A 97,079-nucleotide genomic window follows, 5' to 3' on the forward strand; every position below is an offset into this window, starting at 1 on the left:
AAGACCTCCTCCGGTGCCGCCGCCCGGCTGCCCGTCGCCCGCGCCACCAACCTGACCCGTGCCCTGGAGGCCTACCAGAAGGCCGGCCTGATGGTGGTCGGCCTGGCCGCCGACGGCGAGTCCGAGATCGGCGACCTCGACGCGCTCACCGGCCCGGTGGTCATCGTGGCCGGCTCCGAGGGCAAGGGTCTCTCCCGGCTGGTCTCGGAGACCTGCGACATCCGCGTCCGCATCCCGATGCCGGGCCAGACCGAGTCGCTGAACGCCGGCGTCGCCGCGGGCATCGTGCTCTACGAGGCCGCCCGGCTGCGCGCCCGCCGCTGATCGGAGCGCCCGCACCGGCGCCGCTCGTCCGGAACGGACAGCTTCGTGGGAGGAACCGATCGGGTCCGGCCGGGCCCGATCGGTTTTCTCATGATCACTTCAAATCGGCGCCGGGAATCCACCCGGGAGAGTGTCCTCCGGGCCCGTCACCCGGTTAGAGGGGTGTGGACACGAGAACACCTCGGCGCCCGGGGCAGGGCGGCACGGCGGGGATAGACCCCGGTCCGGGCCTCAGCACGGTCAGGGTGCCGTCCGATCCCGCGAAGCTCAGCAGCACCCAGGCCAGCTTCCGCATCCGGCTCGCCGAGCCGGTGGCCCCCATGATCGACGTGCCGCTCGGCGCGGCCTTCGGTGACCCGTACGGCCTGCGGGCCGGGGCGTCCGGCTTCGGCGCCCGCCCCCTGGTCACACCGCAGGTCGTGGTGCCGAGCACCCAGATCCCCGCCCTCGCGGGAGTGGGCGCGGCGCCCCGGCGCAAGGGCCGGGTCACCACCGTCACCTGGAGCGGCCAGGCGGCGCCCGGCGACGTGGCCGCCACCCGGCTGCTGGAGGCCGTCCGGCTCACCACCGTGCCCGCCCCTGCGGGCGCCCCCGGGCACGGCCCCGGCGCCGCGGGACCGGGCGGCTACGGCACCAACGGCGACGACATCCAGCCGCTGCACGGCGTACCGCGCCAGGCGGGCCCGCCGTCGCTGCCGTACGAGTCGGTCACCCGGGGCTGGACACCCAGCGGCGACCTGCCCGAGGTGTCCGCCACGGCCGGCCCGGCCGACGTCCGGCACGCCTGGTACCCGGGCCGTCGGGTCGACCTCGGCCTGGTGCTGCTGCCGCTGCGCGTGGTGCTCGGCTCGCTCTCCGTCTACGCCGGCTTCAGCAAGCTCTGCGACCCGGTGTACTTCGACGGCGGCGAGCGCGGCTCGATGATGCGCTGGCTCTCCTCGCTGCACCCCTGGAAGGTCGCCGAGCCGCTGCTCGCCTTCGCCATGAACCACCCGGTCGGCGCCGGGCTGGGCGTGGCGTTCACCGAGATCGTGGTCGGTGTCCTCACCGTCCTCGGCCTCTGGCAGCGGGTGGCCTCGGCGGCGGCGATGACGCTCTCCGCCGCGCTGCTCTTCACCGTCAGCTGGCGGGCGGTGCCGGTGTACGACACCCCCGACCTGATCTTCCTGGCGGCGTGGAGTCCGCTGCTGATCGCCGGGGCGCCGTTCGGCTCGCTGGACGGCCGGATCGCCCTCGACGCCTGGCGGCAGTACGGCCCCGACGCGCCGCAGGCGGTCCGCCGCCGGGTGCTGCGGCGCAGCTCGGTGGTGGCCGCGGTGGTCGTCGGACTGACCCTGCTGATCGGCTCGATGCTCGGCGCGGCCGTCCGCACCGGCAGTGGCACCGGCCCGGCGCCGGTCAAGCCACCGACCGACTACGGCTCCCCGCTGTGGCCGGGCAGTGGCACCGGCGGCTCGCCGTCCCCGACGCCGAGCCCCACGCCGACGCCCAGCAAGTCCGCCTCCCCGTCGCCCTCCGGGAAGGCCTCGCCCTCCTCCACCAAGGGCGGCAAGGCCAGGTCGACCAAGTCGGGCAGCACCGCCGGCAGCAGCGGCGGGCCCGGCCGGACGGGCAGCACCCGCGGCACCTCCACGGGCGGCGGCACCGGCGGCGGCTCCACCCCGCGGCCGGGCAGCAGCTCCGGCCTGATCGGCGGCGTCCTCGGCAGCGGCCCGCTGGGCGGGCTCCCCGCCCTCGGCATGGACCGGCCCGGCGGCTCGCCGACGACGGCCTGAGACGTCTGACGGGCACCCGGTGCCCGGCGCGGACGGCGGAGGGGCCTCCCACCGATGTGTGGGAGGCCCCTCCGCTCTTCTGTGGCTGTACGGCCCGCCGGCGCCGGGCTACGGAGTGTCAGTCGTCGGACGGCCGGCCGGCCGCGGCGAGCTCCTTGGCGGCCTCGGTGAGGTCCTTCACGGTGTCGATCGCCCGCCAGTAGCAGCCCTGCGGCAGCTGGTAGCCGGCCAGCTGCTTCGCCCGGGCCAGCTGCGGGAAGGTGGTCCGCTCGTGGTCGCCGACATCGGGCAGCAGCGCCCGGAAGGACGGCCCGAAGACGTACAGGCCGGCATTGATGAGGAACGGCGACGGCGGGGCCTCGACGAAGTCCAGCACGTTGCCGAACCGGTCCGTCTCCACCGCGCCCCACGGGATGCGCGGCCGGGCCAGCGCCAGCGTCGCCACCGCGGCCCGCTCGTGGTGGAAGGCGGCCATCTCGCGCAGGCTGAACCGCGTCCAGATGTCGCCGTTGGTGGCGAACCAGGGCTCGTCCGGGCGGGGCAGTGCGGCGGAGGCGTACTTGAGGCCGCCGCCGCGGCCCAGCGGCTCGTTCTCGACGACCGTGCGGACCCGCAGCGGCAGGTCGGTGTCGTCCAGCCACGCCTGCAGCACCTCGGCGAGGTGGCCGCAGGAGATCACCACATCGGTCACGCCCTCGGAGGCCAGCCAGGACAGCTGGTGGCCGACGATCGGGATGCCCGTGCCGGGGATCTCCACCAGCGGCTTCGGACGGTCGTCGGTGTAGGGGCGGAGCCGGGAGCCCTGCCCGCCGGCCAGGATCACCGCCTGGGTGACGGCGGGTGCGGCGGCCAGGGTGACGGGGTCGGCGGCGGCCGCGAGTTCCGCGGCCATGTCGGCGGGCGTCTGGTCAGCGGTCATAGCGAGAACAATAGGCTCAGCCCGGAGCGGGCCCCACGGGTTCGGCGCCACTGTGTCGCGAAGTGCCGCCGGATCCGACGGCGAACCCGAACCCGCGCACCCGAACCCGACGGCGCCGCGCCCGCCGGAGAACCGGGGGAACGGCGCCGTCGGGCGGTGCCGGGGGCTCGGAGGTCAGGCGGTGACGCCTGCGGCGAAGGAACCGTCGCAGACCGGGCGGGCGAACGAGCGGGCCCGCTGCGCGTCGCCCCGGTACTTGCGGACCGCGGCACGGCCCAGCTCCGAGGCGAGCTCGGTGCAGTACGGGGTCAGCGAGGGCTTCTCGCGCATGGTGCGCTCCAGCAGGTCCAGCGCGGTGCCGGGGTTGTGCGCGTCGAGCTCGGCGAACAGGTCCGAGCGCAGGGCGTCCCGGGGGCTCTCCGCGGTGCCGGCGGAGGTGCGGCCGATGCTGCCGTCGCTGCTGGACGCCGCGACCACCTGCTGGTCGAGCCCCGTCGGCGGAGCCCACGGAACCCGGGTCACGGCGAGAGTGCCGGTGGTCACCAGGATCACCGGCAGGGTGAGGGCCACGGTCTGGCCGATACGGCGTAGGAGCTGCTTCACGCCTCAGGAGCGTAGCGGCGGGTGGCGGAAAGGTCGCGCTCCGTTACACCATTGAGTGACCGGTGTCCTGTTTTGTTCCGTCAGCCGGTTGACGGCCGAGCGGCCGGACGGGTGGTCCCGGGCCGGAGCGGGCGGGAGCGGGCGGGAGCGGGCCGGAGCGGGCGGGAGCGGGCCGGAGCGGGCGGGAGCGGGCCGGAGCGGGACCGGCCCGGCGACCTGCCGCGGACGCGCCGGGGCCCCGGCGGAACGGTGTCCGCCGGGGCCCGGGTCGTACGGTGCGGGCACGCGGCCCGGTCGCCCGGGCCGTCGGCTCACTTGCTCAGGCGCAGGCCCGTGCTGGTGGAGAAGACGTGGGTCTCGCCGCCGGTCGGGACGATGTGGATCGTCTCGCCCTTCTGGGGGACCTGGCGGCCGTGGACGCGCACGACGATGTCGGTGTCGTCGCCGCCGATCTTGGTGGTGCCGTAGACGTAGCCGTCGGCGCCGAGCTCCTCGACCACGTTGACGGTGACCGCGACGCCCTCGATGCCGCCGCCGGAGACGATCTGGAAGTGCTCCGGGCGGATGCCGACCGTGACGGTCTTGTCGGTGCCGGCGCCGGCCAGGTCCTCTCGGGAGATGTTGATGACCGAGCCGCCGAACTTCACGCCGCCGTCGACCAGCGGGACCTCGACCAGGTTCATGGCCGGGGAGCCGATGAAGCCGGCCACGAAGACGTTGGCGGGCTTGTCGTACATGTGGCGGGGGGAGTCGACCTGCTGCAGCAGACCGTCCTTGAGCACCGCGACGCGGTCGCCCATGGTCATGGCCTCGGTCTGGTCGTGCGTGACGTAGACCGTGGTGATGCCCAGGCGGCGCTGCAGGCCGGCGATCTGGGTACGGGTCGAGACGCGGAGCTTGGCGTCCAGGTTGGACAGCGGCTCGTCCATCAGGAAGACCTGCGGCTCGCGGACGATCGCGCGGCCCATCGCGACACGCTGGCGCTGACCGCCGGAGAGCGCCTTCGGCTTGCGGTCCAGGTAGTCGGTGAGGTCGAGGATCTTCGCGGCCTCCTCCACCTTCTGGCGGATCTCGGCCTTCGACACGCCCGCGATCTTCAGGGCGAAGCCCATGTTGTCGGCGACGGTCATGTGCGGGTAGAGCGCGTAGTTCTGGAACACCATGGCGATGTCCCGGTCCTTCGGCGGCAGGTGGGTGACGTCGCGGTCGCCGATGCGGATGGCGCCGCCGTTCACGTCCTCCAGACCGGCCAGCATGCGGAGGCTGGTGGACTTGCCGCAGCCGGACGGGCCGACCAGGACGAGGAACTCGCCGTCCTCGACGTGCAGGTCCAGGGCGTCGACGGCGGGCTTGGTGCCGCCGGGGTACAGGCGGGTCGCCTTGTCGAACGTGACAGAAGCCATGGCTGTGCTCTCCTTCACCGGCAGGAACGTGCCGGACGATCCGAGTAAAGGCTGGATTGTCGAGGCCCGGACGCCGCGTTCAGGAGTCGAACGGGGGCAGGGCTCCCCGCGACCGTACCCGTACGTTCATCCGGTTGTCAGCCCCCGCCGGTGGCCGAATTCGGCATCAGTCGGATCACAAGCCGGACACACCGCCCAAATCACGTGCACGGCACCCCGTCCCACCGGCCAAAACCAACGGCGCCGCCCCGCACCGGCCCGCTACACTGCCCGTGGTGCCGCCGTGGTCCGCCGCGGACGGTCACCGCGCCTCCTTAGCTCAGCTGGCCAGAGCACCGCTCTTGTAAAGCGGGGGTCGTCGGTTCGAACCCGACAGGGGGCTCGCCTATACGGGCAGGTCAACGGCTTGCCGAACGCGAAAGGCCCCGGACCGGTGACGGTCCGGGGCCTTTCGACATCTCAAAGTGACATCAGCGGGCGGGGCGCCGGCGCTTCAACAGCCGGTCCATGTGGCTCATGGCCTCCCGCTGATGTGCCTGCACCACGTGCGCGTAGATCTCCATCGTGACCGCGATCTGGCTGTGCCCGAGGATCGCCATCAGGTCCCGCGGCTGCACGCCGGCCGCGGCGAGCAGGGTCGCGCAACCGTGCCGGGTGTCGTGCAGCCGGACCGGCGGCAGCGCCTCGGCCGCCGAGATCCGGGTGAACGACCGGCTGAGGTTCCGCGGCTCCACCGGCCGCCCGCTTGCGGTGGTGAACACGAACTCCGAGACGTACCAGCCCTGCCGGTCGGCGAGGCGCCGGCGCCGCTGCTCGGCCTGCCGCATCCGCTGCCACCGGAGCGGGGCCACGCACATCAGCGGCAGCGGGATCACCCGCACCCGCCGCGACTTCGGGCTGTCCGCGTACAGCTCGCCGCCGACCCGCTGGAGCTGCTGGCGAACCGTCAGCGTGCGGTTCTCCAAGTCGATGTCGCGCCAGTGCAGTCCCAGGATCTCGCCGCGCCGCAGACCGAGCGCCACGGCCAGGACGAACGCCGGGTACAGCGCATCGGTGCGGGCCCCCTCCAGGAACAGCAGGGTGTCGTCGAGGCTCCACGGCCGAGTCTCGCGGTACTGAACTCGCGGAGCCTGCACCAGCTTGGCGACGTTGCGCGTGATCAGTTCGTCCCGCACCGCCGCCGACAGGGCAGTCCGCAGCACCAAGTGCGACTCCTTGGCGGTGGCCGCCGACACCCTCTTGGTCACCGTGGCGATCAGCCGACGGACGTCGGTCGTCCCCACGCCCTCCAGGGACTTGGAGCCGAGCACCGGCAGCAGGTGCAGCCGGATGTGCATGTCGTACTTGTCGTAGGTGGTGCGCTTCCGGTTGGGCTTGATGAAGTGCTCCAGCCAGTACGGCAGCCACTCGGAGAGCTTGGCCGAGCGGGTCGGAGTCGGGATGTTCTGGCGGTCTCGTCGCACCAGCTCCTGGCGCTTCTCGTCGCACTCCAGCCAGGTCTTGCCGTAGACGTACTTGCGGGCCCGGGTGCCGTCGGGCTGCGGCACGTAGACGGCCGCCTGGTAGCGGCCGTCCTTGCGCTTGGTCACCGTGCCGGAGCCGTTGGGGTTCCGCTTCTTCGCCATCAGGCGTTTTCCTCCATCTTGGTGCGGATGTAAGCAGCGAGGGAGTCGGCAGGGATTCGCCGGCTGCGGCCCTCTGTGAAGGTGGCGAGTTTCTTGGCGCGGATGAGGTCGTAGACCTTGCTGCGGCTCATCCGGAGGGCGGCCATGACTTCGGGGACGGTGAGGACTTCGGGGATGGCGGTGGCCAAGGGTGGGTCCTTCCCGGTGCTGGGCGGGGGTGGAGAGCGCTGCGTGTGTGTCGGAGGTGGGGATTTCTGCGTCACCGCGTCATCAGCGTCATCCGGGCTTCTGACCTGGGGTTTTGGGTGTCGCAGCGGCCGGGGTCTGCGTCACCAGTGCGTCACCGGCTGCGTCACCGTGACGCAGCCGGTGACGCAGGTGACGCAGGATGACGCAGAGCCAGCCGTCTGCGTCACTCCCAAAGCCGCAGGTCAGGGGCCGTTTTCTGGCGCGGGTGACGCAGGTGACGCAGCGTCTTCCTACTTAGAAAAAAAGAGGGGGGTGTCTGTAGGTAGTTAGGCGCCGCTCAGAGCGAAATGAGGGGCCGCTGCGCGGCGCGCTCTGGGGCGGTGCCGCCGCCGAACAGCAAGAGGAGCACCCCGCTCGGCCGCTGGTGCTCTTCTTGCTGTTCGGGCGGCGGCCCGGTCAGTGCAGCGGCGGCTGCTCGGGCGGCGGCGCGGGGGCCGGGCGGGTCATTTCGAGGTAGCGGCCCTCTTTCGTCCGGCCCGCTTCGATGAGCACCTGGCGGGCCGCCAACGTGGGCTGGAGGCGCTTGAGCCGGTCGGAGAGCACCTTGCCGGTGGTGGGCCAGCCCTTGGGCAGGGCCCGCAGGTCGTCCCCGGCGTAGACGCGGCCGAGGCACGCCAGCCACTCGGTCGAGGTCATGCGTTGTGCTGTGCCCGGGGTGATGGTGTCGGCGTGCTGCAGGACGGTCTGCGCGAGGAGGTCGCCCTCGATCACGTCGTCGTTCAGGTCGTCCAGGCTGGCCCGGTACGCGGCGAGCGCCCCGAGGCCGGTCGCCGTGTCGAGCTGCGCGCACAGGTGGGCGAAGTCCGCCATCCGCAGGTCGGTCGGGGTTTCCGCCTCCACCGCCCGGACTTTGACGGTGAGGTCGAGCAGCGAGCCGAGGACGACGGGCAGCACCTCGGCGTACTCCGCCCACAGCTCCGCCTCGGTGCGGCGGACGGCGGGCCGCTCCAGCCGCAGCGGCAGGAGCCGCTCGGCGAGGTCGGGCCGGATGACGCCGACGTCGATACCGGTCAGCAGCATCGGGCGGCGGTAGCCCACGCGGAAGACGTCGCCGTCGGTGAACAGGGCACGCTTGACGTTTTCGGCCCCGGTCACGATGCAGCACATCGCATCCGACATGTCCGGGGTCATGTGGGAGAGGTTGTCCAGGGCAGTGATCCACCCAGCCGCCACGGCGGCGAGCAGGTTCTCCTCGTCCTTCGGTGCCCGGCGCAGGTCGCCACTCATGCCCTCGATGATCCGCATGAGCATCCGGCCGGCGGTGGACTTGCCCGCGCCTTGCGGGCCGGTGAGGAACGGGGCCGGGACCGGCACGGACGGGCCGAGGCAGCCGATCAGCCACGCCATGGCCAGGCACTCGGAGCTGGCGTTGGCGAAGTTGCACAGCCTAAACAGCAGGTCGATGCCCTTGCCGTAGGTGTCCTTCTCGGGCACCGGCAGTTCGCCGGTGAGCTGGGTGCGCCGCCAGCACACCTCCCGCGGGTCCGGGACCGCGAGGTCCCAGCCGGTGGGGTGGATGCGCACCGACAGGCCGTCGGCCCGGCCCAGGTCCAGCCACGTCGCCCCGTCGAACCCGGGCGCCACCCGGATGTGAACCGGCCGCACCTCCTCCGCGAGTGCGAGGGCCTCGATCAGGTCCAGCGCCTCCTTCAACGTGGTGCCGTTGAACACCCCGACGCCGTCCCGGTACAGGTTGACCATGAGCTCCTGCCGGTGGCTGCCCGTGGTGCCCTGGGAGCGGATCGGCCGGGCCACCGGGTGGCCGTTGCGCTGCGCGTACACGGTCCCGTCGGCGGTCCGGAAGTACCGGAAGTGCGCCTGCGCGTAGTCGGCGATGACCTCGCGGGCCGGGGTCTTCTCCTCGTCGGCCACGGTCACATCCCCAACCGGGTCAGGGCGTTGGCCCACGCGTCGGTGCAGTGCCTGGGCGATTCGCCCTTGGCCTGCGCGGCGGCGAACAGCCGGGCGGTGTGCGCTTCGGTCAGGCAGCCGCACCGGCCGTGCGTGGACAGCACCGCGAGGAACGCGCCGAACACGGTCGCGTGCACGCCGGTCGACGCATCGGTGATGCGCTGCTCGGCCATGGCGATGCCGCGCTCCAGGTAGGTCGGCGTGCGGTGCGGGCACCTTCCGCTCCCGGCCGGGGCGGGCACCGTGACGGGCGTCGGCCGGGCCGGGGCGGGCTCCCGCACCACGAGGGCGCGGACGGTGTCCGGGAGGGCGGTGAGGGTGCCGGTGCCGGGGCCGAGCCACCGCGCGTAGGACATCAGCGACTTGATGTCCACGTCGGGCCGCACCTTGTTGGCTGAGGGCATGGCGCCCCGGTAGAGCCAGTGCTCGCCGCGGGTGGTGGCGACGGTTCGGGTGGCCGGCAGAGCCTTGCGGGCCCAGGTGATGGCGTCCGCGTTGTCGAGGTCGACGACGGTCAGGCCGGCGCCGCCGGGGTGGTAGGCCACCGCTGCCGCCTCGCGCCACGCCCGCGCCCACGCGGGCGAGTTGATGACCTGGGGGTCGGTGCTGGCGGCGGCCCAGCCGTGGCACGGGGCCGGGCAGGTGCAGGGGCCGGGGGTCTTCATGTTCGGCCGGCCGCCGCACGCGTTGTTCGCGCAGTGCCGGCAGTTGCCGAACGGCACCTTCCCGGCGCGCAACGGCAGCACGGGCACGCCGTGCGGCGCCAGGGAGATAGCCGTGGTCAGGTGCTCTCCCCGAACGTCGGTCAGTTGGGTCATGCTGGAGGTCTCCAGTTCTCTATGACAGTGCTGGATGGGCGGCGGCCCCGGTCCTGGCCGGGAGGGGGCCGCCGTCGTCGTTCATTGCGTTCTCGGCGCAGACCTTGTGCGAGGGCCTGCGCTGCTCGTTCCGCAGTGGGGTGGGACGGCCGCACCAGCGGCACGGGCGGTCGCCGGTACGGTCGTAATGCCGGGCGTCGCGCCAGTCGAGAAATGACTCGGGCACGGCGACGCCTAGGTCATGCAGTGGCCGGAGTCGCAGAGCCCGTCCGCGTCGTCGTCGAGGTCGAAGAGCGGGTCGACGCCGTCGGGGATGGCCTGGCGCAGAGGCCGGCCGAACTGGGTGAGGTAGACGGCGTTCTTGCCGAGCCCGGCCTGCCGGACGTTGAGGTAGTCCTCCAGCTGGCAGGCCCGCTCGAACAGCTCTGGCTCCGTGCGACGCATCTCGTGCCAGGTCTCCGGGCGCTTGAACGGGCAGAACCAGCAGCTGCTCTTCGGCGGGACCGGCAGCCCGGCCTCGCGGATCACCCGCGCGCAGTCGATCCTGCGCAGCCCGAGTCGCAGCAGCGGGTAGTCGATCCGCTCGTGCTTCTCCGCCTTGCGCTCGTTCGCGCGGTGGATCTCGTCCAGGCTGATGCCGATACCGACCCTGGCCGGCGCCTGTTCGGTGGCGCCGCGGCGCTTCAGCTCCCGGGCGATGGACTGGATCTTGTAATCGTGCGTGCAGGCCCGCTTGCCCGGCGCCCCGTTCTTGAATCGGACCGGGATCTTCAACGCCTTCGAGCCCTCGCGGGTGATCTCGCTGTAGAGGGTGCGGGTTTCCTTGGAGCGGACCATCACCCGGTGCAGCGTGGTCAGCTCGATCCCGTGGGCCTGCGCGAACGGCTTCGCGTACCGGTCCAGGTAGGTGAGGGTGGCGGGGTTCTCGGAGTCCTCGCCGACGTGCGCGAACAGGAAGGTGCGATAGTCCAGGTCGCCGCGAGCAGCGAGGACCAGGGCAGCCATCGACTGGACGCCGCCGCCGAAGGAGAACGAGCGGAGCGCGTTCGTGGGCGGGGCGATGGTGCTTGGGACGGGGAGCACGGGTGTCCTCTCTGGCAGTCGGGGCGAGAGGGCGGTTAGTGGCCGGTGGGGGTGAGCTCGTGGGTGTGGCACAGGACGGGGCCGATCAGCCAGCCGATCCGGTCGACGGTCCAGCGGCCGCCGGTGAGCGGGCCGGGCGGGACCTCGTCGACGATCCGGCCGGTGCGGCCGACGGCGCGGGGGTCGTCCTCGCAGGACGTGATCAGGACTTCGGTGTTGGCGGTGAACACGGTTCCTCCGGGTGTCTGGGAGGGAGGCAGGGGGCACTCCGGCGAGCCCGTTTGCGGGCGCTTCGGGGCACCTCGTATCGGTGGGTCCCTGCCTCCCTGTCAGGGAGTCTTTGCTGATCAGGGCAGGTGGGAGGGGTCAGGGAGGGGGTGAGGGAGATCTCCCTGTCTCCCTGCCGGTTCCCTCTACGCGAGACCGCCGTCGGCACTCTCGGCGGCGGCCTGTTCGTCCCGCTTGGTGATGGCCTGCTCGACCCGGGCGCGGGCGACGACCATCTGTCCGTCGGACTTGTACGGGGCGGCGCCGGCGGCCTCGAGGAGGGCCTTGAGGTCGGCGAAGGTCCACTCCCGGTACTCGCCGGGGTTGCGGGCGGCGAGCGCGGCCAGGACTTCCTGGGTGCGCATCCGCGGGGCGTCGCCGATCACGGCGGCGACGTCCGCGAGCGTGTCGACCTCCTGCTCGGGCCGTTCGATGGCGGTGAGGGTGGTGACGCCGGTGCGGCGGGCCTTGGCGCGGTCGGCGACCTCGGCGGCCTGCTCGCCGGAGATGAAGTGCGTGCGGATGGTGATGGACGACTGGCCGGGGGCGAGCTTCACGCCGTCGCCCGCGACGACGACGGTGCCCTTGTCGAGGCCTTGGCGGAGCTTGTGCGGGGCGGCGCCGCCGTTGACGGCCTTGTCCCCGAGGGCCATCCGGGCCTGCTCCTCGGTGCCGAGCACGAGCGAGGCGCGGATGTGCGCGCCCTCCCGTACGAGCTTGGGGAGGTTCTGGTCGGTGGGGTCCTGGGTGCCCTGCCACAGCACGACGTTGACGGCCCGTCCCTGGTTGTGGAGCTTGCGGGCGGCCATGAAGTAGCGGCTGGTGGCCTTCGTCCCGCCGTACGGGCGCTTGTCCTCGCCGACCGCCGGGCACATGAACGCCACCTGCGCCTCGTCGACCAGCAGCACGATCGGCCTAAAGCGCGGGTCGGTGCGGGCCATGTCGCGGGTGACGCCGTCGGTCGCGCCGGACTGCTCGAGCAGCGCGATCCGTCGCTCCATCTCCCGTACGCCCGCTTCGAGCATGTGGGTGGCCTCGATGACGTGGTCATCGGTCGGCCCCTGGATGAGGACGGTGGCCAGGCCGTCGAACATCCGCCAGTCGCCGACGCCCTTGAGGTCGGCGATCCGGAACTCCACCGACGTGTCGAGGGCCAGCCACAGGGCCAGGGCGCGCAGGCTGGCGGTCTTGCCCTGGTTGGACAGGCCGGTGATGAGCAGGTGCCGCTGCAGCAGGCTCAACAGCGCGGCGTCGCCGCGCAGGTCCTGCCCCCACGGGGCCCGGCCGTCGTACAGGTCGGCCTTGACGTCGGGGTCGGTGACCAGCGGGGACGGGCCGATCGGCTCGTCCAGCGCACCGGAGTCGGCGATCCACAGCCGCACGGTGCGGGCGGCCTGCGGGATCGTCACGAACACCTCGTGCTCGTGCCTCGACAGGTTCTCCGCCAGCTTCCGGCGGCGCTTTTGCACTTCGTCGGTGGAGACACCGGAGGGGAGGGTGACGTCGACTTCGACACCGCAGCCGGCGATCCGGATCGGGCCGAGCATCCCGGCCCCGGCGTCGCCCATCTCCTTGATGGCGTTGCGGAGCGGGGCGACGCCGAGGTCCCGCAGCGCGGTGACCACCACGGACGGGGTGATGGGGGCACCGTCGGTGCTGGTCTTCCCGGCGGGCATCGCCCACGCGGGGGCGGCCTGCCGGTGCCGGCCGATCGCCCACAACGAGGCCAGGAACAGCCACGGCCCGGCGACGGTCAGCGGGCCCCAGATGATGCCGATGAACACCACGACCCACCGGATCAGCTCGATCACGGTCATGGTCGGCACCACGATCTGGGAGATGTCCTTCTCCGCGATCGCCAGCACCACACCGAGGGCGAGCAGGGCGCCCTCCGCGGTGGCGACCCCGACCGCGGCCCCCTTGGCCACGTCCACGGGGGAGGTGATGAGGTCCATGCGGCGCTTGTGCCGGGCAGCGCGGAACGCGGCGGCGCGGGTCTCCCACTCCAGCACCTGCTCGGGCTGGCCGGCGGCCTCGGCGGCGCGCATCATCCGCTCGTAGCGGGCCAGCGTCCGGCCGTCCCACGCCCGCCGCGCGGCGATCCCGCCACCGGCGAGGACGTAGGAGCCGTGCCGGACCACGAACCGGCCCGTGCTGCGGGTGCGCTCGTGCGTGGCGAGCACGCGCACCGCGCAGCCCCCGCGCACCCATACCGGCACCCGCGGCACCACCGGGGCCGCCTGCTCCGTGGTCGGCATGGTGGGGTCTATCGGCTGGTCGGTGTCGGGCTTGAGCAGGTGGACCTGCGGCCGGGCGGCGCGGTGGGAGTCGAGGTCGTGGACGGTCCCGAGGACGGGGCCGGTGGCGGAGCTGTCGGTCATGATGGGACTTCTCCTGTCTGCTACTGCGGGTCAGGGGGCCCGGGGCGGCCGGCTGATGCTTGGCGGCTTGGCGGCCGCCCCGGGGCGTTGCTACTTCCTGCGGCGGTTGGCGTCGCGTTCGGCCTGCCGGGCCTCGGCGCGCACCCGGGAGTCCTCCTGGATGCGGTCCATCTGGGCCTCGACGCGGGTGGTGGACTTGCCTCGCTGTTCCAGCCGGTTGGCCTTCGCGCACAGCCGGAACAGGCGGGCGGCGTCGGCGACGTTGTCGGCGCCGAACTTCTCGTGGTCGAGTTCGAAGAACGACATGGGTGTGTCTCCTCAGTCGCAGTTGGTGCAGTCGGTGCGGGTGCAGGGCTGGCCGGTGGCGGCGCGCAGGCCGCCGAGGGTGGCGTTCATGAGGCCGTCGGCGATCCGGCTGCCGGTCTCGCTGCCGAGCTTTCGGCCGATCTGGTTCGCCTTGTCGGCGGTGGTGTCGAGGGCCTTCGCGGTGCGCTTGCCGAACATGTGTTCGATCTCCTTGGTGTGTGAGGGCCGGGGCTGTCCCGGCTCCCCACCCCCTCCCGGCATTCCGGGTGAGGGCGGGCAGCCGTCAGCCGCGGTGCATGTCGCGGATGATCCAGCGGATGACCAGGACCGTGACCGCCAGGGAGAGGGCGGCCATGCCGGCGGCGACCAGGGCCGCGGTGGTGGCCAGCAGCACCGGGATCAGCACCGCGGCGGCGCCGGCACCGGCGGCCACGTACTGCCCGACCGGCCGGGCCGCGGGCGGGGCGCCCTGCGGCGGCGGCGGGGTCGGGTGGCGGTGGGCGTTGATCTCAGCGACCAGGACGGCGAGCCGTTCCAGGTCGGCGGCGGGAAGATGCTCGTTCACAGGGCCTCCGATCAGTTTGCTGCGGCAGCAGCGTCCGGGACGGCGTGCAGGGTGCGGGTGTCGCGGGCTTCCTGGTAGCGGGCGGCGATCCAGCCGGCCGACCAGCCGGTCAGCTCCGCCGCGGTGCGCTGCGGCAGGCCAGACGCGCAGGCGGCCTTGGCGATCTCCCGGGCCCGCTCCTCCGGAAGGCGCTCGACGGCCGGGCCTCCGGACAGCAGCTCCGTGCGGGCCCGCTCGGCGGCCTCGCGCTCACGCTCCACCTGGGCGAGACGTTCGGCGTGAGCGCGGTGCTCACGCTCGCTCATCTCGCGCTCACGGCACTCGCGTTCGGCCCGCTCGGCGGCCTCCCGCCGGGCGGCCTCCTCGCGCTCCTCACGGGCGAGTCGGGCCTCATGCTCGCGCTGCTCGCGGAGTAGTTGGGCGTCGTGCTCACGGCGCTCACGCTCGCGCCGCTCGGCCGCCTCGAACTGCGCGAGGTGCTCCTCGCGCTCCTGCCGACGCTGCTCCTCCGCCAGGCGTTCCCGCTCCGCACGCTCAGCACGCTGGGCGGCGTCGCGGGCGGTGAGGGCGGCGGCGATTGCCCGCCGGTAGGCGAGGGAGGTCTCCGCGGTGACGATCAGCAGCAGCGGGGCCACCGCATGTACGGCCACCCCGACCGCGTCCCGCTCCAGCGCGGACAGAGCCACGTTGAGCAGGACCGTCATGAGACCGGTCATCCACCGCAGCACCGCCGGCCAGCGTCCGCCCTCGCCGCCGAGGCGGGCCAGGGTGCTGTCCATCCGGACCACGATCACCACCGCCGCATCCACCACCAGCGGCAGGATCGGCGCGGTCCACCGCCACCCGGGCGGGGTGTGACCGGCCATCAACGGGGTCACCGTGAGCACGCTGTAGAGCACCGCGCCGAACGTGATCGTCCACGTCCCCACGCTCAGCGCCCGCTCCGCAGAACGGACCTGCTCAGCGTTGATCGACTCCCTCACCGCGACCACCCGCCCCGCCGCGGTGAGCGCGCCGTGAGCGCCCTCACTGGGGCGCTCACGCGGCCACCCCCAGGACCGCCGCACGGCGGCGGGCCGCGGCCCGGCGGACGCCGGTGAGCGGCAGCGGCGCGGCGGCCATCAGGCGCTCGGCGTAGGCGGCCAACTCCCGGTCCTCCCGGCGCAGGTCCGTCAGCACCGCCATCGCCACGTCCATCCGGGCGGCGCGGTCGAGGACGGTCTCGCCGGGCACACCGGCGAACAGCTCCTCGTCCACGCCCAGCGCCAGCTCCGCGAACTCCTCGAAGTTCACGGCGCGCTGGCCTGCAACAATCGACTTCACGGGTCTACCTCTTCCAACCGAGTCGATAGGCCCCAGGGGCTGCCGCGCTCCGGCCAAGGAACGCGCGGCGGCCCCGCTCGCGGGCCCGGACCACTCGTCACGCACGAGTAGCCATGGGTCCCGGCCCGCCCGCAGACGGGGGGGCCGGTCACCAAAGTCACTCGTTCGTTGATCAGGCACGCTGTGGAGTTCTCAAGCACCGCACGCTTCCTTCAGGGGGCTGTCACCCCACCCCTCCGGGCGCATTTGCACAGGTCAGAGCAGCCCGAAGTAGGCCCCTCTTTTGCCGCCCCGCATCTCTCGGCTGCGACACTCTCAACATAGAGAACCTGCCTAGGCAGGTCAAGAGAGTTGGGTTTCTCGCGTGTGTTGGGCATCTGCCCTAGCATGGATGCATGAGCCTCGACCCGGATGACTCCCGCCCGCCGTATCAGCAGGTCAGCAGTTCTTTGCGGGCCTCGATCCTCACAAAGAAGCCTGGCTTCGAAACGGGCGACAAGCTTCCGTCCGGCCCTGAGCTCGCCAAGCGCTTCGGCGTGGCACGCGGCACGATCGACAAAGCCCTAGACCTGCTCAGGACCGAGGGGCTGATCGTGACCCGCCAGGGCAGCGGGTCCTTCGTGCGCGAGCGCACGTCACGACCGGTCGGTCTCCGCCCGCACATCGAAGCCGCCTTCGAGCAGAAGCAGGTGACGCTGGACTTCGCCGGCTTCTCCAGCGAGACCCTTCACAATGCCCTACAGGAACCGCTCGACAAGGTGCGCTCGGGGCGACTCGCCCCGGAGTCCATCACCGTGCGACTCCTCCTCCCAGACACCGACGAGCCGATGGCCGTCCCTGTCTTGGTGGACGGGCTCAAGGACGAACCCGCGCTGCGCGATCGGGCGCGCACTATCGCTCTGACCAACGCTGGCGGTATCGCCCACTCCGTCGAGGTGCTGGCCGAACTTGGCCTCGTCCAGTCAGCCACCGTTCAGGTGAGGGTCCATCGGGCGTCCAGCCTGTTCAAGCTGTACATCCTGAACCGGAGTGAGGCGTTTTTTGGGTTCTACCCGCTTAGGGAGCGAACCGTGGCTATCAACGGCAACGACCACACGTTTTACGATGTCACCGGCAAGGACACCACCCTGTTCCACCATGCCGCAGGGCCGGACGACGCCTCGCTCGGCTCGCAGTACGTACAGCAGGCTCAGGCCTGGTTCGACAGCGTGTGGTCCGCCATCGCCTACGAGCGTCAGCCGTGACCACCACCCGTTCCTCCCTCGCCAGAGTGCTTCGGCCAGTCAAGCATGTCCTTCTCGACTTCGACGGCCCGATGTGCTCCGTCTTCGCCGGGCTGCCTGCTCCAGAAGTTGCGCATCGGCTCCGGTCACAGGTGCTTACCAACAGCGAGCATCTGGCTGTCGGAACGGACGCCGAGACGGATCCTTTGGCGCTGCTTCGACTCATCGCAGCGGCCGAGCCGGATCTTGTCGGACTGGCCGATCAAGTACTGGCCGGGCTGGAGACAGAAGCGGTGCAGGCCGGGCAACCGAATACGGGCGGCGAGGCAGTCCTACGCGCATGTGCACTGTCCGGACGCATGGTCTCTGTGGTCAGCAACAATGCGGGTGCCGCCATCGAGAGGTACCTCTCGGACCACGGGCTGAGAAGCTACGTGGTCGGCGTTTTCGGCAGAACCCCTGGTGAACCGTCATCCATGAAGCCAAGTCCGAGGCTCCTCCTGGATGCGATGGAAGCCGTCGGCAGTAAGCCTGCGGAATGCATCTTCATCGGCGACGCCGCTCGGGACGTTGAAGCGGGAGAGGCAGCGGGGGTGGCCACTATCGGCTTCGCCAACAAACCAGGCAAGGACGCGAAGCTCGCGGCCGCCGGCGCAGTCGTCATCGTCGACTCAATGCAGCTCATCGCGGATACGTTGTCCTGAGGGATCACTCGCCTAAATGCCGCAGACGGGCTCCCACCCGGCACGACACCAAAAGTGCTGATTCATGCACCTCAGGCTCTCGAGTGGCGCTAAGATCGCGCGTGGCATCCGCAGGACTGAGGGGAGATGCAGGTGGACACTGGGCAGGCTCGCGAATTCTTCGAAAAATATGGACCTGCTGCAGCTTATGTCGAAATTGAAAATCCCAATGGTGATCGCGGGATGGGTTCGGCGTTTCATGTCGGCGAGGGCATCTTTGTGACAGCTCGACATGTTGTCGAGGGCAGTAAGATCCTGGAAATTGGGATGACCGAGTCCACCTATATCCCCATGGAGGATGGCGATGAGGAATCCCCCTCACTCGTAAATCTCCATGTCAAAGGCGAATACCGCAGGGCCTTCAGGGTTGACAATGGAAAGTTGTCGCTCAAGTCCGGCCCCCACTTCCACGCGGATGAGAACGTTGATGTCGCCGTGTTCCAGGTCGAAGAAATTGACCCCCGAACCCCGGTGGTAATGCTTGGCAGTCATCTAGACGACTGGCTAGGTGAAAGCGATTTTGTCCTAACGGAAGCCATTGTGCTGGGTTATCCTCCCATCCCCATGAGCAAGAGACCGCCTTTGGTCGGCGCGCGAGCCGAGGTAAATGCCCAAGTCGACCTATATGACACCCCGTATGTCCATTTCGTTCTGTCGGCAACTGCACGAGGAGGCTTCAGTGGCGGGATGGCCTTCTCGGAGTACGGATTTGTATTGGGAATGGTAACCAAATCATTGACCGAAAATGAAGGATCGGTCGAGTCTGGCTACATGGCAGTAATTGGGGTCGAGCCGATTTACGAATGCTTGGCTAGTCATTGCCTCCTCCCCGACATCCAGGCGGAAGAATGGGGAGGGTTCTGGGAGTCCTCTGCCGTGCGCTTCTATGATGCCAGCACACATCTGGGCGGCCCAGGAAAGCTAGTAAGCGGCGGCATAGATCTCATCGACTCGGGCAAACGTGTTGCAATTGCCGTAAGCTGTGATAGCGAGCTTCTTCGAGAGAGAATTTCCAGCGCCTTAATGTCACTCTTGAGGTCGAGTGGCGCCGTAGTCACCTCCCCTTATCGCCAAAGTGTTAGATTTGATTTCCCGGAGCGCGATGAGCAAAGCATTGCATTGTCGCACTTGGCCTTTCGGGCGGCTATGGAAATTCTTATCTCGGCTAATCACTTGCCAATTTCAATGCCATCTGATCTTGCTGAAATTTTCCCGGAGTATGCTCTAGAAATTCCTCATGAACCAGGTTGCTAGAACACCTTCGTCCAGGTCGAGGAGATGGCTGGGCCCGGCTCGGTGCGCGATTAAACGTACGAAACACATCTCAGGTCGCTGACTAAGGACGCATGGGGCCTCAGCAGGCACTCACTGTCGGCTCAGCCCCACCCATCCTCCGAGATCCGGTACGGATTGTTCGCCTCCTCGATGCGTTGGCGGAACTCGTCCATGGCGCGGCTGTACGGTCCTGCGGTGGGGTAAATCCATCCCGTCCCTTGCGGCAGGTTCGGGGGCTGCAGGCGAGCGGGCGTCCTACGGCTGACCAGCTCCGCCTGGGGGGGCCTGTGTTCCGTGAGCCTGTCTGCGGCGTTCCAGCTCTGCAAGGGCCCACTCCTCGTGCTTGTCCAGCAAGTCCCGAAGTTGCCGGCGCTCTTTTCGCTGCTGGTGCTCTTTTCGCGCCTTAATTTCTCGATTAAGTTCTTGAACGATGCTGGCACACATGCGGCGGAGCTCGGTTGGGTCTGGCGGGGTGTAGTCGGCCGGGATGATGAAAGCGGACTCCGCGTCCGACCTGCCCGCGGCACCCTCCCGGAAGAGTCCCTTCATCGCAGCCAGCCTGTAGAAGTGGCCCCACTCGGAGGAATCGGTCATGTCCGTCCCTTCTCCTCGACTTCCAGGGTGCATCCGCACCCCCCGGAGCGCAACGAAGTGAGCGGGGCTGGCTCCTGCCAGCCATACTGCACTGCACCGCTTCTCTTCAAGAAAGCAGCTCAGTCCCCCCTACTCCTCCGAGAGCCGATACGGATTGTTCGCCTCCTCAGTGCACCGCCGGAAGTCGTCCATGACTGGGCCGCGAACCTGTGGTGGGGGTACAAGATCTGCGAGTGGCGGAATGGCAGAGGTTCCATGCTTGCTGTCCTGCTAGTTCGGCAGCTTGCTTGGCTATGACCGGCAGGCCAGCAAGCGTCTGGTCTGTATGGGCAGGCTGGGAGTGCGTACAGAAGGACCGAGCACACCCCGCGTGTGAACCCTGGTCCACCACAATCAGTGGGATGGCTTGTCACCTGTGCCATTAGATCGGTTCAAATCGATCATTTCCGGAAGGGTCAATTCAACTGATCTTTTGATTCCGCGCACAACGTCTCTCAGATACTCAACGCTCCTGAACTCATAGATGCATTCGCAGACATGCATCCCCATCCCTCTGAGCTCGATTCGATAGCCGCCGCTCCCGCTGTCAAATCGCGAATGGAATTTCATGGAGTATAGTGGCGCGTTCCCCGGAGGGATTTCTACCTCGATTCCATCCTGCTCAATGGCTGCGGCGACAGCCCCGGCATTTGCCAGGATCAGGATCATCAGTCGGCCATGCAGGATATCTGAGATTGCCTCCTCGGGGATGCTGTAAAGGTAGAACGGCAGGTACTGCTGCGTGTCACGCCGCGGCTCAAGAGGGACGCTTGAAATGGTGAGGCTGTTGCGAGATCCGGGCCCCTCAGAGAGGATCCCTGAATTTTTAACATCTGAAATCATGGCATTCTTGTCCATGGTCTCAGGTGCGATGCCATCGGGGTTGTAGTAGCAGGCATACATGAAGGCCCCGTCAATGCTAGCGCTTGCATACCCGGACTTGCGTGCCTCCTTGACGGCCTTCTTGAGTTTTGGCCATTGCGAGTGCGCGAGTGATTCTGCGTGGGCGGATAGGGACTTTTTTCCGTCCACCTCGTAAAGGGTGTTAGGCATTGCATTTTGCCTGATCAATGCGTTTCGCATGCGCCCAGTCTGCCGTCCTATCCTCCTGTCGTCCCTGCGAGTTGCAGGCTCAGGGGATGACTGTGACGATCGATCCACCTCTACGTTTAGCTGGAGATCGGGCTCCTTTCCTGCGACTCCAGCCTCAAGAAAGGAAATCGAGACGTCGTAGCGCTGGGACCCATCAGAATGGTCCGGTGCGGCGCCGAGGTATCTGGTCTTAGCCTCCGCCGTTCTCACCTTGCGATGCGAGCCATCGAAGCGAATGAATGAGACGTCGCCAATCCTTAGGCAGTCAGTTACATCATGAAGAAGCGGGAACCCCCATCCCTGGCTGGCCAAATATTCCGATGCGGCAACTAGGCCTCGACTTCCATGATCTTCCTGGGAGATGGAAACTGGTGAATTCTCGCCCAGTGGATAGATGATCGACCGATCCGCGCCCAGCAGGGCCCATGCGAGTGCGTCGCCGAGCCTGCGCGCATGCCAGCGAACGAGTTGTAGGGATTGCAAGGCTTCGGGCTTCTTTTTCTCTCGCCGAACCCTTCCCTTCTCGTCGGTGATTTCCTGCTGGATCAACCGCTGTACCGACATGAGCTCGAGCTGGAAGGCCCAAATGTCCGCTGAGTTTGAAAAGTCGAACCTGATCAGCCTAAGTGCAAGATTCTCAACTTTGTGAAGGAGCGAGAGGCACTCCCCCTCGTAAAGTGACCCGCGTGCTTTCGGAAGTGGTTCGCTAGGAGGCATGTGTACAAGTGTGGCGGAGCTGGGGAAGGATCTCTAGGCATTTGACACCAGCCTCGCCTCGCTCTAGGGCGCGGACCCTAGCGGAGGATGCGTGGCCTTGCTTGCTGGAGGTTGGGCTGGCCGCAGGTGATGTTCGCGGGGGTCCTGACATCGCCAGCCGACATCAACGACAGCGGACCCCGTCGTACCATCCGGCCCTTCGGGCGACGGGCGCTCAGCTGTGAGCGCTTGCTTCGTTGTTGGTCGCGCCGCCAGGTTGAGCTTGTAAAGCGGGGGTCGTCGGTTCGAACCCGACAGGGGGCTCCGGATTCGGAGCGTCGCGAGACGCCCAAAGGGCCAGCTCACTGGGGTGATCCCGGGGGAGCTGGCCCTTCGTCGTCTTGCGAGTAGAACGCATCGGTGCATTGGCCGTGCCATTCGCGTGCCAGCTCACGGGGGTGATCGGACGGCACGAGCACCGGGTAGAGGGTTAGTCCGTAGCCATGCGGTTCGCTGCTTGCGGCTTGTTGCCGTCGCCGCCACAGGCGTAGCACTGGCGCCAGCCTTCCTCGTACCACTCCATGGCGGAGTCGATGACCCACAGGCCGTAGATCTGGCCGGTTCCGTTGCACTTGGTGCAGGGTGTTGCGCAGTCGCAGGGGATGAAAGCTCCAGGGGTCCCGGTCACGGAACCATCGTCCCGGCTGATGAGGGTGCCCAGGCAGCCCCGGCACACGGATTCTTCGAGAATGGCGGCGGATCGACTCGACATGGCTTGTTCCCCTCGACGGGTGGACGGGTCCGTGTGGTCGAACCGGCCCATGGCGTGGACGGCCTATTCGGTCTTGTTCCAGCGAGCGACTGTGGCACGCGAGATGCCACTGAGTTCGGCGATCCTGCGGTAGGTCACGCCGGCGGCGACCGCTTCAAGCACCATCGGGCGCAGTTCGGCCTCTACCTGCTCCAGTTCGGCCGCCAGGACACGCCGACGTTGGCCGGGCTCGACCAAACTGCGTACGGCTTGTGCCCGACGATCCTCGGGCATCGATGCCTGGGCTGACCCTGGGCTAGGGGCTGCCTTTGGTGTCACTGACGATGCACCAACTGCCCTTTGCCTCTGCTTGGTTCGCCGTGTGGACATGCTCCCATGCTACCCACTTGTCTCGGCTGAGACACCTTGAATCATGGAAGACATCAGTGCCGATTCGAGACGCGGGAAACCAGCAGGTGAGGACTGTGCAATCGAGCCGCAGACCCGGTGTCGATGGGAGTGAGTAAAAACCTTCTCTACGGGTTCAAGGCGGCTCGCTACCGCTCGCCGCGCGCGCCCCGGCTCACCGCCGGGCCGACGCTCCTGTCTTCGCCCCGCTTCCGGCCCGGCTCCGCCGGGCGCGCGGCTGTAGCGAGCACACTGTGAGACCCATGGGGCTCCGCCCCATACCCCGGCCCTCTCTCGGAGGGGGCGCCGGCAGGATCGGGTGTGCAGCCTCGTCGTGGTGAACGTTGTGGGTCGCGGGACGGCCCCCTCCCCGACCGGACACCCAAGGGCGTACCCGGAACCTCCAGGGGCCGCCAAGGCCAAGCGCAAGCGTCACGGACGTGAGCCTTGGCGGCCCCTGGAGAACCCGGGTGCGGCGAAGCTGCCCGATCGAGGAGGGAACCATCCCGCTCAGGCCGACCTGTGCCAGGGCAGCAAGCCCCGGTCCAGTGCGCCAATCCGAGCGGACTGGGCGCCGTTCAGCAGTGCCAGTGGATGCCTTGAAGCCGCAGATAACGGCCGCTCGGGGCGGCCGCCGAGAGCTCAACCCGATGAGCTCGGTCTCTGCGTGCAGAGCTCATGACGGTGGCCTACGTTGAAAGCATGAGTGGTCAGCGGCCAACGGATGAGCTTCAGGTCTTGCGAGTAGTGGTTGACTTCTTTCACAGGGAGGGAAGGGGCTACTACCCGAACATTGGGGACGTAGCCCGAGCGACGGGCAAGTCCGAGGAGGATGTGGCTCGCATCATCGGCTCCCTGGAGGCCCAAGAGCTGATCACGGCGCATCGCCTGAAGCCGGGGAGCTTCATGATCACGAGTGTGACCCGCCAGGGCATGGACTCCGTAGGCTCGTGACTCGGGCCGCAGGACCGACCGCGTGCCACAGCCGTGCCAGATCGGACGGTACGTGACGGTCAATCGGGGGCATCAAAAGGTCAAAGCCAGGCGAAGTCCCGGGGGAGGAAACGCCCAGGCCAGACCAGGGTCCCCATGTCAATCCTTGTAAAGCGGGGGTCGTCGGTTCGAACCCGACAGGGGGCTCCAAAAACAGACATAATTCCGCGGCATGTCGGACACTGGTCCGGTGTGACCCAGCGGCCGGAAAAGAAGAGCTCACGGATCTTGGAGGCTGTTGGCCTGCACGGGAGTGCAGGTCAACAGCCTCCTTCGTTGCCTGCGCTGAAGCTGCCAGGGCGTGGGTCGATGGTTGAATGTATGGCTCGCCGAGGCGTGCCCACCTTGTGGGCGCCGCCGTGGCGCGGGTCAAGGACGCCACAGCCCGCACTGACCGGTGGGCCGGTGGCGCGCCTGCCCTCGGAGCCGGGCGTGCTACCGGCGGGTCTCTGCTTGCGCGCGGAACTGGCGGACGTGGTCCGCGGCCTTGGCGAGCCCGGTCGTGCTGTCGCCGTCGACGACGGTCACGTAGGTGTTTCCGTCCAGCCACGCACAGATGGTCGAGCTGAACTGGTGGTTGCCGGACGCGTCCGTCGATTCGATCTTCGTGAAGGTGACCTTGCATTTCATGACGCCGCCCAGCGGTCCCGGGTCCGCGTCCTTGACCTCGCCATGGGTCACCTTCATGCCCGGCACGTCCGCCGAGCCGTCATTCATGTCGGTCAGCGCCTCGGTGCGGTCCTTCTCGGAGAACGGGACGTCGTTCTCGACCGCGAAGACCTCCATGTGGTTCTCCCCGAACTGGCCGCTCTTGTACGTGGTCACGATGACGTGCTTGTGCGGGTCGTCCTGCGCTATGGCCTCGGCCCGCTGCCGCATCGCCGCGGTCCCGGGGGCATTGTCGTCGCGCTTCATCCCGAGGAAGGTGTCGGGCAGGTGGAGGCGACCCATCGTCTGGTTCCCCGCGCCCGGCGCCTGCTTGCCCGAACCCGCCCCTGCGTCGCCCACCGCCGGTGGGGCCGCGTCTCCGGCCGGAGTCGCCGCAGCACCCGCCGGGGCCGTGCCGGGGTGCGTGGTGTCCCCCGACCTCGTCACGGCGAACGCCGCGCCGGCCAGGACGATCGCGCCGACGATCCCCAGCGCGATCCACGGCCCGGTGCGGGAGGGTCGGGCCGGTGCCGGCTGGTTCCCCCCGACCGGCGGTGGCCCGTATGCGTGCGGAGGCGGACCGTAGGCGGGTGGGAACGAGGGTGGGGGCGGGACGTTCCCGTCCGGCGGCTGTGCGGGTAACCCGGATGGCTGCTCGTGCATCTGCGAACTCCTGGACGTCGAGTGGCGATGTGGTGGAGGAACGGTGGGCCTGGAAGGAATATGCCTCAGCCGTGGGTGCCCCCGCACAGCCCGGACGATCGCTGTTTCCGATCTGTAGCACACGCCGCCCCGGCGTTCCTGACCATCAGTCAGTACTCGTCCAATCAGTACTCGTCGTTGCGGTGTCCTGCTCGGCGCTCCGGTCACCGCCTCGGCGACGGCCGCGGCCACCTGTAGCTGCACGCCGTCCACGCTGTCGTGGTGTTCACCCTGATATTCCAGGGGGCGCCTTCGTCAGTACCAGCGAGTCGACGGTGGTACCGCCGTCGATCATCGTGTACCGCAGGGTGCCGTCCGGAAGGAGCTCCAGCTCCCGCTGTCCGGCGGCGCTGCATTTCACGCCCTTGGACTCGATCAGCCGCGAGGTGAAGCGCAGCTTGGTGGTGGACGCGGAGGTCAGCGTCCATGCCGCGTCGCAGTGGCCGCCTGCGGTGATCACATAGCCCTCGGCGGCGTTCGGGTCGTTGACCCGGGTGTTGTGGACTGTCACGGTGACCGCGTCCGTGCGGCCCACCTGCGCTCCCCAGATGCCGATGAAGGCGGCCCGGTCGCCGTTCGCCTCCGGGTCTCCGGACGGCGACTTCGACGCGGGCGGGTCCGACGCGCGGTCGGTCGCCTTGTCGCTGCCCGGAGTGGCCGAGCCCGGTGGGGCGGCTCCGGCCGAGGAGGTGGCCTTGGCGCCCGAGGTGCCGCCGGACCGGTCCAGTCGGGTGATGCCGTAGCCGACCGCGGCCGCCACCAACAGCGTGCCGACCGTGATCCCCGCGATCGGCCGACCGCGCCGCCTGGGCGCCGGTGGCGGGGCCGGTGGGCCGTAGGGCAGTGGTTCGGCGGGGCCGTAGGCGCCCGGGGCCGGCGGCCCGAACCCCGGCGGCGGGGGCGGGGTGGTGACGGTGTCGTGGGTCCGGTGGCCGGAGAGCGGGGCGGGGGGCGTCGGTACGGGGGCCGGGCCGTCGGTCTCCAGGTCGAGCAGGCGGACGGCGGTACGCCCGACGGAGGCGGCGAGGTCGGCGGGCAGCCAACTGCTGCTGCCGAGTCGGCCGGCGGCGCTGGCGTCGGGGTCGAGGCGTTCGCGCAGCTGCTGCGGGGTGGGCCTGGCCTCGGGGTTCTTGGCCATGCAGGCGAGGATGGCGGCGCGCAACGGATAGTCGAGCGTGGACAGGTCGGGCTGTTCGTGCAGCACCCGGTAGAGAAGGACAGCGCCGCTGACGCCGTCTCCGAAGGGCGGGCGGCCGCTGGCGGCGAGGGCGAGCACCGCGCCGAGCGAGAACATGTCGCTGGCCGGTCCGGCGGGTTGCCCCTGGGCCTGCTCGGGGGACATGAAGCCGGGCGAGCCGACCACGTGCCCGGTTCGGGTGAAGCCGGTGGAGGCGTCCAGGGCGCGGGCGATGCCGAAGTCGATCAGCCGGGGGCCGTCCAGGGTGAGCAGCACGTTGGACGGTTTGACGTCGCGGTGGACCAAGCCCAGGGCGTGGACGTGGGCGAGCGCCTCGGCGAGGCCGACGCCGAGCAGCCGGGTGGTGGGTTCGGGCAGTGCGCCGTGCTCGTTCACGGCGGCGGCCAGCGAGGGGCCGGCCACGAAGCCGGTGGCGACCCAGGGCTGGGGGCCCTCGGTGTCGGTGTCCAGAACGGGGGCGGTCCACGCTCCGCCGACCCGGCGGGCGGCGGCGACCTCCTGGCGGAACCGCTCCCGGAACTCGGCGTCCCGGGCCAGGTCCGGCCGGACCGCCTTCACTGCCACCGTGCGGCCGCCGGGAGTCCGCCCCAGGTAGACCCGGCCCATGCCGCCGGCGCCGAGCCGCCCCAGCAGTCGGTAGTCGCCCAGGTCCTGCGGATCGTCCGGCTCCAGCGGCTGCATGCTCTCACTCCATCGGCCGAAAACTTGTTCCCGTGCAGAAGGTAGCGGTTGTGGGGTCGTTCGGAGGAGAAACTGAGGTTGCCGCAGAACGGGCCGCCGGACGTCCGGTGCCGGTGATGCCGGCTCCTTCGAGTGGGGCCGTCCATGCTGCGCGCCATCCCTGGCGACGTTCGTGGTCGTTCGGACTTCCTTAGGCGTGGAGCTGCGTGAGCGGATGGCGCAGCGGGAGACATCCAGGGGTGGATCGCGAAACCAGGCGCATGGCGCTGACCTGCAGGTCGGTTCGAACCCGACAGGGGGCTCAGCGCCAAGAACGCCGGAAGGGCCGGCTCGACATGGCTCTTCCTTCCGGACCGGGATCAAGGAAACGCGCTTGTCGGACAGTTGTGCGGGCGGCAGCGGCGTGCGAGATGCCGCTCGGTTCGGCAATCCTGCGACAGGTCCCCCCAGGGCAAGAAGCATGCCGGCGGCTTGACTTGGTCGTTGAGATTCCACCGCCGGGTGGGCGACCTCGCCCGAGCGTTCGGTCGAAGTGCGGCACGAGTGGCCCACCCATAGCGTGAAGGCGTCGGGAGAAGCCACTTCGAACGGTTTGTCCCCATTCTCCGGGGAGTCATCGTGCTCTACGTCATGACCCTCAGCTGGCAGCCCGGGCTCACCCCGGAGCAACGCGACGGTGCGCTGGCCCGCCGCGCCCAGTGGCAGTACCCGGACGGTCTCACGGTGCTGGGTGAGTACTGGACCGCGGCCGAGAATCCCGCGCTCGTGGCGGTGTTCGAGGCCGAGAACTTTTCCCCGCTCATGGACATCGGCCTGACTTGGGGCGACGTCTTCCAGATCAATACGTATCCGGCGGTCACCGCCGAGGAGGGGATGAAGCTCGGTCTTGCGGCGATGGAGCGGCGAGGTGCGTGAATCCACCGCCCACGCAGGGTGATCACGTCCTGCCGTCCGGAGGCGGTTGCCGCAACCAGTGCATCGGTCATCGTCCCCAGGGCGGGCGAGGTGCCCCACGCCAATCCCTGTGAAGCGGGGCCGTCGATCCGAACCCGGCAGGGGGCCCAGCTCCATGCACACCGGAAGGGCCGGCTCACGAGGGTGATCCTCGGGAGCCGGCCTTCCTGGCTGTTCGAGCGGTACGGACGGCCGGCCAGGGCATCCCGCTCACGTGCCGGACGGAGCTGCGCTTCCGGCGCTCCGGTGGGGAGCCGGTCAGTGGTGCCAGGCGCTCCAGCGGCCGGCGGCGTTGCGGTCGCGCTGCCAGTGCATGCCGACGTCGTCCCGGCCCTGGCGGACGAGCGTGGGGCGGGTCGTCGAGTAGCCGTCCAGCGTGGTCCAACGGCTCAGCCCGCCACCGGGGTTGGTCCAGCGGGTCCAGGCGGCGCGGTCGGTCCCGATGACGAAGATCTCCCGGGTGCCGTTGCCGAACTCGAAGAGCGGCTTGCCGTTCTCGTACTCGCCGCCGCAGTAGAACGTGCCCCCGAAGAATTCGTCGGTGCAGGTGCTCACCCCCGGGGCCGCCCGGTCGGCCGCCAGGGCGGGCGCCGGCGCGGAGACCAGCCCTGCGGTGGCCAGTGCTGCCGCTGCGAGGAGGGCGGGACGGGTCATCTTCACGGTCTTCTCCGGATCGGTCTGCGGGTGGAGGGGGACTGCCTGCTCTGCGGGCCGGCCGGTCATCCGGCCTGGGCGGGGGTCTGCTTGATCCGGTCGACGATCGCGCGGGTCATGACGGCATGGGTGAACACCACCGTGCCGGGCTTGATCAGGCCCTCACCGGAGGTTCCCTCGACCTGGACGGTGCGCTCGCCGAGGAAGTCGAGGGTCTTGTCGTCGAAGATCCATTCGGTGCGCTGGCCGGAGGTCTCGTCCAGGCGGGCGACCGCGACCCCGTGCCGGCCGGCGGCGTCGACCGCGTCGTCCACCTTGACCACCCCGGGGATCTTCGCTGCGGCCTTGTAGAGCGCGACCGTGAGCGCGGCCGGCGGGTAGCTTTCGCGCAGCAGGTCACCGATCGTGGTGAACGCCTCCTGGTCGGGGGTGCGGCCCTTGCCCCGGGTTCCCCGGTCAGGCGGAACGCATGGTTGTAGACGGTGCGGGCGTAGCTGTCGAAGAGCTCCGCGAAGGCACCGGGATCCCCGGCCCGCACCCGGGTTCGCATGTCTGTGGTCACCTCTGTCGGCTGTCCGGCATCACGGGCGGGTTCCCGTGACGCGCATCACAGCCGGCCCCGGCGGGAGCGGAAGGGCCCGGCCAACCCCCGTTGGCCGGACGGAAACCGTGCGCGGCGGAGGCTACGCCGCGCCGAACTCGAACAGGACGAAGCCTGCGTACCAGCCGGAGGCGGCCGCCGCGACGGCCAGCACGACGGTCAGCGAGGGCAGTGCGAGGCGGCGCAATGCCGTGGCGATCGGAATGACCAGGGGGAAGGCCACCAGCAGGTAGCCGGGGGCGTGCTCGAAGAGTCGACCGGTGCCGAGGCCCAGGATCAGGACCAGCGCAGCGTAGAGGGTGAGCACCAGCGGCGGACGCAGCCGGAGCAACAGCAGTAGCAGGCAGGGGGCGGCGAGAAGCGTCAGCAGGCCGAGCAGATCTGCTGTGGGGTGGGAGGACGTGCCGCGGCCGAGCAGTAGATCGGCGACGGCGTGCCGGGTGTTGTGGCCGAAGTGGCCCAGCCATGCGTCCTGCTTCGCCTCGGCGTAGCCGAACAACTCGCCCGTCCGGTCGCCGACCCGGAGGAGGTGGCCGAGCAGGCCGAGCGGCGCGATCAGGAGAGCGACCAGCGGACCGGCGATCTTCTGGCGGCGGACAAGCGCGCCCAGGGCGGACAGGCCGACGACCGCGATCAGCGCGGCGGCAGCGGGGTGGCTGAGACCGGCGAGGAGGGCCAGTGCTCCGGCCGTGAACCAGCGCCGGGTCATCAGCGCGTAGCAGGTCCAGGCGGCCAGCGCGACGAACAGGGACTCGCCGAAGACGGCCCACTCTAGACCGGAGCCGGGGAACACCGCCCAGAGGCCGGCCGCGATCACACCCGCCCGGTTGCCGCGCAGCCGTGCGGTGACCGCGAAGACACCGGCGGCGGCGGCGAACGAGAAGGCCACGGAGAGCAGCATCCCGGCGCCGTAGGTGCCCGGGCCGGTGAGGGACACCAGCCGGATCAGACCGGGATAGAGCGGGAGGAAGGCGGCGGAGCCCCACTGGCCGGCCGGTGGGAGCAGGTGGAACTGGTAGCCGTGGGCCGCGATCTGCTGGTGCCACCAGCCGTCCCAGGAGCCGACGACGTCCCAGACGTGGGTGCCACCGCCGAAGCGGGAGTCCTTGGTGCGGTACCGGCCGGAGGCGGCCAGGAGCTCCATGAGCACCGCGAAACCGATCAGCTTCAGCATGCCGTAGGCGATCAGCGCGGACAGGTAGCCGCTGGGCCTCGCGGAGGGGCCGGTGGGTGCCCCGTCGGAGTCGGGGCCGGCTCCCCGGCTGCCCGTGGTCTCGGAGGTCCCTGTCGTCGCGTCCCTGGGCTTGAGGATGCCGGCGCCGGGGCTCAGGCGATCGGGGTCCACGCGCTCGGGGTCCGGGCTCGTGGGGCTCTTGCGCCGGGGTCCGGTGACTCCGGAGCCCGGACCGGGAGGACGGTTCCGTTCGGGGTTCGTGAACCGGGAATCCCTGTTCGTCGGTGGGCTGGACCTGGTGGGCTCGTCCAGCCGTCTGCCTGGTGTCGAGTTCATGGCGCCGCAGGCTAGTGGCAGGTTCTCCGACAGCCCGTTCCCGCACCGATTCCGCCCACTACCCGACCACCACCGCCACAACGCAGCTGCGTCCGTCCCGACCGGCGCATCGGCTTATGTGCAGGTCAACGGCCTGCCGGTGCGGAGGGCCGTGCGATGGACCGGCACGTCGGCCGCCGACCCGGGGTCGACGGCCGACCGGTGCAGCGCGGTCAGGTGCACTTCACCGCGGTGTTGAACAGCGACATCGCGGTGACCTTGCCGGCGTCCGTCGCGAAGACCATCTCCCAGCCCGAGGCGCCCCCGGCCGGCATGGTGTAGCCGCCCTCGATGGCCTGGAGGGCGGGGTAGGCCTTCTTCAGGTCGGCCTCGGTGGTGCCGGCGCCGACGCCCTCGGCGGTGCGGGCCTTGGGCGGGGCGATCAGCTGCTTGAGCCGGCCGGTGGTGCCGAACTTGGCGCCGCCGGAGGCCTCGAAGGCCTTCTCGCGGGCGGCGATGAGCTTCGTCTCGTCGGCGATGGCGGTGGTGGACTCGGCGAGCAGCTTCGCGACCTCGGCCGAGCGCGTGGCGTCCTCGGCGTACTCCCTGGCCGAGGCGCCGGCGCCGGGCCGCTGCGCGTCCGCCTCTGCCTTGGCCTTGTCCGCCTTGTCGGCGGTCTCCTTGGACTTCGTGGTGGCCGCCTTCTCGGCGGCGAGCACGGCGGGGTCGGGAGCCGGGCCGTCCTTGTACGCGAAGAGGGCACAACCGGCCAGGGCGGACATCGGCTCGCCCTGCAGGGCGCCGCCGCCCAGGGCCGCGTCCTTGGCCGTGCCGGGCCCGAGGCCCCGGTAGCCCTTCGGGCCGAAGACCTCGGCCTGCGCCGAGGCCGAGCCCTTGCCCGCCCCCTCGCCGGAGCCGGAGCAGGCCGTGCCGCCGATGGCCACCGCGGCGGTGACCAGGGCGGCGCACAGCAGCCGGGAACGGCCGCCGCGGTGCCGGGTCCGCTGTGCGGGCGCCGGCGACGGCTGCTCGATCCGGGACTGCTGCGGTGCGTGCGTCATGAAGGAACCTCGTCGTGCGCAAGGGTGTGCGGGCTGCCCGGCGGGCCTGCCCGGTCCGGCGGTCCGCCGGCGGCGTGCCGCCGCGGTGCCACCCCGTGTCTGCGGGGTGCCAGTGCCCCCCGTCACCCCCCTGGGTGGCCCTCCCGCGGACGGCCGGCCGTCAGCATGTCAGACGCTTCGCGGGCGCTCAAACGGATTTCCGACCCGTCGTCAGCAGGTGCTTCGCGCGCGTCTGTGCAGGTCGCCGCCGGTGGGGCGGAGGCGGAGGGCGAGTCGGTGGGCGAGGGATCGGGGCCGGCGCCGGTGGGCGGACGGGCCGCGACCGGCCTGCCGTCGGTCGTGGGGTGCGAGCCGGGCCTGCCGGTGGGCGGGTCCCCCGGCTTTCCGGCGCTCCGCGAGCGTTCCGCGGGCGCGCCGGGGCGGGGTGGCGGTCGTACGGTGGACGGGGGGCCGCAGACGCCTGGTGGCAGGCGTCGGACCCGCGGGAGGCCGCGATGCCCGGTTCAGTCACGATCGGCCACACCGATGCGCTGGTGATGCTCAGCCACGACGACGCCAAGCGGCTGTCGACGATGCTCGGCGAGATGGCGGGGATGCTGGAGGCGTCCGGCGCGAGCCGGCTCAGTGATGCCCAGGTCGGCGAGCTCTGCAAGGGCAGGGAGCCGTCGCGCGAGGAGCTCACCGGTTGGTGCCGGCACCTGTCGCAGTACCTGGCCGAACACCTGTGAGTCGACGCCCTGCGCGCTGAGCTGCCTCAGCGCGGGGCGCCGGCCGCGAGTGCGTCGAGCAGGACGTCGATCTCGGTGCCGACGGAGGCCAGGGCGACGGTCGGATCGGCCGCCCTGGCCAGCAGCATGCCCGCCTCACAGAGCGCGCCGAGCAGCAGGTGGGTGCGGATCTCCGGGTCGCGGCCGGGCGCCGCCTTGGCGAGGCCGTGCCGCAGCAGGGCCGTGGAGTGCTCGGCCTCGACGGCCCGGACCTCCTCCCAGCCGAGGACGGCGGGCCCGTCGAGCAGCAGGATGCGTCGGGCGGCCGGGTCGAGGCAGCCGCGCAGGAAGGCGTGGCAGCCGGCCCGGACGGCGGCCCAGGGTTCGAGGCCGGCCGCCGCCTCGGCGAGCTGCCGGGCGCGCTGTTCCTCGGCGTGCGCGAAGACGGCGCGCAGCAGCGCGGGCTTGCCGTCGAAGTGGTGGTAGACGGCGCCCTTGGTGAGGCCCGCGGTGCGCGCGATGTGGTCGATCGAGGTGGCCGCGTACCCCGTGGTGCCGAAGTGCTCGGTGGCGGCGGCGACGATCTGCCGGGTCGTCGCCCCGGACCGGTCCGCCTGGCTGCGCCGCATGTCGTCCGCCGTCTCCCCGCCTCGGTATTGACACGCATACTAGCGGTACGTAAGTTCCATACTCCAAGTACGTACTCCGAGTATGGAAATGAGGGTGGACCGTGTCGAAGGGGCATCGGGAGAACGGGCATCGGGAGTTCGTGGCACGCTGGGCGGCCTTCTGGGCCGCGCCGGAGCAGGCGCGGCTCGGCGGGCTGGCCGCGTCGGACATCGTGCTGCGCTGGCCGGGGCGGCCCGAGCCGATCCGCGGCCTCGCCGCCTGGGCGGAGCAGGTCGCCGGGGCGCTGGCGCGCTTCCCCGACCTGCGGCTGGAGGTGGTCGCGGACGCCGCCTCCGGCGGGACGTCGTTCATCGCCTGGCGGGCCGCGGCCACGGTGGACGGCCGTCCGCTGCGGTGGGAGGGCGTCGACCGGATGGAACTGCGGGACGGCCTGGTGGCGGAGTCCACCGTCGTTTTCGACACGGCCGCCCTGCGGGCCGGCGCCGCCGGGTAGGTTCGCGGGTATGGAGCCGCTGTCCTGGGTCACCGTGCCGACACCGCTGCCGACCGGGCCGATGCGCCTGGCGGTCACGCCGACCGGCGTGGCGGCCGCCTGGTACGCGGGGGACCCGGCGGCCGGGCCCGGGCCCGGAGCCGGCGCCCCGGAGTGCACCGAGCGCCGGGTGGTCGACGCGGTGACCGGGCGGCTGGGCGAGTACTTCGCCGGCCGGCGGCGCGCCCTGGAACTGCCGATCGACTGGCGGTTCGCCACCGGGCCGCACCGCGTCGTGCTGGAGCGGCTGCTGACCGACGTCGGGTACGGGCGGACCGTCACCTACGGCGAACTGGCCGCCCGCAGCGGGGTCTTCGAGGACGTCGCCGAGCCGGGTCTGGCGGCCCGCACGGTCGGCCAGATGATGGGCGCCAACCCCCTCGCGCTCTTGGTGCCGTGCCACCGGGTGGTGGCCGCGGACGGCCTGGGCGGCTTCGGCGGCGGGCCGCAGGGCCTGGAGACCAAGCGCTGGCTGCTGACCCTGGAGGGCGTGCTGCCACCGACGCTGGACTGGGACGGACCGGTCGGCTGACCGACCCGTCCCCGGCGGGCCCGGCCCGTCAGACGGCGGCCGCGGCGGCGGTGGCGCCGAGCTGCCAGTCGTGGGCGCGCCGCCGCGGCAGGAGCGGCTGGATCCCGGAGACCAGGGTGTACTCGGTGTCGAGCAGGTCGGCGGCGAAGGCGGTCGCGGGGGTCTCGCCGAGTGCGAGCTGCACCGCCGTCCACGGCAGGTTGAGCCCGCAGAGCCGGAGCTGGTGCAGCCCGCCGGAGGGGCGGGTGTTGACGTCCAGGACGACCGGGCGGCCGTGGTGGTGCCGGTACTGGACGTTGGAGAGGTAGGAGACCTCGAAGGTCTCCACCAGACGCCGGGTGGGCTCCAGGTAGCGCGGGTCGGTGGTGAAGGTCCGGCGGCGCCGGGTCTTGGCGCGGCCGACCGCGGCGAGCAGCCGGCCGTCCGGGGAGGTGAGGCAGTCGACCGAGACCTCGGGGCCCTCCAGCAGCGGCATCACCAGCAGGTCGGCCGGCTCCGGGCTCCGCTCCAGGGCCTGGAGCACCAGGTCGAGCTGGACGCTCGCGTCGGGGAAGCCGGACAGCCGGCGCAGGCTGAACGGTTCCCGGGTGAGCACCCGGAAGCCCTCGCCGCCGGCGCCGGAGGCGGGCTTGAGGCAGGCGGTCGAGCCGTCCTCCTCGATCTCCTCGACCGCGGCGAGCAGCTCGTCGCCGGTTCGGACGTGCCGCCACAGCGGCACCGGCAGGCCGGCCGCGGCCATCGCCGCGTAGCCGTCGACCTTGCTCTCGAAGACGGCGATCGCCGGGGCGGGCGGGCACACCAGCGCGGTGCCGACGGCCTCGAAGTCGCGGCGGCGCAGGGATATCGCGAGTTGGCCCAGCCGGGGCAGGAAGACGTCTATGCTGTTCCGGGCGCAGAATTCCAGGGCGAATTCCACATAGGCCTCGGGGGAGAGGCCGTCGGGTTCGAGCGATCCGAAGTCGGCGGCGGCGAGTACCGGGGAGTCCGGGTCGACGTGCGTGGCATGGATCTCGACCGGGCGCGGGGCGGCGCGGAGCAGGTCGATGAAGAAAACGTTCTCGGCGTAGGTGCGGTTCAGCCAGACGCGAACGGGGCCGCTCAACGGGGTCTCCCTGGAAAAGGGCGCAACGGTGGGAGGGCGCGGTCGGGCGGCCTGCCTGCCGGCTTCTTGCCGCGCTCTTGAGGTGGCACCTTAGCGCTCGGACCGGGCCGGGCGGACGGGGGGTGGGGTGTTGTGGTGGCGGTCGGTCAACATGCCCGGACGCCATGCTAGTTGGTGATCGATGACGGGCCTGTGACGACGACTTCGGGCATGTTGCGATCAGATGAATTCAGCATCGGTCGGCGCGGGCGCGGCGGTGGTCGACCCGGCGATGATGGACGTGCTCATGGCGGGTGCCGGCCGCGGCGACGTTCGGCCGGAGAACGGCAATTTCGAGTACGCGCTCTATTCGTACTATTTGCAGGCCTGAATTGACCACTCGTACGAGTGATTGCGGGCAGGGCCGAACGGGCGTCAGCATATTTTGACAAAGCGCCGCGTCCGGTGCGCTCATGCTTCGTGCGAAGGGTTCCTCGATGTCGACCGAAACCAGCATTGGTGTTCCTGCGCAGGGGGGCGAGTCGCAGGTGCGGCAGCAGTCCAGCCTGAGCACGGCCGGTGCGCGGAATCTGGCCAGCACCACCAAATCTGCCCCCCAGATGCAGGAGATCAGCTCGCGCTGGCTGCTGCGGATGCTCCCCTGGGTGCAGGTGTCCGGCGGCACGTACCGGGTGAACCGCCGGCTCACCTACGCGGTCGGCGGCGGCCGGGTCGCCTTCGCCCGCACCGGCTCGCGGGTCGCGGTCGTGCCGCCCTCGCTGCGCGAGCTGCCGCTGCTGCGGGAGGTCTCGGACGAGGCACTGCTCGTCGCCCTGGCCGGCGGATTCGAACAGCGCGAGTTCCGGGCCGGCGAGCAGCTGGTGGCCGCGGGAGACCCGGTCGGCGAGCTGCTGCTGATCGCCCACGGCAAGGTCGAGCGGCACGGCACCGGCCGGTACGGCGAGTCCACCGTGCTGGGCTCGCACGCCGACGGCGACCACCTGGGCGACGAGGCGCTGCTGCGGGCGGACGCGGTGTGGCCGGTCGGCCTCCGCGCCACCACCGCCGGCACCCTGCTCGCCCTGCCCCGCGCCGCCTTCGAACGGGTCGCCGACTCCGCGCCCGAGCTGCGCGAGCGCGCCCGGGCCCTCGCCGCGGGCGGCCGGCGCCCGCAGAACAAGCACGGCGAGGCGGCCATCGAGCTCTCGGCGGGCCACGCCGGCGAGCACCGACTGCCCGCCACCTTCGTCGACTACGAACTCGCCCCGCGCGAGTACGAGCTGAGCGTCGCGCAGACGGTGCTGCGGGTGCACACCCGTGTCGCCGATCTCTACAACCAGCCGATGGACCAGACCGAGCACCAGCTGCGGCTCACCGTCGAGGCCCTGCGCGAGCGGCAGGAGCACGAGCTGGTCAACAACCCCGAGTTCGGGCTGCTCACCAACGCGGACCACACCCAGCGCATCCAGACGCACTCCGGCCCGCCCACGCCCGACGACATGGACGACCTGCTCAGCCGCCGCCGCGGCACCCGGTTCTACCTGGCCCACCCCAGGGCGATCGCCGCCTTCGGCCGCGAGTGCAACCGGCGCGGTGTGTACCCCGGTTCGGTGGAGGTCGAGGGCCGACGGGTGCCGGCCTGGCGGGGCGTGCCGATCCTCAGCTGCAACAAGATCCCGATCACCGACGGCGCGAGCTCGATCCTCGCCATGCGCATCGGTGAGGACAGCCAGGGCGCGATCGGCCTGCACCAGACCGGTATCCCCGACGAGTTCGAGCCGAGCCTCTCGGTCCGCTTCGCCGGCATCGACGAGAAGGCCGTCATCTCCTACCTGGTGACCGCCTACTACTCGGCGGCGATCCTCGTACCGGATGCGGTGGGCGTCCTGGAGAACGTCGTCGTGGACGGCCCGCGCGGCTGACCGGACGCACCCGGCAGCGCACCCGCACGAACCAGAGCGGACCAGTACGGCGGACCGGCACAGTCGGACGGACAGAGCCGGACGGACAGAGCCGGACGGACAGAGCAGCGCAGCAGGACACAGCAGCACGGCACGGGCGGACCCGCACGGCCGCCCGTGCCGCCACACCGAGGGGGAGGACCACATGGGGATCTTCGCGCCGGAACGCGACCAGACCGACGGGAACGAGGCCGCCGACGTGCTCGCCCGTGCCCGCAGGACCGTCGACCCGGGCCTGCACGCCGCCATCGACTCCCTGCCGGACTCGATGCGCCGCATCGCCGGCTACCACTTCGGCTGGTGGGAGGCGGACGGCACACCCAGCGCCGCGGACTCCGGCAAGGCGATCCGGCCGGCCCTGGTGCTCGCCGCCACCCAGGCGGCGGGCGGCCGCCCCGGCGCCGCCGTCCGGGCCGCCGCCGCGGTCGAGCTGGTGCACAACTTCACCCTGCTCCACGACGACGTCATCGACCGGGACCGCACCCGACGCCACCGGCCCACCGCCTGGCGGGTGTTCGGCACCACCGAGGCGATCCTGGCCGGCGACGCGATGCACTCGCTGGCCCTCCGGGTGCTCGCCGAGGACACCCACCCCGCCGCCCCGTCCGCCGTCCGCCGGCTCGCCGACTGCGTGGTCGAGCTCTGCGCCGGCCAGCAGGCGGACTGCGCCTTCGAGCAGCGCAGCGACGTCACGCTGGCCGAGTGCCTCGCCATGGCGGAGGGCAAGACGGGCGCGCTGCTCGGCTGCGCCTGCGCCCTCGGCGCGCTCTACGCCGGGGCGGGCGAGGGGGTCGCCGATGTGATGGACGCCTTCGGGCGGGAGATCGGCCTGGCCTTCCAGCTGATCGACGACCTGATCGGCATCTGGGGCGATCCGGCGGTCACCGGCAAGCCCGTCGGTGCCGACCTCGCCGCCCGGAAGAAGTCCCTGCCGGTGGTGTACGCGCTGAGCAGCGGCACACCGGCCGCCGCCGAGCTGGCCGCCCTCTACGCGCTGGACCGCCCGCTCAGCGCCGCCGAGCTGCAGCGGGCCGCCGCCGCGGTGGAGCGCGCCGGCGGCCGCAGCTGGGCCCAGGGCGAGTCCTGCGAGCGGATGGCCTCGGCGATCGCGCACCTCGCGGAAGTCATCCCGGACCCGTCCGAGGCGGACGACCTGCTCGCGCTCGCCGAACTCGTCACCCGCCGCTCGCACTGAGCGGCCCCGCGCCGCCGGCCCCCGTGCCACGGCGGACCCCCGTGCCGCGGACCCCTATGCCGCCGGTCCCTGGGCGGGCCGACCGCCCGGGGGCCGGCCATCAGGCGCTTCAGACCGCCCCGGCGAGGAGCTTCTGCTCCTTCTCCTCGGCGATGCCCAGCGGCGTCGAGCCCTGCATGTACGGGGTGGTGCGGGGGCCGCGGCGCCCGATCCACGCCCAGGTGTCGCGGACGGTCTCTCCGACGGGCCGGCTGTGCAGGCCCGCGGCCCGGGCCCGGGCGGTGCCGGCCTGCCAGATACCGGCCCAGTCCGGCTGGTCGGGCGTCCACAGCGGCAGCTCCGTCCAGGGTGTGACCTCGGCGGCGAGCAGCGCGTCGTCGCCGACGGGCACGAACTCGGCGTCGCTGCCGGTGGCCTCGGCGCAGGCACGCAGCATCGCTCCCATGGTGGTCCCGCCGGCCGGTCCGGTGGTGATGTACCGGCCGGTCCTCCCGTCCTCCAGCAGGCCGAGGCCGAAGGCGGCGAAGTCGCGGGCGTCGATCAGCTGGAGGGCACGGTCCGGGTTGCCGGGGAGGACCACCCGCCCGCCCCGGGCGACCCGCTCCAGCCACCAGAGCAGCCGGCCGACGTTCTCGTGGGGGCCGATCAGCAGGCCGCAGTTGAGCAGGGTGGAGCGCTCGCCGAAGTACTCGGTCACGGCACGTTCGCAGCCGGCCTTGAGGGCGTTGGCGGGCGGCTGGTCCGGCGGGGTGTCGGCCGGGCAGTCGAGGGTGGCGGAGGTCTCGTCGACCGGCCGGCCGGGCCAGTCGGCGAAGGCGTGGACGGAGGAGACGAGGCTGTAGTGGCCGGCCCGGTCGCGCAGCAGCCGGGCGGCCGCGGCGACGGCGTGGGGCTGCTGGCCGGAGGTGTCGACGACGGCGTCCCAGGTGCGGCCCTCGACGAGCCGGGCCAGGTCCTCCGGCACGGTGCGGTCGCCGCGGACGGCCTCGACGCCGGCCTGGTCCGGTCCGGTGACGCCGCGGTTGAAGGTGGTGACCCGGTGGCCGCGGGCGAGGGCGTCCGAGACATAGGCCCGGCCCAGGAAGGACGAGCCGCCCAGAATGAGGATGTTCATACCGGCCACCCTCTCCGGCCGGGTCCGTCCGCACACGGGCGTTCACTCCTGGCGCACCGGGCGGCGGCGTCGGCAGTCGACCGGCCGGGCAGGTCATTAGTCTCACTCCGTACCGATTTGTCCCGACAGGGAGTGTGACGGCATGGGTAACCCGGTCCTGGTGGACGAGGCCACGGTGCGGGGCACGGCGGCGGAGGCGTGGATCTGGGGACTGCCGATGCTGGAGAACTACCGGACGCTGTACGCGCAGGCCGTCGACGACGCCGACCCCCGGTACATCGGCGGTTTCGGGGTCTTCCGCCACTACCCGCACCCCTTCACCCCGGCCAACACCGATGTCGTCACACCCAACAACGACACCCCCTACTCCCCGGCCTGGCTCGACCTGCGGGCCGAACCGTGGGTGCTGGAGGTACCGGCCACCGACCGCTACCACGTCCTGCCGGTGCACGACCTCGACACCTGCTACGTCGGCTTCGTCGGCTCCCGCACCACCGGCGACGGCGCCGGCCGCCACCTGATCGTCGGGCCGGACCACCGCGGCACGCCCGGCGAGGGCTTCGACGGCGTCCTGCACGCCGACACCCGGCTGGTCGGCATCCTCGGCCGGACCTACCTGGCGGGCCCCGAGGACGTCCCGGCCCTGGAGCAGGTCCAGGCCGGCTACCGGCTGAGCCCGCTCAGCGCCCACCTGGGCACCGAACCGCCGCCGCACGCACCCGACCCGATCTGGCCGGTCTGGCGCGAGGAGGTGCTCGACAGCCTGGAGTTCTTCTCCTTCCTCGACTTCCTGCTCGGCTTCTTCCCGGTCCTGCCGACCGACGCCGACCTCCGCCGCCGCCTCGCCGAACTCGGCATCGGAGCCGGCGACTTCGAACCGGCCGCGCTCCCACTGGAGATCCGCGAGGCCATGGCCCGGGGCATCGCCGACGCCCGCGCCAGGCTGGACGCGGCGGTCGCCGAGAGCCACGACTCCACCGCCCTCTTCGGTACCCGGGTCCAGCTGGGCACCGACCACCTGGGGCGGGCGATCGGCGTGATCCGGGGCCTGTACGGGTTGCCGGTCGAGGAGGCCTGGTACACCGGTTGGGTCTCCGAGAGCGGCCCCGACGCGGCGGACGGCCCGCCGCTGGACGGCGCGGCCCACGACTACCTCCTGCGGTTCCCGCCCGGCGGCCTCCCACCCGCCCGGTACTTCTGGTCCGTCACCGTCTACGGCCTCCCCGGGCAGCTCCTGGTCGCCAACCCGATCGACCGGTACGCGATCGGCGACCGCACCCCCGGCCTGACCGCCGACGAGGACGGCGGACTGACCCTCCGGCTGCGCCACGAGCGCCCCGAGGACCCGCGGGGGCAGGCCAACTGGCTGCCCGTGCCGGCCGGCCCGTTCATGGCGGTGCTGCGCGTGTACGGCCCCGACCCCACCGTCCTCGACGGCCGCTGGCCGCGGCCGCCCCTGCTCGCCCGCCCCTGAGCGGCCCGCCGTCGGAGAATGTGCGGCGCAGGCTGTAACGCCGCGGTGCGCCGACCGCGTCCTACAAGGGGGCGGCGGACAGCGGCAGCGGGAGGAGGGGACGGGCATGGCCGGGGGAGGGCCGGGGCGGGCGGGCAAGGACGACGAGTTCCTCGAGTTCGCCGCCACACGGACGAGCCATCTGTACCGTTCCGCCTGCCTGCTGACGGGCGGTGACACCCACCTCGCCGAGGACCTCGTCCAGGAGACGCTCGGCCGGATGTACGCCGTCTGGCGCCCCGGCAGCCGGCGCCCCGGCACGCGCCGGATCGACAACCCCCCGGCCTACGCCCAGGGCGTCCTCTACCGCCTCTTCCTCTCGCACGTCCGCCGGCGCAGCAGCACCGAGCGCCCGGTCGGGGACCTGCCGGAGCAGGCCGCCGCGGACGGCGACTCCTCGCTGCGGGTCACCCTCGTCGAGGCACTCGCCCGGCTCTCCGCGCGGGACCGCGCCGTGCTGGTGCTCCGCTACTGGGAGGACGTCAGCGTGGAGGAGACCGCCGAACTGCTCGGCGCCAGCCCGGGCGCCGTCCGGACACAGACCTCACGGGCCCTCACCCGGCTCCGCGCGCTGATCGGTGACGCCTTGCCCGACCTCGCCCTGCACTGACGATGTCCCGCCCGCGCCCGCGCCCCCGACCACCGAGACCCACCCGATCCGACGGCAGAGACGGTGAACCAGCCATGTCCGACACACCCGACCGGCTTCCCGAGGAGGAGCTCGTCCAGCTCTTCCGGGAGACCGGCGACGGCTTCCTGGCCGACAGCCCGCGGATCGTGCTCGGCGCCGTCGAGCGCGGCAGGGCGCTGCGCCGCCGCCGGGTCGCGTCGGTGCTCGGCGGGACGGCGGCACTGGTCGTGCTCGCGGGCGGCGGCGCGGTACTGGCAGGCCTCCCCGGGCGCGTCGACGGAGTCCGGCCGCTGGACGGCGCCGCGTCGCCGGCCGGGCGCGCGCCGGGCATGACCGACCAGGAGATGGTGGCGGCCCTCACCTCCCACCTCGGCGGCCTGCGGGTCGTCGACGCCCGGGGCACCGGGACGGTCGCCGCCGCCGCGGCGGGGACGACACCGCTGGCGGAGCTCACCGTGGACGACGGCAACGGCCGGCGGGGCATCCGGGCGGCGGTCTGGCGCGACACGGTCCGGACCGTGCTGCAGTCCACCGTCTGTGAGCGGCCCGGCCACTCCGGGATCACCTGCGACCGGACGGTGCTGCCGGACGGCTCCGCCCTGATGACCTGGACGTCCGGCTACCCGGAGACCGGGGCCAAGTCCTGGTGGTGCCTGCTCGCCGCGCCCTCCGGCAAGCGGGTGTCGATCACCGAGTGGAACTCCTCCGAGCCCGGCGGTTCGGGCGGCCGCAACGACCCGCCGCTGCCCGTCCGGGAGCTCCAGATGGTCGCCGCGGACCCGGTCTGGGACCGCGCGGTGGAGGACGGCGGCGGGGGCGCCACGGCCCGGTCCTGAACCCGGGCGGGGCTACGGCCTGGCCGCGTCGGACGGCGGCGGGGAGGCCGTAGCCCCGCCCGCCGCAGGATCGCCGCCGTGGGCCGGGCCGGAGTCCGCGGGGGCGGTCGGCGAGGGGTCGGCCGAGGGGCCGGACGTCCCGCCCCCGGAGCCGCCCCCGGGCGTCCTGGTGCTCCCGCCGCCACCCGTGCCGCTCGGCGGTTCGGGGCTCCGGCCGCCACCGGGCTCGGCGCCGCCGGTGCCGGAACCCGTGCCCGTGCCCGTGCTCGAACCCGTGCCGGGCGCGGTCGGGGCCGGGGTGGGGGAGCCGCTGTCCGCGGGCCCGTCCGGGTGCCCGCCGCGCTGGGTGGGCCCGCCCTCCAGGGTGACCACGGCCTCGGAGGGCGGCAGCGCGATCTTCGCCGTCCAGTGCCCGGCCGGGACCCGCTCCTCGTCCACCGTCACCGTCACGGTGATCCGCTGCCCCGGCTCCAGGGTGCCCTCGTCCCGGCTGAGGCGCAGCCAGTCCACGCCGACCACGGCATGCCAGTGGATCGCGGTGCCGCCGGAGTTGGTGAGCGTGATCACCGTGCGGCTGCCCCACTCGCTGGCCTCCACCGTGAGCCGCCCGGGCCCGGCCGGCAGCGCGGGCGGGGCGGGGACCACCTCGGCGGTGGCCAGCCCCCGGGACCCGTGCGAGGGGACCGGCACCACCGCACCCTCCACCACGGGCAGCAACGTTTCTGCAACCGCACCCGCCAACCGCAGGCCGTCGTCCGCCGCCTCGTCGCCCGGGCCGGGCTCGGCCGGCTGCACCGTCTCGGACGGGTCCGGCGAGAGCCGGGGCGAGTCCACCCGCACCGAGGAGACCGGCGCGGCCGACCCCACGCCCTCGCCGCCGCCCCGGTACGCCGCCCACAGCGCCACCACCGGCGCCGTCAGGACGGCCGCCAGCACACCTGTCGTCACCACCCGCTGCCGCACCAGGGCGAGGCTCGCCGAGGGGGCCCGGTGCCGGGGGAAGCCACGCTGGTCGAAGCGGATCGCCGCCGGACCGGGCTCCGGCGCGGCCAGCCGCCGCCCGGCCGCCGCCCCCGCCAGGAAGGCCGCGCCCGCGGCACCGCCCGGGACCTGCGCCGCCGTCCCGGCCACCCGGACCGTCACCGGCGCCGACAGCAGAGGCAGCCCGGCCAGGCCGGGCTCCGGCGCCGCCGCCACGCGTTCCGCGGTGCCGCGGCAGGTCGGGCAGGCCACCACGTGCTGCACCAGTTCGCGGCGGAGCGCCGGGCCGAGCACCCATCCGCTCCGGCCGTCCGCTCCCGCCCCGCCGAGCTGGGCGAGTTCCGGGCAGTCGCCCGCGGCCAGCACCAGCAGTGCCGCCCGGGTGCGCCCGACCTCGGCGGCCGCGGTCTCCAGCAGTTCCTCGGCGGCCGGTACCGGCAGGGCCAGCACCGCCGCGACCTCACCGGGCGCCAGCCCGTGACGGACGGCCAGCTCCAGCGCCTCGCGCTGCTCGGGGCCGGTGCCGGCCGCCTCCGGCCAGGCCAGCCGGGCGAGCTCCTCGCGGCGCTGGGCGAGGACCGCCGCGCCGGGGGCCCCGCCCCGGCCGATCCCGCCCGCGACCGCGCCGGCCTTCCCGGCGCGGCCCTTCCCGGCGGGGCCCGCGCCGGCGTGCGCCCGCCGTCCGGACGGAACACCGGCGGGGGCGGGCGCCGCGGCGGGCTCGCGCGCGGCGGTGCCGGCGAAGGCGGCGTCCGGCCCGGACTCCAGGCGGCGCAGGCAGCAGTGCCGTGCCAGCGCGTACAGCCAGGCCCGGCGGAGCGCCGGGTCGGCCAGCCGGGCGCCGTGCCGCAGCGCCAGGTCGCGGACCTCGGCCACGGCGGCCACGGCCGCGTCGTGCTCGCACAGGACGGAGAGGCAGTAGGTGAACAGGCCGTCCACATGCTGCCCGTAGGCACGCAGGACCGGCGACCCGGCAGTCACCGGGCTCTCAAGCAAGCTCGTCACGTGTCAGACGGTAGATACGGGATTCGCCCGCTCCGGTGGTTTCCCGGTGCTTGTCCTTCTTTCGGGTAACAGCACCGGCCGGACCGTGACCCCGCGCGCATTCGCCCCGCGCGCCGCCCGGCACCTCCGCGCCCCGGGGCCGCACTCCGGGCCGGGACCCCGGGCCGGACCCCGGGACCGGCGCACCCGGCGGCCGGGCCGGTACCGGTGGTCCGGCCCGCGTTGTCGGACCCACCGGCTACGGTTGGCCGCATGGCAGCCCGCACCAAGACCACCGCCAAGCCGCGCCCGGCGTACCGCTGCACCGAGTGCGGCAACCAGCTCCCCAAGTGGGTGGGCCGCTGCCCGGAGTGCAACTCCTGGGGCACGGTCGAGGAGTACGGCGCCGTCCCGCTGCGGACGACCGCGGCGGGCCCGGTCAGCTCCCCGGCGAAGCCGATCGGCGAGGTCGACGGCCAGGTGGCGACGGCCCGCACCACCGGCGTGCCGGAGCTGGACAGGGTGCTCGGCGGCGGCCTGGTGCCCGGCGCGGTGGTGCTGCTCGCGGGCGAGCCCGGCGTCGGCAAGTCCACCCTGCTGCTCGACGTCGCCGCCAAGGCCGCGAGCGACCGGCACCGCACCCTGTACGTCACCGGTGAGGAGTCCGCCGGCCAGGTCCGGCTCCGCGCGGACCGCATCAACGCGCTCTCCGAGCACCTCTACCTGGCGGCGGAGTCGGACCTCGGGGCGGTGCTCGGCCACATCGAGGCGGTGAACCCGGGGCTGCTGATCCTGGACTCGGTGCAGACCATCGCCTCCGCCGAGCTGGACGGCGCGCCCGGCGGCCCGGCCCAGGTGCGCGAGGTGGCGAACGCGCTGATCAGGGCGTCCAAGCAGCGCGGCATGGCGACCCTGCTGGTCGGCCATGTCACCAAGGACGGCCAGATCGCCGGCCCGCGCCTGCTGGAGCACCTGGTCGACGTGGTGCTCAGCTTCGAGGGCGACCGGCACGCCCGGCTGCGGATCATCCGCGGGGTCAAGAACCGCTACGGCGCGACCGACGAGGTCGGCTGCTTCGAGCTGCACGACGAGGGCATCGCGGGTCTCGCCGACCCGTCCGGGCTCTTCCTGACCAGGCGTGACAAGCCAGTGCCCGGCACCTGCCTGACCGTCACCCTGGAGGGGCGCCGCCCGCTGGTCGCCGAGGTGCAGGCGCTGATGGTGGATTCGCAGATCCCCTCGCCGCGTCGGACGACCTCCGGCCTGGAGTCCCCGCGCATCGCGATGATCCTCGCGGTGGTCGAACGCCACGGCGGGGTGAAGCTGGGCAAGCAGGACATCTACACCGCGACGGTCGGCGGCGTGAAGCTCACCGAGCCCTCCGCGGACCTCGCCATCGCCCTGGCGGTGGCCAGCTCCTCGTCGGACACCCCGCTGCCGAGCAACCTGGTGGCGATCGGCGAGGTCGGCCTGGCGGGCGAGGTGCGCCGGGTGACGGGTGTGCAGCGCCGGCTGGCCGAGGCCCACCGGCTGGGCTTCACCCACGCGCTCGTCCCGCCGGACCCGGGCAAGGTGCCGCCCGGCATGAAGGTGGTCGAGGTGTCGGACATCGGCGAGGCGCTGCGGGCGATCCCGGGCCGCCGTCGGGCCTCCCGGCCGCGCCAGGAGCAGTCCGCGGCGGCGGTCGCCGCACCCCGGGGCAGTGCCGGCGACCCGGCCCGGGCCGCCCTGCAGGCCTACGTTCCGGCCCACCCGGAGGAGCTGATGGAGGGCTGGGAGCCGGTCGGCGCGGACGAACTCGACTGACTCCGGCCCCGCTATTGCCGCACGCAGTTAGACTTTGCCCTGTCTAATGGGCAATTGGTAATCGGTGCAGTAATAAGCGAGAGACCGTCGGGCGCCGCGCCACGCGGTCCGGCTCGACCGGAGGAGTCACGTGGCAGCCAGCGACCGGGCGGACAGGTCCCCCCGCGAGGAGGCCCTGCTGCGGGCCTCCCTCACTGCTATCGCGCCGGGCACGGCGCTGCGGGACGGGCTGGAGCGGGTGCTGCGGGCCAACACCGGCGGGCTCATCGTGCTCGGTTTCGACAAGAGCGTGGAGTCGCTCTGCACCGGCGGTTTCGTGCTGGACGTCGAGTTCACCGCCACCCGCCTGCGCGAGCTGTGCAAGCTCGACGGCGCGGTGATCCTGGACAAGGACATCACCAAGATCGTGCGGGCCGGCGTCCACCTGATGCCGGACTCCGCCATCCCGACCGACGAGACGGGCACCCGGCACCGCACCGCCGAGCGGGTGAACCGGCAGACCGGCTTCCCCGTGGTCGCGGTCTCGCACTCGATGCGCCTGATCGCCATGTACGTCAACGGCAGCCGCCGGGTGCTGGAGGACTCCACGACCGTCCTCTCCCGCGCCAACCAGGCCCTCGCCACCCTGGAGCGCTACAAGCTCCGGCTGGACGAGGTCGCCGGCACGCTCTCCGCGCTGGAGATCGAGGACCTGGTGACCGTCCGCGACGTGGCCGCCGTCGTGCAGCGGCTGGAGATGGTCCGGCTGATCGCGGCCGAGATCGCCGGCTACGTGCTGGAGCTCGGCACCGACGGTCGGCTGCTCTCGCTCCAGCTGGACGAGCTGATCGCCGGCGTGGAGCCGGAGCGCGAGCTCGTCGCCCGGGACTACTTCCCGGAGCGGGCCGCCAAGAAGGGCCGTACGGTCACCGAGGTGCTGGCCGACCTGGAGGCGCTGACCCACGCCGAGCTGCTCGACCTGCAGACTGTGGTCAAGGCGCTCGGCTACTCGGGCTCGCTGGAGTCGCTGGACTCGGCGGTCTCGCCGCGCGGCTACCGGCTGCTCGCCAAGGTGCCCCGGCTGCCGAACACCGTGATCGAGCGGCTGGTGGAGCACTTCGGCGGGCTGCAGAAGCTGCTGGCCGCCAGCATCGACGACCTGCAGACGGTCGAGGGCGTCGGCGAGACCCGGGCCCGTTCGGTGCGCGAGGGGCTCTCCCGCCTCGCCGAGTCGTCCATCCTGGAGCGGTACGTCTGACGCCCGCGCGGCCCCGACCGGGGTCGACGCACCGCCGGCCCGTCCGGTGGGGCGGACGGGCCGGGCTGCTGATCACTACTCTCCCTCTCGTCAGGGTCGCGTCAAAGAGGCTTTCCCGACAACGCACAGGCTTCACACAGGCGTGCGGTTTTCGGGGCGGTGAACCGGGACGTACCGGTGCAGACCGCCGTCGCCGACACGCGCCCGTGACGCCGGGTCGGACGGCCGACACGCGCCCGTCACGCGGCGCACCGCGGCGCCGTCCGAAAACCGCCGTCCGGCGGCCCGCCGGAGGTGCGGAGCCACCGTCCGGTGACACGAAACGGCCCGCCCCCGAGGTGTCGGGGGCGGGCCGTTCGAGTGCCGGGAGCTCAGTCCTCCAGGCGGATGGACGTGCGGGCCGAGACCGGGCCGCCGGACGGGCCGGACAGGTCCGCCTGGACCAGGTAGTTGCCGGGCCCGGCGGCCGTGCCGTCGGCGGAGGCGCACTGCGGCTTGCTGCGGGTGCGGTTCCAGGTGAAGTTCTCGGTCAGACCGGCGCCGGCCGCCAGCTGCACCCAGGTCGGCTGGCGGCTCGCCGGGCAGTCGCCGGAGGACCAGACCCGCTCGCCGGAGCTGGCGGTGACGGTCAGCGTCGAGGCCGTGCGGCCGAGGTCGACCCGGCAGCCCGCGCCCGAGGTGTTGCGGACGGTCAGCGAGAACCGCGGCTTGACCTTGACGGTGTACGAGTTGAGGCCGCTCGCCAGCTCCAGCGAGACCTGGGAGGCCGCGCACGCCGGAAGGGCCATCACCTCGGTCGTGTTGGTGGGCGGCTGGCCGCCGCCGGTGCCGCCGCTCCCGGTGCCGCCGGCAGCGGAGCCGTCGGAACCGCCGGCGGTGCTGCCGGTGCCGTCCGAACTCCCGCCGCCCGTACCGCCGGTGGAGAGACTGACGTCCCCGCCCCCGGTGCCGGTCGGGCTCCCGGTGGTGCCGCCGGTGCCACCCGGGCGCGAGGTGATGGCCGAGCCGGAAGGGCTGGCCCCGGGCGTGATCGACTGGACCGGGGCGGCCTGCGCGGTCTTCTTCCGGTCCTCCGCGTCCTTGTCGCCCGAGCCGGCGAGGAGCCAGGCCACCAGCGCGGCGACGACGGCCAGCGCGGCGAGCACGACGAGACGCCGTCGCCAGTAGATCGAGGCCGGCAACGGTCCCACGGGTTGACGCAGAGAGGGCACGCGCAAACTCTACGAGACTGTGTGCACCCGTTGATGCATCAACACTGTACGGGGATCACTTCCTTCACATGATCCGCCATTTGCTCCGGACGGGCGAGGACGGTTCGGGTCATTTCCGGTCCTGTCCCGGCCCTCTGCCGCGCCCTATAGTCTCGTCATGGCGATCGAGCAGCGCAGCGACCCCGACCCGGCCCGCATCCTCGCCGAGGCGCGCCGCGCCTTCTTCGTGATGTTCGCATTCCTCTGCGCCGTGTGGGCCGTGCAACTCGTCAACTGGCTCGGCGACTACGCGCTCACCCTCGACTTCGGCATCCGCTCGCACCGCGCCGAGCGGCTCCCGGACGTTCTCGCCGCGCCCTTCCTGCACGTGAACTGGCAGCACGTGGAGAGCAATTCGGGCCCGCTGTTCGTCTTCGGGTTCCTCGCCGCGTACCGCGGGGTGCGGAAGTTCCTCGGCCTGACCCTGCTGGTGGCACTGACCAGCGGCGCCACGGTCTGGCTGTTCGAGCGCGAGCAGGTCGTGACGGTCGGCGCCAGTGGGCTGGTCTTCGGCTACTTCGGCTACGTGGTGCTGCGCGGCCTGATCGACCGGAACCTCATCGACAGCCTGGTCGGCCTGGTGATGGCCGCCTCGTTCGCCTACATCCTCACCACCGCCGTCCCCGGTACCCCCGGCGTGAGCTGGCTGGGGCACCTCGGCGGGCTGGTCGGCGGCCTGCTCGGCGCCTGGCTGCTGCGCGACCGCGCCGCCCGTGCCGCGCGCCCGGCCCGCACGGCAGGTGCCGGCAGGGGGGTCCCCGAGGGCCGCGCCGACGGTGCGGCCGTGCCCGCGCAGGGCGGTACGGCCGGACACCTGCCGGAGAGCCCGCGGGCCGCGCTGCTCAAGGAGTTGGACGACCTCGGGCTGTGACCCGCCGGGCCCGGCACCCGCGGCCCCGGCCCGGCAGCCTCCCCCGGCGTGGGAGGATCGGCAGTGCCATGGTTGCCATCGACACCACTCCCTCCCGGCTGCACTCCACCGTCATCGGCTGGTACGAGGCCAACGCACGCGACCTGCCCTGGCGGGCCCCGACCGCCACGCCCTGGGCGGTGATGGTCAGCGAGTTCATGCTCCAGCAGACCCCGGTGAAGCGGGTGCTGCCGGCCTGGGCGGCCTGGATGGAACGCTGGCCCAGCCCGGCGGACCTGGCCGCCGACGCACCCGGCGAGGCCGTCCGGATGTGGGGCCGGCTCGGCTACCCGCGGCGCGCGCTGCGGCTGCACGGCGCCGCCGTGGCGATCACCGAGCAGCACGGCGGGCAGGTCCCGGAGGACCACGCGGCGCTGCTGGCCCTGCCCGGGGTGGGCGAGTACACCGCGGCCGCGGTGGCGTCGTTCGCGTTCCGGCAGCGGCACGTGGTGCTGGACACCAATGTCCGACGGGTGTTCGCCCGGGCGGTGACGGGGGTGGAGTACCCGGCCCAGGCCACCACCGCCGCCGAGCGCCGGACGGCCGCCGCGTACCTGCCCGACGCCGCCGAGCGGGCGGCGACCTGGGCGGTCGCGGTGATGGAGCTCGGCGCGCTGGTCTGCACCGCCCGCGGCCCCGAGTGCGAGGGCTGCCCGCTGTTCGCGGACTGCGCCTGGCAGCGGGCCGGCCGCCCGCCGTACGAGGGCCCGGCCCGCCGCGGGCAGACCTACGAGGGCACCGACCGCCAGGTCCGCGGCAAGCTGCTGGCCGTGCTGCGCGAGGCGCACGGCGAGGTGCCGCAGGCCCGGCTGGACGCCGTCTGGCCGGACGCCGTGCAGCGGGCCCGCGCCCTGGACGGGCTGGTCGCCGACGGCCTGGTGGAGCCGGTGGCGCAGGGCGTCTACCGGCTGCCGCACTGAGCACACCGACGACACTGGCGCCGCCGACGACACCGACGACAACGCGAAGGGCCCTCCCGGCACGTGCCGGGAGGGCCCTGTCACTGCGCGGGGATCAGACCGCTTCGAGCTGGGTCTCGGGCTTCTGCGTGCCCGCGCCGCGCAGCGGCACCTCGCGCAGGAAGACCGCCGCGGCGACCGCGACCAGGCTGATCACGGCGCCCCACAGGAACACGGTGTGCATGCCGTTGGAGACGGCGTGGTGGTAGGCGTCCTGGACGTTCGCCGGCTGCCTGCGCAGCGCCTCGGGGCCCATCTGGCCGAGCTTGGCGCTCGCGCCGCCGCCCGCGCCGGCGAGGCGCTCCTTCATGGTCGCGGTGACCTGGTGGGTGAAGAGCGCGCCGAACAGCGCCACACCGATCGAGCCGCCGATGGTGCGGAACAGCGTGGCGGTGGACGAGGCCACGCCCATGTCCTTCAGCTCGACGCTGTTCTGCGCGACCAGCATGGTCACCTGCATCAGGAAGCCCATGCCGGCGCCCAGCACGACCATCCAGCAGGCCGAGGTGAACCGGCTGGTGTCGGTGCCGAGGGTGGAGAGCAGCAGCGAGCCGCCGGCCATCACCGCGGTGCCGACGATCGGGTAGATCCGGTACTTGCCGGTCTTGGTGATGGCCTGGCCGACCACCAGCGAGATCACCAGCATGCCGAACATCATCGGCATCAGCAGCAGGCCGGAGTTGGTCGCCGAGGCGCCCTGCACCGTCTGCTGGTAGAGCGGCAGGAAGGTCACGGCGCCGAACATCGCGAAACCGACGATGAAGCCGATCACCGAGACCATGGCGAAGTTGCGGTTCTTGAAGAGCGTCAGCGGCAGCATCGGCTCCTCGACCCGCTGCTCGACGTAGCAGAAGCCGATCAGGGTGGCGGCGGCGAGCGCGCCCAGGCCCAGGATCTGCTTGGAGCCCCAGGCGTACTCCTGGCCGCCCCAGGTGGTGAGGAGCACGAGCGAGGTGATGCCGACCGTCAGCAGCAGCGCGCCCAGGTAGTCGATCCGGGCCGTGGAGCGGATGCTGGGCAGCTTCAGGGTGATCACGATGAAGGCCAGCGCGAGCACGCCGAGCGGCAGGTTGATGTAGAACGTCCAGCGCCAGCTCAGGTGGTCGGTGATGAAGCCGCCAATCAGCGGGCCGCCGATGGTGGCGAGCGCCATGACCGCGGCGAACATGCCCTGGTACTTGCCGCGGTCGCGCGGCGCGACCAGCGCACCCATGATCGACATCACGCCGACCATCAGACCGCCGGCGCCGAGGCCCTGCACGGCACGGAAGGCGATCAGCTGGCCCATCGAACCGGACAGTCCGGAGAGCGCGGAACCGGCCAGGAAGATCGCGATCGACAGGACGAAGGTGCCCTTGCGGCCGTACAGGTCGCCCAGCTTGCCCCAGATCGGGGTGGAGGCCGCGGTCGCCAGGGTGTAGGCGGTGACCACCCAGGAGAGGTGTTCGGCGCCGCCGAGCTCGCCGACGATGGTGGGCATCGCGGTGCCGACGATCAGGTTGTCGAGCATGGCGAGCAGCATCGCGACGACGAGGCCGATCATCACCAGCCGGATCTCGCGCGGGGAGCGGGGGAGGACGTCGGCCGCCTCCGCGGTGTCGGCTGCGGGTCCGTCCGCAGCTTTTTCTACCTGGTGTGCCATCGAGATTCTCCCCGGAGAGCGGCTGGGCCGCGTGGTTCGCGACCTACTTACTTGACGACCGGCTAGTTGTCCGGCGCGTGGCACGGTAAGTTGTCCCCCACCCGGGCGTCAAGCCGGTTTCGGCGGACCGCCCCCGGGCAGGGAGAATGAACCCCAGGGGCGCGCCGCAAGCCGGTGCGCGCCCGCCACCCCACCGGAGCCACGAGGCAGGCCACCCACCGATGAGTACGACCCAGAGCCCCCGCAGCGACACCCGAGCGCGCATCATCGAGGTGGCCCTGGAACTCTTCGCCGCACAGGGGTACGAGAAGACCTCACTGCGCGAGATCGCCGACCGCCTCGGGGTCACCAAGGCCGCGCTCTACTACCACTTCAAGACCAAGGACGACATCGTCCACGGCATCGTCGAGTCCATGGCCGCCCCGATAGACGAGGCGATCAGCTGGGGCCGCGACCGGACCTGGTCCCCCCAGATGCGCGACGAGCTGGTGCGGCGCTTCGCCGCCGGCATGGCCGACCGCGCGCCGCTGCTGCGCTTCTTCCACGAGAACCAGCCCGCGCTGCGGGACTCCGCGGCCGGCTCCGAGTTCAAGGACCGGATGCTGGCGATGATCGGGCTCATCCAGGGCCCGGGCGCCACCTTCCGCGAGCGGCTGCGCGCCACCGTGGCGCTCTTCTCGATCAACTCGGCGCTGTTCCTGCTCAAGCAGGACCACGTGGAGCCCGGCGAGGACTGCCCGGCCGGGGCGCGGACGGAGCAGCCGAGCCTCGCCGAGGCCATGCAGGCCGCCGTGGAGCTCGCGCTGGAGATAGCGTCCGGGATCGAGCCGGCGGCCGCGGGCACCGGCGCCTGACGGCCCCCTCGGGGGCCGCCGCCGGGCGGATCAGAAGTTCCGGGCGCCGTGGGCCCAGAGGTACTTCACCGGGTCGATCACGGCGCCGTACCGGTTGGCGGTGCGGATCTCGAAGTGCAGGTGCGGGCCGGTCGAGTTGCCGGTGTTGCCGGACAGGCCGACCCGGTCCCCGGCGTGCATCTTCTGGCCCGCGTGCACGCCGAGCTTCGACATGTGCGCGTACTGGGCGAAGTGGCCGTCCGAGAGCTTCAGCACGACCTGGTTGCCGTACGCGCCGGCCCAGCCGGCCGAGACCACGGTGGCGTCGCCGACGGCCACCAGCGGGGTGCCCGGGCGGACGGCGAAGTCCACACCGGTGTGGAAACCGGCCGCGTAGCTGTGGTTCGTCTTGTGGTACGGGTTGCTGGTCGGCGCACCGGGCGCCGGCGAGGACCAGCCGGGCTGCGCCGGGGCGGGGGCCTGCTGCGGCTGGGCCTGCTGCTGGGCGGGCTGCTGCGGCTGGGCGGGCTGCGGGGCGGCCTGCTGCGGCTGCGGCTGGGCGGCGGGCTGCTGGGGCTGCTCGGCCGGCGGCTGCGCGAGGTTGTGCGCCACCGCGACGGAGTCCTGCGCGTCGACCGAGCGCGGCTGCTTGTAGGTGCTCGGCGCGGCCACCTGCACCACCCGGGTCTCCTGCTGCGGGGCCGCGGCGGCGGTGAACACCGAGCTGCCCGGCACCGTCGGGTGGACGGTCGCCTGCGCCGCGGCGTGGCCCGGCAGCAGCAGCGCACCCAGCGCCAGCGCGGCGACACCGCCCGAGGCCACCTTCGCCCGGTTCCGCAGCAGCGGCGAGGCCGCCGCCCGGACGCCCGACAGCGAGTCCGTCGTGGTGCCCGGCAGGCTGCCGTTCAGCGCGCGGGAGGTCAGCGAACGGGCGTTGAGCAGGGCCGCGGCGGTGCCGGCGGAGGCCGTGCGGACGAAACGACGGGTGGCGTCGGAGAACGAAGGCATGGTGGCTTGACCTCGCGGAAGGGGGCGGTGCGCAGCGGAGCCGCACGGCTCCCTGGCGGGGACCACTCCGGTGTAATCGCTCCGCCGGGCGGGCCCAAACGGTGTGACCTACGACGGCCCGTCGTGGTGGACACCCGTCGCGCTCCGGCGGGCCCGCCGTCCCCGGCCGTGGCGGCCCGCCGCACTACTACCCGCTCTCGTACCGGGGCCGGAGCCTGTGACCACCGCCACCGCAGTACCCCGGCAGGCGGCCGCCAATCGTGACCCTGGTCACTGCCCCGACGGGCCGGAGGAGGACCGCAGGAGACGCAGTACGGCAACTTCCCGTCCTGATCGGTCCATCCGGAGCGCCGGGCGCCGATCCGGGCGAGGATCGGACCGTGAACGAGGAACTCCAGCAGCGGCGCTTCGCCGCCTACCGGTCCTGCGACCGGCTGCTCTCGGGCAGTCGGCCGGTCAGCCTCCGCGAGCGGTCGGCGGCGCTCGCCGCCGACGCCGACCAGGTGTACGACCTCGACCAGCGGCCCGACGTGTACGGCGACGGCGTCGTCCGCGCCCTGGAGCAGCGGACGGCGGCACTGCTCGGCCGGGAGGCGGCGGTGTTCTTCCCGACCGGCACCATGGCCCAGCAGGTGGCGCTGCGCTACTGGGCGGACCGCACCGGCAGCGCGGTGGTGGCGATGCATCCGCTCGCCCACCCGGAGCGGCACGAGCGGCGGGCCCTCACCCGGCTCACCGGGCTGCACACCGTCTGGCCGACCGTCGCGCCCCGGCTGCCCACCCCGGCCGAACTGCGCACCTGCGAGGAGCACTTCGGCACCCTGATGCTGGAACTCCCGCTGCGGGACGCCGGCTTCGTCCTGCCGACCTGGGAGGAGCTGGTGGAGACGGTCGCCGCCGCCCGCGAACTCGGCGCCCGGGTGCACCTCGACGGCGCCCGGCTCTGGGAGTCGACCGTCCGCCTCGGGCGCCCGCTGCCGGAGATCGCCGCACTGGCGGACTCCGTGTACGTCTCCTGCTACAAGTCGCTGGGCGGGCTCAGCGGGGCCCTGCTGGCCGGCGACGAGGCCTTCGCCCGGGAGGCCCGGGTGTGGCAGCACCGGTACGGCGGGAAGCTCTTCCAGCAGTGGCCCGCGGCACTCTCCGCGCTCGTCGGCCTGGAGCGCGAACTGCCGCGCCTGCCGCGGTACGTGGCGCACGCCCGGACGGTCGCCGCGGCGCTGGCCGAGGTGCCGGGCGCCCGCGTCCACCCGCTGCCCCCGCACACCCACCAGTTCCGGCTCTGGCTGCCGTACACCGCGGACGCGCTCACCGAGGCGACCCTGCGGCTCGCCGAGGAGCAGGGCATCGCGCTGTTCGGCTTCTGGGACGAGCCCGGCGCGCCCGGCCTCGCGATGACCGAGGTGACGGTGGGCGCCGCCGCCCTGGAGTGGACGGCCCAGGACGTCGGCAAGGCGATGGCGGCCCTGCTCGCGCTGCTCTGATCCGGTCGCCCGAACGCACGTCGGCCCGGTTCCTCCCGCCGGAGGAACCGGGCCGACGCAGTGTCAACTGTCAGTACCCGTAGGTGCCGATCAGAAAGACGGACGGACCATCAGGATGGTCTCCAGCTTGTTGGAGCTGTTCCACAGCACGTCGATCGCGGTGTGGGTGTCCGGCACCTTCACGCTGGAGTACGGGGTCTTCTCGTCCCAGTACTTCTTGGTGTGGTCGTTGAAGGTGGTGACGCCGGCCGCGCTCGGGATCTTGGTGAGCACGTCGGCCCGGTGGACCTGCAGGCCGTCGGTGCGCTCGAACCCGAACGTGGAGTCGTAGCCCTGCATGCGCGAGCGCATCAGGGTGCCGTCGGCCCACGCGATCGGGGTCGGGTGCGAGTCGACCGGCAGGATCAGACCGGAACCCGGGTGGTCGGTGACGTTGTTGTCGGACTGCGAGGTGTCCCACAGCCAGATCAGGATGCCGTTCTGGTTCTGGTAGTGGTCCACCCAGTCCGGGCGGGCCGCGGAACCGAACACGTACGGACCGGTCTTCAGCGTGGTGTCGTAGGACACGTACTGGCGGTTCTCGACGATGTAGTGCTGGGCGTAGTCCTTGGAGAACTTGCCCGTGATCCGCGAGAAGCCGGTGGCGGTCCAGCCGTTGTCACCCTGCTCCGCGTCGTCGCTGAACAGCGCGGCACCGTCGGCGTTGATCGCGATGTTGTCCAGCGCGAGGCCCTTCATGTGCAGGCCGCCGTCGGTGGTGTAGTGGAAGCGGACCTTGACGGCCTTGCCGGCGTAGGCGTTCAGCGAGTAGGACAGGTCGCCCCACTTGCCGCCCGAGTTGCCGGTGAGGCCCGGCGCGTCGGCGCCGTCCTTCTGCAGCGGGGTGCCGTTGAAGGTGCCGTCGACGGCGGTCCAGTGGGCGCCACCGTCGGTGGAGACCTCGGCGTAGCCGTAGTCGTAGTCCTGCTCGATGTCGTACCAGGCCTTGGCGGTCAGCGTCGCCGAGGTCTTGCCGGTCAGGTCGACATCACGCACCAGCGAGACGTTCAGGTCGTCCGCGCTGCCGCTCCACCACTCGTTCGCACCCGCGAACGGGGTGTTGATCTCGGTGGTGACGGTCTTGTTCGGGAGGTCGACCACCACGGCCTGCGGGCGCTTGGTGTTGTACTCCGCCGGACCGGTCCAGTGGAAGGACAGCTTGTTGGCGCTGGCCTTGTCGTAGTTCAGCCAGCCGAGCTGCAGCTTGCTCCAGGCGTCGAGGTCGCCCGGCTTGTCGCCGATCGACGACTTGCCGTCACCCAGCCAGGAACCGGAGGACATCAGCGACCAGAAGCCGACCGAGTTGTCGTCCTTGCCCGTGGTGTCGTAGAGGTCCGGCAGGCCGAGGTCGTGGCCGTACTCGTGGGCGAAGACACCGAGGCCGCCGTTCTCGGGCTGCATGGTGTAGTCGCCGACCCAGAGGCCGCTGGTGCCGACCGGGGTGCCGCCGAGCTTGTTGTTGTCCGGGCCGGTCTTGCCGGCCTGGGCACCGTAGACGTAGCTGCGGTGGGCCCAGAGCGCGTCGGTGCCCTGGACGCCGCCGCCGGCGGACTGGTCCTCACCGGCGTGCACGATCTGGAAGTGGTCGATGTAACCGTCGGGCTCGTTGAAGTTGCCGTCGTGGTCGAAGTCGTACCGGTCCCACTGGTCGTACTGCGCGATGGTGGCCTTGATCTGCTCGTCCGTCTGGCCCTTGGCCTTCTGGTCGGCGACCCAGGCGTTGATGCCGTCGCGGATCAGGTCCTGCGCGTTGTTGCAGACGTGCGCACCGCAGTAGTCCGAGCCGTAACGGGCCTCGTTCCACGGAACCTTCACCCAGTCGGTGACCTGGCCGTCGACCGAGTAGCGGCCCGAGGACTGCTTCTCGTAGAAGGTCTTCAGCGAGTCGCCGGTCTTGTTGAAGTACAGGTCCTGGTAGTGCTGCTGGTTGTAATCAGCCTGCCAGGCGGTGGAGTTGTCCTTGGTGCGGTCCGGCTGGGCGATCAGGTTGTGCGCGGGGCCGGGCTGGCCGCCGTACTTCACCTTGCCGTCGGGCGTGGTGGTGGTGCTGTCCACCTGGTCGCCGAAGTCGACGAGGATGGTGAAGATCTTGTCCGTGCGCTCACGGGCCAGCTCGACGTACTTGTCGCGGCCCAGCTTCACGGAGGTGCTGCTGCCGTGCTTCTCGATCTTGGCGGTGCCCGCCAGGAGCTGCTCGGTGGCGGCCTTCTGCTCGGCCTCGACCTTGGCGGTCAGCGGGCCCGGCAGGTCGTGGTCGACCTTGAGCGCCTGAGCGTCGGCGGGGTCGTGCGAGACAGGGGCCGGCGTGGCGGCGGTGGCCGTCCCGGGCAGCAGGCCCGTGCCGAGCGCGGCCGTGACCGCGATGGCAGCAGTGGCCGCAGCGGCCCTCTTGGATATCTTCAACGTGGTGACGTCCTCCCCTTACCGGCACGGCTCTTGGCCCGCCGGCGAACCAATGAAAGACAGGTGGACGACATTTGATCCAAGGCTCGGTCAAAAAGAAAGACCTTGACCATGCATGATCACGACGCTATCCTCCGGGATCCGTGATCAACTGACGATCGGTCAAGAGTAAAGCCTGGCCCACAGTTGGGGCATCCATCGCACGCGCACGAGCGCGCATGTTGCCCCGCCCGGGGGCCGGACGGGGCAAAATCACAGGTTATGGATGTCTAAACAGTTTTAAAACTGAAAAGGACTCGGCCCCGACGATCCGTCGGGGCCGAGTCCTTTTGCGTACTACCGGTTACTTGGTGAGGTCCGGGCCGGCGGAGCCGACCGCGGCGGCCGGGGTGTCCGCCACCGGCGACTTCTCCTCGCCGCGGAAGGTGAACTTCGCTTCCTTGCCCTCGCCCTCGGTGCCGACGACCACGATGTGGCCGGCGCGCAGCTCGCCGAAGAGGATCTTCTCGGACAGGTGGTCCTCGATCTCGCGCTGGATCGTCCGGCGCAGCGGACGGGCGCCCAGGATCGGGTCGTAGCCCTTCTTCGCCAGCAGCTTCTTGGCCTCGACGCTGAGCTCCAGGCCCATGTCGCGGTCCTTGAGGCGGCCGTCCACCTTGGCGATCATGAGGTCGACGATCTGGATGATGTCGTCCTCGGACAGCTGGTGGAACACCACGATGTCGTCGACACGGTTCAGGAACTCCGGCCGGAAGTGCTGCTTGAGCTCCTCGCTGACCTTCGCCTTCATCCGCTCGTACCCGCTGGTGGCGTCGCCCGTGGCCGCGAAGCCCAGGTTGAAGCCCTTGGAGATGTCCCGGGTGCCGAGGTTGGTGGTCATGATGATGACCGTGTTCTTGAAGTCGACCACGCGGCCCTGGGAGTCGGTCAGGCGGCCGTCCTCCAGGATCTGCAGCAGCGAGTTGAAGATGTCCGGGTGGGCCTTCTCCACCTCGTCGAAGAGGACGACGGAGAACGGCTTGCGGCGCACCTTCTCGGTCAGCTGGCCGCCCTCCTCGTAGCCCACGTAGCCGGGCGGGGAGCCGAACAGCCGGGAGACCGTGTGCTTCTCCGAGAACTCGGACATGTCGAGCGCGATCAGCGCGTCCTCGTCGCCGAAGAGGAACTCCGCCAGCGTCTTCGACAGCTCGGTCTTACCGACACCGGACGGACCGGCGAAGATGAAGGAGCCGCCGGGGCGCTTCGGGTCCTTGAGGCCCGCACGGGTGCGCCGGATGGCCTGGGAGAGCGCCTTGATGGCGTCCTTCTGGCCGATGACGCGCTTGTGCAGCTCGTCCTCCATGCGCAGCAGGCGGGAGGACTCCTCCTCGGTCAGCTTGAAGACCGGGATGCCGGTGGCGGTGGCCAGGACCTCGGCGATGAGCTCCTCGTCCACCTCGGCGACGACGTCCATGTCGCCGGCCTTCCACTCCTTCTCCCGCTTGGCCTTCGCGGTGAGCAGCTGCTTCTCGTCGTCGCGCAGCGAGGCGGCCTTCTCGAAGTCCTGCGCGTCGATCGCGCTCTCCTTCTCGCGGCGGACCTCGGCGATCTTCTCGTCGAACTCGCGCAGGTCCGGCGGCGCGGTCATCCGGCGGATGCGCATCCGGGAGCCGGCCTCGTCGATCAGGTCGATCGCCTTGTCCGGCAGGAAGCGGTCCGAGATGTACCGGTCGGCCAGGGTGGCGGCGGCGACCAGGGCGGCGTCGGTGATCGAGACCCGGTGGTGCGCCTCGTACCGGTCGCGCAGGCCCTTGAGGATCTCGATGGTGTGCGGCAGCGACGGCTCGGCGACCTGGATCGGCTGGAAGCGGCGCTCCAGCGCGGCGTCCTTCTCCAGGTGCTTGCGGTACTCGTCGAGCGTGGTGGCACCGATGGTCTGCAGCTCGCCGCGGGCCAGCATCGGCTTGAGGATGCTGGCGGCGTCGATCGCGCCCTCGGCGGCGCCCGCGCCGACCAGGGTGTGCAGCTCGTCGATGAACAGGATGATGTCGCCGCGGGTGCGGATCTCCTTGAGCACCTTCTTCAGGCGCTCCTCGAAGTCACCGCGGTACCGGGAGCCGGCGACCAGGGCGCCGAGGTCCAGGGTGTAGAGCTGCTTGTCCTTCAGCGTCTCCGGGACCTCGCCCTTGACGATCGCCTGGGCCAGACCCTCGACCACGGCGGTCTTGCCGACGCCCGGCTCACCGATCAGCACGGGGTTGTTCTTGGTGCGGCGGGACAGCACCTGCATGACCCGCTCGATCTCCTTCTCGCGCCCGATCACCGGGTCGAGCTTGGCCTCGCGCGCGGCCTGCGTCAGGTTGCGGCCGAACTGGTCGAGGACCAGCGAGGTGGAAGGAGTGCCCTCGGCGGGGCCACCGGCGGTGGCCGACTCCTTGCCGCCGCCCTGGTAACCGGAGAGCAGCTGGATGACCTGCTGCCGGACCCGGTTCAGATCGGCGCCCAGCTTCACCAGGACCTGGGCGGCGACGCCCTCGCCCTCGCGGATCAGGCCGAGCAGGATGTGCTCGGTGCCGATGTAGTTGTGGCCGAGCTGAAGGGCCTCGCGGAGCGACAGCTCCAGGACCTTCTTCGCCCGGGGGGTGAAGGGGATGTGGCCGGACGGGGCCTGCTGCCCCTGGCCGATGATCTCCTCGACCTGCTGCCGGACCGCCTCGAGCGAGATCCCGAGGCTCTCCAGGGCCTTGGCGGCGACACCCTCACCCTCGTGGATCAGACCCAGGAGGATGTGCTCGGTGCCGATGTAGTTGTGGTTGAGCATCCGGGCTTCTTCCTGAGCCAGGACGACAACCCGCCGCGCGCGGTCGGTGAACCTTTCGAACATCGTTTTCGCTCCTCAGAGCGGTCGGCCAGTTCGGGGTCCGTCCCCGCCCTGTCCTTCCGCATGCTAGTCCCGCTCAGCGGCGCGGCCCACGGACAACCCCCACTCGCGTGGGGACATCATGCTGCGCGACCAGCCGACACCATTCCCAACCTGATGCTGGGAGACGGTGTTCCCACGGGGGGCCCGGATGCACCTGATGACCGCTACGCCATCGGCGAACAGACACCGCGGTGCGGGGCCGGCCGGCCGCGCGAACTGCCTCGGCCGGGGCCCTGCGACCCCGCCCACCTGCATTCATACCCGGTATCCGGGTGAGATTCGCGCTCTTTGCCCGGTGGCGCTGTTCGCCTGGCGAGAAGTCCGTCCCGGAGCGCCGGTGGGCGCGGCGGGAATGACGCCGCATCAGGCGGGCCGGCCCGTTCGGACGGCCGATCGGGCCCGCGGGTACCGCCGGTCGGACGCTTCCCGCAGGGCCGTTCCGCTTCCTACAGCGTTGCACAGCCCGGTGCCGTCCCGCTGCCCGTCATCGGACCGGCCGATCATGCACCTGCCAGGGCGGCCGCAGGCGATCGGCCGGATCCGGAGCGCCGGGCCCCGGGGCCCGGCCGCCGGTCAGGAGGCGTGTGCCTTGTCGTACTTCGCCTTGATGTCGCTCGGGACGCGACCACGGTCGTTGATCTCCAGGCCCTGCTCCTTGGCCCAGCTGCGGATCTTCGCGGTGTCCGGGCCGGCGGTGGCCGTACGGCCTGCGGCGCGGCTGCCGCCGGTGCTGCGGCGCGCACCCGCGATCCGGCCGCTCTGCTTGCGGCCCTTCTCCACGTACGGGGCCAGCAGATCGCGGAGCTTGTCCGCGTTGGCGCCCTTCAGGTCGATCTCGTAGGCGACGCCGTCCAGCGCGAACATCACCGTCTCGTCCGCGGAGCCGCCGTCGAGATCGTCTTCAAGAATGACCTGCACCCTCTGTGCCACGGGCTTCCCTTTCCGAGTAAACGAGCCATTGTCTAGGCAAAGGAAACCGCCTTTTCCCGGAAAACTCAAACCCCTACCCGATCAGGATGCGTCCCGCAAGGCTCACAAGGGCGCGCTCAGAGGCGCAGGAGCATGCGCGAGTTGCCCAGAGTGTTGGGCTTCACCCGCTCCAGGTCCAGGAACTCCGCGACTCCTTCATCGTACGAGCGCAGGAGTTCTTCATAGACTTCCGTGGCCACGGCCGCCGGGTCTGACGTACGATCGTCGGTTTCCCCGATCTCGACGAAACCGTGTTTCGCGAAGAACGACACCTCGAACGTCAAGCAGAAAATCCGACGTACGCCGAGCCAGCGCGCGGTCTGCAGCAGCTTCTCCAGCAGGAGGTGCCCGATGCCGTGTCCGGTGCAGGACGGGTGCACCGCCAGCGTGCGGACCTCCGCGAGGTCCTCCCACATGACGTGCAGCGCCCCGCAGGCGATCACCGTGCCGGTGTCGTCGCGCTCGGCCACCCAGAACTCCTGCACGGATTCGAACAGGGTGACCGTCGGCTTGTCGAGCAGAATGCCGTCGCGCGAGTACGCGTCGATGAGTGTCCGTACGGCCCGCACGTCGGTGGTCCGCGCACGGCGGATGGTGACCTCCATGCCGGGACGCTATCGTGCCGCGCCGCCCCCGGTCTCCCCGGTGTCCCGGTCCGCCGCGGGGCGCGCCGGTTCGGAAGGAAGGACGGCGGCGACCCGCAGTGCGTCCCGCAGTGCCTCGCGTTGCTCCGGCGACATCAGTCCGAAGAAGTGCACGAGTGCCGCCGCCGGATTGTCGCTCGTCGCCCAGGCGTCGTTCATCAGAGCGGCGGTGTACGCCTCGCGCGAGGACACCGGCTCATATCGATACGCCCGGCCCGCCTGTTCCCGGCGCAGCCAGCCCTTTCTGTACAGCTTGTCGAGCACCGTCATCACGGTGGTGTACGCGATATCGCGTTCCGTCCGCAGATCCTGCAGAACCTCGCGAACCGTGACCGGGCGGTTCCACTGCCAGACCCTGGTCATGATGTCGTTCTCGAGTTCTCCGAGTTGCCGCACCATAGTCCGGCCAGGATAGGAACTGATTCGGACAAAATCGGCGATTCGGCAAGCAGACCGGCGCGCCGCCACCCCCCTGGCGGGGGGCGCCGGCGCGCCGGTGGTGTCCGAACGGCCCGCTGCGGCTATTCCGCGGCGCGGCCGGCCGAGGTGGCCATCGCGTCCGCGGCGGCGTCCTCCTTGGCCTTCTGGGCGCCGCCCTGGCTGCGGATGATCGCCCGCACCAGGAAGCCGAAACCGATCGCCATGACCAGCGGCGGCACGATCGCGCTCACGTAGTCCATCAGGTCACTCCTCTTCTGCGTCGTCCGCAGCGGCGGCGCCGCTGCCCTTCGCGGCCGCCCCGCTCTGCTGATCAGGCCGCACCAGCGGGAAGAGCACCGTCTCGCGGATGTTCTTGCCGGTGAGCAGCATGATCAGGCGGTCGACGCCGAGGCCGAGGCCGCCGGTGGGCGGCATCGCGTACTCCAGGGCCCGCAGGAAGTCCTCGTCCAGCTGCATGGCCTCGACGTCGCCGCCGGCCGCCAGCAGCGACTGGGCGGTCAGCCGTGCGCGCTGCTCGACCGGGTCGATCAGCTCGGAGTAGGCGGTGCCGATCTCGGTGCCGAAGATCACCAGGTCCCACTTCTCCGCGACGCCCGGGACGGAGCGGTGCTGGCGGGTCAGCGGGGAGACCTCGGTCGGGTAGTCCTTGATGAAGGTCGGGCGGATCGCGTGGTGCTCCAGCAGCCGCTCGATCATCTCCAGCACGATCTGGCCGTGGCCCCACTCCTTCTCCCACGGCACGCCGGCCTTGTCGGCGAGCGTGCGGAGCTCCTCGACGGAGGTCTCCGGGGTGATCTCGGTGCCGATCCGCGCGGAGATGCCCGGGTACACCGAGACCTCCTCCCACGGCTCGGCCAGGTCGATCTCGTGCTCCTCGCCGTCCGGGCCGAGGCCCTTGACCACGGTGGTGCCGAGGGCGTCCCGGGCGGCGTTGACGATGATCGCGCGGATCAGCTCGGCCTGGGTGTCGTAGTCGCCGTACGCCTCGTACGACTCCAGGGCGGTGAACTCCGGGTTGTGGGTCGCGTCGGCGCCCTCGTTGCGGAAGTTCCGGTTGATCTCGAAGACCTTCTCGGCGCCGCCGACGACCAGCCGCTTGAGGTAGAGCTCGGTCGCGATGCGCAGGTAGAGCTCGATGTCGTAGGCGTTGATGTGCGTCTTGAACGGACGGGCGTTGGCGCCGCCGTGGATCGGCTGCAGCATCGGGGTCTCGACCTCGAGGTAGCCGCGGTCCTCGTAGGTGCGGCGGATCGAGCGGATCACCTTGGTGCGCAGCTGGAGCATCTCGCGCGCCTCGGGGTTCACGATGAGGTCCACGTAGCGCTGGCGGACCCGGGCCTCCGGGTCGGTCAGGCCCTTGTGCTTGTCCGGCAGCGGCCGCAGGCACTTCGCGGTGAGCTCCCAGCGGTCGACCATGACGCTCAGCTCGCCGCGGCGGGAGGTGATGACCTCGCCCTCCACGCCGACCTGGTCGCCGAGGTCGATGTCGGTCTTCCAGGCAGACAGCCGCTCCTCGCCCAGCTTGTCGAGCGAGAGCATCACCTGCAGGTCGCCGGAGCCGTCGCGCAGGGTGGCGAAGCACAGCTTGCCGCCGGTGCGGGCCAGGATCACGCGGCCGGTGATGCCGACGCGCTCGCCGGTCGCGGTGTCCGCGGCCAGGTCCGGGTGCTTGGCACGCAGGTCGGCGATGGTGGTGGTGCGGGGGAATCCGACCGGGTACGGGTCGATTCCGGCCGCCCGGAGCCGGTCCAGCTTCTCGCGCCGGACGCGCATCTGCTCGGGGAGGTCGTCGGTCGCGGGGGCGGTGGTCTGATCGCTCACCCCACAAGGGTAGCCACCGCCGGGGCCCGCTCCGTGCCGGGTGGGACGGGCCCGCGCCGGACGGGCGGCGGCCCCGGAGGCCGCGGGGGCGCTCCGGGGCCGCCGGGGCCCGGGCCGAGGCTCAGCCGGTACCGGTGGCGAGCTCGGTCTCCTCGTCCTCGGGGGCGGGCGGCTGGGGCTGCGGCCGGGCCTTGGGGCGGCGGCCGAAGAGCTCGGCGGGGGTGGGCATCCTGCGGGGCTGCGGCTGCTCGCCGGGGGCCGGGGGCCTGGGGGTGCTGCTCATCGGGACGCGTCCTCCAACGATGGTGGCGGGCAGGGGGTCGGACACCGGGCTCGGCACGGCCGTCAGGTGTCGCTGGCCGGCGGCCAGCGACAGCCGCTCGCGGACCTCGGCCTCGGCCAGCGCGTGGCAGCGGCCGGCCAGCCGGGAGCGCCGGGCGTGCTCGGTGTGGCCGCATGGCTGCCGGGAGAGCGAGCGCAGCGCCGACAGGTCCTCGGGGGTGGGGAGGTAGCCGTCCGTCACGGCCTCCTCCAGCCGTTCCAGGTACCCCCGGGCGCTGCCGGGCAGCGCCGACCGGTAGCGGGCCAGGTCGGCCAGCAGGAAGCTGCGCAGCCGGCCGCCCTCCCGGACCGCCTCGTCGATGGACTCGGTGAGCTGCAGGGCGTCCTGCACGTCCTCCGCCACGTGTGCGGCGGACGGTCCGGGCGGCTGCAGCCGGTCGGGAAGGGCCGGGTAGAGGGCTTGGGCGAGGGCGCGGCGCAGCACGCGGACTTCGTCGGCGCTGAAAGCCATGCCGCCGCGCGATCCGTGTGGCGTAGGCATGAGGTGACAGTACGTGGCGTACGTCCGATTTCGGGCGATTGGCGCCGCAGTTGTCCCGATTGGCGTATCTGCCGCTGATCCGACCTGCCGACGGTCGGCCCGGCGGGGCCGACCGACCGTCAGCAGGCTTGGCACTCAGGCCCGTTCAGACCTTGTTGCGCTCCCAGACCAGCCGCAGGCCGATCAGCGTGAGCCAGGGCTCGTGCACGTCGATGGTCTCGGCCTCGCCGAGGACGAGCGGCGCCAGGCCGCCGGTGGCGATCACCTGGACGTCGTCCGGGTCCTTGGCGAGCTCCCGGGCCATCCGGTTCACCAGGCCGTCGACCTGCCCGGCGAAGCCGTACAGGATGCCGGACTGCATACCCTCAACGGTGTTCTTGCCGATGACGTTGCGGGGGCGGGCCAACTCGATCTTGCGCAGCTGCGCGCCGCGCAGCCCCAGCGCCTCCACCGAGATCTCGATGCCCGGCGCGATCGCGCCGCCCACGTAGTCGCCGCGGGCGTTCACCGCGTCGAAGGTGGTGGCGGTGCCGAAGTCCACCACGATGCACGGGCCGCCGTACAGGTGGTTGGCGGCCAGCGCGTTCACGATCCGGTCGGCGCCGACCTCCTTGGGGTTGTCCATCAGGACGTGCACCCCGGTCTTCACCCCCGGCTCCACGATCACCGCGGGCACGTCGCCGTAGTAGCGGCGCGTCACCTCGCGGAGCTCGTGGAGCACGGCGGGCACCGAGGAGCAGATCGCCAGCCCGGCCACCCGGTCGTCGGCGGACACGATGGGGTGGGCGCCCATCAGGCCCTGCAGCAGCACCGCCAGCTCGTCCGCGGTGCGCCGCGGGTCGGTGGAGATCCGCCAGTGTTCGACGATCTCCTCGCCGTCGAACAGGCCGAGCGTGGTCTGGGTGTTGCCGACGTCGATGGTCAGGAGCACAGGACGGCTTTCTGTTGAGGCTGGGTCAGGCGCGGAGGTCGAGGCCGATGTCGAGGACCGGAGAGGAGTGCGTCAGGGCACCGACGGCCAGGTAGTCGACACCAGTCTCGGCGACCTCGCGCGCCGTGGCCAGGGTCAGTCCGCCGGACGCCTCCAGCTTCGCCCGGCCGGCCACCACGGCGACGGCCTCCTTGAGCTGCGGCACGGTGAAGTTGTCGAGCAGGACCAGGTCCGCCCCGGCCTCCAGCACCGGCGTGATCTGGTCCACGGTGTCGACCTCGACCTCGACGGCGAGGTCCGGGTAGGCCGCCCGCACCGCGCGGAACGCCTCCGCGACACCGCCGGCCGCCACCACGTGGTTGTCCTTCACCAGCGCGGCGTCGGACAGCGCCATCCGGTGGTTGGCGCCGCCGCCGCAGCGGACCGCGAACTTCTCCAGCGCCCGCAGGCCCGGGGTGGTCTTGCGGGTGTCCCGGACGACCGCGCCGGTGCCCTCCAGGACGTCCGCCCAGGCCCGGGTCGCGGTGGCGATGCCGGACAGGTGGCAGAGCAGGTTGAGCGCGCTGCGCTCGGCGGTCAGCAGGTCCCGGGTGCGGCTGCGCACGGAGAGCAGCACCTGGCCGGCCTCGACCCGGGCGCCGTCCTCGACGTGCCGCTCGACCTCGAACTCCTCCTCGCAGACCAGGGAGACCACGGCCTCGGCCACCCGCAGGCCGGCCACCACGCCGGCCTGGCGGGCGGTGAAGTCGGCGGTGGCGACGGCGTCCGCCGGGACGGTCGCCACCGAGGTGACGTCCTCGCCGCCGGCCAGGTCCTCGCCGAGCGCGAGCATCGCGATGTCCTCGACCTCGACCGGGTCCAGGCCGGCCTCCTCCAGCAGCGCCGCGAGCGCCGGGTCCAGACCGGTCTCGTACGCCTCGCCCTCGCCGCAGGCGCAGCCGTCGCCGCAGCCGCCGGCGGAGGCGAGCGGGAGTTCGTCGTGGGTCATGGTGGTGCTCCTCGTTGATCGGCTGGGTCAGGCCAGGTGCGCGGGGAACCGCGCGATGCGGGAGGTGCGGCGCCGCACCCGCCCCGAAGGGGGTGTGGTGCAGGTGCCGCGATGGTGCTGTCGGGCGGTGGCCGGTCGCGCGGTCGACCCCGGGCCCGGCGGCCGGGAGGCGGCTCCACGCGTCCGTGCTCCGCTCACCCCTGGACGCACGGTGCACCCGTCTCGTCGAGGGTGGTGGTCAGGTGGCGCCGCCAGTGGGCGTCGTCGCGCTCGGGGAAGTCCTCGCGCCAGTGGCAGCCGCGGGTCTCCGCACGGAGTGCCGCGGCGGCGACCAGGGCGGTCGCCACCAGGTGCAGGTTGGTGGCCTCCCAGGTCTCCACCCGCGGGTCGGCCGGCTTCTCCTCGGTGGAGAGCTCGCGGGCGTCGGAGGCCAGCCGGGCCAGCCCCTCCGCGGTGGCGGCCATCGACGCGGCCGAGCGCAGCACGCCCGCGCCGCGCGACATCAGCCGCTGGACCTCGGCGCGGGTCTCCGGGGCGAGCAGCGGGACGGGGCGGGCGCCGCGGGCCGCGGCGACGTCCACCGTGCGCTCGGGGAGGTCGCCGGCGGCGTGCCGGGCGGCCAGGTCGGCGGCGATCCGCTCGGCGAAGACCAGGCCCTCCAGCAGCGAGTTGGAGGCCAGCCGGTTGGCGCCGTGCACGCCGGTGCAGGCGACCTCGCCGCAGGCGTACAGGCCGGGCACGCTGGTGCGGCCGGACAGGTCGGTGCGGACGCCGCCGGAGGCGTAGTGGGCGGCGGGCGCGACCGGGACGGGCTCGGTGACCGGGTCGATGCCGTGCGACCGGCAGGAGGCGAGGATCGTCGGGAAGCGGTGCTCCCACATCTCGGCGCCGAAGTGCCGGCCGTCGAGGTACATGTGCTCGGTGCCGCGCAGCTGCATCTGCCGGGTGATCGCCTTGGCGACGATGTCGCGCGGGGCGAGTTCGGCGAGTTCGTGCTGCCCGAGCATGAACCGCTCGCCGGAGGCGTCGACCAGGTGGGCGCCCTCGCCGCGGACGGCCTCGGAGACCAGCGGCTGCTGGCCCTCGGCGTCCGGGCCGAGCCACAGCACGGTCGGGTGGAACTGGACGAACTCCAGGTCGGCGACGTCCGCGCCGGCGCGCAGCGCGAGCGCGACGCCGTCGCCGGTGGAGACCGCCGGGTTGGTGGTCGCGGAGAAGACCTGGCCCATGCCGCCGGTGGCGAGCACCACGGCGCGGGCGCGCAGCGCGCCGACGCCGTCGCGCTGGCCCTCGCCCATCACGTGCAGGGTCAGCCCGGCGGCGTGGCCCTCCGCGTCGGTGAGCAGGTCGAGGACGAGCGCGTGCTCGATCAGCTCGATGCCCGGGTCGCTGCGGACGGCGGCGACCAGCGCGCGGGATATCTCGGCGCCGGTGGCGTCGCCGCCGGCGTGCGCGATCCGGCGGCGGTGGTGGCCGCCCTCGCGGGTGAGCAGGATCGAGCCGTCGGCGTCCTGGTCGAAGGCGGCGCCGACGGCGATCAGCCGCCGGACGGCGTCCGGGCCCTCCGTGACGAGGGCGCGGACCGCGTCCTCGTCGCACAGGCCGGCGCCGGCGACCAGGGTGTCGTCGAGGTGCTGCTCGGGGGTGTCGCCCTCGCCCAGGGCGGCGGCGATGCCGCCCTGGGCCCAGCGGGTGGAGCCGTCGTCGAGCATCGCCTTGGTGACCACGGTGGCCCGCAGACCGGCCTTGCGGGCGTTCAGCGCGACGGTCAGGCCGGCGACGCCGGAACCGACCACGACCACGTCGGTGGTCGCGGTCCAGCCGGGTGCCGGGGCGGTCAGGCGATACTGCATGGCTTCAGTCGCTCCTTCAGCGTGCGGTGTCGGCGGTCGCGCCGTCCGCATCACGGTACGCTCCCGCCGACTTGGGCGTGTCCACTGTCAGATCACCGCGGACGAGGCCGCTGCCCTCGGGTGCGTCGGCCGGGTCCCCGCCCATGCCGGTGATCCGGTTGTCGCCGTCCACGAAGACCACCTTGGGCAGGTACGCCTTGGCCTCGGCGGTGTCCATCTGGCCGTACGCGATGAGGATCACCAGATCGCCGGGGTGCACCAGGCGGGCCGCGGCGCCGTTGATGCCGATCACGCCGGAGCCGCGCGGGCCCGCGATGGTGTAGGTCTCCAGGCGGGCGCCGTTGTTGATGTCGACGATGTGGACGAGCTCGCCGGGGAGCAGGTCCGCGGCGTCGAGCAGGTCCTCGTCGACGGTGACGGAGCCGACGTAGTGCAGGTCGGCCTGGGTCACCGTGGCCCGGTGGATCTTGGACTTGAGCATGGTGCGGAGCATCTGGTCACGCCTCCTGGTGGGACCCCCGGCCGGGCCGGGGGAGAGTGCATGCCTACGGGGGTCGAACGCTGGTGGAGCTACCGGACGATGACGCCGACGTTGTCGATCAGGCGGGTGGAGCCCACCTTGGCGGCCACGGCCAGTACCGCCTCGCCGGTGAAGTCGTCCGGCGCCTCGGTGAAGGAGTCCGGATCGATCAGGGCGAGGTAGTCGGGGGTGACACCCTCGGCGGCGTCCAGGACGGCCGCGGCGGCCTCGCGGACCGCCTTGGCGCCCTGCGCGCCCGCGTCGCGGCCGGCGAACAGCGCCCCGGACAGGGCCAGCGCCTGCGCGCGCTCGGTGTCGGAGAGGAAGCGGTTGCGGGAGGAGAGCGCCAGCCCGTCCTCCTCGCGGACGGTCGGCACGCCGACGACCTCCACGTCGAAGTCCAGGTCGGCGACCATGCGGCGGACGATCGCCAGCTGCTGGGCGTCCTTCTCGCCGAAGAGCGCGAAGTCCGGGTCCGTGATGTGCAGCAGCTTGGCGACGACGGTCAGCATGCCGTCGAAGTGCCCCGGGCGGGCGGCGCCCTCGAAGCCGTCGCCCATCGGCCCGGCGGACAGCCGCACCAGCGGCTCGCCGTTCGGGTACATCTCCTCGGCGGTCGGGGCGAACACCACGTCGGCGCCCGCCTCGCGGGCCACCTCCAGGTCGGCGTCCAGGCTGCGCGGGTAGCGGTCGAGGTCCTCGCCGGCGCCGAACTGCAGCGGGTTGACGAAGACCGTCACCGCGACCCGGCCGTCCCGGCCGACCTGGCGGCGGGCCGCGCGGATCAGCGCGGCGTGGCCGGCGTGCAGCGCGCCCATGGTCATCACCACGGCGTTCTCCACCGGCTGCTCGTCGGGCCAGAACGCGGCCTCGAACTCGTCGACGGTCCGGGTGAGCGCGGTGGTGCGGGGGGCCGTCTTCGCCGGCTGCTTGCCGCGTGCCATCAGGGGGTCTCCTCGTTGAGTACGTCCAGCAGCGCCGCCGCCGCTTCTTCCTTGAGCGATCCGCCGCGGACCGCCCGCTGCGCGGTGGCCCGGGCCATCGCACGGTATGCCTGGCCGATGTCCGGGGACACCGTCCGCAGCTGCTCCAGGTGCCGGCGCAGCGTGCCCGCGTCACCGCGGGCGACCGGGCCGGTGAGCGCGGCGTCGCCGGAGCGCAGGGTGTTGTCCAGGGCCGCGCCGAGCAGCGGGCCGAGCAGCCGGCCCGGCTCGGCGACCCCGGCGCTGTGCAGCAGCTCCATCGCCTGCGAGACCAGCGTGACCAGGTGGTTCGAGCCGTGCGCGAGCGCCGTGTGGTAGAGCGGACGGACCTCCTCGGGCACCCACTCCGGCTCGCCGCCCATCTCCACGACCAGCGCCTCGGCGACCGGCCGCAGCTCCTCGGGGGCGGTCACCCCGAACGGGCAGCCGGCCAGCCGGGCCAGGTCCACCGAGGTGCCGGTGAAGGTCATCGCCGGGTGCAGCGCCAGCGGTAGCGCGCCCGCGCGGGCGGCGGGCTCCAGCACGGCCACGCCGTGCGCGCCGGAGGTGTGCACCACGAGCTGGCCCGGGCGGATCGCGCCGGTCGCGGACAGCCCGGCGACGAGGTCGGCGAGCGCGTCGTCGGGCACCGTCAGGAGCACCAGGTCGGCGGCGGCCAGCACCTGCGGCGGGCTCACCAGCCGGACACCCGGCAGCAGGGCCTCGGCGCGGCGCCGGGAGGCGGCGGACACCCCGGAGGCGGCGACCACCCGGTGGCCGGCCAGCTGCAGGGCGGCGCCCAGGGCGGGGCCCACCCGGCCGGTGCCGACCACGCCGACGGCGAGCCGGGCGGGCCGGTTCTCCGGGTCCAGCGGATCGCCGAAGGGGTCGGTCGGCCCGAGGGCCGGGGCATTGTCGGACGCGCTCACCGCTCGGCCCTCGTCATTGCTTCCCGTTCCAGTCCTGTGCAGGTACCAGACGTACCGCTCCATCGTACGGGGCCCCCGGTGCGGCCCGGCCGGGCGGGGCCGGGCCGCCGGATCTCCACGGAAGCTTCACGACCCAGCCGGCGCTCCGAACGCTACGGGCGGGTAACTTGGCGCAGTCCGAGCCCCGGGACCCCGAGGGAGACCATGCCCAGACGCCTCGGCCTTGCCCGTCCGCGCCGCCCCCGCACCATCCGTACCCGGATCATCGCGCTGGTGCTGATCCCCGTGGTCGCCCTGGTCGGCCTGTGGACCTTCGCGATGGTCTCGATGACCGGCGACCTGCGCGCCCTCGTCCGGCTCAAGGACGCCTACTCGTACTTCGGCAGCCCGGTGGACACCGCCGTCGGCCAGATCCAGATCGAGCGCCGGCTGGCCGCCGAGTACCTCGGCTCCGGCGGCGACCAGGCCGCCCTCGCCGCCTACACCGACCAGCAGCGGAGCACCGACGAGAAGATCCGCGCGATGCGGGCCGCCGCCGAGAACCCCGACCGGCAGGACTGGCTCACCGCCGAACAGCGCGGCACCCTCGCCGCCGTGCTGCGCGGCACGGAAGGCCTGACCCCGCTCCGGCAGGCCGTGATCACCCGCTCCCTCGGCTGGGACACCGCGGTCGACCGCTACACCGCCGTCGTCGAACCCTCCTTCGCCGTCCAGTCCGCGCTCACCGCGCTGCAGGCCGGCCGGCTCGCCCGCGAGGCCCAGGTGGTCGTCGAGCTGGTCCGGGTCCGCGAGTTCGTCTCCCGGGAGGACGCCCTGGGCTCCGGCGCCCGGGCCGCCGGCTCCTTCACCCCCGCGCAGTTCCGAGCCTTCGCCGCCGTCGTCGAGGACCGCCGGGTCTTCCAGCGCACCTACGTCGCCGCACTGCCCGCCGACTCCCGGGCCGGCTTCGAGACCTTCGCCGTCGACCCCCGCTACACCGCCCTGGTCGCCGCCGAGGACGGCGTCCTGGAGCCCGGCGCCGACGCCGCCGGCCGCGCCGTCGACCGCGGCGGCTGGCGCACCACCATGGACCCGGTCGTCCACCGCTACATGGAGCTGTGCCAGGACGCCGCCCTCAACTCCGCCGCCCGCGGCCGCGCCTACGCCGGCGACCAGCTGCTGAAGGCCGGCCTCGCGGGCGGCGGCGGACTGCTCGCCGTGGTGTTCTCCGTCTGGTACTCGGTGCGCACCGGCCGCCGGATCACCCGGCGGCTGGCCCGGCTGCGGGTCGCCGCCGACCGGCTGGCCAACCGCCAGCTGCCCGACGTCGTCCGCCGGCTGGCGGCCGGCGAGACGGTCGACGTGGAACGCGCCGCACCGCGGCTCGCGTTCGCCGCCGGCGAGGACGACGACGAGATCGGCGACCTCGGCCGCGCCCTCAACCACGCCCGGCGCGCCGCGGTCGAGGCCGCCGTCGAACAGGCCCGGCTGCGGTCCGGCATCTCCGCCGTCTTCGTCAACATCGCCCGCCGCAGCCAGGCCCTGATCCACCGCCAGCTCAAGCAGCTGGACACCATGGAGCGCCGCGCCACCGACCCCGACGAGCTCGCCGACCTCTTCCGGGTCGACCACCTGGCCACCCGGATGCGCCGCCACGCCGAGGGCCTGATCATCCTCTCCGGCGCCGCCCCCGGCCGGATGTGGCGCCGGCCCGTCCCGCTGGTCGAGGTGGTCGGCTCCGCGGTCGGCGCCGTCGAGGAGTACGAGCGGGTGGTCGTCCCGCCGATGCCGCAGGTGTTCATCGCCGGCGCGGCCGTCGCCGACCTCGCCCACCTGGTCGCCGAACTCATCGAGAACGCCGCGTCCTTCTCGCCCCCGCACACCCAGGTCACCATGCGGGCCGGCGAGGCCGCCCACGGCTGCGTCCTGGAGATCGACGACCGCGGCCTCGGCATGGACGAGGAGGAACTCGCCGCCGCCAACCGCACCCTCGCCGACCCCCGGGAGTTCGACCCCACCCGCGCCGAGCGGCTCGGCCTCTTCGTCACCGGCCGGCTCGCCCGCCGGCACGGCATCGAGGTGACGCTGCGCCGCTCCCCGTACGGCGGCACCACCGCCGTGGTGCTGCTGCCGAGGACCGTGCTCGCCGAGCCGCCCGAGCCCGCGCCCGGCCCGCGGCCCGTCCCGGCGCCCGAGGCCCCCGCCGAGCCCGCGCCGGCCGTCGACACCCCGGCCGCCGCCGTGCTGCCGATGCGGCGCGCCCTGCCCACCCGGACCCGCCAGGCGTCCCTGGCCCCGCAGCTGAAGACCCCGGACAGCGCACCGGACACAGCCGACCGACCGGCCGCCCCGGCGCCCGCCGAGGTGTCGGCCGAAGAGATGGGCGCCGTCTTCGGCGCGTTCCAGCGCGGGCTGGACCGCGGCCGCGGCCCCCACAGCCCGCACCACCCGGAGGACGAACGATGAGCACGCCCGACACCACCACGCCGGCCGCCGACGGCCTGGACTGGCTGCTGGAGGACCTGGTCGACCGCACCGAGCACGTCCGCCGGGCCGTACTGCTCTCCTCCGACGGACTGCCCACCGCGGCCTCCGCCGGCCTGAGCACCGAGGACGCCGACCACCTCGCCGCCGTCTGCTCGGGCTTCCACAGCCTCGCCAAGGGCGTCGGCAGCCGCTTCGCGGCGGGCGGCGTCCGGCAGACCATGGTGATGCTGGAGGACGCCTTCCTCTTCGTCTCCCCGGCCGGCGAGGGCAGCTGCCTCGCCGTGCTGTGCGGGCCGCAGGCGGACGTCGGCCAGATCGCCTACGAGATGCAGATGCTCGTCCGCCGGGTCGGCCGCCATCTGTCCACCCCGGCCCGGGCCGACGCCGACCCGGCCCGCGACTGACGGGCGGCCCCGTGAGCGGTCACTGGTACGACGACGAGGCCGGCCCGATGGTCCGGCCGTTCACCCTCACCGGCGGGCGCACCCGCTCCGCCGCCGCCGAGCGGTACGACCTGCTGGCCGCCGTCTCCGCGGTGCCGGACGCCGAGCCGGCCGCACCGCTGGATCACGCCCGCAGCGCCCTGCTGGAGCGGATCCGGGCACGGGCCTGCCCGCTCGCCGAGCTGGCCGCCGACGCCGACCTGCCGATCGGCGCCCTGCGGGTGCTGCTCGGCGACCTCGTGCAGGCCGGCCTGGTCGCGGTCGGCCGGGCCGCCGCCGAGGCCGGCCGTCCGGACGTCCGGCTGCTGCGCGAGGTGATCCAGGGCCTGCGCCGGCTCTGACACCGGCCCGCCGGCCCGGCCGGCGGGTCAGTCCGCCGCGCCGGCCCTGACCAGCCCGTTCTCGTAGGCCAGCACCACGGCCTGGACACGGTCGCGCAGGCCCAGCTTGGCCAGGATCCGGCCGACGTGCGTCTTCACGGTGGCCTCCGACAGCGTCAGCCGGGCCGCGATCTCGCTGTTCGACAGGCCCTGCGCCACCAGCAGGAACACCTCCCGCTCACGGTCGGTGAGCGGCTCCAGCACCGGCGAGCCGGGCGCCGTCGACGGCGTCGGCAGCACCTGCGCGAAGCGGTCGATCATCCGGCGGGTGGTGGTCGGCGCGACCACCGCGTCACCGCCGTGCACCGCGCGGATCGCCGCGACCAGCTCGGTCGGCGGGACGTCCTTCAGCAGGAAGCCGCTGGCCCCCGCCTTCAGCGCGGCGAATGCGTACTCGTCCAGGTCGAAGGTGGTCAGGATGAGCACGTGCGGCGCGTCCGGCAGCGGCGCACCGGAGTCGTCCAGGCAGATCCGCCGGGTGGCCTGCACGCCGTCCAGCCTCGGCATCCGGACGTCCATCAGCACCACGTCGACCTCCGTCTCCGCGAGCCGCTCCAGCGCCTGCGCGCCGTCGCCCGCCTCGGCGGCGATCTCGATGTCGCCCTGCGACTGCAGGACCATCCGGAAGCCCGTACGGAGCAGCTCCTGGTCGTCCACGAGCATCACGCGGATGGTCACGGTCGGTACTCCTTCACCTGTGCGGTCGTGCCCCGGCCTCAGCCGGCGGCCTTGAGGGGGAGGACGGCCCGGATCCGGAAGCCGCCGCCCGGCCGGGGGCCGATGTCGAGACTGCCGCTCACCATGCCGACCCGCTCGCGCATGCCGATCAGACCATGCCCCGGCCCCTCGGCACCACCGTCGAGCTGCTCCGCCGTGGTGCCGCGGCCGTCGTCCTCGACCAGCACCTCCAGATCGCGGTCGCCGAAGTCCACGGCGACCCGGGCACGGGCGCCCGGACCGCCGTGCTTGCGCACGTTGGTCAGCGCCTCCTGGACGATCCGGTACACCGTCAGCTCCAGACCGCGGGGCAGCTCCCGCGGCTCGCCCGAGGTCGCGAAGTCCACCGGCAGACCCGCGGTGCGGACCTGCTCCAGCAGCTCCGGCAGCTCCTCCACGCCGGGCTGCGGGACGTACTCCTCGGCCGTCTCCGACGTCCGCAGCACCCCGAGCAGCCGGCGCATCTCCACCAGCGCCTGACGCCCGGTGGCCGCGATCGTGCTGAGCGCCTCCTTCGCCTGCTGCGGCGAGTTGTCCAGCACGTAGGCGGCGCCGTCGGCCTGAACGATCATCACCGAGACGTTGTGCGCGACCACGTCGTGCAGCTCCCGGGCGATCCGGGCGCGCTCGGCGGCCACCGCCACCTTCGACTGCGCGTCCCGCTCGCGCTCCAGCCGGGCCGCCCGGTCCTCCAGCTCGATCAGATAGGCCCCGCGGACCCGGGTCAGCCGGCCCCACGCCCAGCACAGCACGAACGGCGTCGACATCAGCACCGCCACGAACACCAGCTGCCAGGTGCTCGGGCCGGGCGGCGGCGACGGGTCGTCCGGCACCGGGTCGCCGCTGTTGTCGAACCGCCACAGCGTCAGCGGCCCGGCCACCAGGCCCACCGCCAGCACCAGCCGGGACGCCCACCGGGACCCGAAGGCCGCGCCGGTGTACGCGAACACCAGGTAGCCGATGGCCGAGGCGCCCGGTGTCACGTTCAGGACGAGCTGCCCCAGCCCCAGCGCGGTGCCGCCGGCCGCGGCCAGGTCCGGATACCGGCGCCGGACCACCATCAGCGCGGCGATCGCCAGCGAGAAGGCCAGGCCGCCGTAGAGCTGCCGGTCCGAATCGGAGAAGTCGGACAGCAGGCCGAGCAGGAGGACCACCAGCGCCCAGGCGGAGTCGACCACCATCGGGTGACGGCGGAGCCAGGCGTTGAGTCGATGCACGCTCCAAGCCTAGGCAGTCGCACCGCACCCCCAGGTCCGCCGCGAGGGCGATCCGCCATCCGTCGCAGGGTGGAGACGCCCCCCGCCGGGACACCCCCGCCGACCGGTAGCGTCGACCCCCGTGACCTGGATGCGGTGGCGGCCTGCCATGGAGGAGGCGCTGTACGGCGCGGACGGCTTCTACCGGGGCCCGGAGGGGCCCGCCGGGCACTTCCGCACCTCCGTGCACGCCTCCCCGCTGTTCGCCGGCGCGGTCGCCCGGCTGCTCGCCGAGACCGACGAGGCGCTCGGCCGCCCCGCCGAACTCGCCCTCGTCGACGTCGGCGCCGGCCGCGGCGAACTCCTCGCCGGCGTGCTCGCCGCCCTCGACCCCGGGCTCGCCGCCCGGGTCCGCCCCTACGCCGTCGAACTCGCCGACCGCCCCGCCGGCCTGCCCGCGGCCGTGCGGTGGACGGACACCCTGCCGACCGGCCTGACCGGCCTGCTCTTCGCCAACGAGTGGCTCGACAACGTGCCCCTCGACATCGCCGAACCCGACGAGGACGGCCTGCTGCGCTACGTCGAGGTCGGCCCCGACGGCGAGGAGCGGCTCGGCGGACCGCTGGAGGAGGCTGACGCCGCCTGGGCCGCACGCTGGTGGCCGGACGGCGAACGCGTCGAACTCGGCCGCACCCGCGACGAGGCCTGGGCCTCGGCCGTCGCCGCCCTCGACCGCGGCCTCGCCGTCGCCGTCGACTACGCCCACAGCGCCGCCGACCGCCCGCTCTTCGGCACCCTCGCCGGCTTCCGCGCCGGACGCGAGGTCCGGCCCGTCCCCGACGGCAGCTGCGACGTCACCGCGCACGTCGCCCTCGACGCGGCCGCCGTCCCCGTTGTCCACAGCCTGTGGACAACGCAGCGGGCCGCACTGCACGCCCTCGGCGTGTACGGCGGACGGCCCCCGCTCGCCCTCGCCTCCACCGACCCGGCCGGCTACCTGCGGGCCCTCGGCGGAGCCGGCGAGGCCGCCGAACTGACCGACCCGGCCGGACTCGGCGGCTTCGGCTGGCTCGCCCAGGCCGTCCGCATGCCGGTACCGCGGAGCCTGGCGGGACTTCCCGCACCCGCGGGGTGGCAGACTCTGTAGCCATGAGGGAGACCACGGTCGGCATCGGCGCGGGCGCGCAGCAGCTCACGGGCGAGCTGGGCACCAGCGACATGGTGCTCAACATCGGCCCGCAGCACCCGTCCACGCACGGCGTGCTGCGGCTGAAGCTGGTGCTGGACGGCGAGCGGATCGTCACCGCGGAGCCGGTCATCGGCTACATGCACCGCGGTGCGGAGAAGCTCTTCGAGGCCCGCGACTACCGCCAGATCATCATGCTGGCGAACCGGCACGACTGGCTCTCCGCCTTCTCCAACGAACTCGGCGTGGTCCTCGCCGTCGAGCGGATGCTCGGCATGGAGGTCCCCGAGCGGGCGGTGTGGATCCGCACCCTGCTCGCCGAGCTCAACCGGGTGCTCAACCACCTGATGTTCCTCGGCTCCTACCCGCTGGAGCTGGGCGGCATCACCCCGATCTTCCACGCCTTCCACGGCCGCGAGGAACTCCAGCACGTCATGGAGGAGGCCTCCGGCGGCCGCATGCACTACATGTTCAACCGGGTCGGCGGCCTCAAGGAGGACCTGCCGGCCGGCTGGCTCGGCCGCGTCCGGCACGCCGTCGACGCCGTCCGCAAGCAGCTCCCGGTCTACGAGAACCTCGTCCTCGGCAACGAGATCTTCCGCGGCCGCACCGCCGGGGTCGGCGTGCTCACCCGCGAGCAGGTCCACGCCTACGGCGTCAGCGGGCCGATCGCCCGCGCCAGCGGCGTCGACTTCGACCTCCGCCGCGACGAGCCCTACCTCGCCTACGGCGAGCTCGCCGACCTGCTCACCGTCGTGGTCCGGGAGGAGGGCGACTGCCTGGCCCGCTTCGAGTGCCTGCTGGAGCAGTCCGCCAACTCCCTCGACCTCGCCGACGCCTGCCTCGACCGCCTCGACGGGATCGCCCCGGGGCCGGTCAACCTGCGGCTGCCCAAGGTCCTCAAGGCCCCCGAGGGCACCACCTACGCCTGGACCGAGAACCCGCTCGGCATCAACGGCTACTACCTGGTCTCCCGCGGCGACAAGACGCCCTGGCGGCTCAAGCTCCGCTCCGCCTCGTACAACAACATCCAGGCCCTGACCGAACTCCTGCCGGGCACCCTGGTCGCCGACATGGTCGCCATCCTCGGCTCGATGTTCTTCGTCGTCGGCGACATCGACAAGTAGCGGGAAACCCCGAATTCGGGGCCGCCCCTACTTGCCCGCAGGGTTGTCCGCGGGGTGGGGGGCGAGCTTCTTGTGGCCCTTGGTGGCGATGCGCTGCTCGCAGAGGGCGACCAGGACGGCGTACGCCTCGGGTCCCATCAGTTCGGTGAGTTCGGCGCGGTAGCTGACGTAGACCGGGTCCGGTGCGTTGTGCGCCTCGGGGCTGCCGGTGCACCACCAGTGCAGGTCGTGGCCGCCCGGGCCCCAGCCGCGGCGGTCGTACTCGCCGATGGTCACCTGCAGGTAGCGGGTGTCGTCGGGGCGGTCGATCCAGTCGTAGGTGCGGCGGACGGGGAGCTGCCAGCAGACGTCCGGCTTGGTCTCCAGCGGCTCGCGGCCCTCCTGCAGGGCCAGGATGTGCAGCGCGCAGCCCGCCCCGCCGGGGAAGCCGGGGCTGTTGCGGAAGAGGCAGGCGCCGTCGATCCGCCGGGTCTGCCGGTCACCGTCCTCGTCGAGCATGGTGATGCCGCCGTCGAGCCGGATCCGGCCCTTCGCGTCGGTGCCGTGCGGGTGGTTCTCCCACATGTCCGGGGTGAGCCGGGCGGCGTGGCCGGCGACCCGCTGCTCGTCCTCCTCGTCGGAGTAGTGGGCGCCGAGGGTGCAGCAGCCGTCGGAGGCGCCGCGGCCCTCCTCGATGCCGTGGCAGCCCTGGCCGAAGATGCAGCCCCAGTTGGAGGTGAGCCAGGTGAGGTCGCAGCGGAACACCTGCTCCTCGTCGGCCGGGTCGGTGAACTCGGCCCAGGCGCGTGCGAAGTCGAGCGGGACCTCGGCCCGTACGGTCGGCATCGCGAGGTCGACCGTGGTCGAGGCCGGCCGCTTGCCGTTCTTCCCGGACTTCTTGTGCTCTGCGGTGTCTGCTGCTGCCACGCTGCAAGGGTATGGCCTCGGCCGCCGTTTCCCGGCGGCGCCGGAGCCGCGCACCGGCGGCACACCTGCCCGGCACCCGGTCCGCACCGGCCGTGCACGGGCCGTGCGCAGGCGTCCGCCCGGTCGTGAAGGCAGGGTGAAGAGGCTCACCGCGGCCCCGGCCGCCTCATGTCCGGGGCCTAGGATGGCGGGCTGCAGACGGCTGCGTACGGGGACGCGACGCGACGACGGGGGACGGGGATGGCCGACAGGGTTCTGTTGAAGCCTTGGGAACTGCACGGCGAGGGGCGGGAGTTCGAGACCGTCTCGAACGACTTCGCGCGGGCGGCGCTCGACCTGGAGAACGGACTGGCCGGCCTCGGCACCCCCTGGGGGCGGGACGAGCCGGGCAAGGGCTTCGGGGAGACGTACGAGGGCGCCCGGGAGGGCGTGCTGGCCGGACTGCAGGGCCTGGCCGACCGCCTCGGCGGCATCGGGGCCGGCCTGCACACCATGGCCGACAACGCCGAGCACAACGAGCAGGGCAACCGCGACGCCTTCCGGACCCTGGACCCGGGAACCGGCGCGGCCCCCGCCGCGCTCTGAGTCGACGGACCGTCAAGCCGCACCACCGAAGGGGGACCACATGCCCAGGAACCTGCCCGAGGAGCTGGCCCCGGTCATGGCCCGGCTCGGCCGCCACTGGCCGGAGGCCGACGAGGACGCGCTGCGCCGCGCGGGCTGCCTGTGGCGCGAGTTCGGCACGGAGGCCGAGCGGCTGGGCCGCCGCGGCGGCGCCGCGGCCGAGCGCGTCACCGGCGAGAACGCCGGTCCCGCGGTCGAGGCGTTCGCCGAGCACTGGCGCGGCTTCAGCGGCGGCGGCCGCGGCCACCTGGACGACGCGCACGGCGCCGCCGAGGTGATCGCCGGGGCCTTCGACAAGGCCGCCGCGGCCGTCGACACCTGCAAGGCCGAGCTGGTCTCGGTGCTGACCGGCCTCGCCGAGGAGATCGCGCAGGCCGACAAGGCGGAGGCCGCGGCCGCCGCCCAGGTGAAGGCCGCGCAGGGGGAGGGGCTCGTCGGCCTGGTCGGGCAGGTCGTCGGCACGGTCAAGGGCGCGGCCGCCGAGGCCGGCGAGGCGATCGCGGTCGAGGCGGCGAAGATCAAGGTCACCGCGCTGCTCGCGGAACTCGGCCGGGAGATGAAGGACGGCCTGCAGGCCGCCCTGAAGGAGCCCGCCGTCACCGCCCTGGAGCGGATCGCGCAGGCGGACGGCGCCGGGAAGCACGGCGAGTTCCGCACCCTCAGCGCCGCCCGCTCGGGCGGCGAGCTCACCGGGAAGCTGGCCGGCACCGCCGTCGGCGGGGCCGCCGCGGTGGCCGGTGTGCGCGGCGTCTCCGCGGCGCTCAACCCGGACGGCACGGTGGCGGTCGACGGGCAGGGGCGCCCGGTGCTGCTCGGCGCCGACGGCAAGCGGCTGCCGGCCGTGGACGGGGTCAGCGTCGAGGTGGGCGCGGACGGCCGCCCGGTGCTCGGCGCCGACGGCAAGCCCGTCCTGCTGGACGCCGCGGGCGCCCCGGTCGCCGGGCTCGCGCTCGGCGCCGACGGCAAGCCGCTCACCGACGCCCGGGGCCGGCCGCTGACCGTCGCCGCCGACGGCGCGGTCGGCGACACCGGCCTGTCGCTGGCCGTCGGCAAGGACGGCCGGCCCGTCCTCGACGGGCACGGCCGCCCGGTCATGCTGGACGCCGAGGGCAACCCGGCCGGCGGCCTCGCCGTCGGCAAGGACGGCAAGCTGCTCACCGACGCCGACGGCCGCCCGGTGGTCGCCGGCGTGGACCGGGACGGCCGCCCGCTGGTGGACGCCGAGGTCGGCCCCGACGGCGTCCGCCTCGGCGCGGACGGCCTCCCGGTGGCCGCCGCCGACCTGGGCACCGGACCGGGCGCCCACGGCGCCCCGGGAACGAACCTCCCCGGCACCGAGGCCCCCGGCATCGACACCGCCGGCATCGACGGCCCGGCAGGCCGCGGCCACAGCCGGAACGGTCCCCTCCTCGACGTCGACCTCCAGGCCGCCCCCGCGGCCGGGGTGCAGGTGACCGCGGCACCGCAGGCGGTCGTCCAGACCCCGGTCGCCGACCCCGGCGGCCACCGCGGCGGCTCCGGTGGTTACACCGGCGGCTACGGCGGCCCGGTCGGCGGCGCCCACCACGCACCGGCGCCCGCGGCCTACGAGCCGGACGGCTACGACCTGCCGCCCGCCGCGCCGCACCCCGGCCCGATCTCGGTGCACACCGACTCGGTGGCGGTCGCCCCGCCCTCGCTCCCGACCTACGGCCCGCCGCCCGCCGAGGCGCCGACCGGCGGCGGCTGGCACGGCGGCGACCCCGTCGGACCGGGCACGCCCACGGGCCCCGCGGCGGGCTCCGGCTTCCCGCTCGGCCCCGTGGCCGGCGGACCCGCCGCCGGTGCGGGCCCGGTCGCCGGCACGGCCGTCCCGCCGGTCGGCGCACCCGTCGGCGCACCTGTGGGCGGCGCCCCTGTCACCGGCGGCACCCCCGTCGCCGGAGCCCCGGCCGCCGGTGCCCCCGGCCCGGGCGGGGCGGGCGCGCCCGGCACCGCGGTGCCCGGTGCGGCGGCCCCCGGTGCGGCGGGGCAGCCCGGCGCACAGGGCGGCTCCTCCGGTGTGGTCGGCGCGGTCGTCGGCACCCCCGGCGCGGCACCCCGCACCCCGGCAGGCCCGCCCGGTGCGGCCGCGCCCGGTGCCGGGGCGGGCGGCACGGCCCAGACCCCGCTGCCGTTCCGGCTCGGCGAGAGCGGCGAGCTCCGCCGCCGCCCCGACCTCCTCGGCCTGGAGCAGCACACCGGCCCGACCGTCGTCCCGGTGCTGCACCCCGGCCAGGTCGCCGCGGCCTACCTGGCCGCCCGCGCCGGACGCCTCCAGGAGGGCGCGCCGGCCGAGCCCGTCCCCGTCCGCGGCATCGCCGACGGCCGCCCGTACGGCCTGCCCGGCGGGCTCGGCCCGGTCGACCCGGCCCACCAGGCCGAGGTCGAGCGACTGGTGCCCCGCCGCCCGGACGGCACCCCCGCACTCCACCCCGACCCGGCCGGCGGCTGGACGGAGGTGCTCAACGGCGGCGGCCCGCGCGAGCCCGGCCGCGCCAACAACACCGTCGACGTGGCGCTCTCCTCGGTCGACACCTTCTCCGGCCTGCCGGTCTGCTCCGCACCACGGCTGCCCGACGGCCCGGCCGGGGAGTACGGCGGCCGCGACCGCGCCGAGCGCGAACTCGGCGCGCAGTTCCACGACCTCGGGGCCGGCGAGGGTGCGTTCGCCCGGGTCGCCGAGACACTGCTGCGCTCCGGCCCCGGCGCCCAGGCGGTGCTGCTCACCCTGGACGACTTCAAGCGCCCCCACCTGTGGAACGTGGTCAACCACGGCGAGCGGCTCACCTGGCTCGACCACCAGACCGGCCGCAGCGGCCCCGAGCCGCTGCACAGCGCCGGGAACGGACTGTGGGCGATCGCCCTGGACGCCGAGTGCAGGCCGCTGGACATCGCCGCGGCGGCCACCCCGGCCGAGGTGGCGGCCACCGCCGCGCCCGCGCCGGAACCGGAGCCCGCCCCGGAGCCGGAGCCCGCCCCGGAACCGGCCCCTGAACCCGCCCGCCAAGCCGAGCCCGCCCCGCCGCGGTCCCGGCTCACCATCCACCGCACCGCCGCCGGGAGCGCCCGCCGATGACCACCCGCGAGCAGGCCCTGGAGGCCGCCCACCGCTGGATCAACGGCGCGCTCCCCGCGGAGGGGGCACGCCGGGTGCACAGCCACGAGTTCGAGCACGGCTGGGTGGTGTGGCCGGAGCCGGCACCCGCCCACGTCAACCCGTTCACCGGCGTCCGGCGCGCCCCGCAGGAGATCGGCGCCGCCTGCGGCGTGGTCGACCGGCTCACCGGCGCGCTCACCGTCTGGCCGTCCGTCCCGGTGCCGGACGTGGTCCGGATGTACCGCGACTTCCTCGGCGCCGGCGACTACGACCCGGCGCTGCCGCCCGCCACCGGGCCCGGCGCCCGGGCCGAGCTGCGCTACCGGGACGCCCTCGGCGAGGTGCACACCCTCGTCGTGCAGTCCGCGACCGGCCTGCCGCACCCGGCGCTGCGCGCCGCCGAACGCCTCCGCGAGCAGGGTGTGCCCGCCGAGGACGTGCTCGGCGTGCACACCGACCTGCGGCCCGCCGCCCTGCCCGGCGGGTACGCCGCGCACGGGCTGGCCGCCGCCCTGCCGCACGTCCGGCTCACCCACGACCTGGCGTACGGGCCGTGGTTCGACCGCCGGGCGCAGGCCGTCCGGGCGGTGCCGCCGCAGGAGGGCGTCCGGCCCAACCGGGTGCCGTTCCCGCGCTCGGTGCCGCCGGCCCAGCCGGAGAGCGGACGGGCACTGGCCGAGCGGCTCGCGGCGCGGTTCGGCCCGCAGGGCGTCCGCCGCTTCGACGCCGCGGCGGTGGCGGACGCCGACCTGCCGGAGGCGGTCGCCCGGCCGCTGCTGGACGTCGGCCTGCCGGTCGCCGTCGAGGGCTTCTTCGCGCTGCACCACCCCGAGCCGGACGGGGTGCAGGACGGCACCCGCACCGACCCGGTGCTGCCCGAGGCCGCCGCCCGCCTCGCCGCGCTGGCCCGTGGCACCCGGGCCACCGCCGACGCGCGGCAGGCCCTGCTCGGCCAGGTCGTGCTGGGCACCGACGGCTGGGCCCTGATCACCGTCGACACCCTGCAAGGACGCGTCCGGGCGGTCGACCCGGACACCGCCGCGGCCCGCTACTGCAACGCCGACGTGACCGCCTTCGTCCGCTGCCTGCTGCTGCTCGCCGAACGCCTCCCCGCGCTGCGCGGACTCCACCCCTACGCGGCCGGCCCCGCCGTCGCCGAACTCCAGTGGGCCCTGGCCGCCGTCGACCGCACCGTCTTCACCGACCCGGAGAACTGGTGGGCGGTGATCGTCGAACAGCTCTGGCACGGCCTGCTCTGACCGTTCCGGGACCGTTCCGGAGGCCTCCGTCCGGGCCTCCGCCCGGGCCTTCGGCGGCGCCGAGGCGTCGGAACGGGGGATCCGGGCAGGTGGGCGGCCCGGATCGCGTAGCGTGGACCCCTATGCGACTCGGTGTTCTCGACGTGGGCTCCAACACCGTCCACTTCCTCGTGGTGGACGCGCACCCCGGTGCCGCCCCTGTTCCGGCGTACTCGCACAAGGCCGAGCTCCGGCTGGCCGAGCTGCTCGACGAGGACGGGGCGATCACCCCGGTCGGCGTCGACCGGCTGGTGTCCATGGTGTCCTCCTCGATCTCCGTCGCCGAGGACAAGGGCGTCGTCGAGATACTGCCGTTCGCCACCTCGGCCGTGCGGGAGGCCGCCAACGGCGAGGCCGTGCTGCAACGGGTCACCGAGGAGACCGGCATCGAACTGCGGGTGCTCTCCGGCCAGGACGAGGCCCGGCTCACCTTCCTGGCCGTCCGCCGCTGGTTCGGCTGGTCCTCCGGCCGGCTGCTCAACCTGGACATCGGCGGCGGCTCGCTGGAGATCGCCTGCGGCCTCGACGAGCAGCCCGACATCGCCGCCTCGCTGCCGCTCGGCGCCGGCCGGCTCACCGCCCGGCTGCCCGGCGACGTCGCCGACCCGGGGGACCTCCGGGAGCTGCGCCGCCACATCCGCGCCGAGATCGCGAACGTGGTCGGCGAGTTCACCAGACAGAACGCGCCGGACCACGCCGTCGCCACCTCCAAGACCTTCAAGCAGCTGGCCCGGATGGCCGGCGCCGCGCCGACCGACGCCGGCCCCCGGGTGCCGCGCAGGCTCACCCGCAGCGGCCTCTCCGCCTGGCTGCCGCGGCTCGCCACCATGACGGTCGCGGAGCGCGCCCGCATCCCCGGCGTCTCCGAGGGCCGCGCCCGGCAACTGCTCGCCGGGGCGCTCGTCGCCGACGCCGCGATGGACCTCTTCGGCCTCGACGAGTTGGACATCTGCCCGTGGGCGCTGCGCGAGGGCATCATCCTGCGCCGGCTCGACGCCCTCGACACCCCGGCCGACCGGAGGCCTGCGCTCACCTCCTGACGGCCCGCCGCAGGCGCCCCGCCGGGTGAGACCTGGCCCACGCTTCCTCCGGCTCTGCCCCATTCGTCCGCGCCGCCGCATACCCTGTGTCCCGTGGCGGAAGCAGCGGACGACGACGCATCGCCGGGCGGCCGCGCGGCCGAGGACGGCGCGCGGCAGGCCTCCGGGCCGCGCCGGGCCAAGGCCGGCACCCCGCCGCGGCGCGTCGGCGGCGGCAAGGACGGCACGCTCGGCGAGCGCGCCGCCGCGGCCTCCCGCACGGCCAAGGGCGCGGCCTCCCGGACGGCCAAGGGAGCCGCCTCCCGGACGGCCCGCTCCGCGAAGTCCGTGCAGTCCGCCACCGCCGCGCGGACCGCCAAGGTCGCCAAGGTCGCCCGCGCCGTGAAGGAGGCCCGCCGCAAGGAGCCGGACCGGCCGCCCCTGCTGCGCACCACCGACCGGCTGGTGCTGCCGCCGCACCCCGCCGTGCACGTCCCGGACACCAAGGTGGCGCTCTCCACCGCCTCGGTGTACCCGTCGACCACCGAGACCGCCTTCGAGCTGGCCGCCCGGCTGGGCTACGACGGCGTCGAGGTCATGGTCTGGAACGACCCGGTCAGCCAGGACGTCGAGGCGCTGCGCCGGCTCTCCGACGCCCACGGCATGCCGATCCTCGCCGTGCACGCCCCCTGCCTGCTGATCACCCAGCGGGTGTGGACCACCGACCCGTGGACCAAGCTGGTCCGCGCCCGGGCCGCCGCGGAGCGGCTCGGCGCGGACACCGTGGTCGTCCACCCGCCGTTCCGCTGGCAGCGGCAGTACGCGCGGGAGTTCGTCGCCGGGATCGGCCGGATGGCCGGGGAGACGGACGTCCGCTTCGCGGTGGAGAACATGTACCCGTGGCGCTACAAGGACCGCGAGATGCTCGCCTACGCGCCGGGCTGGGACGTCACCGACGAGGAGTACCGGCACTTCACCATCGACCTCTCGCACGCGGCGACCTCGCGGATCGACGCCCTGGAGATGGCCGACCGGATGGGGGACCGGCTCGCCCACATCCACCTCGCCGACGGCTCGGGCTCCGGCAAGGACGAGCACCTGATCCCGGGCCGCGGCAAGCAGCCCTGCGCGACCCTGCTGGAGCGCCTCGCCCGCAGCGGCTTCGACGGGCACGTGGTGCTGGAGGTCAACACCCGGCGGTCGGCCTCGGCCGCCGAGCGGGAGGCCGACCTGGCGGAGGCACTCGCCTTCACCCGGCTCCACCTGGCGACCCCGGCCCGGCAGCTCCGCGGCCGGCCCGTCCCCGGGGCCGAGGGAGGCCGGACGTGACGGATATTCAGCAGCAGGCGCACGCCCTCTCGTTCGGGCCGGTGGCCGAGCAGTACGACGCCGCGCGGCCGTCCTACCCGGACGGGCTCTTCGACGAGCTGGAGCGGCTGGCCGGCCGTCCGCTCGCCGGTGCGGACGTGGTGGACGTGGGAGCCGGGACGGGCATCGCCAGCCGGCTGCTGGCGGCCCGCGGCGCCCGGGTGCTCGCCGTGGAGCCGAGCGGCGGCATGGCCGCCCGGCTGCGGGCCGTCTCGCCGGACATCCCGGTGGTCAAGGGCGTCGGCGACGACCTGCCCTGCCACGACGACTCCGCGGACCTGGTCACCTACGCCCAGGCCTTCCACTGGACCGACCCGGAGCGGTCGGTGCCCGAGGCGCTGCGGGTGCTGCGGCCGGGCGGCGCGCTGGCGCTGTGGTGGAACGTCAAGGACCGCGCCGAGGGCTGGATCGCCGAGCAGGAACGCCGGCTCGCCGCGGCCCTGCCCTCGTACCACTTCTACGGCTCCACGCTGACCGCCTTCGCCGAGCCGCTGGCCGCCCGCGGGCTGCGGGTGAAGACCGCCAGGCTGCACTGGGCCCGGCAGGTCACCGTCGACAGCCACCTGGCCGACCTCGGCTCGCGCTCGTACTTCGCCGTGCTGCCGCCCGAGCAGCAGGCGCCGGTGCTGGCGGCGGAGCGGGCCGCCCTGCTGGCCGGGCACCCGGACGGGATGCTGACCGAGCCGTACGTTCTCGACCTCTTCGTGGCCCGCACCCGGGCGTGAACCGGCGGACGCGCGCTGACCGCATCGCGGACAGCGCGTCCGCCGCCCGGACCGGGGGGCGTAATCTCGGTAGGACAGCGGTCCTGCACCCTCTTCCACCAGCGCAGTGGCCGCCCGCAGGCCCCGAAGGAGTGGAGCGCATGCCCGAGCTGAGGTCCCGTACCGTCACCCACGGCCGCAACATGGCGGGCGCCCGCGCCCTTCTCCGGGCCGCCGGCGTAGCCCGGGAGGACTTCGGCAAGCCGATCATCGCGGTGGCCAACTCCTTCACCGAGTTCGTGCCGGGCCACACCCACCTGCAGCCGGTCGGCCGGATCGTTTCCGAGGCGATCAAGGAGGCCGGTGGCATCCCGCGCGAGTTCAACACCATCGCCGTCGACGACGGCATCGCGATGGGCCACGCCGGCATGCTGTACTCGCTGCCCTCGCGCGACCTGATCGCCGACTCGGTCGAGTACATGGTCAACGCGCACTGCGCGGACGCCCTGATCTGCATCTCCAACTGCGACAAGATCACCCCCGGCATGCTGATGGCCGCGCTGCGCCTCAACATCCCGACGGTCTTCGTCTCCGGCGGCCCGATGGAGGCCGGCAAGGCCACCCTGGTCGACGGCACCGTCCGCAAGCTCGACCTGGTGGACGCGATCTCGCAGGCGGTGAACGAGAACGTCTCTGACGAGGACATCGCGATCATCGAGGAGAACGCCTGTCCGACCTGCGGCTCGTGTTCCGGCATGTTCACCGCCAACTCGATGAACTGCCTCACCGAGGCGATCGGCCTGTCGCTGCCCGGCAACGGCTCGGTGCTGGCCACCCACACCGCCCGCCGCGCGCTCTACGAGCGGGCCGGACAGACGGTCGTCGAGATCACCAAGCGGCACTACCACCAGGACGACGAGTCCATGCTGCCGCGCAACATCGCCACCCGGGCCGCGTTCGAGAACGCCATGGCCCTGGACATCGCGATGGGCGGCTCCACCAACACGATCCTGCACCTGCTGGCCGCCGCCCAGGAGGCCGAGCTGGACTTCGACATGCGGGACATCGACGCGATCTCCCGCAAGGTCCCCTGCCTGTCCAAGGTCGCGCCGAACGGCTCGTACTACATGGAGGACGTGCACCGGGCCGGCGGCATCCCGGCGATCCTCGGCGAGCTGTACCGCGGCGGCCTGCTCAACGAGGACGTGCACACCGTGCACGCCGACTCGCTCGCCGAGTGGCTGAAGACCTGGGACGTCCGCGGCGGCTCGCCGTCCGCCGAGGCCGTCGAGCTGTGGCACGCCGCCCCCGGCTGCAAGCGCACCTCCGAGGCGTTCGCGCAGTCCGAGCGCTGGGAGTCCCTGGACACCGACGCCGCCAAGGGCTGCATCCGCAGCGTCGAGCACGCCTACTCCGTCGAGGGCGGCCTCGCCGTGCTGTACGGCAACCTCGCCGAGGACGGCTGCATCGTGAAGACCGCCGGCGTGGACGAGTCCATCTGGACGTTCAGCGGCCCGGCCGTCGTCGTCGAGTCGCAGGAGGACGCCGTCGAGGCGATCCTCGCCAAGCGGATCAAGGAGGGCGACGTCGTCGTCATCCGCTACGAGGGCCCCAAGGGCGGTCCGGGCATGCAGGAGATGCTCTACCCGACCTCCTTCCTCAAGGGCCGCGGCCTAGGCAAGGCCTGCGCGCTGATCACCGACGGCCGGTTCTCCGGCGGCACCTCCGGCCTGTCGATCGGCCACGCCTCCCCGGAGGCCGCCTCCGGCGGCACCATCGCCCTGGTCGAGGACGGCGACATCATCGCCATCGACATCCCGGGCCGGAAGGTCAGCCTGGAGGTCTCCTTCGAGGAGCTGCACGAGCGCCGGCTCAAGCTGGAGGCCGAGGGCGGCTACCGGCCGAAGAACCGTCAGCGCCAGGTCAGCCAGGCCCTGAAGGCCTACGCGGCGATGGCCACCTCCGCCGACAAGGGCGCCGTCCGCGACGTGAGCAAGCTGGGCTGAGCCCGCCCGCGACCGCGACCGGAGGGAGCCGCACCCCGCAGGGGCGCGGCTCCCTCCGCGGTTCCGCGCCGGGCCCGGGCGACAATGGGTGCCGTGAACCAGCGCACCCCCCGCAAGCAGCCCGCCGGCGGCTCCGAGCCGGAGCCGATCCGGTTCTTCGGCACCACCTGGGTCGACCACGGCCGCGGCTACTGGCCGCGCCGCGTCCTCGTCTCGCTGGGCGCCCTGGTCTGCACCGCGGCCGCCGCCCTGGTGCTGCGGTTCGCCGTCGCCGGGGTGGCGCTCTCCGACGCCGGCCGGTTCGTCGACGTGCTGCTGATCGGCGCCGTCGCGATCTGCTCCTGCCTCGCCGCGATCCGCACCTGGAAGACCCTCACCGAGGGCCGGCACAGCCTGGACGGCTGGATGGCCGAGGACCGCTCGCTGGGCGCGGTCTGGCTGATCGGCGGTGCCGGCGCGCTCGCCGCCTACTTCTTCCGCAGCCTGGTCGAGGCCCCCGGCGAGGCGGTGCACCGCGCCGCGTACGAGAAGGCCCGCCGCGGGCGGCGGTAGCGACCGCCGTCAAGGCACAAGGACGGCCGACTCAGGTGCCCCCACGTGCCCCCGGGGGTTGTGCCGCTACTTGCCGAACGCCTGGGCGAGGTCCTCGAAGAGGTCCTCGGGCTCCTCCAGGCCGACCGACAGGCGCAGCAGCGAGGGGTGCGGGCGGGCCTCCGGGGCGACCGGGCGGTGGGTCAGCGAGGCCGGGTGCTGGATCAGGGTGTCGACGCCGCCGAGCGACACCGCGTGGGTGATCAGCTCGCAGCCGGCCGCGGTGCGGGCCGCGGCCTCGTAGCCGTCGCGCAGCGAGAAGGCCAGCACCGAGCCGGCACCGGACATCTGCCGGCCGACCAGGCCCTGCGGGTCGCACTCCGGCAGGCCGGGGAAGTACACCCGGTCGACCTCGGGGCGGGAGCCCAGCCAGGCCGCCACCTTGGCCGCGTTCGCCGCCTGGTGGCGCACCCGCATCGGCAGCGTCTGCAGGCCGCGGTGCAGCAGGTAGGCGGCGAGCGGGTGCAGGATGCCGCCGGTCACCGCGCGGACCCGGCGCAGCCGCGCCGCCCACTCGGCGTCGGTGGCGACCGCGCCGGCCAGCACGTCGCCGTGGCCGCCGAGGTACTTGGTGGCACTGTGCAGCACCAGCGTCGCGCCGTGGTGCACCGGCCGCTGCAGGACTGGGGTGGCGAAGGTGTTGTCGACGAGGAGCGGCACGTCCCCGCACTGCTCGGCGACGGCGGTGAGGTCGACCAGGTCCAGGGTGGGGTTGGCCGGGGTCTCCACGATCACCAGGCCGGTGTCGGGGCGGATCGCCGCCGCGACCTCGCCGGCCCGGGCCCAGGTCACCTCGGTGCCGAGCAGGCCGGTGGCGAGCACGTGGTCGGTGCCGCCGTACAGCGGTCGCACCGCGACGACGTGGCCGCGGCCCTCGGCGCGGGCGGCCAGCAAGCAGGCGGCGAGCGCGGCCATGCCGGAGGCGAAGGCCACCGACTGCTCGCAGTCCTCGAGTTCGGCGAGGGCCTGCTCGAAGCGGGCGGTGGTCGGGTTCCACAGCCGCTGGTAGACGGCGCTGCCGCCGTCCGGGACGAGTCCGCCGGTGGCCAGTGCCTCGTAGCTGTCGCCGCCGGTCTCCACGCCGGGGAGGGGGTTGGTGGTGGAGAGGTCGATCGGCGGGACGTGGGTCCCGAGGCCGCGCAGATCGGTTCTGCCGGCGTGCACGGCCCGGGTGTCGGCGTGGGGCATGGGTGGCTCCTCGGCGGGGTGTGGGGGTGGCCCCATGGTGAAGAGAACGCCGAGCCGCAGCCACTGTCCGGAAGAACATTCGAGTACCGGCCGGTAGGTCTTGCGAATGTTCGGGGTGGCGGACGATCGTGGGCCCCGTGCCGAAGAATCCGCAGCGCGAACTCGCCCCCGTCGACCGGGCCATCCTGCGCCTGCTGGTCGCCGACGCCAGGATGCCCAACAACGCGATCGCCGAGGCGGTGGGCATCGCCCCGTCCACCTGCCTGGGCCGGATCCGGGCGCTGCGGGAGCGCGGGGTGATCCGCGGCTTCCACGCCGAGGTGGAGCCGGGCGCGGTCGGGCTCGGCATCCAGGCGATGATCGCGGTGCGGCTGCACGCGCACACCAAGGAGCAGATCCGCAGCTTCGCGGGCGGGATACCGCGGCTGCCCGGCGTGGTCGCCGCGTACCACCTCGCCGGGGCCGACGACTACCTGCTGCACATCGCGGTCGCCGACACCGACGCCCTGCGCGACTTCGTGCTGGAGCACCTGACGGCGCATCCGGCGGTGCAGCACACCGAGACCAGCCTGATCTTCGGCCATGTCCGGGGCGACGCCGGGGTGTCCGGCGACTGACCCCGGACGGCCGGGCGGTCAGCTGCGCGACAGCGTGCCGCAGCCCTGGTGGTCGTCCAGCGGGCGGTTCGGGTCGTACGGGTCGACCGTCGGGCCGGTGTGCGGCTCGCCGGTGCCGAAGTCGAAGCCGATGCTGAAGTCCGTCTCCAGGTAGCCGCTGCCCATGTCGCACACGTTGTTGCCGAAGTCGGCCCGGCCCTTGTCCAGGACCAGCTTGCCGCGCTGCACCTGGTACCGGGCCGGGTCGTAGAACCGGAAGTCCTGCTGACGGCGGACGATCTCCCGCTCGACCCGGACGCCGCCGCCGGTCTTCCAGGCGACCGGCTTGGCGGTGCCGCCGGAGCTCTGGCCGGGCCGCGGCGCGCCGGCGTCCGGACCGGGCTTCAGCGCGTAGACGAAGATGTAGTCGGTGTGCACCAGCAGGCCGCGGTCGCCGTCGCTCTCGAAGGTCGTCCGGCCCTGCACCTTCACCACGTCGGTGACCGGCACGGAGCGGTGCGGGTCGAAGCGGCTCAGCCAGCTGGTCGCGTCCTGGTCCGCGGTCGGGTGGGCCAGCGCCTTCTCCAGGTCGGCGCGCGCCTCGCGGTCCAGCAGGGCGAGGGCGTCGGTCGGGGTCTCGCCGGCGATCGTCCTCGGGTCGAGGTTGGTCAGCACCAGGTACTGCCGGACCTTGCCGAGCAGGCCCGCCACGTCCCCCTTGCCGAACACGCCGACGCCCTTGGCCTCGGGCATCGCCAGGGCCTCCGGGCCGGCCTGCCAGGTGTCGGCGGGCGAGTCGGCCCACGGGCGGTCGACGGTCGGGGTGCCGGGGTCGGCGGTCGGCGGCGCGGCGGTCGCCGAGGCGCTGCCGGGCCCGGCCGCGGGCACCGCCGAGGAGCCCCGGCTCCGCTCGTACCAGCCGTGCAGCCGGTCCACGTTCAGCGCGGCCAGCGTGACCGCCGCGGCCAGCACCACGAACAGCGGCGTCTGCCAGTTGCGCTTCTTCGGCCGGCCCCACGGGTCGACCGGCTTCGGCCGTCGCCCGAACCGCCGCCGGGCGGCCGGAGCGGGGTCGGCGGAGGCCCGCCAGGGCTCGGGCCGCGGCGGCTGCCGCTTCCACTTCGCGGCCAGCATCCGGGACCGCCCGGACTGCTCCTTGACCGTGGCGCCGCGGACGAAGTCCTCGTCGAGGACGAGGTCCTCGAACGGGTCGTCAGGGCGTGGAGCGGGATCGTCGACTATCGGCACGCCGGACAGTATGCAGACGGCCGCCGACACACCCGACGCCGGGGGTCGGTCACTCCCCGCCCGGCAGCCAGCCCCGCTGGACCGCCCGGACGCCGAACTCGAAACGGCTGCGCGCGCCGAGGCGCTCCATCAGGTCGGTGGCCGACCGGCGGGCCGTCCGCGCGGAGACCCCGATCCGCTTGGCGATCGCCTCGTCGGTGAGGCCCTGCGCCAGCAGCCGGACGACGGTCGCCTCCTGGGGGCTCAGCCCGGCGTCGTCCCGGCGGGGTGCGGCCCCCAGCGGCTGCGCGGAGGTCCAGACGTTCTCGAACAGCGCGCAGAGCGCCGTCATGGTGCCGTCGCCGGTGAGCAGGACGGCGGCAGCGGCCGAGTCCCCGCTGCTGACCGGAACCAGGGCGGTCGAACGGTCGAAGATCATCAGCCGGGTCGGCAGCTCCGGCGCCGTCCGCACCTCGCCGCCGAGCTCGGTCAGCCAGGTCGCGTAGGCCACCGTCGACTGGCTGTTGCGCACGCTGTCCAGGAACAGCGAGCGCATCCGCACACCGCGGTCCAGCAGCCGCCGGTCGTTGGCCTGGGACGCCTCCAGCGTCTCCGGCCGGTGGCCGCCGCCGGGCGCGAAGGTCATCAGGTCCGTCTCCGCCTCGGCGGCCAGCCGGGCGATGGCGTCACGGATGGCGTCCAGGCCGTCCAACTGCTCCACGCCGGGGCCGGAGGCGGACGGGCCGATGGCGGAGAACTCCGCGATCAGCTGGGCGGCCGCCGCCCGGGAGGCCTCGATCCGCAGCTGCTGTGCGGCCAGTTCGGCCTGCTGGCGGGCCATCAGGAGTTCCATGCCCACGTCGGGCGCGACCGCGCACAGCTCGCCGTCGCGTTCGTAGGACGGCCGGATCAGGGCCAGTTCGCTGAGCAGGTCCAGGCTGCGCCGGACCTCGGCGCGGTCCAGGCCCAGCCGCTCCGCGAGCGCCGTCACGCCCTCGCGCGGATGCACGAGCATGGCTCGGTAGACGGCCTCCGACGCGGTGTCGAGTCCGAGCGCGGTGAGCACAGCGGTTCCCCCCGGTGTGTGTGCGCGATGAAGATCGGCACGAACGATAGTCGCATGTGGGGGCGGCGCTCACCAGGGGCGCCCGTGGACGCTTCCGGCCAGCGCCTGAAACGTCCACGGACGGGGCCTGTGCATCGTTCAACCGCTTTGCGAGAGTTCGGACATGTATCTCGTCCATGCCGATCTGCACCCGCCGGCGGCGGGCCCGCCGGGCGACCTGCCGGCCGGGCTCGGCCGGGCCGTCGCCGCGCTCGCCCTGCCGAACGAGGGGATCGAGCACGTCTGCGTCCACGCCGTGCCGGCCGCCGCGCCGGTGATCGGCGTGTACGTGCTCGCCGACGACCTGGAGCGCGCCGAGCAGGCCGCCGCCGCGCTCTGCCACCGGGCGGCGGGCCTGCTGCCGGCGCTGGCCGGCTGGTCCGTGGGCCGGGTGGGCGTGCCGCTGGTCGCCCCGTTCTACGAGCGGATGCTGGCCGCATCCGACCGGGGTGGACGGTTCGGTCCACGGCCGCTTCCGTCCAGCCGGAATCCCTTCCACCGGGCCTGAGCTGCGACGAAGCTGGTGATCGCCGGCCGGGGGAGACACCCCGCCGGCAGCGCCGGACGGAGCGTCACCGCGGAACGTCCGACCGGCGGCCCACCCGCTCGTACCTCCGGAAGGACCACTCCCGTGCTTCGTCTCTCGCTCGCCAAGGCCGCCGCGGTCGGCGTTCTGGCCCTCGCCGCCGCCCCCGTCCTCGCCGGCCAGCTCTCCGGCGGCGCCGACACCCGCACCACGGCCGTGCCGCGTTCCACCACCGCCTGGGAGACCACGGCGTGGGAGACCACCGCCTGGGAGTGAGTCCACTGCCCGGGCCCGGGGGCCTCCGCGGTCAGCCGCGCCTGCGGGCCCGCTTGACCGAGCCGACCACACCGGCGACCGCCAGCAGCAGGGCGGCGGGCAGCAGCGAGGTGAACAGGGCGGCGAACAGCCCGGAGCTGCCGAGCAGGGTCATCGCCAGGGTGTCGAGCACCCACAGGGCGCCGGCCGCCGGCAGGGCGGACTGCCAGGGGTGCTCATCGGTCCAGCGCTGCAGCCGCCGGTCGCCGGTGTCCCGACGGATCCGGCCACCGACCGTGCCGACGAGGAAGAAGAAGAACAGGCCGAGGCCGACCGGTCCGGCCAGGATGTCCATGGACCAGTTGCCGGTGACGATGTCCACGCCGAGGGCGGCACCGCCCACCACCGTGCCGACGGCCGCTGCCGTCCGCCACGGGCCGAGAGTCGCCGCGGCGACGGCGACCTGACGGCTCTCACTTCGCGACAAATCTCCGTTACCCATGTCTCCACCGTGCGCCCGCCGGTCCCTGGAAATCCATAGGGGTGATCCCCGAGTTTCCCCCGAGGTGTACCCGGCGGAGCCGGGCCGATGTTCCGCCAACGCCGGACCGACTTCATATGAACATCATTTGAATCCGGTGTCCCGGCCGCCTCCGGCTCCCTATGCTGCGGCCGTCCTGTCCGTCCGGCCGAGAGACCCCAGATGCTGATCCTCGCCGTCCTGCTCCTCCTCACCGGCGCCGTCCTGCTCGTCCTGAGGTGGCGCAAGGTCACCGACCGCCGCGCCGTCACGGCCGCCGGCCTGGTCACCACCGGCATCGGCCTGCTCGCGGGTCTGGCCACCTTCGTGTACGTCGTCGAGCCGTACGAGGTGGGCGTGCCCACCACCCTGGGCAAGGTCGGTGCCACCTGGCAGCCCGGGCTGCACCTCAAGTCGCCGCTGACCGACGTCTCCACCTTCTCGACCCGGCCGGTCGACCTCGACCTCACCGGCAAGGACACCATCGAGGTCCGCTCCTCCGAGGGCGGCGTGCTCTACGCCGACATCACCGTGAAGTGGTCGGTGGACCCGCAGCACACCCAGAGCCTGTTCAAGCTCGCCGGCAGCACCGACGCCGTCCAGCGGCGGCTGGTCTACCCCGACAGCCGGGAGATCGTCCGCAACGTCTTCGCCAAGCACACCGGCGTGGAGGGCTACAGCTCCGAGCGCGAGGCGATCAGCGCCGAGATCGAGCGGCAGATCACCGCCCGGCTGGCGCCGCGCGGCATCCTGGTCAACGGCGTCAACCTGCGCAACGTGAAGCCCAGCGACAGCCTGCAGCACGCCATCGACCAGAAGATCCAGCAGGACCAGGCCACCGCGCAGGCCGAGGCCGCCGTCCGCACCGCCAAGGCCGAGGCCGAGAAGCGGAAGATCGAGTCGGAGAGCACCGCAGCCGCCAACAACGCCATCGCCAACTCGCTCACCGACCGCATCCTGGCGAGCCAGTGCATCGAGGCCTTCAAGGCCGCCGCCGAGAAGAACCCGGTGTACGCCAGCCCCTGCGGCACCGGCGGCTCCCCGGTGATCGTCGACGGCAGCAAGCGCTGACACCACGGCCGGGCGTCCGGGGCACCATGCCCCGGAC

88 protein-coding genes, 2 tRNA genes and 3 pseudogenes (1 of these 93 running past the window's edge) are annotated in these 97,079 nt (G+C 72.7%); 40 read left to right on the forward strand and 53 right to left on the reverse strand.

Annotation, left to right across the window (positions count from 1 at the left end):
- On the forward strand, window positions 1–324 hold the final stretch of the coding sequence (rlmB, locus tag AB0P35_RS05040) for a 23S rRNA (guanosine(2251)-2'-O)-methyltransferase RlmB (RefSeq protein WP_095874225.1). It extends 669 nt beyond the left edge of the window; the window shows 324 of its 993 coding nt (coding positions 670–993); the start codon falls outside the window, past its left edge; the stop codon is at window positions 322–324.
- A 245-nt stretch (window positions 325–569) separates the two neighbouring features.
- Window positions 570–2,099, forward strand: coding sequence for a DoxX family protein (locus tag AB0P35_RS05045; protein WP_363506617.1), 1,530 nt, complete (start codon window positions 570–572; stop codon window positions 2,097–2,099).
- 118 nt (window positions 2,100–2,217) lie between these two features.
- Here the strand turns inward: AB0P35_RS05045 and AB0P35_RS05050 are convergent, their stop codons facing one another.
- The 3 genes from AB0P35_RS05050 to ugpC all read right to left on the reverse strand — a co-directional run bounded on the left by AB0P35_RS05050 (window position 2,218) and on the right by ugpC (window position 5,024).
- Window positions 2,218–2,991, reverse strand: coding sequence for a nucleotidyltransferase family protein (locus tag AB0P35_RS05050; RefSeq protein ID WP_363506906.1), 774 nt, complete (start codon window positions 2,989–2,991; stop codon window positions 2,218–2,220).
- 201 nt (window positions 2,992–3,192) lie between these two features.
- The gene (locus tag AB0P35_RS05055; protein WP_363506625.1) at window positions 3,193–3,621 is read right to left on the reverse strand and encodes a hypothetical protein; all 429 of its coding nucleotides are present in this window, start codon (window positions 3,619–3,621) and stop codon (window positions 3,193–3,195) included.
- Between the two features lie 311 nt (window positions 3,622–3,932).
- Entirely contained in the window at window positions 3,933–5,024 is a 1,092-nt protein-coding gene (gene ugpC, locus AB0P35_RS05060; RefSeq protein WP_363506628.1) for a sn-glycerol-3-phosphate ABC transporter ATP-binding protein UgpC, read from the reverse strand.
- A 308-nt stretch (window positions 5,025–5,332) separates the two neighbouring features.
- Here ugpC and AB0P35_RS05065 point away from each other — a divergent pair.
- Window positions 5,333–5,406, forward strand: a tRNA-Thr gene (locus tag AB0P35_RS05065).
- A gap of 88 nt (window positions 5,407–5,494) precedes the next feature.
- Here AB0P35_RS05065 and AB0P35_RS05070 read toward each other — a convergent pair.
- The 12 genes from AB0P35_RS05070 to AB0P35_RS05125 form a co-directional block, all read right to left on the reverse strand.
- The gene (locus tag AB0P35_RS05070; protein ID WP_363506631.1) at window positions 5,495–6,649 is read right to left on the reverse strand and encodes a site-specific integrase; all 1,155 of its coding nucleotides are present in this window, start codon (window positions 6,647–6,649) and stop codon (window positions 5,495–5,497) included.
- A complete protein-coding gene (locus tag AB0P35_RS05075; protein WP_363506634.1) occupies window positions 6,649–6,837 on the reverse strand; it encodes a helix-turn-helix domain-containing protein in 189 nt (62 codons plus the stop codon). The genes AB0P35_RS05070 and AB0P35_RS05075 overlap by 1 nt, the downstream gene beginning before the upstream one ends.
- A gap of 457 nt (window positions 6,838–7,294) precedes the next feature.
- Window positions 7,295–8,770, reverse strand: coding sequence for an ATP-binding protein (locus AB0P35_RS05080; protein WP_363506637.1), 1,476 nt, complete (start codon window positions 8,768–8,770; stop codon window positions 7,295–7,297).
- A 2-nt stretch (window positions 8,771–8,772) separates the two neighbouring features.
- Window positions 8,773–9,627, reverse strand: a complete 855-nt coding sequence (locus AB0P35_RS05085) for a bifunctional DNA primase/polymerase (protein ID WP_363506640.1) — start codon at window positions 9,625–9,627, stop codon at window positions 8,773–8,775.
- A gap of 234 nt (window positions 9,628–9,861) precedes the next feature.
- Entirely contained in the window at window positions 9,862–10,710 is an 849-nt protein-coding gene (locus AB0P35_RS05090) for a phosphoadenosine phosphosulfate reductase (RefSeq protein WP_363506643.1), read from the reverse strand.
- A gap of 35 nt (window positions 10,711–10,745) precedes the next feature.
- Window positions 10,746–10,940 (reverse strand): hypothetical protein, encoded by a 195-nt coding sequence (locus AB0P35_RS05095; RefSeq protein WP_363506646.1) that lies wholly within the window; start codon window positions 10,938–10,940, stop codon window positions 10,746–10,748.
- Window positions 10,941–11,123: 183 nt separating this feature from the next.
- Entirely contained in the window at window positions 11,124–13,235 is a 2,112-nt protein-coding gene (locus tag AB0P35_RS05100; protein WP_363506909.1) for an FtsK/SpoIIIE domain-containing protein, read from the reverse strand.
- A 213-nt stretch (window positions 13,236–13,448) separates the two neighbouring features.
- Window positions 13,449–13,664 carry a hypothetical protein gene (locus AB0P35_RS05105; RefSeq protein ID WP_363506648.1) on the reverse strand — a complete coding sequence of 72 codons (216 nt, stop codon included), beginning with the start codon at window positions 13,662–13,664 and terminating at the stop codon, window positions 13,449–13,451.
- A 12-nt stretch (window positions 13,665–13,676) separates the two neighbouring features.
- Entirely contained in the window at window positions 13,677–13,862 is a 186-nt protein-coding gene (locus AB0P35_RS05110; RefSeq protein WP_363506651.1) for a hypothetical protein, read from the reverse strand.
- Between the two features lie 85 nt (window positions 13,863–13,947).
- Window positions 13,948–14,229 carry a SpdD protein gene (locus AB0P35_RS05115; protein ID WP_363506654.1) on the reverse strand — a complete coding sequence of 94 codons (282 nt, stop codon included), beginning with the start codon at window positions 14,227–14,229 and terminating at the stop codon, window positions 13,948–13,950.
- 11 nt (window positions 14,230–14,240) lie between these two features.
- Window positions 14,241–15,200, reverse strand: a complete 960-nt coding sequence (locus tag AB0P35_RS05120) for a DUF2637 domain-containing protein (protein ID WP_363506912.1) — start codon at window positions 15,198–15,200, stop codon at window positions 14,241–14,243.
- 67 nt (window positions 15,201–15,267) lie between these two features.
- Entirely contained in the window at window positions 15,268–15,552 is a 285-nt protein-coding gene (locus AB0P35_RS05125; protein WP_363506657.1) for a hypothetical protein, read from the reverse strand.
- Between the two features lie 395 nt (window positions 15,553–15,947).
- Between AB0P35_RS05125 and AB0P35_RS05130 the strand changes: the two genes are divergently transcribed.
- The 3 genes from AB0P35_RS05130 (at window position 15,948) to AB0P35_RS05140 (ending at window position 18,772) form a co-directional block, all read left to right on the forward strand.
- Window positions 15,948–16,796 (forward strand): GntR family transcriptional regulator, encoded by an 849-nt coding sequence (locus AB0P35_RS05130; RefSeq protein ID WP_363506660.1) that lies wholly within the window; start codon window positions 15,948–15,950, stop codon window positions 16,794–16,796.
- A complete protein-coding gene (locus tag AB0P35_RS05135) occupies window positions 16,793–17,479 on the forward strand; it encodes an HAD-IA family hydrolase (protein ID WP_363506663.1) in 687 nt (228 codons plus the stop codon). Before AB0P35_RS05130 ends, AB0P35_RS05135 begins: the two co-directional genes overlap by 4 nt.
- Before the next feature lie 132 nt (window positions 17,480–17,611).
- Window positions 17,612–18,772 carry a serine protease gene (locus AB0P35_RS05140; RefSeq protein WP_363506666.1) on the forward strand — a complete coding sequence of 387 codons (1,161 nt, stop codon included), beginning with the start codon at window positions 17,612–17,614 and terminating at the stop codon, window positions 18,770–18,772.
- A gap of 276 nt (window positions 18,773–19,048) precedes the next feature.
- Here the strand turns inward: AB0P35_RS05140 and AB0P35_RS05145 are convergent, their stop codons facing one another.
- From AB0P35_RS05145 to AB0P35_RS05155, 3 genes are all read right to left on the reverse strand, one after another.
- Window positions 19,049–19,387 (reverse strand): hypothetical protein, encoded by a 339-nt coding sequence (locus AB0P35_RS05145; RefSeq protein ID WP_363506669.1) that lies wholly within the window; start codon window positions 19,385–19,387, stop codon window positions 19,049–19,051.
- 393 nt (window positions 19,388–19,780) lie between these two features.
- Window positions 19,781–21,235 carry a hypothetical protein gene (locus AB0P35_RS05150; RefSeq protein ID WP_363506672.1) on the reverse strand — a complete coding sequence of 485 codons (1,455 nt, stop codon included), beginning with the start codon at window positions 21,233–21,235 and terminating at the stop codon, window positions 19,781–19,783.
- Window positions 21,236–22,049: 814 nt separating this feature from the next.
- The gene (locus AB0P35_RS05155; RefSeq protein WP_363506675.1) at window positions 22,050–22,259 is read right to left on the reverse strand and encodes a helix-turn-helix domain-containing protein; all 210 of its coding nucleotides are present in this window, start codon (window positions 22,257–22,259) and stop codon (window positions 22,050–22,052) included.
- Between the two features lie 1,186 nt (window positions 22,260–23,445).
- On the opposite strand from AB0P35_RS05155, the gene AB0P35_RS05160 reads away from it, so the two are divergent.
- A tRNA-OTHER gene (locus tag AB0P35_RS05160) sits at window positions 23,446–23,516 on the forward strand.
- 285 nt (window positions 23,517–23,801) lie between these two features.
- On the opposite strand, the gene AB0P35_RS05165 is transcribed toward AB0P35_RS05160, so the two are convergent.
- Both AB0P35_RS05165 and AB0P35_RS05170 read right to left on the reverse strand, forming a co-directional pair.
- The gene (locus AB0P35_RS05165; protein ID WP_363506678.1) at window positions 23,802–24,281 is read right to left on the reverse strand and encodes a hypothetical protein; all 480 of its coding nucleotides are present in this window, start codon (window positions 24,279–24,281) and stop codon (window positions 23,802–23,804) included.
- 661 nt (window positions 24,282–24,942) lie between these two features.
- The gene (locus AB0P35_RS05170) at window positions 24,943–26,595 is read right to left on the reverse strand and encodes a serine/threonine-protein kinase (RefSeq protein ID WP_363506681.1); all 1,653 of its coding nucleotides are present in this window, start codon (window positions 26,593–26,595) and stop codon (window positions 24,943–24,945) included.
- Window positions 26,596–27,213: 618 nt separating this feature from the next.
- Here AB0P35_RS05170 and AB0P35_RS05175 point away from each other — a divergent pair.
- Complete coding sequence (locus AB0P35_RS05175; RefSeq protein WP_095874230.1) at window positions 27,214–27,510, forward strand: DUF3303 family protein; 297 nt, start codon at window positions 27,214–27,216, stop codon at window positions 27,508–27,510.
- Between the two features lie 297 nt (window positions 27,511–27,807).
- On the opposite strand, the gene AB0P35_RS05180 is transcribed toward AB0P35_RS05175, so the two are convergent.
- From AB0P35_RS05180 to AB0P35_RS05200, 5 genes and pseudogenes are all read right to left on the reverse strand, one after another.
- Window positions 27,808–28,203 carry a hypothetical protein gene (locus AB0P35_RS05180; protein WP_363506684.1) on the reverse strand — a complete coding sequence of 132 codons (396 nt, stop codon included), beginning with the start codon at window positions 28,201–28,203 and terminating at the stop codon, window positions 27,808–27,810.
- Window positions 28,204–28,268: 65 nt separating this feature from the next.
- A pseudogene (locus AB0P35_RS05185) lies at window positions 28,269–28,652 on the reverse strand (CU044_5270 family protein); the annotation flags it as partial.
- Window positions 28,652–28,765 (reverse strand): annotated as a pseudogene (locus tag AB0P35_RS05190) (RNA polymerase subunit sigma); the annotation flags it as partial. The pseudogenes AB0P35_RS05190 and AB0P35_RS05185, both read right to left, overlap by 1 nt.
- A 121-nt stretch (window positions 28,766–28,886) precedes the next feature.
- Window positions 28,887–30,149 (reverse strand): hypothetical protein, encoded by a 1,263-nt coding sequence (locus AB0P35_RS05195; RefSeq protein WP_363506687.1) that lies wholly within the window; start codon window positions 30,147–30,149, stop codon window positions 28,887–28,889.
- 377 nt (window positions 30,150–30,526) lie between these two features.
- Complete coding sequence (locus tag AB0P35_RS05200) at window positions 30,527–31,354, reverse strand: hypothetical protein (RefSeq protein WP_363506690.1); 828 nt, start codon at window positions 31,352–31,354, stop codon at window positions 30,527–30,529.
- 494 nt (window positions 31,355–31,848) lie between these two features.
- On the opposite strand from AB0P35_RS05200, the gene AB0P35_RS05205 reads away from it, so the two are divergent.
- Window positions 31,849–32,082 carry a hypothetical protein gene (locus AB0P35_RS05205; protein WP_363506693.1) on the forward strand — a complete coding sequence of 78 codons (234 nt, stop codon included), beginning with the start codon at window positions 31,849–31,851 and terminating at the stop codon, window positions 32,080–32,082.
- 26 nt (window positions 32,083–32,108) lie between these two features.
- Here the strand turns inward: AB0P35_RS05205 and AB0P35_RS05210 are convergent, their stop codons facing one another.
- A complete protein-coding gene (locus AB0P35_RS05210) occupies window positions 32,109–32,690 on the reverse strand; it encodes a TetR/AcrR family transcriptional regulator (protein ID WP_363506696.1) in 582 nt (193 codons plus the stop codon).
- Between the two features lie 101 nt (window positions 32,691–32,791).
- On the opposite strand from AB0P35_RS05210, the gene AB0P35_RS05215 reads away from it, so the two are divergent.
- Together AB0P35_RS05215 and AB0P35_RS05220 are read left to right on the forward strand one after the other, a co-directional pair.
- Window positions 32,792–33,184 carry a nuclear transport factor 2 family protein gene (locus AB0P35_RS05215; RefSeq protein ID WP_363506699.1) on the forward strand — a complete coding sequence of 131 codons (393 nt, stop codon included), beginning with the start codon at window positions 32,792–32,794 and terminating at the stop codon, window positions 33,182–33,184.
- Between the two features lie 10 nt (window positions 33,185–33,194).
- Complete coding sequence (locus tag AB0P35_RS05220) at window positions 33,195–33,755, forward strand: methylated-DNA--[protein]-cysteine S-methyltransferase (protein WP_363506702.1); 561 nt, start codon at window positions 33,195–33,197, stop codon at window positions 33,753–33,755.
- Window positions 33,756–33,783: 28 nt separating this feature from the next.
- Here AB0P35_RS05220 and AB0P35_RS05225 read toward each other — a convergent pair whose 3' ends face one another.
- Window positions 33,784–34,857 (reverse strand): ATP-grasp domain-containing protein, encoded by a 1,074-nt coding sequence (locus tag AB0P35_RS05225; RefSeq protein WP_363506705.1) that lies wholly within the window; start codon window positions 34,855–34,857, stop codon window positions 33,784–33,786.
- Between the two features lie 223 nt (window positions 34,858–35,080).
- Here AB0P35_RS05225 and AB0P35_RS05230 point away from each other — a divergent pair, with 223 nt between their 5' ends.
- From AB0P35_RS05230 to AB0P35_RS05240, 3 genes are all read left to right on the forward strand, one after another.
- Complete coding sequence (locus AB0P35_RS05230) at window positions 35,081–35,227, forward strand: hypothetical protein (protein ID WP_179419451.1); 147 nt, start codon at window positions 35,081–35,083, stop codon at window positions 35,225–35,227.
- Window positions 35,228–35,333: 106 nt separating this feature from the next.
- A complete protein-coding gene (locus AB0P35_RS05235; protein WP_363506707.1) occupies window positions 35,334–36,758 on the forward strand; it encodes a family 2B encapsulin nanocompartment shell protein in 1,425 nt (474 codons plus the stop codon).
- Window positions 36,759–36,942: 184 nt separating this feature from the next.
- Window positions 36,943–37,992: a family 2 encapsulin nanocompartment cargo protein polyprenyl transferase gene (locus tag AB0P35_RS05240; RefSeq protein ID WP_363506710.1), complete on the forward strand. Its 1,050-nt coding sequence runs from the start codon at window positions 36,943–36,945 to the stop codon at window positions 37,990–37,992.
- Between the two features lie 109 nt (window positions 37,993–38,101).
- Here AB0P35_RS05240 and AB0P35_RS05245 read toward each other — a convergent pair whose 3' ends face one another.
- A complete protein-coding gene (locus AB0P35_RS05245) occupies window positions 38,102–39,106 on the reverse strand; it encodes an NAD-dependent epimerase/dehydratase family protein (RefSeq protein ID WP_363506713.1) in 1,005 nt (334 codons plus the stop codon).
- A gap of 142 nt (window positions 39,107–39,248) precedes the next feature.
- Between AB0P35_RS05245 and AB0P35_RS05250 the strand changes: the two genes are divergently transcribed.
- The 3 genes from AB0P35_RS05250 (at window position 39,249) to AB0P35_RS05260 (ending at window position 42,086) form a co-directional block, all read left to right on the forward strand.
- Window positions 39,249–40,580 carry a DUF1254 domain-containing protein gene (locus AB0P35_RS05250; protein WP_363506716.1) on the forward strand — a complete coding sequence of 444 codons (1,332 nt, stop codon included), beginning with the start codon at window positions 39,249–39,251 and terminating at the stop codon, window positions 40,578–40,580.
- 106 nt (window positions 40,581–40,686) lie between these two features.
- Complete coding sequence (locus AB0P35_RS05255) at window positions 40,687–41,229, forward strand: SigE family RNA polymerase sigma factor (protein ID WP_363506719.1); 543 nt, start codon at window positions 40,687–40,689, stop codon at window positions 41,227–41,229.
- Window positions 41,230–41,303: 74 nt separating this feature from the next.
- Window positions 41,304–42,086, forward strand: a complete 783-nt coding sequence (locus tag AB0P35_RS05260) for a hypothetical protein (protein WP_363506722.1) — start codon at window positions 41,304–41,306, stop codon at window positions 42,084–42,086.
- A 12-nt stretch (window positions 42,087–42,098) separates the two neighbouring features.
- On the opposite strand, the gene AB0P35_RS05265 is transcribed toward AB0P35_RS05260, so the two are convergent.
- Complete coding sequence (locus tag AB0P35_RS05265) at window positions 42,099–44,072, reverse strand: sigma-70 family RNA polymerase sigma factor (protein WP_363506725.1); 1,974 nt, start codon at window positions 44,070–44,072, stop codon at window positions 42,099–42,101.
- A 252-nt stretch (window positions 44,073–44,324) separates the two neighbouring features.
- Here AB0P35_RS05265 and radA point away from each other — a divergent pair, with 252 nt between their 5' ends.
- Window positions 44,325–45,857 (forward strand): DNA repair protein RadA, encoded by a 1,533-nt coding sequence (gene radA, locus AB0P35_RS05270; RefSeq protein ID WP_363506728.1) that lies wholly within the window; start codon window positions 44,325–44,327, stop codon window positions 45,855–45,857.
- A 178-nt stretch (window positions 45,858–46,035) separates the two neighbouring features.
- Window positions 46,036–47,094: a DNA integrity scanning diadenylate cyclase DisA gene (gene disA / locus AB0P35_RS05275; RefSeq protein WP_030267789.1), complete on the forward strand. Its 1,059-nt coding sequence runs from the start codon at window positions 46,036–46,038 to the stop codon at window positions 47,092–47,094.
- Window positions 47,095–47,465: 371 nt separating this feature from the next.
- Here disA and AB0P35_RS05280 read toward each other — a convergent pair whose 3' ends face one another.
- Complete coding sequence (locus tag AB0P35_RS05280; protein ID WP_363506731.1) at window positions 47,466–48,284, reverse strand: hypothetical protein; 819 nt, start codon at window positions 48,282–48,284, stop codon at window positions 47,466–47,468.
- A gap of 178 nt (window positions 48,285–48,462) precedes the next feature.
- Between AB0P35_RS05280 and AB0P35_RS05285 the strand changes: the two genes are divergently transcribed.
- Both AB0P35_RS05285 and AB0P35_RS05290 read left to right on the forward strand, forming a co-directional pair.
- Window positions 48,463–49,215 (forward strand): rhomboid family intramembrane serine protease, encoded by a 753-nt coding sequence (locus tag AB0P35_RS05285; RefSeq protein ID WP_363506734.1) that lies wholly within the window; start codon window positions 48,463–48,465, stop codon window positions 49,213–49,215.
- 68 nt (window positions 49,216–49,283) lie between these two features.
- A complete protein-coding gene (locus tag AB0P35_RS05290; RefSeq protein ID WP_363506737.1) occupies window positions 49,284–50,174 on the forward strand; it encodes an A/G-specific adenine glycosylase in 891 nt (296 codons plus the stop codon).
- A gap of 94 nt (window positions 50,175–50,268) precedes the next feature.
- Here the strand turns inward: AB0P35_RS05290 and AB0P35_RS05295 are convergent, their stop codons facing one another.
- Complete coding sequence (locus AB0P35_RS05295; protein ID WP_363506740.1) at window positions 50,269–51,855, reverse strand: MDR family MFS transporter; 1,587 nt, start codon at window positions 51,853–51,855, stop codon at window positions 50,269–50,271.
- Window positions 51,856–52,076: 221 nt separating this feature from the next.
- Between AB0P35_RS05295 and AB0P35_RS05300 the strand changes: the two genes are divergently transcribed.
- A complete protein-coding gene (locus AB0P35_RS05300) occupies window positions 52,077–52,709 on the forward strand; it encodes a helix-turn-helix domain-containing protein (protein ID WP_363506743.1) in 633 nt (210 codons plus the stop codon).
- A 30-nt stretch (window positions 52,710–52,739) separates the two neighbouring features.
- Here AB0P35_RS05300 and AB0P35_RS05305 read toward each other — a convergent pair whose 3' ends face one another.
- A complete protein-coding gene (locus AB0P35_RS05305; protein WP_363506746.1) occupies window positions 52,740–53,696 on the reverse strand; it encodes a M23 family metallopeptidase in 957 nt (318 codons plus the stop codon).
- 380 nt (window positions 53,697–54,076) lie between these two features.
- Here AB0P35_RS05305 and AB0P35_RS05310 point away from each other — a divergent pair, with 380 nt between their 5' ends.
- On the forward strand, window positions 54,077–55,180 hold the full coding sequence (locus tag AB0P35_RS05310) for a beta-eliminating lyase-related protein (RefSeq protein WP_363506749.1): 1,104 nt from the start codon (window positions 54,077–54,079) through the stop codon (window positions 55,178–55,180).
- A gap of 90 nt (window positions 55,181–55,270) precedes the next feature.
- Here the strand turns inward: AB0P35_RS05310 and AB0P35_RS05315 are convergent, their stop codons facing one another.
- The 14 genes and pseudogenes from AB0P35_RS05315 to AB0P35_RS05380 form a co-directional block, all read right to left on the reverse strand.
- Window positions 55,271–57,622, reverse strand: coding sequence for an immune inhibitor A domain-containing protein (locus AB0P35_RS05315; RefSeq protein ID WP_363506752.1), 2,352 nt, complete (start codon window positions 57,620–57,622; stop codon window positions 55,271–55,273).
- Between the two features lie 343 nt (window positions 57,623–57,965).
- Entirely contained in the window at window positions 57,966–60,485 is a 2,520-nt protein-coding gene (locus AB0P35_RS05320; RefSeq protein ID WP_363506755.1) for an ATP-dependent Clp protease ATP-binding subunit, read from the reverse strand.
- 612 nt (window positions 60,486–61,097) lie between these two features.
- Window positions 61,098–61,454 carry an Lsr2 family protein gene (locus tag AB0P35_RS05325; RefSeq protein ID WP_363506758.1) on the reverse strand — a complete coding sequence of 119 codons (357 nt, stop codon included), beginning with the start codon at window positions 61,452–61,454 and terminating at the stop codon, window positions 61,098–61,100.
- A 116-nt stretch (window positions 61,455–61,570) separates the two neighbouring features.
- Window positions 61,571–62,098, reverse strand: coding sequence for an amino-acid N-acetyltransferase (locus tag AB0P35_RS05330; RefSeq protein ID WP_095874257.1), 528 nt, complete (start codon window positions 62,096–62,098; stop codon window positions 61,571–61,573).
- A 9-nt stretch (window positions 62,099–62,107) separates the two neighbouring features.
- Window positions 62,108–62,536, reverse strand: coding sequence for a BlaI/MecI/CopY family transcriptional regulator (locus AB0P35_RS05335; RefSeq protein WP_363506762.1), 429 nt, complete (start codon window positions 62,534–62,536; stop codon window positions 62,108–62,110).
- Between the two features lie 122 nt (window positions 62,537–62,658).
- Window positions 62,659–62,817 (reverse strand): hypothetical protein, encoded by a 159-nt coding sequence (locus AB0P35_RS05340; RefSeq protein WP_363506765.1) that lies wholly within the window; start codon window positions 62,815–62,817, stop codon window positions 62,659–62,661.
- Window positions 62,818–62,821: 4 nt separating this feature from the next.
- Window positions 62,822–64,381 (reverse strand): annotated as a pseudogene (lysX, locus tag AB0P35_RS05345) (bifunctional lysylphosphatidylglycerol synthetase/lysine--tRNA ligase LysX); the annotation flags it as partial.
- 139 nt (window positions 64,382–64,520) lie between these two features.
- The gene (locus AB0P35_RS05350) at window positions 64,521–65,192 is read right to left on the reverse strand and encodes a hypothetical protein (protein ID WP_363506768.1); all 672 of its coding nucleotides are present in this window, start codon (window positions 65,190–65,192) and stop codon (window positions 64,521–64,523) included.
- Window positions 65,193–65,367: 175 nt separating this feature from the next.
- Window positions 65,368–66,153 carry a type III pantothenate kinase gene (locus AB0P35_RS05355; protein WP_095874261.1) on the reverse strand — a complete coding sequence of 262 codons (786 nt, stop codon included), beginning with the start codon at window positions 66,151–66,153 and terminating at the stop codon, window positions 65,368–65,370.
- Window positions 66,154–66,178: 25 nt separating this feature from the next.
- A complete protein-coding gene (gene nadC / locus AB0P35_RS05360; RefSeq protein ID WP_363506771.1) occupies window positions 66,179–67,141 on the reverse strand; it encodes a carboxylating nicotinate-nucleotide diphosphorylase in 963 nt (320 codons plus the stop codon).
- A gap of 194 nt (window positions 67,142–67,335) precedes the next feature.
- A complete protein-coding gene (locus AB0P35_RS05365) occupies window positions 67,336–68,994 on the reverse strand; it encodes an L-aspartate oxidase (protein WP_363506774.1) in 1,659 nt (552 codons plus the stop codon).
- 16 nt (window positions 68,995–69,010) lie between these two features.
- The gene (gene panD / locus AB0P35_RS05370; protein ID WP_095874264.1) at window positions 69,011–69,487 is read right to left on the reverse strand and encodes an aspartate 1-decarboxylase; all 477 of its coding nucleotides are present in this window, start codon (window positions 69,485–69,487) and stop codon (window positions 69,011–69,013) included.
- A gap of 77 nt (window positions 69,488–69,564) precedes the next feature.
- A complete protein-coding gene (gene panC, locus AB0P35_RS05375; RefSeq protein ID WP_363506777.1) occupies window positions 69,565–70,458 on the reverse strand; it encodes a pantoate--beta-alanine ligase in 894 nt (297 codons plus the stop codon).
- Window positions 70,458–71,405, reverse strand: a complete 948-nt coding sequence (locus AB0P35_RS05380; RefSeq protein WP_363506780.1) for a DUF2520 domain-containing protein — start codon at window positions 71,403–71,405, stop codon at window positions 70,458–70,460. Before AB0P35_RS05380 ends, panC begins: the two co-directional genes overlap by 1 nt.
- A 204-nt stretch (window positions 71,406–71,609) precedes the next feature.
- Between AB0P35_RS05380 and AB0P35_RS05385 the strand changes: the two genes are divergently transcribed.
- The 3 genes from AB0P35_RS05385 to AB0P35_RS05395 are packed head-to-tail and all read left to right on the forward strand — an operon-like array spanning window position 71,610 to window position 74,655.
- Window positions 71,610–73,850 (forward strand): nitrate- and nitrite sensing domain-containing protein, encoded by a 2,241-nt coding sequence (locus tag AB0P35_RS05385; RefSeq protein ID WP_363506783.1) that lies wholly within the window; start codon window positions 71,610–71,612, stop codon window positions 73,848–73,850.
- Window positions 73,847–74,275 carry a roadblock/LC7 domain-containing protein gene (locus AB0P35_RS05390; protein ID WP_095874268.1) on the forward strand — a complete coding sequence of 143 codons (429 nt, stop codon included), beginning with the start codon at window positions 73,847–73,849 and terminating at the stop codon, window positions 74,273–74,275. The genes AB0P35_RS05385 and AB0P35_RS05390 overlap by 4 nt, the downstream gene beginning before the upstream one ends.
- 11 nt (window positions 74,276–74,286) lie before the next feature.
- Window positions 74,287–74,655, forward strand: a complete 369-nt coding sequence (locus AB0P35_RS05395; RefSeq protein WP_363506786.1) for a DUF742 domain-containing protein — start codon at window positions 74,287–74,289, stop codon at window positions 74,653–74,655.
- Between the two features lie 27 nt (window positions 74,656–74,682).
- Here AB0P35_RS05395 and AB0P35_RS05400 read toward each other — a convergent pair whose 3' ends face one another.
- Both AB0P35_RS05400 and AB0P35_RS05405 read right to left on the reverse strand, forming a co-directional pair.
- Window positions 74,683–75,372 (reverse strand): response regulator transcription factor, encoded by a 690-nt coding sequence (locus AB0P35_RS05400; protein WP_095874269.1) that lies wholly within the window; start codon window positions 75,370–75,372, stop codon window positions 74,683–74,685.
- Window positions 75,373–75,410: 38 nt separating this feature from the next.
- Window positions 75,411–76,628 (reverse strand): sensor histidine kinase, encoded by a 1,218-nt coding sequence (locus AB0P35_RS05405; protein ID WP_095874270.1) that lies wholly within the window; start codon window positions 76,626–76,628, stop codon window positions 75,411–75,413.
- Window positions 76,629–76,758: 130 nt separating this feature from the next.
- On the opposite strand from AB0P35_RS05405, the gene AB0P35_RS05410 reads away from it, so the two are divergent.
- Both AB0P35_RS05410 and AB0P35_RS05415 read left to right on the forward strand, forming a co-directional pair.
- Window positions 76,759–77,754, forward strand: coding sequence for an SAM-dependent methyltransferase (locus AB0P35_RS05410; RefSeq protein WP_363506915.1), 996 nt, complete (start codon window positions 76,759–76,761; stop codon window positions 77,752–77,754).
- A 2-nt stretch (window positions 77,755–77,756) separates the two neighbouring features.
- Window positions 77,757–78,920: an NADH-quinone oxidoreductase subunit D gene (locus tag AB0P35_RS05415; RefSeq protein WP_363506790.1), complete on the forward strand. Its 1,164-nt coding sequence runs from the start codon at window positions 77,757–77,759 to the stop codon at window positions 78,918–78,920.
- Window positions 78,921–78,947: 27 nt separating this feature from the next.
- Here AB0P35_RS05415 and AB0P35_RS05420 read toward each other — a convergent pair whose 3' ends face one another.
- Window positions 78,948–79,745 carry a hypothetical protein gene (locus tag AB0P35_RS05420; RefSeq protein WP_363506918.1) on the reverse strand — a complete coding sequence of 266 codons (798 nt, stop codon included), beginning with the start codon at window positions 79,743–79,745 and terminating at the stop codon, window positions 78,948–78,950.
- 321 nt (window positions 79,746–80,066) lie between these two features.
- On the opposite strand from AB0P35_RS05420, the gene AB0P35_RS05425 reads away from it, so the two are divergent.
- The 8 genes from AB0P35_RS05425 (at window position 80,067) to AB0P35_RS05460 (ending at window position 90,515) form a co-directional block, all read left to right on the forward strand.
- Complete coding sequence (locus tag AB0P35_RS05425) at window positions 80,067–80,411, forward strand: hypothetical protein (protein WP_363506793.1); 345 nt, start codon at window positions 80,067–80,069, stop codon at window positions 80,409–80,411.
- A gap of 40 nt (window positions 80,412–80,451) precedes the next feature.
- Window positions 80,452–83,547 (forward strand): toxin glutamine deamidase domain-containing protein, encoded by a 3,096-nt coding sequence (locus AB0P35_RS05430; RefSeq protein ID WP_363506796.1) that lies wholly within the window; start codon window positions 80,452–80,454, stop codon window positions 83,545–83,547.
- On the forward strand, window positions 83,544–84,827 hold the full coding sequence (locus AB0P35_RS05435) for an SUKH-4 family immunity protein (RefSeq protein WP_363506799.1): 1,284 nt from the start codon (window positions 83,544–83,546) through the stop codon (window positions 84,825–84,827). The genes AB0P35_RS05430 and AB0P35_RS05435 overlap by 4 nt, the downstream gene beginning before the upstream one ends.
- 122 nt (window positions 84,828–84,949) lie before the next feature.
- A complete protein-coding gene (locus AB0P35_RS05440) occupies window positions 84,950–85,906 on the forward strand; it encodes a Ppx/GppA phosphatase family protein (protein WP_363506802.1) in 957 nt (318 codons plus the stop codon).
- Window positions 85,907–86,371: 465 nt separating this feature from the next.
- Window positions 86,372–87,214 carry a sugar phosphate isomerase/epimerase gene (locus AB0P35_RS05445; protein ID WP_363506921.1) on the forward strand — a complete coding sequence of 281 codons (843 nt, stop codon included), beginning with the start codon at window positions 86,372–86,374 and terminating at the stop codon, window positions 87,212–87,214.
- Window positions 87,211–87,978, forward strand: a complete 768-nt coding sequence (locus AB0P35_RS05450) for a class I SAM-dependent methyltransferase (protein ID WP_363506805.1) — start codon at window positions 87,211–87,213, stop codon at window positions 87,976–87,978. The genes AB0P35_RS05445 and AB0P35_RS05450 overlap by 4 nt, the downstream gene beginning before the upstream one ends.
- A 140-nt stretch (window positions 87,979–88,118) precedes the next feature.
- Window positions 88,119–89,963 (forward strand): dihydroxy-acid dehydratase, encoded by a 1,845-nt coding sequence (gene ilvD / locus AB0P35_RS05455; RefSeq protein ID WP_363506808.1) that lies wholly within the window; start codon window positions 88,119–88,121, stop codon window positions 89,961–89,963.
- Window positions 89,964–90,056: 93 nt separating this feature from the next.
- Window positions 90,057–90,515, forward strand: a complete 459-nt coding sequence (locus tag AB0P35_RS05460) for an EamA/RhaT family transporter (RefSeq protein ID WP_363506811.1) — start codon at window positions 90,057–90,059, stop codon at window positions 90,513–90,515.
- Window positions 90,516–90,581: 66 nt separating this feature from the next.
- Here AB0P35_RS05460 and AB0P35_RS05465 read toward each other — a convergent pair whose 3' ends face one another.
- Window positions 90,582–91,742, reverse strand: a complete 1,161-nt coding sequence (locus AB0P35_RS05465; RefSeq protein WP_363506814.1) for a PLP-dependent transferase — start codon at window positions 91,740–91,742, stop codon at window positions 90,582–90,584.
- A 137-nt stretch (window positions 91,743–91,879) separates the two neighbouring features.
- On the opposite strand from AB0P35_RS05465, the gene AB0P35_RS05470 reads away from it, so the two are divergent.
- On the forward strand, window positions 91,880–92,359 hold the full coding sequence (locus tag AB0P35_RS05470) for an Lrp/AsnC family transcriptional regulator (RefSeq protein WP_363506817.1): 480 nt from the start codon (window positions 91,880–91,882) through the stop codon (window positions 92,357–92,359).
- An 18-nt stretch (window positions 92,360–92,377) separates the two neighbouring features.
- On the opposite strand, the gene AB0P35_RS05475 is transcribed toward AB0P35_RS05470, so the two are convergent.
- Entirely contained in the window at window positions 92,378–93,586 is a 1,209-nt protein-coding gene (locus tag AB0P35_RS05475; RefSeq protein ID WP_363506820.1) for a hypothetical protein, read from the reverse strand.
- A gap of 49 nt (window positions 93,587–93,635) precedes the next feature.
- On the reverse strand, window positions 93,636–94,631 hold the full coding sequence (locus AB0P35_RS05480) for a LuxR C-terminal-related transcriptional regulator (protein WP_363506823.1): 996 nt from the start codon (window positions 94,629–94,631) through the stop codon (window positions 93,636–93,638).
- A gap of 163 nt (window positions 94,632–94,794) precedes the next feature.
- On the opposite strand from AB0P35_RS05480, the gene AB0P35_RS05485 reads away from it, so the two are divergent.
- Both AB0P35_RS05485 and AB0P35_RS05490 read left to right on the forward strand, forming a co-directional pair.
- Window positions 94,795–95,178: a hypothetical protein gene (locus AB0P35_RS05485; RefSeq protein WP_363506826.1), complete on the forward strand. Its 384-nt coding sequence runs from the start codon at window positions 94,795–94,797 to the stop codon at window positions 95,176–95,178.
- 123 nt (window positions 95,179–95,301) lie between these two features.
- Window positions 95,302–95,472, forward strand: coding sequence for a hypothetical protein (locus AB0P35_RS05490; RefSeq protein ID WP_363506829.1), 171 nt, complete (start codon window positions 95,302–95,304; stop codon window positions 95,470–95,472).
- Between the two features lie 31 nt (window positions 95,473–95,503).
- On the opposite strand, the gene AB0P35_RS05495 is transcribed toward AB0P35_RS05490, so the two are convergent.
- Window positions 95,504–95,953, reverse strand: a complete 450-nt coding sequence (locus tag AB0P35_RS05495) for a hypothetical protein (protein ID WP_363506832.1) — start codon at window positions 95,951–95,953, stop codon at window positions 95,504–95,506.
- A 201-nt stretch (window positions 95,954–96,154) separates the two neighbouring features.
- On the opposite strand from AB0P35_RS05495, the gene AB0P35_RS05500 reads away from it, so the two are divergent.
- Window positions 96,155–97,042, forward strand: coding sequence for a prohibitin family protein (locus AB0P35_RS05500; RefSeq protein WP_363506835.1), 888 nt, complete (start codon window positions 96,155–96,157; stop codon window positions 97,040–97,042).
- Window positions 97,043–97,079 lie beyond the last annotated feature (37 nt).

Source organism: Kitasatospora sp. NPDC085879 (genome assembly GCF_040686255.1).
Lineage (GTDB): Bacteria > Actinomycetota > Actinomycetes > Streptomycetales > Streptomycetaceae > Kitasatospora.

Bases quoted from the DNA above. Each gene is read 5' to 3' on its own strand.
- AB0P35_RS05100 (WP_363506909.1), bottom strand. From the start codon at position 13,235: ATGCCGACCACGGAGCAGGCGGCCCCGGTGGTGCCGCGGGTGCCGGTA.
- AB0P35_RS05415 (WP_363506790.1), top strand. From the start codon at position 77,757: ATGAGGGAGACCACGGTCGGCATCGGCGCGGGCGCGCAGCAGCTCACG.
- AB0P35_RS05340 (WP_363506765.1), bottom strand. From the start codon at position 62,817: ATGGACTACGTGAGCGCGATCGTGCCGCCGCTGGTCATGGCGATCGGT.
- AB0P35_RS05170 (WP_363506681.1), bottom strand. From the start codon at position 26,595: ATGCAGCCGCTGGAGCCGGACGATCCGCAGGACCTGGGCGACTACCGA.
- AB0P35_RS05330 (WP_095874257.1), bottom strand. From the start codon at position 62,098: ATGGAGGTCACCATCCGCCGTGCGCGGACCACCGACGTGCGGGCCGTA.
- AB0P35_RS05130 (WP_363506660.1), top strand. From the start codon at position 15,948: ATGAGCCTCGACCCGGATGACTCCCGCCCGCCGTATCAGCAGGTCAGC.
- AB0P35_RS05105 (WP_363506648.1), bottom strand. From the start codon at position 13,664: ATGTCGTTCTTCGAACTCGACCACGAGAAGTTCGGCGCCGACAACGTC.
- AB0P35_RS05220 (WP_363506702.1), top strand. From the start codon at position 33,195: ATGGAGCCGCTGTCCTGGGTCACCGTGCCGACACCGCTGCCGACCGGG.
- AB0P35_RS05365 (WP_363506774.1), bottom strand. From the start codon at position 68,994: ATGCAGTATCGCCTGACCGCCCCGGCACCCGGCTGGACCGCGACCACC.
- ilvD (WP_363506808.1), top strand. From the start codon at position 88,119: ATGCCCGAGCTGAGGTCCCGTACCGTCACCCACGGCCGCAACATGGCG.
- AB0P35_RS05240 (WP_363506710.1), top strand. From the start codon at position 36,943: ATGGGGATCTTCGCGCCGGAACGCGACCAGACCGACGGGAACGAGGCC.
- AB0P35_RS05155 (WP_363506675.1), bottom strand. From the start codon at position 22,259: ATGCCCGAGGATCGTCGGGCACAAGCCGTACGCAGTTTGGTCGAGCCC.
- ugpC (WP_363506628.1), bottom strand. From the start codon at position 5,024: ATGGCTTCTGTCACGTTCGACAAGGCGACCCGCCTGTACCCCGGCGGC.
- AB0P35_RS05150 (WP_363506672.1), bottom strand. From the start codon at position 21,235: ATGCCTCCTAGCGAACCACTTCCGAAAGCACGCGGGTCACTTTACGAG.
- panD (WP_095874264.1), bottom strand. From the start codon at position 69,487: ATGCTCCGCACCATGCTCAAGTCCAAGATCCACCGGGCCACGGTGACC.
- AB0P35_RS05110 (WP_363506651.1), bottom strand. From the start codon at position 13,862: ATGTTCGGCAAGCGCACCGCGAAGGCCCTCGACACCACCGCCGACAAG.
- AB0P35_RS05350 (WP_363506768.1), bottom strand. From the start codon at position 65,192: ATGGCTTTCAGCGCCGACGAAGTCCGCGTGCTGCGCCGCGCCCTCGCC.
- AB0P35_RS05260 (WP_363506722.1), top strand. From the start codon at position 41,304: ATGTCCGACACACCCGACCGGCTTCCCGAGGAGGAGCTCGTCCAGCTC.
- panC (WP_363506777.1), bottom strand. From the start codon at position 70,458: ATGGCACGCGGCAAGCAGCCGGCGAAGACGGCCCCCCGCACCACCGCG.
- AB0P35_RS05425 (WP_363506793.1), top strand. From the start codon at position 80,067: ATGGCCGACAGGGTTCTGTTGAAGCCTTGGGAACTGCACGGCGAGGGG.
- AB0P35_RS05210 (WP_363506696.1), bottom strand. From the start codon at position 32,690: ATGCGGCGCAGCCAGGCGGACCGGTCCGGGGCGACGACCCGGCAGATC.
- AB0P35_RS05500 (WP_363506835.1), top strand. From the start codon at position 96,155: ATGCTGATCCTCGCCGTCCTGCTCCTCCTCACCGGCGCCGTCCTGCTC.
- AB0P35_RS05290 (WP_363506737.1), top strand. From the start codon at position 49,284: ATGGTTGCCATCGACACCACTCCCTCCCGGCTGCACTCCACCGTCATC.
- AB0P35_RS05085 (WP_363506640.1), bottom strand. From the start codon at position 9,627: ATGACCCAACTGACCGACGTTCGGGGAGAGCACCTGACCACGGCTATC.
- AB0P35_RS05255 (WP_363506719.1), top strand. From the start codon at position 40,687: ATGGCCGGGGGAGGGCCGGGGCGGGCGGGCAAGGACGACGAGTTCCTC.
- AB0P35_RS05285 (WP_363506734.1), top strand. From the start codon at position 48,463: ATGGCGATCGAGCAGCGCAGCGACCCCGACCCGGCCCGCATCCTCGCC.
- AB0P35_RS05230 (WP_179419451.1), top strand. From the start codon at position 35,081: ATGAATTCAGCATCGGTCGGCGCGGGCGCGGCGGTGGTCGACCCGGCG.
- AB0P35_RS05495 (WP_363506832.1), bottom strand. From the start codon at position 95,953: ATGGGTAACGGAGATTTGTCGCGAAGTGAGAGCCGTCAGGTCGCCGTC.
- AB0P35_RS05420 (WP_363506918.1), bottom strand. From the start codon at position 79,745: ATGCCGACCGTACGGGCCGAGGTCCCGCTCGACTTCGCACGCGCCTGG.
- AB0P35_RS05145 (WP_363506669.1), bottom strand. From the start codon at position 19,387: ATGACCGATTCCTCCGAGTGGGGCCACTTCTACAGGCTGGCTGCGATG.
- AB0P35_RS05435 (WP_363506799.1), top strand. From the start codon at position 83,544: ATGACCACCCGCGAGCAGGCCCTGGAGGCCGCCCACCGCTGGATCAAC.
- AB0P35_RS05295 (WP_363506740.1), bottom strand. From the start codon at position 51,855: ATGGCACACCAGGTAGAAAAAGCTGCGGACGGACCCGCAGCCGACACC.
- AB0P35_RS05440 (WP_363506802.1), top strand. From the start codon at position 84,950: ATGCGACTCGGTGTTCTCGACGTGGGCTCCAACACCGTCCACTTCCTC.
- AB0P35_RS05430 (WP_363506796.1), top strand. From the start codon at position 80,452: ATGCCCAGGAACCTGCCCGAGGAGCTGGCCCCGGTCATGGCCCGGCTC.
- AB0P35_RS05180 (WP_363506684.1), bottom strand. From the start codon at position 28,203: ATGACCCGTCCCGCCCTCCTCGCAGCGGCAGCACTGGCCACCGCAGGG.
- AB0P35_RS05320 (WP_363506755.1), bottom strand. From the start codon at position 60,485: ATGTTCGAAAGGTTCACCGACCGCGCGCGGCGGGTTGTCGTCCTGGCT.
- AB0P35_RS05205 (WP_363506693.1), top strand. From the start codon at position 31,849: ATGCCCGGTTCAGTCACGATCGGCCACACCGATGCGCTGGTGATGCTC.
- AB0P35_RS05200 (WP_363506690.1), bottom strand. From the start codon at position 31,354: ATGACGCACGCACCGCAGCAGTCCCGGATCGAGCAGCCGTCGCCGGCG.
- AB0P35_RS05305 (WP_363506746.1), bottom strand. From the start codon at position 53,696: ATGCCTTCGTTCTCCGACGCCACCCGTCGTTTCGTCCGCACGGCCTCC.
- AB0P35_RS05165 (WP_363506678.1), bottom strand. From the start codon at position 24,281: ATGAAGCGCGACGACAATGCCCCCGGGACCGCGGCGATGCGGCAGCGG.
- AB0P35_RS05385 (WP_363506783.1), top strand. From the start codon at position 71,610: ATGCCCAGACGCCTCGGCCTTGCCCGTCCGCGCCGCCCCCGCACCATC.
- nadC (WP_363506771.1), bottom strand. From the start codon at position 67,141: ATGACCCACGACGAACTCCCGCTCGCCTCCGCCGGCGGCTGCGGCGAC.
- AB0P35_RS05485 (WP_363506826.1), top strand. From the start codon at position 94,795: ATGTATCTCGTCCATGCCGATCTGCACCCGCCGGCGGCGGGCCCGCCG.
- AB0P35_RS05465 (WP_363506814.1), bottom strand. From the start codon at position 91,742: ATGCCCCACGCCGACACCCGGGCCGTGCACGCCGGCAGAACCGATCTG.
- AB0P35_RS05070 (WP_363506631.1), bottom strand. From the start codon at position 6,649: ATGGCGAAGAAGCGGAACCCCAACGGCTCCGGCACGGTGACCAAGCGC.
- AB0P35_RS05050 (WP_363506906.1), bottom strand. From the start codon at position 2,991: ATGGCCGCGGAACTCGCGGCCGCCGCCGACCCCGTCACCCTGGCCGCC.
- AB0P35_RS05410 (WP_363506915.1), top strand. From the start codon at position 76,759: ATGCGGTGGCGGCCTGCCATGGAGGAGGCGCTGTACGGCGCGGACGGC.
- AB0P35_RS05250 (WP_363506716.1), top strand. From the start codon at position 39,249: ATGGGTAACCCGGTCCTGGTGGACGAGGCCACGGTGCGGGGCACGGCG.
- radA (WP_363506728.1), top strand. From the start codon at position 44,325: ATGGCAGCCCGCACCAAGACCACCGCCAAGCCGCGCCCGGCGTACCGC.
- AB0P35_RS05390 (WP_095874268.1), top strand. From the start codon at position 73,847: ATGAGCACGCCCGACACCACCACGCCGGCCGCCGACGGCCTGGACTGG.
- AB0P35_RS05235 (WP_363506707.1), top strand. From the start codon at position 35,334: ATGTCGACCGAAACCAGCATTGGTGTTCCTGCGCAGGGGGGCGAGTCG.
- AB0P35_RS05300 (WP_363506743.1), top strand. From the start codon at position 52,077: ATGAGTACGACCCAGAGCCCCCGCAGCGACACCCGAGCGCGCATCATC.
- AB0P35_RS05335 (WP_363506762.1), bottom strand. From the start codon at position 62,536: ATGGTGCGGCAACTCGGAGAACTCGAGAACGACATCATGACCAGGGTC.
- AB0P35_RS05245 (WP_363506713.1), bottom strand. From the start codon at position 39,106: ATGAACATCCTCATTCTGGGCGGCTCGTCCTTCCTGGGCCGGGCCTAT.